General features: G+C 50.9%; 91 protein-coding genes. 38 read left to right on the top strand and 53 right to left on the bottom strand.

All coding sequences use genetic code 11. The features are described from left to right. The 5 genes from KQY15_RS18015 to KQY15_RS17995 form a co-directional block, all read right to left on the bottom strand. Positions 1-187 (bottom strand): hypothetical protein (locus KQY15_RS18015; protein ID WP_217671308.1); only part of this gene is annotated, 187 nt, incomplete at its 3' end. A gap of 170 nt (positions 188-357) precedes the next feature. Next, positions 358-1,155, bottom strand: coding sequence for a hypothetical protein (locus KQY15_RS18010; protein ID WP_217671307.1), 798 nt, complete (start codon positions 1,153-1,155; stop codon positions 358-360). 83 nt (positions 1,156-1,238) lie between these two features. Beyond that, a complete protein-coding gene (locus tag KQY15_RS18005; RefSeq protein ID WP_217671306.1) occupies positions 1,239-3,317 on the bottom strand; it encodes a GNAT family N-acetyltransferase in 2,079 nt (692 codons plus the stop codon). Further along, the gene (gene uvrD / locus KQY15_RS18000) at positions 3,318-5,489 is read right to left on the bottom strand and encodes a DNA helicase II (protein ID WP_217671305.1); all 2,172 of its coding nucleotides are present in this window, start codon (positions 5,487-5,489) and stop codon (positions 3,318-3,320) included. A 106-nt stretch (positions 5,490-5,595) separates the two neighbouring features. Further along, positions 5,596-6,825, bottom strand: coding sequence for a multidrug effflux MFS transporter (locus KQY15_RS17995; protein ID WP_217671304.1), 1,230 nt, complete (start codon positions 6,823-6,825; stop codon positions 5,596-5,598). Positions 6,826-7,207: 382 nt separating this feature from the next. Between KQY15_RS17995 and KQY15_RS17990 the strand changes: the two genes are divergently transcribed. Continuing rightward, positions 7,208-7,582: a hypothetical protein gene (locus KQY15_RS17990; protein ID WP_217671303.1), complete on the top strand. Its 375-nt coding sequence runs from the start codon at positions 7,208-7,210 to the stop codon at positions 7,580-7,582. Here the strand turns inward: KQY15_RS17990 and KQY15_RS17985 are convergent. Genes KQY15_RS17985 through lptM form a run of 7 tightly spaced genes read right to left on the bottom strand, consistent with a single transcriptional unit; the run spans position 7,579 to position 14,207 of the window. Continuing rightward, on the bottom strand, positions 7,579-8,283 hold the full coding sequence (locus tag KQY15_RS17985; RefSeq protein ID WP_217671302.1) for an HAD-IA family hydrolase: 705 nt from the start codon (positions 8,281-8,283) through the stop codon (positions 7,579-7,581). The genes KQY15_RS17990 and KQY15_RS17985 overlap by 4 nt on opposite strands. Beyond that, complete coding sequence (locus KQY15_RS17980; RefSeq protein WP_217671301.1) at positions 8,270-10,300, bottom strand: M14 family zinc carboxypeptidase; 2,031 nt, start codon at positions 10,298-10,300, stop codon at positions 8,270-8,272. Before KQY15_RS17980 ends, KQY15_RS17985 begins: the two co-directional genes overlap by 14 nt. Then, complete coding sequence (locus tag KQY15_RS17975) at positions 10,300-11,247, bottom strand: tyrosine recombinase XerC (RefSeq protein WP_217671300.1); 948 nt, start codon at positions 11,245-11,247, stop codon at positions 10,300-10,302. Before KQY15_RS17975 ends, KQY15_RS17980 begins: the two co-directional genes overlap by 1 nt. Then, positions 11,234-11,890 carry a DUF484 family protein gene (locus KQY15_RS17970; RefSeq protein ID WP_217671299.1) on the bottom strand — a complete coding sequence of 219 codons (657 nt, stop codon included), beginning with the start codon at positions 11,888-11,890 and terminating at the stop codon, positions 11,234-11,236. Before KQY15_RS17970 ends, KQY15_RS17975 begins: the two co-directional genes overlap by 14 nt. After that, entirely contained in the window at positions 11,887-12,717 is an 831-nt protein-coding gene (gene dapF, locus KQY15_RS17965; RefSeq protein ID WP_217671298.1) for a diaminopimelate epimerase, read from the bottom strand. The genes KQY15_RS17970 and dapF overlap by 4 nt, the downstream gene beginning before the upstream one ends. Positions 12,718-12,730: 13 nt before the next feature. Continuing rightward, positions 12,731-13,987: a diaminopimelate decarboxylase gene (gene lysA, locus KQY15_RS17960; RefSeq protein WP_217671297.1), complete on the bottom strand. Its 1,257-nt coding sequence runs from the start codon at positions 13,985-13,987 to the stop codon at positions 12,731-12,733. Next, entirely contained in the window at positions 13,974-14,207 is a 234-nt protein-coding gene (gene lptM, locus KQY15_RS17955) for an LPS translocon maturation chaperone LptM (protein WP_217671296.1), read from the bottom strand. The genes lysA and lptM overlap by 14 nt, the downstream gene beginning before the upstream one ends. 72 nt (positions 14,208-14,279) lie before the next feature. Here lptM and cyaY point away from each other — a divergent pair, with 72 nt between their 5' ends. The 11 genes from cyaY to KQY15_RS17905 all read left to right on the top strand — a co-directional run bounded on the left by cyaY (position 14,280) and on the right by KQY15_RS17905 (position 23,748). Beyond that, a complete protein-coding gene (cyaY, locus tag KQY15_RS17950) occupies positions 14,280-14,615 on the top strand; it encodes an iron donor protein CyaY (protein ID WP_217671295.1) in 336 nt (111 codons plus the stop codon). Then, positions 14,615-15,295, top strand: coding sequence for an alpha/beta hydrolase (locus KQY15_RS17945; protein WP_217671294.1), 681 nt, complete (start codon positions 14,615-14,617; stop codon positions 15,293-15,295). Before cyaY ends, KQY15_RS17945 begins: the two co-directional genes overlap by 1 nt. Position 15,296: 1 nt before the next feature. Next, positions 15,297-16,229 (top strand): hydroxymethylbilane synthase, encoded by a 933-nt coding sequence (gene hemC / locus KQY15_RS17940; RefSeq protein ID WP_217671293.1) that lies wholly within the window; start codon positions 15,297-15,299, stop codon positions 16,227-16,229. Next, on the top strand, positions 16,226-16,978 hold the full coding sequence (locus KQY15_RS17935) for a uroporphyrinogen-III synthase (RefSeq protein ID WP_217671292.1): 753 nt from the start codon (positions 16,226-16,228) through the stop codon (positions 16,976-16,978). Before hemC ends, KQY15_RS17935 begins: the two co-directional genes overlap by 4 nt. After that, the gene (locus tag KQY15_RS17930; protein ID WP_217671291.1) at positions 16,975-18,105 is read left to right on the top strand and encodes a uroporphyrinogen-III C-methyltransferase; all 1,131 of its coding nucleotides are present in this window, start codon (positions 16,975-16,977) and stop codon (positions 18,103-18,105) included. The genes KQY15_RS17935 and KQY15_RS17930 overlap by 4 nt, the downstream gene beginning before the upstream one ends. Then, positions 18,102-19,181 (top strand): heme biosynthesis HemY N-terminal domain-containing protein, encoded by a 1,080-nt coding sequence (locus tag KQY15_RS17925; protein WP_217671290.1) that lies wholly within the window; start codon positions 18,102-18,104, stop codon positions 19,179-19,181. The genes KQY15_RS17930 and KQY15_RS17925 overlap by 4 nt, the downstream gene beginning before the upstream one ends. Further along, on the top strand, positions 19,181-19,687 hold the full coding sequence (locus KQY15_RS17920; protein WP_217671289.1) for a DNA-deoxyinosine glycosylase: 507 nt from the start codon (positions 19,181-19,183) through the stop codon (positions 19,685-19,687). The genes KQY15_RS17925 and KQY15_RS17920 overlap by 1 nt, the downstream gene beginning before the upstream one ends. 169 nt (positions 19,688-19,856) lie before the next feature. Next, complete coding sequence (locus KQY15_RS19210; RefSeq protein WP_302850374.1) at positions 19,857-19,979, top strand: hypothetical protein; 123 nt, start codon at positions 19,857-19,859, stop codon at positions 19,977-19,979. A gap of 109 nt (positions 19,980-20,088) precedes the next feature. Next, positions 20,089-21,480, top strand: a complete 1,392-nt coding sequence (locus tag KQY15_RS17915) for a Type 1 glutamine amidotransferase-like domain-containing protein (RefSeq protein ID WP_217671288.1) — start codon at positions 20,089-20,091, stop codon at positions 21,478-21,480. A 144-nt stretch (positions 21,481-21,624) separates the two neighbouring features. Further along, the gene (locus KQY15_RS17910) at positions 21,625-22,941 is read left to right on the top strand and encodes a TonB family protein (RefSeq protein ID WP_217671287.1); all 1,317 of its coding nucleotides are present in this window, start codon (positions 21,625-21,627) and stop codon (positions 22,939-22,941) included. An 81-nt stretch (positions 22,942-23,022) separates the two neighbouring features. Then, positions 23,023-23,748, top strand: a complete 726-nt coding sequence (locus tag KQY15_RS17905) for a hypothetical protein (protein WP_217671286.1) — start codon at positions 23,023-23,025, stop codon at positions 23,746-23,748. On the opposite strand, the gene KQY15_RS17900 is transcribed toward KQY15_RS17905, so the two are convergent. Beyond that, a complete protein-coding gene (locus tag KQY15_RS17900) occupies positions 23,749-24,159 on the bottom strand; it encodes an acyl-CoA thioesterase (RefSeq protein ID WP_217671285.1) in 411 nt (136 codons plus the stop codon). It abuts the gene before it with no gap. 151 nt (positions 24,160-24,310) lie between these two features. Here KQY15_RS17900 and KQY15_RS17895 point away from each other — a divergent pair, with 151 nt between their 5' ends. Continuing rightward, positions 24,311-25,489, top strand: coding sequence for a TonB family protein (locus KQY15_RS17895; RefSeq protein ID WP_217671284.1), 1,179 nt, complete (start codon positions 24,311-24,313; stop codon positions 25,487-25,489). A gap of 25 nt (positions 25,490-25,514) precedes the next feature. Here the strand turns inward: KQY15_RS17895 and fre are convergent, their stop codons facing one another. The 3 genes from fre to ubiD are packed head-to-tail and all read right to left on the bottom strand — an operon-like array spanning position 25,515 to position 28,059. Continuing rightward, positions 25,515-26,240 (bottom strand): NAD(P)H-flavin reductase, encoded by a 726-nt coding sequence (fre, locus tag KQY15_RS17890; protein ID WP_217671283.1) that lies wholly within the window; start codon positions 26,238-26,240, stop codon positions 25,515-25,517. Between the two features lie 53 nt (positions 26,241-26,293). Further along, positions 26,294-26,572 carry a 2Fe-2S iron-sulfur cluster-binding protein gene (locus tag KQY15_RS17885; RefSeq protein ID WP_217671282.1) on the bottom strand — a complete coding sequence of 93 codons (279 nt, stop codon included), beginning with the start codon at positions 26,570-26,572 and terminating at the stop codon, positions 26,294-26,296. After that, positions 26,569-28,059 carry a 4-hydroxy-3-polyprenylbenzoate decarboxylase gene (ubiD, locus tag KQY15_RS17880; protein WP_217671281.1) on the bottom strand — a complete coding sequence of 497 codons (1,491 nt, stop codon included), beginning with the start codon at positions 28,057-28,059 and terminating at the stop codon, positions 26,569-26,571. Before ubiD ends, KQY15_RS17885 begins: the two co-directional genes overlap by 4 nt. A 140-nt stretch (positions 28,060-28,199) precedes the next feature. Here ubiD and KQY15_RS17875 point away from each other — a divergent pair, with 140 nt between their 5' ends. Together KQY15_RS17875 and KQY15_RS17870 are read left to right on the top strand one after the other, a co-directional pair. Then, the gene (locus tag KQY15_RS17875; RefSeq protein ID WP_217671280.1) at positions 28,200-28,841 is read left to right on the top strand and encodes a class II aldolase/adducin family protein; all 642 of its coding nucleotides are present in this window, start codon (positions 28,200-28,202) and stop codon (positions 28,839-28,841) included. Between the two features lie 86 nt (positions 28,842-28,927). Beyond that, positions 28,928-29,698: an EAL domain-containing protein gene (locus KQY15_RS17870; RefSeq protein ID WP_217671279.1), complete on the top strand. Its 771-nt coding sequence runs from the start codon at positions 28,928-28,930 to the stop codon at positions 29,696-29,698. 41 nt (positions 29,699-29,739) lie between these two features. Here the strand turns inward: KQY15_RS17870 and KQY15_RS17865 are convergent, their stop codons facing one another. Continuing rightward, positions 29,740-32,241 carry a TonB-dependent receptor plug domain-containing protein gene (locus KQY15_RS17865; protein WP_217671278.1) on the bottom strand — a complete coding sequence of 834 codons (2,502 nt, stop codon included), beginning with the start codon at positions 32,239-32,241 and terminating at the stop codon, positions 29,740-29,742. Between the two features lie 216 nt (positions 32,242-32,457). Here KQY15_RS17865 and KQY15_RS17860 point away from each other — a divergent pair, with 216 nt between their 5' ends. Then, the gene (locus KQY15_RS17860) at positions 32,458-33,636 is read left to right on the top strand and encodes a cystathionine beta-lyase (protein WP_217671277.1); all 1,179 of its coding nucleotides are present in this window, start codon (positions 32,458-32,460) and stop codon (positions 33,634-33,636) included. Positions 33,637-33,660: 24 nt separating this feature from the next. On the opposite strand, the gene KQY15_RS17855 is transcribed toward KQY15_RS17860, so the two are convergent. Together KQY15_RS17855 and KQY15_RS17850 are read right to left on the bottom strand one after the other, a co-directional pair. Then, positions 33,661-34,101 carry a hypothetical protein gene (locus tag KQY15_RS17855; protein WP_217671276.1) on the bottom strand — a complete coding sequence of 147 codons (441 nt, stop codon included), beginning with the start codon at positions 34,099-34,101 and terminating at the stop codon, positions 33,661-33,663. A gap of 1 nt (position 34,102) precedes the next feature. After that, entirely contained in the window at positions 34,103-35,002 is a 900-nt protein-coding gene (locus KQY15_RS17850; RefSeq protein ID WP_217671275.1) for a lipid kinase, read from the bottom strand. A 285-nt stretch (positions 35,003-35,287) separates the two neighbouring features. On the opposite strand from KQY15_RS17850, the gene KQY15_RS17845 reads away from it, so the two are divergent. Then, positions 35,288-36,124 (top strand): ion transporter, encoded by an 837-nt coding sequence (locus tag KQY15_RS17845; protein ID WP_217671274.1) that lies wholly within the window; start codon positions 35,288-35,290, stop codon positions 36,122-36,124. Here the strand turns inward: KQY15_RS17845 and KQY15_RS17840 are convergent. Next, on the bottom strand, positions 36,111-36,827 hold the full coding sequence (locus KQY15_RS17840; protein ID WP_217671273.1) for a VC0807 family protein: 717 nt from the start codon (positions 36,825-36,827) through the stop codon (positions 36,111-36,113). The two genes, KQY15_RS17845 and KQY15_RS17840, sit on opposite strands and share 14 nt — an antisense overlap. Before the next feature lie 244 nt (positions 36,828-37,071). Here KQY15_RS17840 and ppc point away from each other — a divergent pair, with 244 nt between their 5' ends. Further along, the gene (ppc, locus tag KQY15_RS17835; protein ID WP_217671272.1) at positions 37,072-39,702 is read left to right on the top strand and encodes a phosphoenolpyruvate carboxylase; all 2,631 of its coding nucleotides are present in this window, start codon (positions 37,072-37,074) and stop codon (positions 39,700-39,702) included. A 53-nt stretch (positions 39,703-39,755) separates the two neighbouring features. Beyond that, a complete protein-coding gene (locus KQY15_RS17830; RefSeq protein ID WP_217671271.1) occupies positions 39,756-41,099 on the top strand; it encodes a mechanosensitive ion channel family protein in 1,344 nt (447 codons plus the stop codon). Here KQY15_RS17830 and msrA read toward each other — a convergent pair. The 3 genes from msrA to KQY15_RS17815 all read right to left on the bottom strand — a co-directional run bounded on the left by msrA (position 41,096) and on the right by KQY15_RS17815 (position 45,950). Then, positions 41,096-42,385, bottom strand: a complete 1,290-nt coding sequence (gene msrA, locus KQY15_RS17825; RefSeq protein ID WP_217671270.1) for a peptide-methionine (S)-S-oxide reductase MsrA — start codon at positions 42,383-42,385, stop codon at positions 41,096-41,098. The genes KQY15_RS17830 and msrA overlap by 4 nt on opposite strands. 79 nt (positions 42,386-42,464) lie before the next feature. Continuing rightward, positions 42,465-43,556: a low-specificity L-threonine aldolase gene (ltaE, locus tag KQY15_RS17820; protein WP_217671269.1), complete on the bottom strand. Its 1,092-nt coding sequence runs from the start codon at positions 43,554-43,556 to the stop codon at positions 42,465-42,467. 162 nt (positions 43,557-43,718) lie between these two features. Next, complete coding sequence (locus KQY15_RS17815) at positions 43,719-45,950, bottom strand: TonB-dependent receptor (RefSeq protein ID WP_217671268.1); 2,232 nt, start codon at positions 45,948-45,950, stop codon at positions 43,719-43,721. A gap of 209 nt (positions 45,951-46,159) precedes the next feature. On the opposite strand from KQY15_RS17815, the gene KQY15_RS17810 reads away from it, so the two are divergent. Beyond that, entirely contained in the window at positions 46,160-48,265 is a 2,106-nt protein-coding gene (locus tag KQY15_RS17810; RefSeq protein WP_217671267.1) for a protein-disulfide reductase DsbD family protein, read from the top strand. 48 nt (positions 48,266-48,313) lie between these two features. Further along, positions 48,314-48,913, top strand: a complete 600-nt coding sequence (locus KQY15_RS17805; RefSeq protein WP_217671266.1) for a redoxin domain-containing protein — start codon at positions 48,314-48,316, stop codon at positions 48,911-48,913. 79 nt (positions 48,914-48,992) lie between these two features. On the opposite strand, the gene KQY15_RS17800 is transcribed toward KQY15_RS17805, so the two are convergent. The 7 genes from KQY15_RS17800 to mtnK form a co-directional block, all read right to left on the bottom strand. Next, on the bottom strand, positions 48,993-49,910 hold the full coding sequence (locus KQY15_RS17800) for an exo-alpha-sialidase (RefSeq protein ID WP_217671265.1): 918 nt from the start codon (positions 49,908-49,910) through the stop codon (positions 48,993-48,995). Positions 49,911-50,013: 103 nt separating this feature from the next. Beyond that, complete coding sequence (locus KQY15_RS17795; protein ID WP_217671264.1) at positions 50,014-51,249, bottom strand: ABC transporter permease; 1,236 nt, start codon at positions 51,247-51,249, stop codon at positions 50,014-50,016. Between the two features lie 4 nt (positions 51,250-51,253). Beyond that, on the bottom strand, positions 51,254-52,456 hold the full coding sequence (locus KQY15_RS17790; protein ID WP_217671263.1) for an efflux RND transporter periplasmic adaptor subunit: 1,203 nt from the start codon (positions 52,454-52,456) through the stop codon (positions 51,254-51,256). Further along, positions 52,446-53,471 carry an HlyD family secretion protein gene (locus tag KQY15_RS17785; protein WP_217671262.1) on the bottom strand — a complete coding sequence of 342 codons (1,026 nt, stop codon included), beginning with the start codon at positions 53,469-53,471 and terminating at the stop codon, positions 52,446-52,448. Before KQY15_RS17785 ends, KQY15_RS17790 begins: the two co-directional genes overlap by 11 nt. Then, on the bottom strand, positions 53,468-54,469 hold the full coding sequence (locus KQY15_RS17780; RefSeq protein ID WP_217671261.1) for an HlyD family secretion protein: 1,002 nt from the start codon (positions 54,467-54,469) through the stop codon (positions 53,468-53,470). Before KQY15_RS17780 ends, KQY15_RS17785 begins: the two co-directional genes overlap by 4 nt. Beyond that, positions 54,445-55,137 (bottom strand): ABC transporter ATP-binding protein, encoded by a 693-nt coding sequence (locus KQY15_RS17775; RefSeq protein ID WP_254795821.1) that lies wholly within the window; start codon positions 55,135-55,137, stop codon positions 54,445-54,447. The genes KQY15_RS17780 and KQY15_RS17775 overlap by 25 nt, the downstream gene beginning before the upstream one ends. 138 nt (positions 55,138-55,275) lie before the next feature. Next, complete coding sequence (gene mtnK, locus KQY15_RS17770) at positions 55,276-56,487, bottom strand: S-methyl-5-thioribose kinase (protein ID WP_217671260.1); 1,212 nt, start codon at positions 56,485-56,487, stop codon at positions 55,276-55,278. Between the two features lie 115 nt (positions 56,488-56,602). On the opposite strand from mtnK, the gene mtnA reads away from it, so the two are divergent. Continuing rightward, complete coding sequence (mtnA, locus tag KQY15_RS17765; RefSeq protein WP_217671259.1) at positions 56,603-57,628, top strand: S-methyl-5-thioribose-1-phosphate isomerase; 1,026 nt, start codon at positions 56,603-56,605, stop codon at positions 57,626-57,628. Positions 57,629-57,937: 309 nt separating this feature from the next. Here mtnA and KQY15_RS17760 read toward each other — a convergent pair whose 3' ends face one another. The 5 genes from KQY15_RS17760 to KQY15_RS17740 form a co-directional block, all read right to left on the bottom strand. Next, the gene (locus KQY15_RS17760; RefSeq protein ID WP_217671258.1) at positions 57,938-58,462 is read right to left on the bottom strand and encodes a tetratricopeptide repeat protein; all 525 of its coding nucleotides are present in this window, start codon (positions 58,460-58,462) and stop codon (positions 57,938-57,940) included. A 210-nt stretch (positions 58,463-58,672) separates the two neighbouring features. Next, entirely contained in the window at positions 58,673-59,560 is an 888-nt protein-coding gene (locus KQY15_RS17755) for a LysR substrate-binding domain-containing protein (RefSeq protein ID WP_217671257.1), read from the bottom strand. Between the two features lie 202 nt (positions 59,561-59,762). After that, positions 59,763-60,305 (bottom strand): 1,2-dihydroxy-3-keto-5-methylthiopentene dioxygenase, encoded by a 543-nt coding sequence (locus tag KQY15_RS17750; RefSeq protein ID WP_217671256.1) that lies wholly within the window; start codon positions 60,303-60,305, stop codon positions 59,763-59,765. Next, on the bottom strand, positions 60,302-60,985 hold the full coding sequence (mtnC, locus tag KQY15_RS17745; protein WP_217671255.1) for an acireductone synthase: 684 nt from the start codon (positions 60,983-60,985) through the stop codon (positions 60,302-60,304). Before mtnC ends, KQY15_RS17750 begins: the two co-directional genes overlap by 4 nt. Then, positions 60,982-61,620 (bottom strand): methylthioribulose 1-phosphate dehydratase, encoded by a 639-nt coding sequence (locus tag KQY15_RS17740; RefSeq protein WP_217671254.1) that lies wholly within the window; start codon positions 61,618-61,620, stop codon positions 60,982-60,984. The genes mtnC and KQY15_RS17740 overlap by 4 nt, the downstream gene beginning before the upstream one ends. A gap of 129 nt (positions 61,621-61,749) precedes the next feature. Between KQY15_RS17740 and KQY15_RS17735 the strand changes: the two genes are divergently transcribed. The 5 genes from KQY15_RS17735 to KQY15_RS17715 all read left to right on the top strand — a co-directional run bounded on the left by KQY15_RS17735 (position 61,750) and on the right by KQY15_RS17715 (position 66,478). Beyond that, positions 61,750-62,937 carry a methionine aminotransferase gene (locus KQY15_RS17735; RefSeq protein WP_302850370.1) on the top strand — a complete coding sequence of 396 codons (1,188 nt, stop codon included), beginning with the start codon at positions 61,750-61,752 and terminating at the stop codon, positions 62,935-62,937. After that, a complete protein-coding gene (locus KQY15_RS17730; RefSeq protein WP_217671253.1) occupies positions 62,925-63,704 on the top strand; it encodes an amidohydrolase in 780 nt (259 codons plus the stop codon). The genes KQY15_RS17735 and KQY15_RS17730 overlap by 13 nt, the downstream gene beginning before the upstream one ends. Positions 63,705-63,784: 80 nt before the next feature. Next, the gene (locus tag KQY15_RS17725) at positions 63,785-64,216 is read left to right on the top strand and encodes a cytidine deaminase (RefSeq protein ID WP_217671252.1); all 432 of its coding nucleotides are present in this window, start codon (positions 63,785-63,787) and stop codon (positions 64,214-64,216) included. Positions 64,217-64,220: 4 nt separating this feature from the next. Continuing rightward, complete coding sequence (gene deoA / locus KQY15_RS17720; RefSeq protein ID WP_217671251.1) at positions 64,221-65,537, top strand: thymidine phosphorylase; 1,317 nt, start codon at positions 64,221-64,223, stop codon at positions 65,535-65,537. Between the two features lie 56 nt (positions 65,538-65,593). Further along, positions 65,594-66,478 carry a hypothetical protein gene (locus KQY15_RS17715; RefSeq protein ID WP_217671250.1) on the top strand — a complete coding sequence of 295 codons (885 nt, stop codon included), beginning with the start codon at positions 65,594-65,596 and terminating at the stop codon, positions 66,476-66,478. Here KQY15_RS17715 and KQY15_RS17710 read toward each other — a convergent pair. From KQY15_RS17710 to trxA, 3 genes are all read right to left on the bottom strand, one after another. After that, positions 66,425-67,720, bottom strand: a complete 1,296-nt coding sequence (locus tag KQY15_RS17710) for an NAD(P)/FAD-dependent oxidoreductase (protein ID WP_217671249.1) — start codon at positions 67,718-67,720, stop codon at positions 66,425-66,427. The genes KQY15_RS17715 and KQY15_RS17710 overlap by 54 nt on opposite strands. A gap of 82 nt (positions 67,721-67,802) precedes the next feature. Then, the gene (rho, locus tag KQY15_RS17705) at positions 67,803-69,068 is read right to left on the bottom strand and encodes a transcription termination factor Rho (protein WP_217671248.1); all 1,266 of its coding nucleotides are present in this window, start codon (positions 69,066-69,068) and stop codon (positions 67,803-67,805) included. A 191-nt stretch (positions 69,069-69,259) separates the two neighbouring features. Then, positions 69,260-69,586 carry a thioredoxin TrxA gene (trxA, locus tag KQY15_RS17700; protein WP_217671247.1) on the bottom strand — a complete coding sequence of 109 codons (327 nt, stop codon included), beginning with the start codon at positions 69,584-69,586 and terminating at the stop codon, positions 69,260-69,262. 101 nt (positions 69,587-69,687) lie between these two features. Between trxA and rhlB the strand changes: the two genes are divergently transcribed. Next, positions 69,688-70,974: an ATP-dependent RNA helicase RhlB gene (gene rhlB, locus KQY15_RS17695; RefSeq protein ID WP_217671246.1), complete on the top strand. Its 1,287-nt coding sequence runs from the start codon at positions 69,688-69,690 to the stop codon at positions 70,972-70,974. Next, a complete protein-coding gene (gene gppA / locus KQY15_RS17690) occupies positions 70,940-72,490 on the top strand; it encodes a guanosine-5'-triphosphate,3'-diphosphate diphosphatase (protein WP_217671245.1) in 1,551 nt (516 codons plus the stop codon). Before rhlB ends, gppA begins: the two co-directional genes overlap by 35 nt. A gap of 72 nt (positions 72,491-72,562) precedes the next feature. Here the strand turns inward: gppA and KQY15_RS17685 are convergent, their stop codons facing one another. Next, complete coding sequence (locus tag KQY15_RS17685; protein ID WP_217671244.1) at positions 72,563-73,183, bottom strand: superoxide dismutase family protein; 621 nt, start codon at positions 73,181-73,183, stop codon at positions 72,563-72,565. A 161-nt stretch (positions 73,184-73,344) separates the two neighbouring features. Here KQY15_RS17685 and KQY15_RS17680 point away from each other — a divergent pair, with 161 nt between their 5' ends. The 6 genes from KQY15_RS17680 (at position 73,345) to KQY15_RS17655 (ending at position 81,008) form a co-directional block, all read left to right on the top strand. Beyond that, complete coding sequence (locus KQY15_RS17680; protein ID WP_217671243.1) at positions 73,345-73,572, top strand: ChaB family protein; 228 nt, start codon at positions 73,345-73,347, stop codon at positions 73,570-73,572. A gap of 22 nt (positions 73,573-73,594) precedes the next feature. Further along, the gene (locus KQY15_RS17675; RefSeq protein ID WP_217671242.1) at positions 73,595-74,185 is read left to right on the top strand and encodes an alpha/beta fold hydrolase; all 591 of its coding nucleotides are present in this window, start codon (positions 73,595-73,597) and stop codon (positions 74,183-74,185) included. A gap of 5 nt (positions 74,186-74,190) precedes the next feature. Then, the gene (locus tag KQY15_RS17670) at positions 74,191-74,964 is read left to right on the top strand and encodes a TVP38/TMEM64 family protein (RefSeq protein WP_217671241.1); all 774 of its coding nucleotides are present in this window, start codon (positions 74,191-74,193) and stop codon (positions 74,962-74,964) included. After that, complete coding sequence (locus tag KQY15_RS17665; RefSeq protein ID WP_217671240.1) at positions 74,961-77,219, top strand: hypothetical protein; 2,259 nt, start codon at positions 74,961-74,963, stop codon at positions 77,217-77,219. The genes KQY15_RS17670 and KQY15_RS17665 overlap by 4 nt, the downstream gene beginning before the upstream one ends. Further along, positions 77,216-78,511, top strand: a complete 1,296-nt coding sequence (locus tag KQY15_RS17660; RefSeq protein WP_217671239.1) for a glycosyltransferase — start codon at positions 77,216-77,218, stop codon at positions 78,509-78,511. Before KQY15_RS17665 ends, KQY15_RS17660 begins: the two co-directional genes overlap by 4 nt. A gap of 70 nt (positions 78,512-78,581) precedes the next feature. Further along, positions 78,582-81,008 carry an endonuclease/exonuclease/phosphatase family protein gene (locus KQY15_RS17655; RefSeq protein ID WP_217671238.1) on the top strand — a complete coding sequence of 809 codons (2,427 nt, stop codon included), beginning with the start codon at positions 78,582-78,584 and terminating at the stop codon, positions 81,006-81,008. A 2-nt stretch (positions 81,009-81,010) separates the two neighbouring features. Here the strand turns inward: KQY15_RS17655 and hemB are convergent, their stop codons facing one another. The 11 genes from hemB to KQY15_RS17600 all read right to left on the bottom strand — a co-directional run bounded on the left by hemB (position 81,011) and on the right by KQY15_RS17600 (position 89,614). Then, complete coding sequence (gene hemB / locus KQY15_RS17650) at positions 81,011-82,015, bottom strand: porphobilinogen synthase (protein WP_217671237.1); 1,005 nt, start codon at positions 82,013-82,015, stop codon at positions 81,011-81,013. Next, the gene (locus KQY15_RS17645; protein ID WP_217671236.1) at positions 82,005-82,739 is read right to left on the bottom strand and encodes a GGDEF domain-containing protein; all 735 of its coding nucleotides are present in this window, start codon (positions 82,737-82,739) and stop codon (positions 82,005-82,007) included. Before KQY15_RS17645 ends, hemB begins: the two co-directional genes overlap by 11 nt. Further along, on the bottom strand, positions 82,736-83,536 hold the full coding sequence (locus KQY15_RS17640) for a TatD family hydrolase (protein WP_217671235.1): 801 nt from the start codon (positions 83,534-83,536) through the stop codon (positions 82,736-82,738). The genes KQY15_RS17645 and KQY15_RS17640 overlap by 4 nt, the downstream gene beginning before the upstream one ends. A gap of 1 nt (position 83,537) precedes the next feature. Next, positions 83,538-84,086 (bottom strand): hypothetical protein, encoded by a 549-nt coding sequence (locus KQY15_RS17635; RefSeq protein WP_217671234.1) that lies wholly within the window; start codon positions 84,084-84,086, stop codon positions 83,538-83,540. Further along, positions 84,083-84,841 carry a twin-arginine translocase subunit TatC gene (gene tatC / locus KQY15_RS17630; RefSeq protein WP_217671233.1) on the bottom strand — a complete coding sequence of 253 codons (759 nt, stop codon included), beginning with the start codon at positions 84,839-84,841 and terminating at the stop codon, positions 84,083-84,085. Before tatC ends, KQY15_RS17635 begins: the two co-directional genes overlap by 4 nt. Then, the gene (gene tatB, locus KQY15_RS17625) at positions 84,816-85,199 is read right to left on the bottom strand and encodes a Sec-independent protein translocase protein TatB (protein ID WP_217671232.1); all 384 of its coding nucleotides are present in this window, start codon (positions 85,197-85,199) and stop codon (positions 84,816-84,818) included. Before tatB ends, tatC begins: the two co-directional genes overlap by 26 nt. Next, positions 85,200-85,445, bottom strand: a complete 246-nt coding sequence (gene tatA / locus KQY15_RS17620; RefSeq protein WP_217671317.1) for a Sec-independent protein translocase subunit TatA — start codon at positions 85,443-85,445, stop codon at positions 85,200-85,202. A 53-nt stretch (positions 85,446-85,498) separates the two neighbouring features. Then, positions 85,499-87,127: a ubiquinone biosynthesis regulatory protein kinase UbiB gene (gene ubiB / locus KQY15_RS17615; RefSeq protein ID WP_217671231.1), complete on the bottom strand. Its 1,629-nt coding sequence runs from the start codon at positions 87,125-87,127 to the stop codon at positions 85,499-85,501. A 3-nt stretch (positions 87,128-87,130) separates the two neighbouring features. Continuing rightward, a complete protein-coding gene (locus KQY15_RS17610) occupies positions 87,131-87,739 on the bottom strand; it encodes a ubiquinone biosynthesis accessory factor UbiJ (RefSeq protein ID WP_217671230.1) in 609 nt (202 codons plus the stop codon). After that, positions 87,739-88,494: a bifunctional demethylmenaquinone methyltransferase/2-methoxy-6-polyprenyl-1,4-benzoquinol methylase UbiE gene (gene ubiE, locus KQY15_RS17605; protein ID WP_217671229.1), complete on the bottom strand. Its 756-nt coding sequence runs from the start codon at positions 88,492-88,494 to the stop codon at positions 87,739-87,741. The genes KQY15_RS17610 and ubiE overlap by 1 nt, the downstream gene beginning before the upstream one ends. Before the next feature lie 97 nt (positions 88,495-88,591). Further along, complete coding sequence (locus KQY15_RS17600; protein ID WP_217671228.1) at positions 88,592-89,614, bottom strand: GGDEF domain-containing protein; 1,023 nt, start codon at positions 89,612-89,614, stop codon at positions 88,592-88,594. Between the two features lie 234 nt (positions 89,615-89,848). Here KQY15_RS17600 and KQY15_RS17595 point away from each other — a divergent pair, with 234 nt between their 5' ends. Further along, complete coding sequence (locus tag KQY15_RS17595) at positions 89,849-91,582, top strand: DUF885 domain-containing protein (RefSeq protein WP_217671227.1); 1,734 nt, start codon at positions 89,849-89,851, stop codon at positions 91,580-91,582. Positions 91,583-91,715: 133 nt separating this feature from the next. Here KQY15_RS17595 and KQY15_RS17590 read toward each other — a convergent pair whose 3' ends face one another. After that, positions 91,716-91,946: a hypothetical protein gene (locus KQY15_RS17590; RefSeq protein WP_217671226.1), complete on the bottom strand. Its 231-nt coding sequence runs from the start codon at positions 91,944-91,946 to the stop codon at positions 91,716-91,718. Positions 91,947-91,995: 49 nt separating this feature from the next. Beyond that, positions 91,996-92,454, bottom strand: coding sequence for an EVE domain-containing protein (locus KQY15_RS17585; RefSeq protein WP_217671225.1), 459 nt, complete (start codon positions 92,452-92,454; stop codon positions 91,996-91,998). A 64-nt stretch (positions 92,455-92,518) separates the two neighbouring features. On the opposite strand from KQY15_RS17585, the gene tesB reads away from it, so the two are divergent. Beyond that, positions 92,519-93,388 (top strand): acyl-CoA thioesterase II, encoded by an 870-nt coding sequence (gene tesB, locus KQY15_RS17580; RefSeq protein ID WP_217671224.1) that lies wholly within the window; start codon positions 92,519-92,521, stop codon positions 93,386-93,388. On the opposite strand, the gene plsB is transcribed toward tesB, so the two are convergent. Beyond that, entirely contained in the window at positions 93,385-95,844 is a 2,460-nt protein-coding gene (gene plsB / locus KQY15_RS17575; protein WP_217671223.1) for a glycerol-3-phosphate 1-O-acyltransferase PlsB, read from the bottom strand. The two genes, tesB and plsB, sit on opposite strands and share 4 nt — an antisense overlap. 140 nt (positions 95,845-95,984) lie before the next feature. Here plsB and lexA point away from each other — a divergent pair. Continuing rightward, a partial coding sequence (lexA, locus tag KQY15_RS19125) for a transcriptional repressor LexA (RefSeq protein WP_254795819.1) occupies positions 95,985-96,359 on the top strand: 375 nt, incomplete at its 3' end.

Below are 96,359 nucleotides of genomic sequence, written 5' to 3'. Positions count from 1 at the left end.
TACACCGCCAGGCTCCCAATTCAAGCAAAAGGCCTACCCTAACCGGTAGGCCTTTTTGCGTTGAAGTGCCTCGGGGCAGGCCATCCTGCCGGCGCACACTCCCGCATGCCAGCCACAGCGCTTCGCTGGTGGCATTGCGAAACACTTCCCTGTGTTTCGCCCTTCGGGCCTGCCTGCGGCAGTCCAAAACTGCTCCAGGCAGTTTTGTCGCCATGCGAGAGTAAGGGGACCTCATGCGACAAAAACGTCAGTAATGTTTTCAGCTTCAGCCATATTACTGAGTTTATATCGTCATGCTATATAGGAGTGCGTTTTGGAATCCCCCTTTGTAAAAGGGGGATGAGGGGGCTTAGAGGTTTACTTGCGCTGCAAATTGCCCTGCAGATCAAAATGCCATTCGGGTTTACCCAGCAGGTTAAGATAAACTTTTGCGTCGCTTTCGCTGAATACTTTTATAAACTGATTATGCTGATCCAGCAATAACAACCAGCTTTTCGGACTTGCAGCAAATTGTTGTTCTGTCAGATAGCTTTGCATTCCCATATATCTGGCAGGAATGTTGCGCCAGCCCTGGTCTATCCGATAGATATAGCGGCCTTTATATTCAGGGTGTAAAAAATTACTTTGCTCCAGCGTACTGAGGCTGTTGCGGTCTATAATACTAACCATTGCTACGGCCTTGCTGCGCTGCAGTAGCACAGTGGCGTTTTTGATGTGTTGTTGATGCTGCTGTTTACGCTGGCTTTCAGTAGTCTGGCTATTAACTTTAACCGGGGTGGCAATTTCCAACGCAAACAACTCAAGTTCATACCTGTCTAAAATTTTCTGGTAAGTTGCGTGATCAGTGCAGTCTGTTAACACAATATCGTCCGGTGCCCGCTGCATAAGTTTAGGATTTGTGGCAATGCCGCTGACGAACTGATCCGCTTCCAGCTGCAGCTGTTGCAGCAGCAAACTGTTTAAGCGACTAGGGTCAGGCTTTTTAACCATATACTGCTCTGGGTCGAGCGTTATACAATGCTGGTAAAACTTTTCAAGAGCCTGGTTATACACATGGCTGTTAACAGCATACTGAAGAGTGCGTAATTCGCTCTGGCTATATCCTGCTGTACTGCTTATAGCCAGGCTTAAAATGAAAGGCGCTATCATTGTCATAGAGTAGATGATCAGTAAGATTCTAATAAAAACGCCGCACAGTAGCACTTTTCCCGTGTTTAAAACAGTACTTAGTGGCTTGACTAAAGGTTATTGGTATCAATTTGCTGTTGAATTAGCGAAATGCAGGCAGCTTTTCCTGGCAGTTGAAAGCGCTGACTGATGGTCTGCCAACTTTGTTTTTGCCATAACCTGGCTGCAATTACGCTGGCGGGTAGAGGCTCCAGCTGCTGATAGTTCAAATTGAACCAGTTTAGTAGCAAGCCAGCTATCAGTTCATAAGGCCGCTTGCCAACAGCAAATAGTTGCAGTTGTTCAATATCGGCTGTGGTTAAAGGTGATGTTGGTGGCAAAATCAGCTTACATATCACAGTAAAACTTAAGTTAGCCGGGTACTCAGACAGGCACTGGTACAACTCACTGCCCGCTCGCTGCTGTAATTGCTTCACTAACAATTCGTGATTGCTATCCAGTGGTTTAAGCATCATTACTGATGGTTCGCTACTGGCATTATCGGCGAAGTGGCTCAGCCGTACCGGGATAAATCCGGCTTTCTGCCAAAATGAGAGCAGTGTCGGGCTGACGCCAAAACTGGTTCCCAATAACCCAGTAGTATTTTGTTGTGAAATTGACTCCGAAATACCATGCAGTAACCGGCTGCCCAAACCAAGGCGCTGCAAATGCGGCGTCACTGCTATTCGCATTATCCTTACCACCCGCTGGCTGGCTAGCTGTGGCTGGGCCAGGTGAAATGCCAGACTTTGTGCCAGTAAGTGCCCCTGCACCCGACGTTTGCCCTGGTATACCTGCTTAGTTAGTTCCGGCTCCAGCTTTCCCTCATCACTTAGTAACGCGCAGGCTAATAACTGATCGTGTTGATAAAGGGCGGCAACACTCAGGCTGGGGTTATCAAGCAATGCTGCCAGATCTTTAACCTGGGTCTGATAATGCGCCAGGCTCAGTAAGTGAAATACAGCCGTCAGTTTTGCAGACGCAGTATGCCAGTCAGGTTGCCGGAAAAAACGAAGCTGTAGTTGCTGGTCAGGCTGATACTGCATTTCTGTTAGCGGCTGGCGCAGCAGGAAGCTGTTAAAAATAAGTTGTTCCAGCGGATCATTCAGCTGATATCGGACAGGCTGTTTTAGCTCGAGCCGTTTCCAACCTTTCTGCGTTTGGTCCAGATATCGTTGAAACCGCAGCTGAAAACCACGACCAGTGCCTTCGTAGCCATGCTCAGTTGTCGCAAACACAATACGGCTGTAATTATCAGCCAACTGCTTTAACACGGCTGTTGGTAACGCAGCGGCCTCGTCAATCAGCAACAAATCCAGTTCAGGTTTTTGTTCCAGCAAGGTATCAACCGGCATAAAGCGCAGGCCAGTGGTATCTGCTAGCTGGCTTTGATAATGGTTAATGGCAGTCGCTGCAGCATTGGGGCTGGCAGCAGTAATAGCCAGTCTTGTTTTACCTTGCTTTGCCAGCAATGCAGCTGCCAGGCCAAGTGCTGCAGACTTACCGCGACCACGATCAGCAACGAGTACCAGTGGCCGTTTCCGGTGGCCTGACACCACCTTTAAAATGGCTGTTACAGCCTGTTGCTGCTCAGTGCTGGCATAAGGCATTGCAACTTCAACAGGCGCTATATACTCCGGCAACGATAAAGGCTGAGCGACGCTAAGCTGATTATTAAGCAGGGTTAGTTTTAGGATCTGACATTCAGCCAGTCGGGCTAACCAGAAGCGAATAAACTGACCCTGATGCTGCTTTGGATCAATTGGATAGGGCAAAAGTGAAGCATGCGCCGGATTCGGCTGACTGCACCATTTTTCATCTTCTGGCGCCAGCAGCAGCCATAAGCCGCCGGCACGTAAACAGCCTGCACTGGCTGCGACTAAATCAGCATTAAAACCGTTAAAGGCATTAATAACCAGCATATCGCATTCGCTGCCCAGCAACCGATAGTTAGCGCCGGCGGTAAGCGGGGTGGCATTAGCTGGCGCTTCATCACCCAGCCAGTAGAGTTTTTGCGGCGTCAGGCTGCTAATAAGTTCCTCACATGCTTGCAGCAGCGGTTGTTCGCCACCCTGCAACAGCACCGGCAAGCGGACCCGGCGTGCAGCAGCTTGCGCCAGCAGCGGCTGCAAATAAGCGGTAAGCGGCATTTAACCAGCGGCCTGCAGCCTGGCATAGGCTGTCATCAGCCATTTGCTACCAAGCTGATCAAAATTAACCTGAATACGTGACTGTGGCCCAACGCCTTCATAGTTGAGCACTGTACCCTCACCAAACTTATCATGCAGCACCCGCTGGCCAAGCTTAAAGCCGGTGTTTTCAAAGGCGACATGGCTGGCAGCACTGCCAAAACGGCCAGCCTGAGCCGGCCGGCTTACCTGAGTGGTTAAGCGGATTTCTTCCAGGTATTCAGCCGGGATCTCGCGGATAAAGCGTGACGCTTTATGGTACTGCTCCTGACCATATAACCGGCGACTTTCCGCATGGCACAAATACAGCTTTTGCATTGCCCGGGTCATGCCGACATAACAAAGCCGGCGCTCTTCTTCCAGGCGGGTTGGGTCATCACCACTTTGCTGGCTGGGAAACATACCTTCTTCCAGGCCACAAATAAATACCAGCGGAAACTCCAGCCCTTTGGCGCTGTGCAGAGTCATTAATTGCACAGCGTCTGAATGCTCTTCAGCCTGATAATCACCGGCTTCCAACGCGGCCTGCGATAAAAATGCGGCCAGTGGCGTCATATCTTCCACAGTGTTGCTGTTAAAGTTCTGACAGGCCGTTACCAGCTCATTTAAGTTTTCGATCCGGGTCTGGGCTTTCTCGCCTTTTTCAGCCTGATACATCGCATATAAACCTGATTGTTTAATAATATGCTCGGCCTGTTCAAATAACGGTAAGTCGGTCAGCTCCTGCTCCAGCCTATCGATAAGCTGCATAAACTGCTCAATGGCATTGGCGGCGCGGCCACTGAGTTGCTTTTGCTGTAACATCTGCTGCAGGGCCTGCCACAGGGTTTGCTGCGCACCGCGGGCGTGCAGCCGTACTTTATTCATGGTGGTGTCGCCAATGCCGCGGGCCGGGGTATTAATAATCCGCTCCATCGCTGCGTCATCCTGACGGTTGCTGATCAGGCGTAAATAAGCCAGCGCATCTTTAATTTCCTGCCGCTCATAAAAGCGTAAACCACCATAAATACGATAGTGCAGGCCTTCCTGAATCAGGGCTTCTTCCAGTACCCGTGACTGGGCATTATTCCGATACAAAATAGCACTTTCGGTCAGACTGCCGCCCTGGTTATGCCAGCTGCGAATACGGCTGACAATAAAGCGCGCTTCATCCAGTTCGTTAAAGGCGGTATACAGTGAAATGGTTTCGCCGTCGCTGTCTTCCGTCCATAAATCCTTGCCCAGCCGGCCGCTGTTATTAGCAATAACGGCGTTAGCGGCTTTTAGGATAGTGGCGGTAGAGCGGTAGTTTTGTTCAAGCCGGATAGTTTCTGCGCCGTTAAAATCGCGCAAAAACTGCTGAATATTTTCAACCCTGGCGCCACGCCAGCCATAAATGGATTGATCGTCATCACCAACAATCATTACCTTGGCGGCAGTGCCTGCCAGTAACCTTAGCCAGTTATACTGAATGGCATTGGTGTCCTGAAATTCGTCTACCAGAATATGGCGGAAGCGCTGTTGGTAATGGCCGCGCACATCGGCATGGTTTTTTAACAGCTCAAAACTGCGCAGCAGTATTTCGGCAAAATCGACTAAACCAGCGCGGTCACACATTTCCTGATAGGCTGCATAAATTTTTATCATCTGCTGCAGGCTGAAATCGCCACCGGCATCTATCATGCCAGGGCGCTGGCCATCGTCTTTGCGGCCATTAATAAACCATTGAATTTGCTTGGGAGGCCAGTGCTTTTCATCCAGATTAAGCGCTTTTAATACCCGCTTTACCAGCCGGTACTGATCGTCAGAATCGATGATCTGAAAACCCTGCGGCAACCCGGCCTGCTGGTAATGCGCCCGCAGCATCCGGTGTGACAAACCATGAAAGGTGCCCATCCAAAGGTTGTTTAAACTTACGCCTATAGTGCTTTCAATCCGGCCGCGCATTTCCTGGGCCGCTTTATTGGTAAAGGTTACCGCCAGCAAACTATAGGGAGCGACGGTTTCCACCTGCATTAACCAGGCTAAACGATGCACCAGAACGCGGGTTTTACCACTGCCAGCGCCAGCTAAAATCAGCATATGCTGCGCCGGTGCCGCCACCGCGTCACGTTGTTTATCGTTTAAGCCATCCAGCAGGTTGGATACATCCATCAGCACATCTCAGTAAACCATTTGCGGCCATTATAACAGCCCGGTCGTGAAGGCCAAGCTTAGTTAGTGGATATATAACCAGTTAGTTGTGTCTGACTGCTGCTTGCTATTGTTGCTCTTGCTGCTTTAGTTTGTATGTATTAGCGAACGCGAGAATTGCCATACTGATGCAGGCAAAAATAAAGAAACCTGCAGTTACCGGAATAAGGGTACCGTTATACATCTGGCCTATTATGGTGCCGATAAACATCGACATAATGGACGACGTTGAACCGATAATCGCTGCTGCTATACCTGCGACATGGCCCATCGGTTCCATAGCCATTGCGTTGATATTGCCAAACACCAGGCCAAAACAGAAAAACAGAACAGCAGCGTAGAGTAAGAACATCCACAGCTGTATTTCCACGCTTAAATGCAACAATAGAAACAGCCCTGAGCTGGCTATAATGCCCCAGACAGCACTGCCGGATAAACGCTGCATGCCCCATTTTTGCACTAAACGTGAGTTCACCAATGAGGCTGCGCCAAACACTATAGCCAGCAAGCCGAAGTACAAGGTAAACAGCTCTCCGGTTTTGAATAAATCCTGGAAAATTTGTTGCGACGAATTCAGGTAGCCTATAAAACTGCCAAAAAACAAGCCCATGCAAATCATGTAGCATACTGTCGGTACATTGCTGATGACTTCTTTAAAACCCTCGGCAAAGCCTTTTTTACTCATTGGGATCCGATGCGTTTCGGGCAAGGTTTCCTCTAACCGGCAAAAGATCCATATAACAATTAACAGGGCGTAGAACACATATAGCAAGAAAATATCACGCCATGAGCCAACCCATAACACAGCTTGCCCCAGGCTGGGCGCTAAGGCCGGTACCATGACGAAAATCATCATCACCAACGACATAATGCGTGCCATATCATTACCGGAGTATTTATCCCGCACTATTGAAATAGCCGACACATAAGGGCCAGAAACGCCTAAACCCTGGATAAAACGACCTAATAGCAAAGTATTAATATCATTAGCGAAATAGCAAACCACTGTGCCCACTAAAAACAGTGCTATGCCGCCATTAAGCACTTTTTTTCGGCCTGTAGCGTCTGACAAAGGGCCGCAAATCAGCTGGCCCAGCGCCATACCCAAAAACAACGCACTGACCACCAATTGCGCCTGATTCGGATTGCTCAGCACTATATCAGCGCGTATAGCATCCAGTGCCGGCAATAATGCATCAATAGAAATCGCCACAATAGACATCATCAGCGCTACCAGTAAGGTAAATTCACCGGTAGAGATGCGCGATTGGGGCGCATGGGTAGAATAATCAGACATTGAAGCTTTCCTTGTTTAAACTTTTCCTTAGCAGGCAGGGTCTGGCGTTGTTTCAGGCCAAAGCTGGTAAGTACTATAACCAGTTTTTATGTTAGTCGATTGGCTTTGCGATAAATCGACAGTTACAGTGGGTGCTGCGCAGTGAAATATATCAGGCTTGTTGAGTTATAACAGTTCGGATATTTGCGGCCATTATAACAGCCCTGCGGTAAGCACCAAGTAAAGCAACAGAATTTAGTGGATAAATAAACAGTGATATAAGCTTTTATTGGCTGTAGCGATGTTTGAAAGACAACGCTTACAGAGCTACTAACCCAATTATTTGTTGCTCAGTCGCTATCTTTCTGTTAAAAATCATTTGTGGCAGAAAAAGGGAAATGATATGCGGTTAAATGGTTGGCAGCGGCTTTATTGTATTCTCGTTGCTGGGTGGGTTGGCTATCTTGCATTTGCAACCCATTCGGACGTCAGTTTTGCGGATGAACGTATTGGGGAGCTGACAGCAGCTGTCCAGCGAATGGAAGCACAGCCGGAACCGGACGGCACCGTGGCAGGCTCAATTACACACCAACTTAACGCGCACAGCCCAGCGCAATTAGCTGAGCGATATCAGCAGCAGTTAAATCAGGTGCAGCAATCTAAAACCACCACTATAACCACAGCGCTATTTTTAGCGGTAGTGCCGCCGATCCTTATTTACTTAATTATTGTCTGGGTAGTTGCCGGCTTCAGGTCATCAGCCAGGGCAGCCAGTTAAGCTGTAATTAAAGCTTTTAACTGCCGTATATCTGTCAGTCGGATATGCGGCAAGGTACTTACCGGTTGACGGTGGTGATCAAGCCAGGCGGCCTGGCAGCCAGCGGCTAAGGCGCCCATCACATCGGCGCGGTGGCTATCGCCTATATGCAGAATTTGCGCAGGTTTAAGCTTGAGACGCTCTGCTGCAACCTGAAACATATCCGGATAGGGTTTCATTTTACCGGCCGGCCCGGCCTGCAGGCTGAACTCAAATAACTTACCAACGCCCATCTTATTAATACAGGCATTACCATTGGTTATGGCAACTAACCGGTACTGGCTGGCCAGTTTGGTTAGCAATTCGGTGATGTCAGGAGTCAGGGTAATCCGGGTACGGGCGTCGAGAAAAGCATCATACCCCTGCTGCGCTACTTTTTTAGCTTCTGTGCGCGGTAATCCCAGTTCAAGTAAGCCTGCCTCTATACCCAACAGACGCCAGCGGCCAATATCATGCCGGATTTCCGGCTCTAGTTTGGCCAGCTTTAAGCGGTGCTGCCACCAGAAGTCGCTGTCGGTCTGGTTACTTTGTGGTGCAAGCTCGAGCAGCGCTGTCAGCATAGCCTGTTCGGCCGCCGCGATAACCGGCGAGTTGTCGTACAGGGTGTCATCTAAATCAAAAGATAATGCCTGGACAGGCGTCAGGGCTTTAAATATTTGCATTGGTTTTCTCAAAAAAGCGGCGGACAAATAACAGCAACAACAAGCCGCTATATAAAGTGTTGCTGCCACCACTGCCTTCAACCACGGCCGGTGGTGGTGGCGGTGGAGGCGGGGTGCTGACGGTAACAGTTTTACTGCTGCTGGCAGTTAACTGATCACTGTCGGTAATGGTTAGTGTTACCTGATAACTGCCCGGGCCGGCAAAATTGTGGTTTACCGTGGCACCGCTGAAGCTGCTGCCATCAGACAGCTGCCACTGGTAAGCCGTGATCGTCGAGTCAGCGCTACTGGCTGCCGCATTAAAGGTGCAGCTAAGAGCAGTGCACTGGCTGGTAAAATCAGCGACAGGGCTGCGCAGCTCACCTACTGTTACAAAGACTGCGCTGACAGCACCGACATTACCGTCACTATCTTCAGCCTGCACATATAACAACTGCTTGCCTGCTGGCCAGTTATTGCTTAGCAGATTTGCCTGAAAACTGGCAACACTGCCATTGTCATTACTATGCAACAGCTGCGCTGTGGCCAATTCAACACTGCTGCTATGCCAGGGCGGCGCATGCCGGTATATCCGGGCCGCCACTACCGTTTGTGCCTGCTCGCGGCCATTACGCTGACTGAATCGCTGATCATCGGCCGTCACAGAGAGTGTCACTGCGTCACCCGCCTGAATATAAGCATGGCTGATTCCGTTGACGTTCAACGCAGTTATATCGGGTCCGGTTGGCAGCTGGTAGGGCGCCTTGCTGACTTTAGCCGCGTAATTCAGTAGCGGTAAGTTGGCCGGTAGCAGTGAGTTGCTAAAAAACTGACAGCCCTGAAAAAAGCCGGTGCCCAGTTCCAGGGTAATAGCAGCTACACCCAGCTCGCCATAACTTACGCTGTCGCTGGTACCGTCGGTCGGGTATAAGCCGATACTCTGACTGGGGTAATAGTTATTAAACCAGGCCAGCTTGCGGCCAAGGGTTTGCAGCTCACTGGCGTTTGGCGCCGGATCATTGGTATGGCCCCAGGGCCAGAGCACCAGCTCGCCGGCGCTATGTAAATCAAGATGCAAACCCGCGGTGTCTGCTGGTGCCGGATCCTGAAAACCGACGCCACGCCGGTCGCTGTATAGCTGGCGAATATAATTCTCTACAGCCTGGGTTTCCGGCTCCGATCCCGCCTGCGGGCCGCGGTAAACTGTTGAGCATGCCTCGCCACTGGAGCCATTACTGCTGATATTCCAGCTGTAGCTGAAATTGCGGTTTAAATCGACACCTGGCTCGTCCTGCGGGCAATGGGTAAGGTTGGCATTTTTGCGCCACAGCTGGCCCTGTTCGGCGAATTTGCGGCCGTCCGGGTTCATATGAAACAACAAATGTATTTCAGTGAAATTCAGCAGCCAGTTGGCATCGGCCTGCTGCTGGTAATTTTCTAATAGCTGCCGGGCAAACTGCAGGTTAAGCTCCGCAGTAACATATTCGCGGGCATGCATAGCGCTTTGCACAAATAATACCGGCCGCTCATCAGCCGGATCAGCCACCGGTTCGCGTCGGCCAAGCCGGAGCACCATTAACGGGTAGCCGCCTTCGCCCTGGGTATGTTGCCAGGAGCTGCCAATACTAACCCACTGCGCTACCTCCGGGTAGTCTGCGGCCAGTTGGGCGGCTTGCTGATAGGTGCCCTCTACTGTGTGGTAACAAGGGTAGCCGGCTATGGTGTCAGCGCTGGCGCTAACATTACTATCTGAGCCGCGCTGGCTATCAATTGCCTGCCCGGGGTAAGCGCTAGCGGGCAATAGCTGCCAGCTGATACCAAAATTTGCTAATGCAGCCAGTTCTGTAACTGGCAATCGCGCATCAATAGTTAATGCGGTGCTGTCGGTTGCCAGGATATACGGATGCAGGCTGATACTGGCTTTGGCATGTTGCTCTGGACCGCTCAGCTGCAACCTTACCTGCTGATAAGGATCCGCGGCTGCCGCTGTCACGCTTGCTGTGAATACGGCACTAAACAAGACTGAAATGACTGTCATTACGGCTTTTTCCGGGCCCTCGGGTGGGCGTTATCATACACCGCGGCGAGATGCTGAAAATCGAGGTGGGTGTATACCTGAGTTGTACTAAGGTTAGCATGGCCCAGTAAGTCCTGCACGGCACGCAGATCTGAGCTTGATTGCAGCACATGGCTGGCAAAGGAGTGGCGTAGCATATGCGGGTGCAGCTGCTGGCCCAGGCCCTGCACTTTGGCCCAATGGTTGACCCGCTGCCTTACCTGACGCGCAGATATGCGTTGCTGCTGCTTACTTAAAAATAAGGCCTGCTGATCGGCCTCTGGCGTCGCCTCGCTCAGTAATAAATGGCGCTGAGTTAGCCAATGCTGCAGCGCTTTTAATGCTACCGAGCCAACCGGAATTTGTCGCTCTTTACTACCTTTGCCGCGCACCCGGATTAACTTTTCGTGCCAGTCAATATCATTAATATTGCTGCCAACTAATTCTGCCAGGCGCAGGCCGGATGAATAAAACAACTCCAACATGGCTTTATCACGGCATGCCAGTACGTCACTGCTGCTGTCAAAGCTGAGCAAATGTTGCAGAGTATCGATATCGAGGTTTTTCGGTAATCTGGCTTTGGGTTTGGGAACGGTCAGGTACTGAGCCGGGTTCTCGCTAACCTGCTGCTGTTGCTGCAGATAGCGGTATAAGCCGCGCAGTGCAGCCACCGCCAGCGCCAGGCTGCGGCCACTCAAGCCGCGGCGCCGGCCGTTGGCCAGGTAAGTTTGTAAGCTGCTTTCGGTCTGATTATGCCAGCTGAACTCAGTTGGCTCCGCGTCTGAGATCTGAGCGCCCTGACTGGCGGCAAACAGGCTAAGTTGTTGACGATAAGTTTGTAAGGTACGGCTGGCATAACCGCGCTCAAAGCGCAGGTAGCTCAGATACTGTTCCAGATCACGTTGCCAGCGCGGCTCAACTGTTGGCATGGCCGGGCAGTACCAGCAACAGCAGTTCGGCCAGATGGCGGATAAACAAGCGATCCATACCCGGCTGAAAATGATCATCCTGCTCGCTGCCAAAAGCCAGCAGGGCCAGGCCAGGGCCACTGCCAATCTGCAGCAGGGCAACGGAGTGAATAGATTCGCCGAATAACGGCTGTTGTTCCTCTTTGTTTAGCCGGCCAAGATAAACGTTGTCGCTGCTTAAGCGGCGGGACACTAACAGCTGATACTGGCTGATTGCGCTGCTGTCTGGCTGCAGGCATATAAGCCGGCAGGCATGTACGTGCGGCATACTGCTGGCAAATTGTTGTAGCGCCTGTTCCGCATCTTGCAGAGTGGGATTTTGCAGTAAACTTAAATGCAGGGTATTCAGCGCATGAAAAATATGTTCGTTCTGGCGCGCGACAGTCATCAGCCGGGTAATGTCGTCTTCCAGTGCGGCAATTTTAGCCCGCTGTAACTCCAGTTGGCGTTCTACCAGCGATACGCTACCCCGTTGCTGATGGGGCAGGCGCATTTGTTGCAGCAGTTGCGGATATTGCTGGAAAAATTCCGGATGGTCCTGCAGATAATCCAGTACCACTGTGGCGGCAATAGCGTCTTTGTTCTGAGCCAGGTTGTCATTCATAACGAGAGTTGTCCATCAAATACGTGCTCGGCCGGACCGGTCATTTTTACAACCTGGCCCGGACCATTCCAGCGAATGTGTAAGGTACCACCAGGCAGGTCTACCTGCACCTGGGGCCCCAGTTTTTTCTGCAGCTGACCAATCACCACTGCTGCACAGGCGCCGGTACCGCATGCCAGGGTTTCGCCGGCGCCGCGCTCCCACACTCTTAGTTTAATATGTTGCGCCGACAGCACCTGCATAAAACCAATATTGGCCTTTTGCGGAAAGCGATCGTGACCTTCCAGCAACGGCCCTAACTCTGCAACATTGGCACTGGCAATATCGTCTACTTCCAGTACGGCATGCGGGTTGCCCATTGAGGCCACGCCGCAAAGCACCGTATGATCGCCGGCCCGCATAATATAGGTTGCTTCCTGCTTTTGAGCTTTAAATGGCACCAGCGCCGGGTCCAGCTGCGGAATGCCCATATTAACGGTAACCTGGCCATCCTGTTCAACATAAAGGGTAATTTTACCCGACTTGGTACTCACCTGAATTTTACTTTTGTTGGTCAGGCCACGGTGGCGAACAAACTTGGCGAAGCAACGGGCACCATTACCGCATTGCTCCACTTCAGTGCCATCGGCATTAAAAATACGGTAATGGAAGTCCAGTTCCGGATCATAGGGTGGCTCTACCATCAGTAGTTGGTCAAAACCAATGCCAAAGTTGCGATCTGCCAGCTGGCGAATTTGCTCTTTGGTAAGAAACAAGTTCTGGCTAACGCTGTCAACCATAACAAAGTCGTTGCCCAGGCCATGCATTTTAGAAAAATTAATGATCATCAATGCCTTATCGCTATTCACTAAGCAGCTGTTCGCCGCGCCATAAATCCTGCCATTGCTCGCGGGCCCGGATTAAATGGCTACGGTCGCCCGTCACCATCACTTCGGCTACCCGCGGCCGGCTGTTGTAATTTGAGCTCATGGTAAAACCGTAGGCACCGGCCGAACGCACGGCCAGTAAGTCGCCCTGGGCAATAGCCAGCACCCGGTCTTTACCCAGAAAGTCACCGGTCTCACATACCGGGCCTACCACATCGTAAAGTTTAGAGGGCTCAGTACTGTGCTGTTTTACCGGCACAATATTCTGCCAGGCACTGTACAACGCCGGACGGATTAAATCGTTCATAGCCGCATCAACAATGGCGAAGTTTTTTTCCTGACCGGGTTTTAGAAACTCAACTTTAGTCAGCAAAATACCGGCATTGGCCATAATAGCCCGGCCGGGTTCCATTATCAGCTCCAGCTGAGGGTAGCTTTGCAGCCGCTCAACCACTTTGCTGATATAAGCATAGGGCTCGGGCGGGGTTTCTTTGTCATAGGTGACCCCCAGGCCACCGCCAATATCAATATGGCTAAGCTCAATGCCGTCCTGTTTTAATGCATCAATTAAACTCAGCAGTTTTTCCAGTGCGTCTAAAAACGGCTGGGTTTCAGTCAGCTGTGAGCCGATATGGCAATCTACTCCCACCAGCTGCAAGTGGCTCATTTCGCTTGCTGCGCGGTAAATTTGCGGTGCTTTTAAAATATCGACCCCAAACTTATTGGCTTTTAAACCAGTGGAAATATAAGGATGGGTTTTAGCATCAATATCCGGGTTTACCCGCAGTGACACCGGTGCCTTAACATTTAAACTGCTGGCCACCTGCTGCAGCAGCTCCAGTTCAGCTTCTGACTCAACGTTAAAGCACTTAATGCCCAGTTGCAGGGCAAAACGCATATCATCGGCAGTTTTTGCCACGCCGGAAAACACCACTTTCGCCGGATCGCCACCTGCTGCAATAACCCGCCGCAACTCGCCACCCGAGACAATATCGAAACCACTACCCAGTCTGCTCAGCACATTTAACACTGCCAGGTTACTGTTGGCTTTTACCGCATAACATACCAGACTGTGCGGATGCGCCGCTGCGGCAGTGGCAAAGGCCTGGTAGTGACGCTCAATGGTTGCTTTAGAGTACACATAGCAAGGCGTGCCGAACTCTGCCGCCAGGGCGTTTAAGTCTACCTGTTCGGCGTGCAAGCTAGCGTTTTGGTAATTAAAGTGGTCCACGGTTTTGCTCCTCAGTGGTGTCCGGCTGTTGCTGGCTGGTACCTGGCTGCTGTTCACCATCGGCTGGTTCAGCGGGCTTTTCTGCTGTCGGCTCTGCCACTTCCGGGGCAGCTTGTGGTAAGGTAAGGGGCCCTTTTTGACCACAGGCGGTTAGCATAATGCTGCCCAGCAATAAGCAGGCAGGCAAAAGAAACTGAGATGAAATGCGCTTCGTTTGCATGGTTTCTATTTCTTTAACGGCTTGACGCTCTATAATCGCATCCTTAGCGATAAAAGCAAACAGGTGACGCAGATGAATGACTTAGAATATGAACAACTGACCGACAACACCCTGTTAGCGGTAGAAGAAGCTATTGAGCAACTGGAGCTTGATTTAGACTACGAATCGAACGGTGGTTTATTGTCGATAACCTTTCCTGATCAAAGCAAAATTATTATTAACAAACAACCGCCACTGCAGCAGCTCTGGCTGGCGACCAAGTTCAATGGCCATCACTTTGAATGGCGTGACAAGCAGTGGATTGATAACCGCACTGGCAGCGAATTCTGGCAATTATTGTCAGATGCGGCGTCAAAACAGGCTGGCAGTCCGGTGGTGTTGGCGCCACCGCAATCTGGAACAGAATAATGGCGTTACTCCCTTTTGTTGATGTAAAACCAAACGGCCAGGTAAAGGCCGCCGTTGTCTGGCTGCATGGCCTGGGTGATTCCGGTCACGGCTTTGCGCCAATAGTACCGGAATTACGGTTGCCAGCTGATGCCGGTATCCGCTTTTTATTTCCGCATGCCCCTGAGCGACCCGTTACGGTGAACGGTGGTATGCGTATGCGTGCCTGGTACGACATTAAAACCATGGATTTAAGCAACCGGGCCGACGAGGCAGGCGTGCGCGAGTCTGCCACCGCGGTGCAGCAGTTGCTTGATAAATTAATTGCCGATGGCCTGAGTAGCGAGCAAATTGTGCTGGCGGGCTTTAGCCAGGGCGGAGTAATAGCACTGCATTTACTGGCCCGCCTGCCATATAAGCTGGCCGGGGTAATGGCGCTATCAACTTATATGTGTGCGCCGGAAAAACTGGCCGCGGAAGCCACCTCTGTTAACAAAACGACCCCGGTGTTTATTGGTCATGGCAGCCAGGATCCTGTGGTGCCAATGGCAGCAGGCCAGCAGGCCTTTCATGCCCTGAAAAATCTTGGTTTTAATGTCAGCTGGCAGGATTACCGGATGCAGCATAGTGTCTGTGCTCAGGAAGTGGCAGATATCAGCAGCTTTTTGCAGCGTCGCTTAATGATTGTAAAGGAAGCCTGAGATGAGCCAGATTGTTCGAATTGCTACCCGCAAAAGTGCGCTGGCGTTGTGGCAGGCTGAGTTTGTACAAGCAGAATTGATCCGCCATCATCCGGATATTCAGGTAACATTGGTGCCGATGTCGACCCAGGGCGATAAAATTCTCGATACACCGCTGGCGAAAATTGGCGGTAAAGGTTTGTTTGTTAAAGAGCTGGAAACTGCCATGCTCGATGGCCGGGCCGATATTGCCGTACACAGCATGAAAGACGTGCCGGTGGCATTTCCGGACGGGCTGGTGCTGCAAACCATTTGCCAGCGCGAAGATCCGCGCGATGCCTTTGTTTCTAACCAGTTTCAGAGTTTGGCGCAGCTGCCACGAGGTGCTGTTGTTGGCACCTCGAGTTTACGCCGCCAGTGCCAGCTAAAAGCATTGCGGCCCGATTTAACTGTGCGTGACTTGCGCGGAAACGTTAATACCAGGCTGACGAAGCTGGATAACGGCGAGTTTGCCGCCATTATTCTGGCCTCGGCCGGGTTAATTCGTTTGGGTTTTGCTTCGCGGATTGCCAGTTACCTTGCGCCTGAGCAAAGTTTGCCGGCCAATGGCCAGGGAGCAGTGGGTATTGAATGCCGCAGCGATGATACCGTGATCCAACAACTGCTGGCACCGCTGGAGCATAAGGCTACCCGGCAATGTGTGTTGGCCGAGCGGGCGATGAACCGCCGGCTGCAGGGTGGCTGTCAGGTGCCTATTGGCGCTTTTGCTACCCTTAATGGCGAGCAGCTGCAGTTACGGGGGCTGGTAGGCTCGCTGGATGGCAGCAAGATCCTGCATGCCAGCCACAGCGGTAACGCCGATGACGCCGAGCAGATCGGCCTGCAGGTAGCTGAGCAATTGCTTGCTCAGGGAGCAGGCGCCATTTTGCAACAGTTATATCAGGCGAACGCATGACACCAGCCACGCCTTTTTTGATCACCCGGCCGGCCGGTAAAGCCGATAACTTACTGGCCAGCCTGGACGAACTTGGCGTAGCCTACAGTTATCAGCCGCTTATTACCACGCAGCAGGTGACGTTAAAAACAAAAGACATTAACTTGCTGACACAGGCTGATTTGCTTATTTTTGTCAGTGTTAGTGCAGTACACGCGCTGGAGCAGCAAATAAACCCGGAGCAGCTGCCTGGCCACTTGTTTGCCGTTGGCAGCACTACCGCCGGCTTGTTGCAGCACTGGACCGGCCGGGAAGTGATAGTGCCACAGGATCAGCGAAGCGAAGGCCTGCTGGCTCTGCCGCAGTTGCAACAGGTTACCGATAAACAAGTCGTGGTGGTGCGTGGTAATAGTGGCCGTGAGCTGATAAAACAGCAATTATTGGCCCGTGGTGCTACCGTTAAATATGTGCAGAGTTATAAGCGGCTGCCGCTGCCGTTGGATGGCAGCCAGCTATGGCAGATGTGGCAGCAACAGCAGGTACGTTGTATCGTAGCAACCAGCAACGAAATTTTGCAGCAGCTGTTCGCCCTGATACCCGAAGCCGGTCAGGCCTGGCTAAAGCAACGGCAGTGGCTGTTGGTAAGCCCGCGGATGCAGGAGCAGGCTCTGGCGCTTGGTATTAGCCCGCAGCACATCACTCTGGCTGAAAATGCCAATGATGGAGCTTTGCTGCAGCAAATTATTCAGCTTAAAAAGGAAATGGTATGAGCGAACAGGCAGAGTTAACCCCGGCTGAAGAATCAGCAGCGCCACTGGAGCAATTGAAACAGCAAATTGCTGATCAGGAGCAACGCCCTGCCGGTGCTGGCCGTGGGTTGGCATGGCTGGCGTTACTGCTTTCACTGTTGCTGTTAGCCGCTGTCGCTGCTGCCGGCTATTGGTTGTGGCCGCAATGGCAGCAAATTCAGAGCCAACAACAGCAATTGCAGCAGGCGCAGCAGGATATTAACCGCCAGAACACTGAGTTGCTAAGCAGCAGTCAGAGCCAGTTGCAACAAAGCCTCAGCAGCCAGCAGCAAAGCCTGAATTCGTTCGAACAACAGTTAAAAGCGGAACTGCAGCGGCAGCAACAACAGCTGCAGCAGCAGATGCAGGCCGTCCGTGAGCTGATACAGCAAAGTGACGGTGCGCCACCACGGCACTGGGCCCTGGCAGAAATTCAGTTTCTGCTGAAAAGGGCCGATTACAGCCTGTGGCTTAACCGTGATATTAACAGCGCCCGGCTGTTGTTACAGCGGGCCCAGCAACAACTGGCTGAGCTGGATGATGCGTCACTAATTAATGTCCGGCAGGCCATTGTCAGTGATTTAGCGGCACTGGCTGAACTTCAGACGCCTGATCTGAGTAGTGTCCATCTTCAGCTGGCGCAAATGCGTAAAACCAGCATGGCCTTGCCGCTGAAGCACCAGCAGGCAGAACTCAGCGTGACGGTGGCAGCACCAGAGGGCGAGCTGAAAAACTGGCGTAGCACATTAAAATATTACTGGGACAGCAGCCTGCAACAATTATTCTCTGCCAGAGTAGCGGTGCCAGAAGACTATTTCAGCTTGAGCGAAGAGCAGCAACTAATGGTCAGGGTTGCGCTTAATCAGCAATTGCTGCTGGCACAATTGGCAGCGTTAGAAGCAGAGCCTGCCGTGTATCGCAGTGCCCTGCAGCAAGCCAGCGATCAGCTGCAGCGTCATTTTCAGGCGACTGAACCGGCAGTACAGCAACTCAGTGAAAAACTGCTGGCACTGGCGGCTATTGATATCACTGAACAACAGCTGCCAGCATTACAAAGTGGCCCGCAGTTGCAGGACTACCTGCAAAGCATGGCGGAGACTGAGTTATGATTAAGGCGCTTATTCTGGTTGCGGTATTGGCGCTGGCTATGTTTATCGGGCCGGTGGTTACTAATAATCCGGGCTATATCAAACTGGTATTGGCGGGCTACGTTATAGAGATGACCGCACTCGGCTTTGCAATCGTACTTATTGCCGGTTTGCTGGTGCTGGGCCTGATCGTTAAAATACTGAAGCGATTACTGCGTTTGCAGCATGTTTCCTTTAACTTTTTCCGCTCCCGGCGGGAACGCAAAGCCAGACAGGCTTTTGCCAATGGATTACATGCTTATGCCAGACGCCAATGGCCAGAGGCAGCCAGCCAGATGCAACTGGCGTTACAAGCCGGCGATTTTAACCATGAAAAACGTTTTCTGGCTGCTTATGCGGCGTTTTACGCGGGCGATGCAGATAATGCCAGCCGTTTAATTGCGGAATTGCCTGAAGATGACTCTTGCCGCCTGTATCTTGAAGCCGATATCTTGTTACACCAGGGCAATACCAACCAGGCCGCGCGGCTGCTGGACACTTTGTTGCAGCAACAGCCAGTGGATCCGGCATTGGCACAGTTGTATCTGCGTTCCCTTCAGCAAGCCGGGCAGTGGCAGCAGCTTCTGGCCGCAGCGGGCCGGGCAGCAAACGGCAACTGGTTTGATAAAGCCAGCTGGCAGCTGCAACGTTTCGCTATTTATCCGCAGGCCATTCGTCAGTTAGCAACTGATACAGGTTTTGATCAGCAACAGGATTACTGGCAGGCGTTACCCGCCAAAGAGCGTAAATCTGCGGCTGCTGCGTTAGGGTTAGCCTGGGCAGAAGCGGGCGCCGGTCAGGCAGATGCCGCCGAAAAGCGTCTGGTAGCCGCATTGTCGCTGACTGATATTGCGCCGGCCTGGCCGCATTTACGGCAGATCCCGCTGGGCCGCTCGGTGCTGCGGTTGCGCAAGCAAATACAGCACTGGCTGCGCGATCATCCAACTAATGGTTACTTGTATGCGGTGCTGGCTTATCTGGCCGAGCAGGAAGGTGAGCCGCAACAGGCGCAGCAAGCCTGGCAAAAAGCCCGCCAGTATCAACCAGGCCTGGGTTAATGGCTGATATGCTGCAAGGGCTGGCAGCCATTGCCCGGCCAGATGCCCGGCTGCTAATCCTTGGCAGCATGCCGGGTGAAAAATCTCTGCAACAGCAGCAGTACTATGCACACCCGCGTAATGCCTTCTGGCCGGTAATGGCGTCTATTCTGGGGTTTGAGCCTACTTTGGGTTATCCCGACCGGCTAGAGGCTATGCAAAGCCGTTATGTCGCGCTGTGGGATGTTATTGGCTATTGTCAACGCCAGGGCAGCCTTGACAGTGCCATTAAGGCAGAGCAGGCAAATGACTTCAGCTGCTTTATGCGTCAGCATTCTGAGATTCACGCTATTGCTTTTAACGGCGGCAAAGCCTGGCAGAGCTTCCGGCGTCAGGTGATGAATAAGCAATCATTACCAGCCGGTTTGCAGCTGCTGCAATTACCTTCTACCAGTCCGGCGCACGCCAGTCTGAGTTTTACTGATAAGCTGCAGCACTGGCAGAAAATAAGCCAGTTGCTGGAATAAAAACACATCGCTGTAATTTCTGGCGTGTTTGATTTATCGATTTTCCTCCCTTAGGTACCTGTCGGTTTTTTTTACAAATGCATGAGTTTTCTGCTTGACAGCATGCTTATTCAGGTCAATATTGAATAGTAATTGAACAGTCATCCAACAATGTTACTAAGCCAGTACTATGAAACAACTGTTATGCAAAGCCAGTAAATTACTGTGGCCGGTTGCCAAGCCGGCCAAGCTGCATAACTATTTGCATGAATGCGCCACCGACTATCATTTGTCTGAGTGGTTCGACGAATAGCCACCTCCCTCTGAGTTAGTTCCAAGATCTTTTGCATAGCATATTGCTGTGCAAAGAAACCTGGCCTGTTGGCCATTTCCAATAACAATACAAAATGCAGGAAGTAAAAATGAAAGCACTAAGTCTGTTAGGCGTCGTTGCGCTATTGCTTTGTGGCAATGCGCAGGCCTGTTTATTACAAGAAAGCGAAAACAACAACAATGAAAGTGGCGCCGATGGCCCGTTATGCAGTGGCGTACCAGTACAAGCCAGTATTGGCAGCCGGACCGATCAGGATTGGTTTTATTTCGATACCAATGCAACCGGTGATATTACCGTTAGTCTTAGCCACGATAACAACGATGATTTTGACTGGTTTTTATACCGGGCAAGTGGCAGTTACATTGCGTCAGGCCAAAGCAGTGCCAACCCGGAAACCGGTAGCTATGTTGCCTCGCCGGCCGGGCCACATTACATAAAGGTAACCCGTTACAGTGGTACCGGCAATTATCAGTTAACAGTGAACTTTAGCGGCGCAACTGGCGGCGGTGGCACCGACCCTGATCCGGAACCGGAAAACTGCAATTATGGTAGCCGCCCTTCGAAACCAGGCGGGCTGAGTGCTACGCTGCTGGGTAGCAGTAACGATGTTTGCGTCAGCCTGACGAATCCGGCAGTACTGTTAATGGGTGGCGGTGCGGATGTTGATGCGGCGTTTGCTAACCGGATTAACCCTCATATTAAAGGGGGCAATGTGGTGGTGCTGCGCACATCAGGCACTGCAGCATACAACGATTACTTGCAAGGGCTAACTAACGCCGCCTCGGTAGAAACCCTGATTGTAAATACCCGTACCAAAGCCAACAGTGACTACGTTGACTGGGCGATCCGCAGTGCCGAATTTGTATTTATCGCTGGTGGCGATCAGTCTGACTATCTGAATCAGTGGCTGGGCACCAAAGTGCAGGATGCCTTAATGCATGTATATAACAAAGGTGGTGCTGTCGGTGGCACGTCGGCAGGTAACCATGTACTGGGCGAATTTATCTATGACCCCGACGGTGTGCTGGGTGCCATCAGTTCAGAAGCCGTAACAGATTTCTGTCATGAAACGGTGAATATCAGTACCAACTTCCTTAACATACCACTGCTTGATGGCATTATTACCGACACCCATTTTAAACAGCGCGACCGGATGGGACGCTCAGCGGTGTTTCAGGCGAAGCTGGGTAGCAGCGGCCGGGTAGTGGCAGTATCTGAAGCAACGTCGCTGTTTGTTACTGCAGACGGTAATGGCGTGGTGGACGGCAGCCACGAGGTTTATCTGCTCAGAGCCGACAGCCAGACCCAGTACCAGCAAACCAGCTGTGGGCAGCCGGTGATTATTAACAATTTACTCCGCTATAAACTGTTGCCGGGCCAAAGCTACAACCTGCTGAATAACAGCACAGCGGTCAGCCCCAGCCGGTTAAGTATTAACGGTAACAACAGTAATTTCTACAATCCATCTAATCCTTACTAACGCTCTGGCTCAGGCGGGCATTGCGCCTGCCTGAGCTGTTTCCGGCTAAAATTCAGTGTACTCAAACAAACATTTAACTAACAAGTGTTGCATTACCATTTTAATTAGTTAAGGTATCGGCAGTTTAATTAAAAGGGACTAACAATGAAAAAATGGTTTTTTCTGGTGTTGTTTGGCTGTGGCTTAGCGCAGGCCGATATGCTGGATGCATTAAAAGCATATGACGATGAAGACTATGCAACAGCAAAACAACAGTTTGCAGAACTATTGCCGCTGGGTAATGACGTTGCTGCTTTTAACCTTGGAGCAATGGCTTATCAGGGAGAAGGGCAGGAAAAAGATCTAAGTGAGGCACTTGCCTACTTTATGTTAGCAGCTGAACTTGAACATCCGCAGGCAAAAGCACTTTTACCAGACGTTGTTAAAAATACAACCGAGCAGCAGCTTGAGCAGGCTAATCAGCGTTATGAGCAGTTAAAGCGCAGTGTGGTGATTGTGGCGACAGATTTGGATAAACCACGAGATGATAGCTTGCCACAGCCGATTAAACGAGTAAATCCTAATTATCCGGTAAATGCTGCTAAGAACGGTCAGTTTGGTTATGTAAAGTTACGTTTTCTGGTTGATGAAAAAGGACAGGTGACTACTGTAGATACTTTAGATTCTTACCCTGAAAATGTATTTGAGCGAGCATCGATCCGTGCAGTTAAACGCTGGCGTTACCAGCCCAGCGGTCAAAAACACTTGTTTAACGTCCGCCTGGACTATTCTCTGGGAGATGGCGTTAAGGTATCTGCAGTCGAGGATACTGTCGCTAAATATAATCTATGGGACTATGCGGTCGCTGGCTCGCCGCAGCATCAGCTGGCGCTGGGTATGTTGCTATCGCTGATTGAAATTCAAAGTCACAATAGCTTCTGGTATAACCCGGAGTTGCCGCTGGCAACAGCAGCAGATTTCTCTATTTACAAAAAGCGCGCTGAGCTGCGGCCTGATTTTGATGGCTTCTGGGGCTATGCCGTGGTGCGGGTTGCTGCGGATGGCACTATTACCGAGCAGATCAAAACCGAGTTTGAACCGCGCAGTGAAATCACTGATTTAGTGGGTCTGAAACTGAAAGGCAATGTGGAGGCAGACGTATACCGGTTGCATCGCAGAAGCGATGTTAGTGCTAAAGGCGTGACGGCCAGACCTTCAATCGAAGCTTCCAGAACCATGTCTGGTTTTTATTGGTGGGAGCAGGCTGCCAAAAATGGTAACAAAGATGCGCAGCGGATCATGGCAGCTTATGACAAACAGTGGGAAGAGTATTTACTGAGTCAGCAAGATGCCGAGGTGATGGCCTGGACCGGTACCCGGTTAATTCTGGAAGGGCAACGTGACCAGGGCATTAAGTTGCTGGAGCAGGCAATAGCAAAAAATTATAAACCTGCAGCTGAAATGAAAAAGCAGTTTATGTAGTAAGTCGTTACTTCGTTGGAATTAATTGCTGGCCCAGGGGTCTGAAGTTGAACAAAAAGCATCAGGCCTGGGCAGCAAATTTTGTTAGCTGTAACACACCCTCTTAAGCGTTTTATCAGTGAATATGGCAATGCTGTGCTGCTGGCCGTGTTGGTACACATCGTCATTCTGGCGTTGCTGCTGACAACAAAATTCAGCCAGCCTGTGTCACCACCGGAAATTGAACCGATAATATCCTTCCTGTATCAACCGCCGCCTGCTACAAAACCACCCGCTAAAGCCACTCTGCCAGATAGTCGATTGGCAGACGAACAACGCATTGCCGATGAAGTGGTCGGGCAGGCTAATGTCAGTGATGGCAGCACAGGAAATTTACCCCCAGAATTAAAACCACCCCCAACAACGCCAGATGTGACTGATAAAAATACCCGTTCAGCAGACAACACAACGTTAGGTCATGGCAATAGCCTGGCCCAACGGGCGTTAAACCGGGCAGCTACCATTGACCCGGTTGCAGTTGAACAGGACGCTGCCAACAGCTATCAGCAGTTTTTACTGGGGCAGCAACCGCGGTTGACGGTAGACAAAAAGTACTGGCCGGTAAGTGAAAACCCGGCGCAGCAGGTTATTGCCCAGCTGGATGATGGCAAGCATATAGTGCGCATCAGGAAAGGAGTTTGTGTTATTGGCGACCCTAGTCTGGATGGCTTTGAGGGGTTGATGGCCGCAAAGCGCGTACCCTGCGGCGATGAAGTCAGCAGCCGAGAGCTGTTAAAGCAGGCGCTGGATAAGCATAGTAAGCGCTGATTACTGCTCTGCGATATGCTGTTCCAGGCGCGCTTTTAGCTCCCCCTCTATCACGACCGGCTTTCCGGTTTTCTGATCCAGGCAAACAATAGTCACTTCAGCATCAGCCGCTATGGCTTCTTTGCCGGCAATCCGCACTTCCTGCTTTACCACGGCACTTTTACCGCCAATCTTGCTAAAGCGGGTAAATATTTCCAGGGTATCGCCCATGGTGGCTGCTACCCGGTAGTTAATATTAATATTAACGATAATCCAGGCCAGCTTGTGCTTGGCAAACCATTCAATATCGCCGCTGTCTTCCAGATAACCCCAGCGGGCTTCCTCCAGAAACTCCAGGTAACGGGCATTATTGACGTGCTGATAAATATCCAGATGATAACCACGAACTTTAATCAGGGTTTTATGTTGCATAAAGAGGTTCCTGCTCTACCGAAAGGCACCAAGTGTGGCATAGTTTAACTGGCCAAACCAGATTGCCGGCACCGGTTGTTGCATAAAAAAGCAGCTAGCGTTGCCAAAAGGTTCTGATATGCTGTCAGCTAAAGGCTAAAAGGATTAACGAATGCGTGGTTTATTGGTTGGGCTGGCTATGCTGACAGCCATGGCGCAGGCTGATATGTTGGATGCACTAAAAGCGTATGAGAATAGTCAATATGACGAAGCCAGGCAGCAATTCTCTGAATTATTACCGCTTGGCAACGCGCAGGCAGCCTTCAACATGGCGGCAATGTTTTATCATGGACAGGGACAAGCGCCAGATTTAACTGCAGCTGCAGGCTACTTTCACTTTGCCAGCTACTTAAACCATCCTGACGCTGAGGCGGTCTACCAGCAATTGGTAGCAAAATTAGATGAGCAGCAACAACAGCAAGCTGAGCATGTGAGCTTGCAGTTACGACAGTCGTTGAAAATTCAACCGTTAAAAGCAGCAAGCAAAGCTACCCACTTTGTGATGGCAATCGATTCTGAAAGCGGGACTGATAGAACACTGACCGCTGCAATCAAAACCGTACAACCTACTTTCCCACGAAATGCGGCTATGTATGGTGTGACTGGCTATGTCAGGATGAGGTATTTAGTCGATGGTAATGGCAACGTCAGAGTAGTCGATGTAGTAGATGCTTTTCCTCAAGAGGTTTTTGAACGATCCGCGAGACGGGCGTTGCTTAAGTTTGAGTACCCGGCAACGGGTCAGTTCGCAACAAGAGAAATCAGTATGACTTTCTCTCTGAAGGGTGGCAGTGTTATCACGCCTGAGGCGCTACTGGCCGTGGTCGAACAACGAAATCTCTGGGTTTATGCTATAGCGGGCTCACCGCAATATCAGGAAGCTTTGGGTACGATGCTCAGTTTGCTGGGAAAGTACAACGCCAATAATTTGATTGTTGAGCCATCACTGCCGCTAGATCCGGCAAACCCGGACTGGTCTGTTTTCACCAGGCCAGCGCTGGGGAAAGAAGACCATTATATCCAAATACCAGAAATGTTAAGTGCAGACTTCTGGTGGCAAACTGCAGCAGCAAATGGTAACTCGCAAGCTCAGCGTCTGCTAAGTATATATGATGACAGGTGGGCTAATTATCTTTTTGAACGCGGTGACGGCCAGGTTTTAGCCTGGCGTGGAGTGTCACATATTATTGATGGCAATATCGAGCAGGGCAACCTGATGCTGGATAGAGCTATTGCCAGTGGTTATCCTGCTGCAATGGATCTAAAGAGTGCGCTGACTAAAGGGAAGTAGCGCTAATACTGTTGTTTTTCAGGTTTCAGATATAAGCAAACGCATCGGCAAACATATGCTCGCGGTGGGCACCTTGTTCGGCGAAAGCTTCGCGGGCTACCCCTGCCATGGCAAAGGGGCCGGCGATATAGATATCGTAGGCTTCCAGCGAAACAAAATCGGCTAACACTGCTTCGTGTACCAGACCGGTGCGGCCTTGCCAGGCTGTTCCGGGTTGCTGCACTACCGGGATAAAGCGGAATTGCTTATTTTGGCTGGCCCATTGCTGTAATTCAGTCTGATAATACAACGCCTCTTCGTGGCGCACGCCCCAATATAAGAATACCGGTTGGCTGGCGTTAGCTGCGCTGAGCGCTTGTGCTATGGCATAGACGTAAGAAAAGCCAGTACCACCGGCCAGTAAAATCACCGGCCTTTTACTGTCCTGGCGCAGCTGCGCCTGGCCCAGGCCAATTTCTGCCATCACCGGTAAGCCAGCGCGGAATTGCTGTTCAATATGGGTTAGCGCCGCACTGGACCAGGTATCGCCTGCCGGTGTGCCAATATGCAGCTCCAGCAGCTTGCTACTGGCAATGCTGGCAATGGAGAAGGGGCGTTTATCGTCCGCGCTTAACACCAGTTGCAGATACTGACCGGCCTGGTATCCCGCCGCTTGCTCCGGGCTTAGTACCACTCTGCTGATCCCTGGTGTCAGCGCTTCTACCGAATTTACGTTGCAGGCAATAGCAGTGGTGTTGGCAGTGTTGGTCATAACTATGTTGTTCTCCGCTGGCTCATTCGCTGGTGGCTGGTCTCGGCTCGTTATCAGCCACTGATAAAAGGGTGGTGCAATACCAAATCGCTGACCGGATATGCCAGGCAACAATAAGTAAACTGCTGTTGTTTGTCCACTTCGCTTAGTGGCTGCGGTTCGGCATAACGTACTTCACCGCTTTTCAGTTTGCAGACACAGCTGGTGCAAACGCCTTGCCGGCAACGGTTGGGAAAATCAATACCACTGCGCAGGGCGGCAGTAAGAATGGTTTCCCCGTCCTGCACCGTAAAACTGAGTTGGGCCGGGGCGATGGTAACGTTAAAGCTCAAAGCCTGGGCTCCTTCACCGGCAGTACGATACCCAGACTGTCCCAGATGGCATCTACCCGCTGCTTTGTTGCCTGATCCATGACGATCGGCTCCCCCCACTCGCGGCTGGTTTCACCCGGCCATTTGTTAGTGGCGTCCATGCCCATTTTCGAGCCTAAACCCGATACCGGCGAGGCAAAGTCGAGATAATCTATCGGCGTGTTTTCCACCAGCGTAGTATCGCGTGCCGGGTCCATCCGGGTGGTAATGGCCCAAATCACATCCTGCCAGTCACGGGCATTAATATCGTCATCACAGACAATGACAAATTTGGTATACATAAACTGGCGCAGAAATGACCAGACCCCCATCATGACCCGCTTGGCATGGCCCGGGTATTGCTTTTTCATGGTCACCACAGCCAACCGGTACGAACAACCCTCAGGTGGCAGATAAAAGTCAGTAATTTCCGGAAATTGTTTTTGCAGTATGGGTACAAACACTTCGTTCAGTGCCACGCCCAAAATGGCCGGCTCGTCTGGTGGCCGGCCGGTGTAGGTGCTGTGGTAAATCGGATCTTTTCGCATAGTAATATGAGTAACGGTAAATACCGGGAAGTTGTCTACTTCATTATAGTAACCGGTATGATCACCATAAGGGCCTTCCGGTGCCATTTCACCGGGCGCAATATAGCCTTCCAGCACAATCTCGGCACTGGCCGGTACCTGTAAATCATTACTGATGCACTTAACCACTTCAGTGTTGTCGCCGCGCAGCAAGCCGGCAAAGCCATACTCAGACAAGGTGTCGGGTACCGGGGTTACTGCGCCCAGAATAGTTGCCGGGTCAGCACCTAAGGCGACAGAGACCGGGTAGTTCTGGCCCGGATTGGCTTTTTGAAACTCATAAAAATCCAGCGCACCGCCACGATGCGATAACCAGCGCATAATCAGTTTATTTTTTGCCAGCACCTGCTGGCGGTAGATGCCCAGATTTTGCCGTTCTTTATGCGGCCCCTTTGTTACCGTTAAACCCCAGGTAATTAACGGTGCTGCATCGCCCGGCCAGCATGTCATTACCGGCAATTGAGTCAGGTCAACCTGATCATCCTTCAGCACAATCTGTTGACAAGCGGCTTTTTTAACCTGTTTTGGTGACATGTTCAGTACTTGTTTGAATAACGGCAGTTTGCTGAACGCATCCTTCAAGCCTTTCGGAGGCTCTGGCTCTTTTAGAAAAGCCAGTAGCTTACCCACTTCCCGCAGTGCTGATACGTTCTCCTGGCCCATACCAAGCGCCACCCGCTGCGGCGTGCCAAACAAGTTGGCCAGTACCGGCATGTTATAGCCTTTCGGGTTTTCAAAAAGTATGGCCGGGCCACCGGCCCGCAGGGTACGGTCGGCAATTTCGGTCATTTCCAGTACCGGGTCTACTTCAGCGGTTACCCGCACCAGTTCACCCCGTTGTTCCAGCTGACTGATAAAATCGCGTAAGTCTTTATATTTCATACTTGGCATCGGCCCTGTAAGTGATTGCCGGCTATTATACAGCTCTGGCCAGTGCTTGCCAGTTTTGGCCTGCTATGCGGCTGGTTTGGCAATGCACTGGCTTTATAATAGCGGCAGTTAATTCAACGCAGAGTGATACGATGGCCGAGCAGGAAGGGGTTATAAAATATCAGTTAAATTATCAGCCAGCTGACGTGTTGAGCGCGGCTGATATTGTCCAGCTGAACTGCTGGCGCCATATTATGCTGCAGTTAGGTATGCTGGGCCAGGACCCGGCACGTTACGACAACTATGGTTTTGGTAATATCAGTCAGCGCTATAACAATACCCATCAGTTTATCATCAGTGGCAGCCAAACCGGCGGGATCAGCAATATGACAGCGGCTGACTATGCACTGGTCAGCGAATGTGTTCCTGAGCAAAACCGGATCAGTGCCCTGGGCCAGATTAAGCCCTCCTCCGAAGCAATGACACATGGCCAGTTATATCTGTTAAGTAACGACATTAACTTTGTTATTCATGCCCATTGTCCGCAAATCTGGCACCAGGCTACTGCACTTAATTTGCCACAAACCAGGGCGGAAGTGCCTTATGGTACGGTGGCTATGGCGGATGAGGTGGCGGGGTTGTTTACTAAAACTGATTTGCTGCAAACCGGGGTATTTACTATGGCGGGTCATGAAGATGGCGTGGTGGCATTTGGCAGCACTGCAGCTGAAGCTGGCCAACGGCTGATTAGCTGTTATGCGGCAGCGCTTGGTCGTAATGCAGCGGCTTACTAACGGGAATTATCGATTTAAAGTTGGTAAAGCAAGATGATAGTCGCTAAAGTTTAGGAAAGTATTTTCAATAGAAAACAAGGTTATTGATGGATTTTCCGGCACAGATTAAACAGCAGACATGTCGTGATTGTTTAAGTGGACAATCGTTGGGTTTTCAAATCCGGATGGCGTTTCAGCCGATAATCGACTGGAAATATCAGGTTATCTGCGGTTATGAAGCTCTGGTGCGAGGCCCTGAAGGGCAGGGTGCTGGCTGGGTTTTTCAGCATATTAACGATAGTAATAAATACTACTTTGATCAGGCCTGTCGGGTTAAAGCTATTGAAACAGCAGCAAAACTGGGCTGCAATACTTATCTGAATATCAATTTTTTACCCAACGCGGTTTACAACCCCGAAACCTGTATAAAAGCGACTATTGAAGCCGCCGATTTATATGGTTTTGACTTAACCAAGCTGGTTTTTGAGGTAACCGAAGGTGAACAAATTCCGGATAAAGACCATTTAAACCGGATTTTTCGCAGTTACGCAAAACGGGGTTTTAAAACGGCTATTGATGACTATGGCGCAGGTTACGCCACGCTGGACTGGTTAATTGAGTTACGTCCACATATTTTAAAGCTGGATATGGAGCTTATCCGCAATATTGAAGCCAATCCTGATAATCAGTTTATTGTTGAGCAAACCATGGCGCAGTGCGAATTACAGGGTACCCTGGTACTGGCTGAGGGGGTGGAAACCAAGGCGGAACTTGACTGCCTGCTGGGGCTGGGCATTCGCTATTATCAGGGCTATTATTTTGCCCGGCCTGAACTGGAAAAGTTAATCAGTACTGCAGAGCTGAACGGGATGAAATAAAAAAGGCGCTGAAGCGCCTTTCTACAGATAAGCCTTACGCTTTAAAAATCGTAACTGACTCTGCCATACACCAGCCGGCCGGAACGACCATAGGGTGAGTAGTTGGAAAAAGGCGTATTGCCGGTGCCATTTAAACTAACCGGGAAAGCGTCCGGATATTCGTCCAACAGGTTATCTGCGCCAAACGCCAGCTTCATATTATCTGTCAGCTGATAGCGCGCTTCCACATCCAGCAGAGTTTTCGCGCTGAGGGTGAAATCATTGGCAGGGTTAGCATTGGGGGTCAGCACTTCGCCATAACGGGTTGCGCGGAAGGTAGCACCAAAGCGCTCCAGGCTCCAGTTAACATGCGCACCGAACTTACTTTTTGGGTTGCCTTTCTCAAAGGTCAGTACATTAACCCGGCCAAACAGCTCCGGAGCAGGGTCCAGTGCAGATAACTCAGCTGTTTCAGGGGTGCGGGTGACATCAGTGCTGTTAAAGTTGGCAACCAGCGTCAGGTCGAAACGACCACTGTTGCCGGTAAACACCGGGTAATTAGCCACAATGTCCACACCCTGAGTTTCAGTATCAACCCCGTTAATAAAGAAGCGACCACCACCAATACCAATTAAACCCAGCGATTCCAGGTAGGCACGGACATTGGCCTGGGTCAGGTTTTCTGACAAAACTATTCTGTCATCTATATCTATCCGGTAGCCATCTATGGTGAGGGTTAAATCTCCCAGCCGGAATACCGCTCCAAGTGACAGGTTAACGGATTCTTCGGCGTCGAGCGGGGTGGCACCCAGGGCAATAGCCGCCGGATTGTTAACGGGGAAGGTAGTAATGTCAAACGGCACACCGTCGATAAAATTAGTCGAGGTACTGGTAAAATACTGCTGTTGCAGTGACGGCGCCCGAAAGCCATTTTGCAGGCTACCCCTTAGGCCGACGCTGTCACTGACATCATAACGTAGCGCCAGTTTACCGGTAATATTATTACCAAAGTCGGAATAATCCTCCGCCCGCAAAGCTACTGAACCCAGAAGGTTATCGGTTAGGTTCGCTTCAAGATCGACATAAACACCAATAGCGCGCCGGCTTTCGTCTACGGCATTGGCCGGCCTGAAACCAGGAAATACCTGAGAGCCAGACTGGGTCGGGTTGCCATTGGGCAGTAACACACCACCGTTGCGGTACGAGTCTGGTTCGCCGGCAAAAATCGAGTAGCCTTCACGCCGAATTTCAATGCCGGTGGCCATATTTACCGGCGAGGCAAAGCTGGCAATGTCGAAGGAGGTCACCCCTGAAAAGTTAAACACCCATTGGTCATAGTCAAACCCGCCGGCATCGAATTCTGTTTTGCTGGTTGGGCCAATAGAGCGGTTTACCGTGTTTTCAATGGTAAAAGCCATCTCATTCATACCATAAACCACCGAGGCATCCATACTCCAGTCAGCAATATCCCACTCGTAACCTACCGCAAAGCTGGTATCAGTCACTTCAGGGGCAATTATCGGCAGAAAACCGTCCGGATGCACTTCAATAACGTTTCTGTCATCCAGCGCCCGCCGGTAAAAACCACCAGAGCGGGCTGATCTGTCCTGAAAGCTGGCCCAGCCATACAGTTTGCCGCTGTCCAACATCAGGCCGGCATTGGCAAACAGGGTAAATTGCTGCAGCTCAGGTTCACCGTACCAGGCATTAAAGCGTTCAATGGTTTGTTCGCGGGGGTCATATTCGCCGCCAATCAGCGGATATTGCTGACGATAGTCGTAACCGCCACGCTCGGTGCGCTCTGCGTCTTTCAGCTCTGCGGCAATGGTCAGATAACCATTACCAGGCAGGGCAAACCCTTTCCAGCCGGCTAAGTTAAGGGTTTCACCATCATTAACACTGCGTTTAATTTCAGCGGGTGCATTCCAGGTGGCGCCAGCCGGGGGAGGTGTGGTCGGGACCGTATAGGCTGAGTCACGATAACCATAAGACAGGGTTACATTGCCACCCTCGCTGGCTTCACGCAGCCTCACATTAATTACCCCGGCAATAGCGTCTGAACCATATTGAGCTGATGCGCCGTCACGTAACACTTCCACACTGCGAATGGCGGCTGTCGGAATGGTATTTAAATCGACTGCTGAACTACCACGGCCAACGGTACCATTAACGTTCACCAGTGAGGCAGCATGGCGCCGTTTCGAGTTAACCAGCACCAGGGATTGATCAGGTCCCAGGCCGCGCAACGTAGCCGGGCGAATGGTATCCGTGCCGTCCGCAAGGCCGGGGCGTGGAAAGTTAAACGACGGCAGGGCAACGGATAGCACCTGATTCAGTTCAGTAGAGCCGGAGCGTTCAAGCGCTTCAACACCAACAATATCAATGGGTACGGCAGTATCATCTACTGATCGCCCGGCAACCCGGGTACCGGTGACGACGATTTGTTCTATTTTTTGTTCAGCGGCTTGCTGGTTTTCATTACTTTGCGCCTGCACAGCAAAAGCGGGGCTTAGCAAAGCGGTACTGATCGCCAGTACCAGAGGGTGTAGTGCTGCACTGCGCATAGTTAGCTCCTTGTTGTTATCATTAAAACGTAGGCTGCCGCTTCAGGCTTGTCAAACTTCCGCAAACTTTGTATCAATAGTGCAATACTGCTGTTAATAGCGACTGGATCAAGCGGTCGCAGCGTTGTATCGTGATCTTTGCTGGAAAACAGGTTAGCATGTTACAGACATCCAGATGGCTTATATATCCGACTAAGGTCGCAGCGGGGCGCATTTATGCATAAAAACACTAAACTAATTAATGTCGGCCGGGCAAAAAAGTATACCGGTTACGCTGTTAACCCACCGCTGGTAAGGGCTTCTACCATAGTGTTTGATACATTCAGTGAATTAAAACAGGCTACGTTGCAACGAGGTAACCGGGTACCGTTTTATGGCCGGCGAGGCACCGATACCCATTTTGCGCTGCAGGAAGCAATCTGTGAACTTGAAGGTGGGGCCGGTTGTGCCTTATACCCTTGTGGGGCGGCTGCAGTAAGCGGTGCCTTACTGGCTTTTTTACAAAGTGGCGACCATTTATTAATGGTCGACAGTGTATACGAACCTACCCGGGCACTGTGTGATAAGTTACTTAAAGGCTACGGTGTTGAAACCACTTATTATGATCCGCAAATTGGCAGTGCAATTGCCAGTTTAATTAAAGCCAATACCAAAGTGATATTTCTGGAGTCTCCGGGCTCACTCAGTTTTGATATGCAGGATATACCCGCCATTTGCGCGGTGGCGCAGCAGCACAATATTGTGACTATTTTAGACAACACCTGGGCGTCACCCATTTTATGTCAGCCGTTTCAGTTGGGGGTAGATATCTCCATTCAGGCAGCCACTAAGTATATAGTGGGTCATTCCGATGTAATGCTGGGTACCGCCAGTGCTAATGAAAAACACTGGCCGAAGCTTCGCGAACACAGTTATTTAATGGGTTACTGCGCTTCAGCTGATGACGCCTACACCGCGCTGCGAGGTTTGCGTACCTTAGCGGTGCGGATGCAACAGCATGAGCAAAGTGCGCTCACTGTCGCCAACTGGCTGCAGCAGCGGCCTGAAGTTGAAACCGTGTTGCACCCGGCATTACCGTCGCATCCGGGCCATGCCATCTTTAAGCGTGATTTCTGCGGCAGCAATGGCTTGTTTTCCTTCGTGTTAAAACAGGGTAGTCAACGCCAGGTCGAGGCGTTTATTGAAGGCATGCATCATTTTAAAATGGGCTTTTCCTGGGGCGGCTATGAAAGCCTGGTAACCGCCACCATGCAACTGCAGAAACTGCGCACGGCCAGCAAATGGCCATACAGTGGGCCGCTTATCAGGCTACATATTGGCCTGGAGCATGTTGATGATTTGCTGGCCGACTTAACTGCTGCGTTCAAAAGGTTTAAGCAGGCAGGCAGTGAATAAGCTGCCTGATACTGCCATCACTGCTTAAACTTTTAGCGCCTGAATTATTTTTTTACTTTTATTAAGGTTGTCAGCCAACTGATCCAGTAGTTGCTGAATATCGGCCGACAGCTCGCCGAGCTTAGTATGTCTGACAAGGTCAGCAAGTTCGTGGTCATGTTCCAGACACTTGTCCAAAATGGTATTTCTGGCATCAGTAGAGAACAGTTGGCTGAGCTTACCGCCAAGCTGCTGCATCAACTCTTTATCAGGATCGGGCCTGGCAGGTAATTCGCCCAACTGTTTAACCACTTTTTCAAAGGGGCTAGTAAAGGTTTCCCGCTCACGGCCAAGATTAGTTAAGGGCTTATCAAGATTATCTTCTGCCAGCAGCTCAGCCATTTGCCGATAGTAGTCTGCTGTTTCTCTCACTAATTTCAGAATTTCCAGGCTATCAGCCTGGTTATCAGTGCGTAGGATTGACATATTAAACCTTATCAGTTGTTGGCTGAGGAACAGAACCTGCGATCACTTCTATAGCCTCAGGGATCACTTTAAACTCTGCTGGCGTTTTGGTTTTAAACTCACCATCAGCTTCAAGTTCTATCGGTCGCTTGGTGTTAATAATGATTTCTTTGGCGCGTCTGCAGATTACCCGCTCGGCTGGACGCAAATTACCATTTCGTAAACTGGGCCCCAGCAGTAGCAGCTGCCACCAGTGTTGCGGCCTAATGCAGAATAAGCTCAGTTTGCCATCTTGTATTGTTGCCGCGTCATCAACAATATTACCACCCCCATAATAGCGGCCATTGCCTACTGCCAGATGAATAGCTTTAACTGAGCATTGCCAGTCATCTGCTTTTATTTTTAGTTTGAAGCTGCGGTTGCGCTTTATGGCACTGAAAAATGCCCCCAGGTAAGCAAATACACCAAAGTGTTTTTTAGATTCAGGTGTCAACTCATGGGTTACGTCTACACCCAGGCCAAGATGGGCAACATTGACAAAGTAGTTATCGTTAACTGTTGCCAGGTTTATCCGTTGCCGCCTGCCGGCAATAATTGTATTGGTTGCTGCTGCAATATCCAGAGAAATACCCAGAGAGCGGGCAAAGTCGTTGCCGGTACCCAGCGGCAGAATTGCCAGGGTGTGTTGGTGCTTTTTAATTGTTGCCAGCGCCGAGCTGATAGTGCCATCGCCACCGGCAATAATGACGATGCCGTCTTGTTGCGGGTAACCGGCAATTTTCGCCAGCATATCAGCTTCGCTCTCTGTTAAATGCACATTAATCTCAAAGCCCGATGCCTCAAGCAGCGCTATTGCTTCGTCCAGCTCAGCCGCCTGACCATTGCGGCTATTAGGGTTTACCAGCAAAAGGGCATGTGACAATTAGGTGTTCCTCCAATGCTAAATCCGTTTTTAATCCCACTGTTAAACACAGTAGTTGTTCTGGTGGTTTATATAGAGATTAGTTCAGTATAGATGGCAGCCAACGCGACGCTATATCGTTAAAGTAACCAATAGCACCACGCACTGCCGGTTCTCTAATTGTGCTTCAACAAACTTTTAACGCAACTTGCTAAGTGGCAATTATTGTCTTCCAAGCCAGCATTCAGCGATTGACGGCATTTACTGCTGTCATACAATAGCGCCAGTTTAATTCAGAGGTGCGATATGAGTAGTAACAGTTTGCCTGGGGTAAGCGCTTTGCGACATAAAGCAGGCCATTTTCTGCAGCGCACCAGTGTGCAACGCACCTTGTTAACGCTGATTTTAATTAATGCCGTCATTCTTGGGCTGGAAACCTCTGCAGCGATAATGCAGGCCGTTGGCCCGGCGCTGTTGCTGTTTGATAAAATAATTCTGGCCGTGTTTGTAGTGGAAATTGGCCTGCGAATTTATGTGCACCGGCTGGCATTTTTTAAAGATGGCTGGAGTATTTTCGATTTTATTGTGGTGGGCATTGCCTTAGTGCCTGCCAGTGGGCCTTTTGCTGTATTGCGGGCGCTGCGGGTATTGCGGGTGCTAAGAGTACTGACCTTTGTGCCGTCGATGCGCAAAATTGTCGGCGCATTAATTAAGTCGCTAAACGGCATGCTGTCTATTGCCATGGTGCTGGCATTAATTTATTACGTGGCGGCAGTAATGGTGACCAAGTTGTTTGGCGAAGCCTTTCCCGACTGGTTTGGCAGCCTCGGGGCATCGCTGTACACCCTGTTCCAGATCATGACGCTGGAAAGCTGGTCAATGGGCATCGCCAGGCCGGTTATTGCCGAGTTCCCGTATGCCTGGGCGTTTTTCGTGCCTTTTATTCTTATTGCTACTTTTACCATGTTAAACCTGTTTATTGCGGTAATAGTAAATGCCGTACAAAGCATGCATGACGAAGAGCATAAAGAGGAACATGATGCTGATCAGGCGACTCAGCAACAGCTATTACTGCAGATGCAGCAGTTACAACAAGAGCTGCAAAGCCTGCGCAGTGAACTGAAAAAGCCTACTGCAGAATAAAGTCTTCCAGTGACTGCCGGGTAAGCTTGCCTATCTGGCTAAACATATAAATTATGGCGCCCATTAACAGCACCATTACCGGCAGCACAATAACCGGATAGCTTAGCCAGGTCATCCGGCCCAGCTCTTCGGCATAAGCCGTGGTGCCTGGCTGACTGACGACAATTGCCTTAGCCAGCACATAATTCAGTACGGCAGAGACAAAAAATGCTAACGCGACAACATAGCCGGCACGGGCCACCCGTTGCTCAAATAGTTCGCGGTTTTGTTGTGCTGCCAGTGCCTGATACAGTTTGTCGGTATCCAGTAAGTCGGGATTAATCAGCAGTTTTTTTACCAGCGGGTAGGGTGTGTATTGGCTTATCAGGACAATAATACCAATGATTGCCGGGATCATCGCCTCTTTAATCGCAATGTAAGCCGGGTCCAGCTGCAGCAAGCTGATACCGCCGGTCAGCAATACACTGATAATACCGAGAATTGAGTAAAAATTAACCTTGCCCGATTGCAACAGCTCCCATAAGCCAAACAGCAGCGGAAAGGCCAGCGCCACTACTACGCCCCATACCGGGCCCAGGGCGTCTTCGCCACTGAACCGGCTGAGTATCACTGCCGGGATCACAATATTAAAAATCATATTGCTTAGAAAACCCGATTTTTTTTGTTTAACCGGGCGGGCCGGGGTGCTGGCTGGTGTGGACATCAGGCGTTTTACCGTTTAAAAAATAATAATGGACTATAGCATGGCTGCAGCGACTTATTTAAGTCAATACCAGAATCGCCGGATAGATTGAAGCTGACGAATATCTGACAACAACTAAGGGTTTTGGTAATTTGGTCTTACCAATTTCGTTGCTGCTTTTGTAATCTATCAGTGTTGAGTACCAATTGATAACAGGCTAGGGTGAGTCTATTACTGCTACTTAATCAAAAACAGAGGCGCTGAAATGGACCATTACGCTGCACTTAAAACCAATGTTGGCCTGCTGGGCACCCAGCTGGGTGAAACCATTCGCCAGCAACTGGGCGACGCTGTCCTTGAACGGGTAGAACAAATCAGGATGCTGTCTAAGGCCGCACGCCAGGGTGAAGAACTGCAGGCCGACAAGTTAAAGCAGGTGCTACGCAGCCTGAGCGACGACGAGTTATTGCCGGTCGCCCGGGCCTTCGCCCAGTTTTTAAACCTGGCTAACTTAGCCGAGCAACATCACACCATCAGCCGGATTGGCCATGCCAGTATCGAAAAGCCTGAACCGCTGCAGGAGTTGTTCAGCCTGCTGGACGATAAAAAGCTTGATGACGCCAAAGTCACCGAAGCAGTGGCCAATTTATCCATTGAGCTGGTGCTGACCGCCCACCCTACTGAAGTGTCACGTCGCACCCTTATTCATAAACTGACTGAAATTGCTGCCTGTTTAACTGAGCTGGAGCACGATTTAACCGCTGCCGAGCAGCAAAAAGTTGAATTAAGATTAAGTGAGCTGATCGCCCAGGCCTGGCACACCAATGAAATTCGGGAACAGCGGCCTACCCCGGTTGATGAAGCAAAATCAGGTTTTGCGGTCATTGAAAGCTCATTGTGGCAGGCTATTCCCGATTTTCTGCGGGAACTGGATCATAAACTACTACGCGCAACCGGTACTGGTCTGGCACCAGACGCAGCGCCCGTGAAGTTTTCTTCCTGGATGGGTGGTGATCGCGATGGCAACCCTTTTGTTACGGCGAAAGTTACCCGCCAGGTGCTGTTGTTAAGCCGCTGGAAAGCCGCCGATTTATTTGCCGCTGATTTAGATAGTCTCAGCAGTGAATTGTCGATGTATCAGGCTAATGATGCACTGCGTGCGGTAGCAGGTGACGCCAGTGAGCCTTACCGGGTGGTGCTGAACCAGTTGCGTGCAGGATTATTGCGCAGCCGTGATTGGTTAACCGAGGCGTTAAAGCACGACCGGCTGCAACGGCCAGATAATTTAATCTGGCACAATCAGCAATTACTGGAACCTCTGCAGCTGTGCTATCAGTCATTACTGGACTGCGGTATGGCCGTCATCGCCAACGGCCGGTTGCTGGACACCATCCGTCGTGCCTATGCCTTTGGCTTAACCTTGTTAAAGCTGGATATCCGTCAGGATGCCGGCCGCCATGCTCAGGTATTCGCTGAATTAACCCAGCATCTGGGGCTGGGCGACTACAGTGCCTGGGACGAAAGCGCCCGCCAGGCTTTCTTGCTGGCAGAGCTGGCCAACCGCCGGCCATTATTTCCGAAAAACTGGCAGCCGTCTGATGATGTGCAGGAAGTACTGGATACCTGCGATATTGTGGCCCGGCATGGTAGTGAGGCGCTTAGTACTTACGTTATTTCGATGGCAGGTAAACCGTCTGATGTCCTGGCAGTACAATTGCTGTTAAAAGAAGCCGGCATCAGTTTTCCGATGCCGGTGGCGCCATTGTTTGAAACCCTCAGCGATTTACAGAATGCGCCGGATTGCATGAAGCGCCTGCTCAGTATCGACTGGTACCGCGGTTATATTAACGGTAAGCAGGAAGTGATGATTGGTTACTCTGACTCGGCCAAAGACGCCGGCGTGCTTGCTGCAGCCTGGGCGCAGTACAGTGCTCAGGAAGCGTTAGTGGCCATTTGCCAGCAGGCTAAAGTGCAACTGACATTATTCCATGGCCGCGGCGGTACTATTGGCCGTGGCGGCGGCCCGGCCCATGCCGCTATTTTATCGCAGCCACCGGGCTCGCTGGCCGGCGGCCTGCGGGTTACTGAGCAGGGCGAGATGATCCGTTTTAAATTTGGCCTGCCTAAACTTGCCGAACGCAGTCTGGCGTTGTATGCCAGTGCGGTACTGGAAGGCTTATTGTTGCCCCCGCCGGTACCGAAAAAAAGCTGGCGTGAACTGATGCAGCAGCTGGCCGACGATTCATGTGAGGCGTATCGTGCCGTGGTACGCCACAATAAAGACTTTGTTGGTTATTTCCGCGCCGCCACCCCCGAGCAGGAGCTGGGCCAGTTGCCGCTGGGCAGCCGGCCGGCTAAGCGTAACCCAACCGGTGGTGTGGAAAGCCTGCGGGCAATTCCCTGGCAATTTGCCTGGTCGCAAAACCGCTTAATGTTGCCGGCCTGGCTGGGCGCCGGCGCTGCCCTGGCAAAAGTGGCAGAGCAGAACAACACCGCACTGCTGGATGAAATGCAGCAGCAATGGCCATTTTTCGCTACCCGGATGTCGATGCTGGAGATGGTGTTTTTAAAAGCCGACGTCGATATCGCCGCCTATTATGACAAAGTGCTGGTGCCGGACGAGCTGAAACATTTAGGACAAGAGCTCAGAGCCCAGCTAACGGCTGACCGTGACTTGCTGCTAAAGCTTATTCACAGCGATACATTAATGGCCAAAGAGAGCTGGATCCGCGAATCAATAATGCTGCGTAACACCTACGTAGACCCACTGCATATTTTGCAGGCCGAACTGTTACACCGGGTCCGCCATCAGCCAGAGCGGGTCAACCCGATGATCAGCAGGGCTTTGATGGTCAGTATCGCTGGTATTGCCGCTGGCATGCGCAACTCGGGCTAATTCAGCTGCTATAGTTAAGTCTTTAGTATCGTTGATATTTAGCCGGAGGGATAATGCGCCAGGGGTTTTTATTGCTGGCTCTGCTAGCGATGATCGGTTGCAATAATGTGCTGGCACAGCAGGTGGAAAATGAGCAGCCAGATACAGAAATAAAGGTGGTAGATGCGCCTGAGGATCAGGCCATTGCCGCGCGTCTTGGTGCTATTACCGATGCGATCAGCGGGCTTGAAGACGTTGAAATCAGTGTAACGGCCGGCGTAATCACTGTTAAGGGCCAGGTAGCCAATGCCCAGCTGAAAGATGAGCTCACCACTATTGCCAGCCGGCTGGAAGGGGTGGTGCATGTCCAGAACCAGTTGCAGGAGCAGCTGGCCGTAAGCTCCCGCCTGGCGCCGGCTACTGAAAAATTCCGGGAAATACTCGGTACCACGGTGCAAATGCTGCCGTTATTGCTGCTGGCAGTATTGGCGGTACTGCTTTTTTCGCTGCTAGGCAGCTGGTTATCAAGGCGCAATTCGTTACTACGTAAGTTAGGCTTGTCAGAACTGGCCACTAACCTGGGGATGCGCTTTGTCAGGTTAATTGTCACCAGTATTGGCATTTTAATTGCGCTGGAATTACTGGATGCCACCGCACTGGTCAGCGCAATGCTGGGGGTTGCCGGGGTTATTGGTATTGCACTGGGTTTTGCGTTTCGCAATATTGTTGAAAACTACCTGGCCGGTGTGCTGCTAAGTACCCGTAATCCGTTTGCAATTGGCGATTTTATTCAGGTAGATGATATGACCGGCAAAGTGGTGCGTCTGACATCGCGCGACACCGTACTGATGACGCTGGACGGCAATCACTTACGGATCCCCAACAGCCAGATCATTACCTCACCAATGACTAACTTTACCCGTAACCCTTTGCGGCGTTTCGAATTTAACGTAGGCGTGTCGGTAACCCTTGATTTAGTGCGGGTACGTGAACTGGCCATTAGTACCCTGCAAAACATGCCTGGCATTTTAACTGAGCCCAGGCCAAGGGTGTTAATACTGGAGCTGGGTGACAGCGCGGTAAGTGTCAGGGTGCTGGCCTGGATTGATCAGCGTAAGACCGATTTTTTAAAGGCTCGCAGTGAAGCGATCCGGTTGGTGAAAACCGCCTTTGACCAGGCCGGTATTGAAATGCCAGAGCCAATTTACCGGTTACATATGGTTGATATGGCAAGCTCTGACGCTGACAACAGCCAGCCTGTCAGCACTGTGCCGATGCAGCCAGCAGTGGTAAACGCTGACGTGGAGTCGATTGATGTCAGCGCCGATACCACCATTGAGCAACAACTAAAAGACGAACTTAAACAATCAGCTGAGGAGAATCTGTTGCCGGCTGCTACCGGCAACAAAACAGATTAACTTTCAGCCCGGGGTTTGAAATCCAGTACCGTTGCATTAATGCAGTAGCGTGGCTTGCCGTTGGGGCCATCATCAAACACATGGCCTAAATGAATGCCCGATACCCTGGCCCGGATTTCTGTGCGGCGCATGCCGTAACGATTATCGGGTTTCTCAATGACCGAGCCGGCTACGGGTTTGGTAAAGGATAACCAGCCGGTACCGGAGTCAAAACGGTCACGGGTATCAAACAGCGGCGCACCACTTAACTTATCAACGAAGATGCCGTCGGGCGTGTTTTTAAATATCTCGTACTCTTTGCAAAACCGCTGGTCGGTTGCTTTGTCAAATGCGACGTCGAATGCTTCGCTGTCGCCCAGCTTAAATTTACCTAACAGCAGATAAAACTCTTCAGGGGCCAGAAACCCTTTAAAGGCAAAGACTTCGCGGCCTTCCTGTAACAATATAATGGTAGGTGTTGCTGTCGCCTCTGTTTTAATATTCAGCCCCTGTAACTGACGGCTGTAGCGAAAATGCATTGGAATATCACCCTGATAACTGCTGGCAACCTCGGCTTTAAACTTTTCGCAATACGGACAATAACTTTCTGAATCAATGACCAGAATATGTTTACCGCTTAGCATTGGCCGGTTATCCACCTCTGCTGTCAATGCATCCTGTGCACGGTTAAAGCGAACCCCGGTGGAATGATCAGGACAGTAACCGTTTGGGTTTTTGGCAATATAGTCCTGATGATACTCTTCGGCCGGAAAGAATTCGGTCAGTGGTTTTAGCTGGGTAACAATCTGACCATAACCGGCAGCGGTTAGCAGTGGCTGGTACTGCTGCATCACTGCCTCCGCCCGGGCCTGCTGCTCTGGGCTGTTAGTCAGAATGATTGAACGGTACTGGGTACCAATATCATTACCCTGGCGGTTAAGCTGGGTAGGATCATGGCTTTCAAAGTAATGCTGCAACAGCGCTTCCAGGCTAATTTGTTGCGGGTCAAACGTTACCTGCACCACTTCAGCATGGTTGTCGGGGTTATGTTTGTTGCTGCGTTTGGTTATGGCGCGGTAAGTTGGTTTAACCCCTTTGCCATCGGCATAACCTGACACGGCATCTATTACCCCGGGTAGTTTCTCATAGCGCATCTCAGCGCCCCAGAAGCAGCCAGAGCCTAACACTATACTGTCATGCGGCGCCTTGGCGGGCGATACTGTCGTGGTTTGCTGCGCCGGGGCATATAGTGCCAATAGCAGCAACGACGATAGCATTAATGCGACAATAATATTCAGGTGTTTCATAACATCTTCCTGCGGTTGCACGGGTTAACTATACAGACCGGCTGACTGGCCACAGGCTTTCACTGACCCAGCGGATTAACTATTTCACCAGTGACACTTCCTGCGCAAACTGGCGAATTAACGTTAAGGTTTCAGTGATCTGCTGGCGGCTGATATCCAGATGACAGACCCAGCGCAGGCGCATTAATGCTCCCTGAGTTGCCTGATAACGGCTGGCAGTCACTTTTATGCCGTGCTCTGCCAGATAAGGCAATAAGCGGTCGGCCAGGGCCGGTGCAATGTCGGTAAATACGATATTAGTCTGGGGGGCGATCACTGTCAGCGATTGCAGTGTCTGCAATTCACGGGCAAGCTCAGTCAAGCCGTCGGCCAGATACCGGGCATTGGCATGGTCATCTGCCAGTCTTTCAATATTGTGGTGAAGGGCATACAGGCCGGCAGCGGTCAGCACACCGGTCTGGCGCATACCACCGCCAAGCATTTTTCTGACGCGCTTTGCCTGCTGGATAAACTCCTTTGAACCCAGCAGTAACGAACCGACCGGACAGCCAAGGCCTTTAGATAAACACAGTGATACCGAATCGTAGCCCTGGCACAGCTCACGGGCCATTTCTTGCGGGCTCAGCTGGTGCTCGCTGGCCAGCGCAACAGCGGCATTCATCAGCCGGGCGCCATCAATATGACATTTTAAACCTTTTTCTCTGGCGAGGGTTGCTACATCACGCATGTAGCTGAGTGGCAGTACTTTACCGCCAACGGTGTTTTCAATCACAATTAACCGGGTGCGGGCAAAGTGCGGGTCGTCTGGTTTAATCGCGCCGGCAATATCGCTAAGCGCCAGCGTACCATCCGCCTGCAATTCCAGGGGCTGCGGCTGAACAGAGCCCAGCACCGCCATGCCTCCGCCTTCCCATTTATAGGTATGCCATTGCTGGCCAACAATGGCCTCATCGCCGCGCTGGCAATGGCTCATCATGGCAATTAAGTTGGTCTGGGTGCCGCTTGGGGCAAATAATGCAGCCTCAAAACCCAGTAGCTCAGCGGCATAGCGCTGCAACTCCAGCGTAGTAGGGTCATCGTTAAATACGTCGTCGCCAAGCTCGGCATCATGCATCGCCCGACGCATAGCGGCACAGGGTTGGGTGACGGTATCACTGCGAAAATCGGCCATGGGTTATACTCTGCTACATCAGTTGAGGCTGGCTGCCAGATAAATGCAGGCTAAAACGACAGCAGGGTAAAAAGCAACAACGATACGCCAGAATGCCGGCAGAACAGGAAATAATAAAACCGCCCGGTTTACCGCGGGCGGTTTTATTAAAACAACAAACTGTTAGTAGAAGTTAATCCTGAAATCGACGCCTAATACCCTTGGTTCATTAACAAAACCGGTCAGGTTATTAAAGTCGATAGCACCTTTCAGGTTATCTTCGTCAGTAATATTGCGGCCGAAGAAACCCACTTCATAGTTATGCTCATAATTGATATAGGCTACCCGTAAGCCAGCTTCAAAATTATTATTTGAGCTGAACTCGGCTGATTCATACAGGAACAGGTTGGTTTTACCCTGCAACTGATAATCACCATAAACATAAATTTCACCGCTTTCGATCGGGAAATCGTAGCGGCCATTTAAGGTTAAAATGGTTTCCGGTGCCTGCGGGAACGGGTTGCCACGAATAAAGGCCTGGCCGTCGCTGTTTACCGGATCCAGCACAGTACACATACCTGAACCGCATGGGGCCACGGTCAGGTTGTCGTCCTGCAGTTCGGTGTTGTTATAGCTGAAACCACCACCGAGGGTGAAATATGGCGTAGCGCGCCAGTCAAAGTCGATTTCAAAACCATAACCCACGCCTTTGTCAGCATTGATTAACTGATTACCCTGAGTTTGACCGCCAATAGCCGACAGCTGAATGTCGTCTATGGTGTAGTAAAACAGGGCACCGTTTAAACGCAGGGTATTATCGAGTAAATCTGACTTGGCACCTACTTCAAACGACGTAATGGTTTCGGCATCAGCTACCGATGGCGGCGCTTCAAAGGCCACATCACGACCCTGAATAGACTGAGCACGGAAACCTTCTGCTACCCGGGCGAATAAGCTGGTAGTGCCGGTCAGGCGATAGTTGGCACTCAGCTCCCAGCTGATGTTGTCGTCAGAAACCCGGATTGGTGCATAATACTGCTCTTGTGCCGCACCAATAACCAGGGCAAAGCCATCAACGTTTTGCTCGCCTACATAGAATGTTTTTTCATCGTCGGTGTAACGGATACCGGCAGTAATATCCAGTTTATCATCCACTTTATACGAGCTCTGGCCAAACAACGCCCAGCTGGTATTACCATGAAACACTTCAGTGGCACCAAAAAAGCCATCGATACTGTTTACAGAAAAGGTTGAGTCGAAGTAAAAGGCACCGGTTTGCCAGCTCAGTGCGTTGTCAGTATCACTGGCCAGGCGGATTTCCTGGGTAACCTGCTTAAGGCCACGTAGTTGATCTTCTGTTACTGCCTGAAATGGTACAACGCCAGGGCCAGTTGGGTTACCGCCGTCGATATCACCAATACCGCCACCATCGGCTTTTTCTATGGCAGAAATGCTGGTTAAGGTCATATCGGTTAGTTGGAAATCAAGCTTTAACGAGCCACCCCAGGCATCGTAGCTTTGCGGGTTGTTACGCCCTTCATTATAAGCCACAGTGTCACGGTCGTAGTTTTCGTTCAGCTCATTGCTGCCCGGGCTTAAAATATTAGCCCGGAACAAGCTTGAGGTGCCGTCGTAGTTGCGGGTATGCAGGTTCAGCAAGGCGTCAAAGTCGTCGCCTTCATATAAAAACTGCAGCCGGCCGGCGATTTCGTCATAGCCGCCCATCACATCTTTATTACCGTAAAAGCTATTGCTTACCCAGTCATCCCGGTGGTTTGACATTAATGATACCCGGGCTGATAACTCATCAGTTAGACCACCGCCAATAGCACCTTCGACATTCATCATACCAAGAGTGCCGGCAGTGGTTTTAAAGTAGCCATCAAAATCTTGGCGGGGTTTAACCGAATCAAACTTAATGATGCCGGCAGTGGTGTTGCGGCCAAACAGGGTACCCTGTGGGCCACGGATAACTTCTACTGCCTGTACATCGAATAACGGAAAGCTTTTTAGAATCACGTTTTCCATCACCACTTCGTCCATGATGATAGACACAGGCTGAGAAGCGGCTAAGTCGAAGTCGGTATTGCCTAAACCACGGATATAAAAACGCGGTGCTGCGCGACCGTTTGAGGTTTCAGCATATAAACCCGGCACTTTTACCGCCAGCGCGGTAATATCATCACCAGTAGAAAAAATTGCATTAAAGCGTTCCTGGCTGATAGTGGCGACCGAAATAGGCACTTCCTGAATACTCTGGCTGCGCTTCTGAGCGGTAATGGTAATGGTTTCAAGCTTGTTATCTTTTTGCTCGCTGTCAGTTTCCTGAGTTTGTGCTGTCGCAGCAAAGCTGGCCACACCAAACAAACCGGCGCAAATGGCCAGATTCAGAGCAGACTTTTTCATACCTTTCATTAAGTTCAACCTTTATATCATCACTGGGGTGGGATTCAGGCCAGCTGGAGTGATCACAACTAACCACAGAATAATGCCCGGCTAATATAGCATTTAGTCGTGGATTTTGCTGCATTTGGCGTAATAAATCCGCATTTGTCGCAGTTATTTTGAACATTTCGCTGAACTGAAGTAGCTTAGAAGCGGAGTGCTGGTAGAGAGGTATTATAATGTTGCAACTAAGCCGTTGGCTGATAATCTCAGTGTTATTGCTGTTAAGTACATTGGTACTGAGTTTTGCTGTAAATGCCAGTAGCAGTGGCTGGCAGCAGGCAAAGCATATCAGGGCTGAATTGCTCTCAGAGTACGGTACGGTTACCCCGGGTCAGCAATTTGCGATTTTGCTGCATTTTCAGCCCGATCCCGGCTGGCATACCTATTGGCAGAACCCCGGTGACTCGGGCCTGCCAACCAGCATCAACTGGCAGTTGCCACAAGGTGTGCAGGCTGGTGCTATTCAATGGCCCACCCCCCAAGCTTTCGTAATACCTCCACTGGTTAATTATGGATTTGCCGGCCAGACTTTATTGCTGACAGACGTAACGATACCGACCGACTATCCGGCAGACAGCCTGACTATTAAAGCCGATGTTGACTGGCTGGTGTGCGAGGAAATTTGTATTCCGGCAGACGCCAGTTTTGAATTAACGCTGGCGGTTGCCAGCAACAGTGAACTTGGAGTAAGCCAGCAGCCGTTATTTAACCAAGCCCGCTCCTCGTTGCCAGTTAAAACCGGAATAACAGGCGACTACGCGATCAGTGGCGGTGCATTTTCGGCAGAGCTGATGGAGCCGCTGCCACAGCCTCCGGTCGCATTTTTTGTCGCGGGCACCGAGCTGGTGGATCATGCTGCTGCTCAGCAGCTGGTGCCCCAAGCCAGCGGTCTGTTATTACAACAGGCTATCAATACCTATTTTAGCAACGCGCCACAGCAGGTTGAGGTGGTATTAGTGGATGCTGAAGGCAAGGGCTATAGTGTCAGTCTGCAGCATCGCAGTCAGCCAGCTGAACCTGACAGTAGCACCGAAATTCTGGTTACCGGAGGCACGCTCAAGCAGAGCAGTCTGTGGCTGATTTTAGTGATGGCGGCCGGTGGTGGTTTGATCCTGAATTTAATGCCCTGCGTATTTCCGGTGTTGTCATTAAAAGCACTTAGCATAGCCGGCAACAGCCAGCAACGACGACAACAGCGGCGTGATGCCATTTTTTACAGCGCTGGCGTAGTGCTGAGTTTTCTGGCGTTAGCCGGTTTGCTGATCGCGCTGCGAGCGGCTGGCAATGCTATTGGCTGGGGCTTTCAGTTGCAAAGCCCACTGCTGGTGGGCCTGCTGGCGTATTTGCTGCTGGCGTTGGGCCTTAGTTTATCCGGGTTGGTGCAATTTGGTCTGGGATTAATGAACGCCGGTGGCGAGCTGACGGCCAAAAGTGGCGGCAAAGGCTCCTTTTTTACCGGCGTGCTGGCAGTGGTGGTGGCCAGCCCCTGCACAGCGCCGTTTATGGGCACAGCTCTGGGTTATGCGGTTACCCAGAGCCCGCAGGTCGCCTTACTGGTATTCGCTGCGCTGGGTTTGGGGATGGCGCTGCCCTTTTTACTGCTGGCGTATATTCCGGCACTGGCCCGACTGCTGCCTAAGCCCGGTGCCTGGATGGAAACGTTAAAACAGCTGCTGGCCTGGCCTTTATATTTAAGTGCCGTCTGGCTGGTATGGGTTTTTGGCCGCCAGACCGGCATCGATGCCGTGGCGCTGTTGCTCGTTGGTATGGTCGCTCTGGCAGCAGCGCTTTGGTTGTGGGGCAGAGTTCAGCTTGGCGCGGGCTGGTTCAACCGGCTGGCCATGTTGGTATTAATGCTGCTGGCACTTGTTACCTTGTGGCAAGTGGCCAGCCAGCCGGTAAGTGACGGTAACATCGACCAGCAAAGCGAGCGGCAGCACTGGCAAAGCTGGTCACCGGAAAAACTGGCTGAGCTGCAACAGCAAGGTAAGCCGGTGCTGGTCAATATGACCGCTGACTGGTGTATTACCTGCCTGGTAAACGAGCGGGTAGCCCTTAATACTGAGCGCAGCAAAGCCGCGCTGAAAGATTATAACGTCAGTTACTTAAAAGGTGACTGGACCCGGCGCGATGGTGATATTACTGCTTATTTGCAGCAGTATCAGCGCGATGGCGTGCCGTTATACGTGTTGTACTGGCCGGGACAGCCACCACAGGTGCTACCGCAAATTTTAACGCCTGATACGCTCAGGCAAACCTTTGAGTCGTTAAGTCAGCAGTAAGCAGTCAACAATCAAATTGTAATTACATAAGCAACAGGAGCGATAAAAATGAAATTAGCAAAACTCGTTGTTTCCGTTGGTGCCATGCTATTTGCAGCAACACTTGCAGCCGCGCCACAAGTCGGCCAGCCGGCGCCGGGTTTTACCGTGAAAGATGCTAATGGCCAGAGTCATAGCCTGCAGGATTTTGCCGGCAAAAATGTGGTGCTGGAGTGGACTAACCATGACTGCCCGTTCGTGGTTAAGCATTACAGCGGCAATATGCAGGCTTTACAAAGTGAGATGACTGATCAAGACGTGGTATGGCTTAGTGTTATCTCTTCAGCGCCCGGCAAGCAGGGCCATATCGACAGCGCTAAAGCAGCCGAGCTGACCAGCAGTCGTAATGCCGCACCTACAGCTATCTTATTTGATGAAAGCGGTGCGATGGGCAAAGCCTATGATGCCAAAACCACGCCGCATATGTACGTGATTGATAAAAATGGTGTGCTGCAATATATGGGTGGTATCGACAGCATTCCGTCTGCCAAAGTAGACGATATTGCCAAAGCCACGCCGTATTTTGCCAATGCAGCAAAAGCGGTATTAGCAGGTAATACACCCGATCCAGCCGTTACCAAACCATATGGTTGTAGCGTCAAGTACTAACAGTAAGTACTAACAGAAAGTACTGACAGAAAGTACTAAACGACAGCAGTTCAGCCAGTTAATACTGGCTGAGCTGAATTTATTTGCCGGCTAATGTTATTTCAGTGAAATAAATACTGGTTTTACTTTCATGCGACGAGTAGTAGCTGACATACAGCGTTTTATTGCGCAGTACCATACCGGCATAGCTGCAATCACCGCCTGATGGCAGGGTTTGCCACTCGGTTAGTTTGCCAGTTTGGCGGTCAATCCAGCAGAGGCTGGTGCGGATTTCTTCATCATATAAACGCACACACGCCAGCAACCTGCCATCCGGTAGCTGCAACCACTGCGGCCCGCCAATCCGATAGCCGACATCCTGCCAGTGCCAGTCGCTGTATGGCGGCTTACTAGCGCCAAATAGGCCATGTTCCGGGTCGCGCCGTAATAAACACAACGCTGTGCCATCTGCTTCGAACAGCAGGCCGCTTTCATTGGCATAACTACCACTGTGCAAATCAGCTAATGGCGCTAACTGCAACGGGCTGTCGCCCTGATACAACCGAACCAGCTTTTCAGGCCCAATCCGGTAACCGACAGCAAAACACCGGGCTAACTGCTGAGGTTGCTGCTGCCACGTCATGCGCCATATCCAGATATTCGGCTCACCAATTGGCGTAGCGGCCGACCAGCTGTAACCATCGCTGGATTGCCAGATATAAGATTGATGTGATTGCTGGTCACGGTTATGCAAAGCACCAGCGCCCAGTAACAGCAGGTTGCCAGCAGGACCAATGCTGAGTTTCGCGTCGCGTAAATCAGCATCAGAGGCGTTAATCAGTGCGGCGCTTTGCCAGCTCTGGCCCAAATCAGCTGAGCGTAGCAGCCGAAAAGCGCCATCCGGCGAAACATGCTCACTGCCTTCGCGAAACACACACCACAACGCCTGCTTAAACCAGATAAGATCAGTAAAGGCATTATGCTCAGCTTGTTGCCAGATACAGCGCGCGGTTAACATGGTTACTCCAAAGCGGGGCAGCGGGTCGTCTGCCGGTAATGACCTGAAAACCTAAATTATAGCGTCGCTGACTGATTATTCACGGTACATTGTTCTTGTTGAGTTACTCACTCTGTAATGCAGTAATAGGGTCAAGCTCTGATGCCTTGATTGCCGGGTACACGCCAAAGGCTACGCCGATTAAGGCGCAGATACTGAATGATAAACCAATGGCCAGCAACGACCAGCTGACTGCCCAGTCGGAGTAAAAAGCGATAAGCTCTGACAATAAAATACCAAATACAATACCCAGTAAGCCGCCAAGTATGGCGATGGCAAAGCTTTCGGCGACAAACTGAATTTTAATGTCGCGCCGGGTGGCACCTATTGCCCTGAGCAGGCCAATTTCCTTGGTTCGCTCCAGTACCGTGGCCAGCATAATATTCATAATGCCAATACCGCCAACCAGCAAAGAAATGCCGGCAACGCATGACATTACAATATTAAAGATTTGCTGGGTCTGCTTTTGCTGGGCCAGCAATGCAGCCGGCACAATAATGTTGTAGTCATCAATATCGTTATGGCGTTGCTTTAACAGAAAATCCAGGGCGCGGGCACTTAATGCATTATTGGCGTCTTCGCTTAGTTGCAGCCGGAATGAGGTAAGTTCAGCGCTTAACGGTTCGGCTTTAAAACGGGTTTGGGCAGTGTTCAGTGGCATAAACAGCTGGTTTTGCTCACCACCGAGTTTAATTCCCTGAAATTCATCACTGCCAGCATAGGGTTCAGCCAGCACACCCACCACCTGCAACCAGACATGATTCACTTTAACCGGTTTGCCCAGCGCATCGCCATCCGGAAACAAGCTCTGCGCAACCCTGGCACCTAAAATGGCCACCTGGGCAGCGTAGCGGTTTTCCTGCTCGGTAAAATTGCGGCCTGCAACAAACTGTAACTTACTCAGTGCCATATAGCTTGGTGATACGCCAATAGCGGCGCCGTCACTTTTGCCGGTATGGCTATAAATGCCGTGAGTGTCGAGCATTCGCTCGGCACTGTATGAGGTTACACCGGGAATAGTGGCAACTGCAGCATCAATATCGCTCTGGTTTAATCCCAGCGAGTGCTTGCGCTGCTCCTGCAGAGTCTTTTCATCGAACTTCCGTCCCTCCACTATCAGGTTACGCAGGCCCATGGTTTCAATGGTTTTCAACGCTTCGCGCTCGGCACCTTCACCAATATTCAGCATAGCGATAACGGCGCCTACCCCAAAAATCATGCCCAGCAGGGTTAAAAACGTCCGCAGCTTGTGCTGCGCCAGTTCGGCCAGGGTGTCTTTAATCAGAGGTGTATGTTTCATGGCATCAGCTTTCCGGGTTAATCAGGGCTATTTCATCACCGGCAGCAAGGCCAGTGCTGATTTGGGCATGGCTCAGACTTTTGCTGCCGATGCTGATGGGCTGTTTAACAAAGCCACTGCCATTACGTTTGTAGACATAAAGTTGCTGCTGTTCGCTGAAAATGGCCTGTAGAGGTACTTTTAATATTTCAGGCTTTTCAGTGACCCACAGGGTGGCAATAACTTTAATGCCCGGCATAAAATTCGGGTTTTGCTGCTCTGGGGCAACAATAACCTCAATATATTTACGTGGGTCGCGCCGTTCACGCGACTGCGCTACCGCCGCCACTGAGACAATACTGCCGTTAAGTATCTGATCAGGCCAGGCTGCCAGGTAAAAAGTAACACGCTGCCCGGCGGCCAGGCCAATTGCCTCCTGCTCTATTACCTGCAGCTTCAGGTGCTGCAGGCTTAAATCGGGGATGCTGCCAATTTTAGATCCGGGAAATACCATGCCGCCCACTTCGGGCTTTTCACCACGCCAGTTGGTGTCGAACAACAAAATACCGGCATGCGGGGCTTTCACTTCCAGCGCTGCTAAACCACTTTCTGCCTGCTGTAGCAGGCTTTGCTGCTGGCCGCGTTGCAGTTGCAGCAACTCCAGCTCGCCACTGCTACGCTGAGCGAAACTTTGTTCCTGCCAACCCAGATATTCCTGCTTTTCGCCCAGATATTCTTTATTTTGCATTGAATCAAGAATTTCCAGCCTTGAGCGAATTTGTACATCGTCGATACTAAAGCGGTCAGCAAAATTAAATTCCTGGGCTATCAGGGTTTGATCCAGCCCCAGCGCTTTTTGCTCTTTTTGCTGCTCGGCCAGCTTCTGTTGCTCATCAGCCTGCACGCTGCTGAGGCTGGAACTGGCTTTGCGTTGTGAACGTTCCAGCTGAGTGGCATCGAAGGTAACCACCACATCTCCGGGTTCTACCCGGCTGTATTCTTTAGCCAGGCTGGCAATAAAGCGCGGCCCTTGCACATTGCGTGGCGCGCTGATGGTAACCGAGTTCACCGCAAACAATTCACCTTCAGTATGGACTTTATGCACCAGCGTATCGGGCTCAACCTGATAAACCGGTACCTGCAACTCTGGTTCGCTGCAACCGGCAACGGCCACCAACCCCAGGGTTACAGCTGCAGCGCGCATTGAGCGCAATAACTTAATTGGCATTGGCCGCTCCCTGGCTGGTGTTCAGGCTGATATTCAGCCGGGCAGTCATACCCGGCCGCATTAATTCGGTATCCAGATCAGTCAGGCTGACACTGGCATCCACCACCCGGCGCAGGTTATCGTTGGACTTATCGCGCACCGCATTGCCAAGGCTCTGTAACACACCATTAAACCGCCGCTCCGGATAGGCATCCAGTGTTATCTCTACCGGCAGGCCTGGTTGCAGTTGCTTTAAATCTATTTCGTCAATTTCGGCTTTAACGTACAGGCTGTTCAGCTGACTGACTTCCGCCACCGGCTGGCCAAACTGGGCACTGTCGCCGACTGAGAACTTTTCACCGTCAAAGCCCATGCTGTATACCATTACGCCCTCAAACGGCGCTTTAACCTGCATGCTGGCAATATTGCGTTGCAACTGACTAACTTCGGATTGCAGGCGACTGACTTTGGCCACCAGCATTTGCTCTTCGGCCAGCCGTTGTTGCTGATGACTGGCCAGCCTGGCTTGCGCCAGCTGATACTGGTTATCGGCAATGGTAAAGTCGATTTGTGCTTTACGCCGGTCATTAGCAGAGCGTGACTGGTCCACTATTTCCGCTTTGCGTTTTTCCCGGTCATATTCCATTTTCCGCTCGGCCAGGGTCAGCTTTAATTCTTCAAAAGTTTGTTCATCGCTGCGCAGGCGGTTGGCCAGTTCCTGCTCAGCACTTTTCAGCTCAATGCTTTTATTGTTCAGCTCATCAACCAGCCGCTGGCCATCAAAGGCTACCACCACGGCGCCCTCGGTTAACATGCTGCTTTCCGGTGCCAGCTGTTTAATATTGTATTGCCACATATTGCTGACACTGGGCGGCGAGGCTTTAAATGAATTGGCCGCGGTTAGCTCGCCGGTTGCCCGGACATGGCTGGTTACAGTGCTGGCGGGGCCGCTACTTGTTTCCTGCTGACAGGCGCTTAGCAGCAGCGCGCTTAAGCCTAAACTTACACTGTAGAAAATCGGTTTTATTCTGATCATTCGGCGGCAACCTCAATAAGCATGCCCATACCCAACATAGGGCTGGCAACCGGTAAACTAGCCGCAGTAAACGATGCTTTATAATACAGGGCGGTGCCCCAGCGCTGGCGTTTTTCACCTTGTTGCGCCAGCTCACTGAGTTTTACGGGAAAGGGCTGATCCGGGGCAATATCAAAGCGGGCTTGCAGCGCACTGGCTTGCTGCAACCGTGGTAAATCGGTTTCATGTACCCAGGCTTCAATATACAAATTTTCTTTGCGGTTCAGCTCAGCGATTATCCAGCCTGGCTGGGCGGTAACACCGGCGTAGATTTTGGTGCCATACCAGGGATGATTGCCATAGCTGATATTGCCATCCTGGGTAGCATACACACTCATCCGGCTTAACAGGTTTTCAGCATCGTTCAGTTCAGCCTGGGTTTGTTCAATCTGCAGCTGCTGTTTACTTAAGGCCGCATCTGCGGTGATCCGCGCTACTGCCAGCTGTTCGGCGGCTTTACTGGCTTCGGTGCGGGCGCGTTTTTGTTCCAGCTGGTATTGCTCGTAGTCATACTGGCTTAAATTGGCTAACGGCACGCCGGCATCAATACCGGCCTTCTCCAGCAGCAACTGACGCCGGTTCAGCTCAAACTCGGCTTCCATTACGGTCTGTTTATGTTCACTTTTAAGTTGGTTCAACCGCTCCTGATGATTGATCAGGCTGCTTTTCAGTTGCTCGATCTGGGCCTGAGTGTTACCGGCGTCAAATACGGCAATTAAATCGCCGGTTTTTACCGGTTCACTTTCGCTTTGCAGCCATTGCACCTGAACCCGCCAGTTATCAGTCATCGGGGCAACAATACTTTGCCGATCGCTTGACTGCAGAGTACCGGTTAACAGTAGCGGTAGCTCACTGCTGGCTACTGGCGCTGGAGCGTTATCTGAGCTATCTGTACGGGCAACGCTGTGCCCTGACAAGCAGGCTGCCAGCAGGATCAGGCAGATTGTGTTTTTAAACATGCACTGTCCTCCATAATCTGACCATCGCGCATCCGGATCACCCGGCCGGCGTAAGCGGCTATCTCATCTTCATGGGTAACCATCACGATGGTATTGCCCTGCTGATGTAAATCACATAGCAGCTGCATAATTTCTTTTGAAGTTTTGCTATCGAGATTACCGGTGGGTTCGTCAGCGAAAATAACTTTCGGCCGGTTAATAAGGGCCCGGGCAATCGCCACCCGCTGGCGCTGACCACCGGACATTTCATGTGGCTTATGATCTTTGCGATGGCCAAGGCCAACCTGATCCAGCAACGCGTTAGCGCGCTCAATCGCCTGCTGTGGCTCAGTGTCAGTATAACGCAGTGGCAGCGCCACATTCTGAGCGGCAGTCAGACGCGGCAACAGATGAAAAGACTGGAAAATAAAGCCGATATGCTGGTTGCGCATGGCTGACAGGCTGACATCGTCCAGCTGACCAATAACCTGACCGGCCAGCTGATACTGGCCCTTACTTGGGGTATCGAGGCAACCGAGAATATTCATCAGGGTCGACTTACCTGAACCGGAACTGCCCATAATGGCAACAAATTCGTTTTCGGCAATACTCAGACTTACATCGCGCAGTGCCTGTACCTGGCTGTCGCCACTGCCAAAATTCTTATAAAGGCCGTTAGCTGTAATCATCCGCTTTTTCTGTTTGTGGTTAGAATCGATACAGTTTGCCACAAGCATCTGCACCCTGACAGCCACTTATGGCCATCCGGGGCGGTAAGCAGGTTGATTAATTGTAAGCAGATGTAATAAATGTCAGGCAGGCTTTACTCAGTTCGCAGTGCCGGCTTGCTGATATCGCACCAGGTTAAGTAACTGACTGATATTACCAAGATCATTTCGCTGCATTATCAGTTCGCGCCCAAGTTTTAAGCCATTACGCTGACACTCGGCTCGTTTGCCGGCATCATCGATGCTATCCATATCCGCCACATGCGCCAGACCAACAATCCGCCTGATCAGTTCACAACCGGCATAGCCTGCGGTATCACGGAATACCTGCTGCAAAAAGCGCTGCTGATATAAGCTGTTTTCCAGCGCTGGATCCTGAGTTTCCCGGGCCATCAGCTCCGTAAACACTTCACTGAATTCTTGCCACAGTTGCTCGGCCTGCTCCAGTAAATAAGCCTGCTGCTCGCTACTATCTTGATTGTCGTGTAAACCAGGGCACGCTAAATAGTTCAGCAGCAAATTGCCTAGCAGTGAGCCTACATCGAAACCCACCGGCCCGAAAAAGCCAAATTCGGCATCGATAACTTTGCAGGTTTCCTCATCAATAAAAATACTGCCGCTATGTAAATCGCCATGCAGTAATGCCTGCGGTTTACTGAGAAAATCTGCCTTCAGTGCCGCCACTTCGGCTTTTAATGCCTCGTCATGCCACAGGGGTTTGGCGTTTGCCAGAATCGACGGTTCAATATTGTTGCGCTCGTGGTTGCAGTAAGGGTCGGTAAAAAATAAATCTTCAGTGATCAGGCATAGTTCCGGGTTTAAAAAACGCGCCACTTCGGCTTTTTTATTTTCACTGCTCAGCACAAAATCGCTGGTATAAAACAGGGTGTTGGCCATGTATTTGGCCATTTGCGGCGCTAAATGGTTAAACTTTTTCCCGGCGTTGAGCTCAGTGCGTAAAATGCGGAAGGCTTTTAAATCTTCCATTAAAATGGCGCAGGCTACCGGGTCAAAATGGCGTACTTCAACGGTATGCTCCGGGCAAAAACGGCGGTGCATTTTTAACACTTCAGCTTCAATCCGCGCCCGGTCGGTGGTCAGCGGCCAGCTTTCGCCGACGCAGCGGGCGTAGGGCAGCGCCTGTTTGACAATAAGCGAGGTGCCTTTATCGTTTTCTACCCGGAATACCAGGTTAAGGTTGCCGTCACCAAACTCTTTGGCGCTAAGCTCACTGTGTTCGCCAAACAACTCGCTATGCTCATCAGCAAAGGCTATGGCATCGTCGGCATTAAAGGTTTTGTATTCACTCATCTTTATACTCACACATCAGGGGCCCTGTAACTTGTAAAGCGAAAAGCAGAGCTGCATAATCGCAAACCCGATAGCCGTCTGCAACATCTGGCAAACAGCAAAGCAGGAATAACTTATGCAAAATTTAACGGCGCTCAGCCTGAAAACCGAACAAGGTCAGTTATTTGTGCTGGACCAAACCTTATTACCCCACCGCCAGCAGTGGCTTAGTTGCAGCACGGTAGCGCAAATGGTCAGCATGATTAAAAACCTGCAGCTACGCGGCGCGCCGGCCATTGGCATTGGCGCCTGTCTGCTGCTGGCCGTGCGGGCAGAGCAGGGCGCAAGCTGCGAGCAACTGCGCCAGGACGCCGAAATACTGCGCGCCGCCAGGCCAACCGCGGTAAACCTGATGAACAATATCGACAGCATGCTTAAGGCACTAAACGGGCCAGATTATGCCAAAGCCGCGGTAGCCTGTGCCGAGGCGTTGTTTTTGGAGGATGTGGCGCTTTGCCAGCAAATAGCCGCCCATGGTGCCGCACTGGTGCAACCCGACGAGCAGCTGCTAACCCATTGTAATACCGGCGGCCTGGCTACCGTCGGGGTAGGTACCGCCCTGGGGGTAATTAACCTGGCGCATCAGCAGGGTAAAAATATCCGGCTGTGGGTAGATGAAACCCGGCCCTTACTGCAAGGCGGCCGCTTAACCGCCTGGGAGTGCGAGCAACTGGCTATTCCGTATCAGCTTATTTGCGACAATATGGCCGCCATGTTAATGGCCCGCGGCCAGGTCGACCGGATTTTTGTCGGTTCTGATCGCATCGCCGCCAATGGCGACTTTGCCAATAAAGTAGGCACTTACTCACTGGCCGTGCTGGCGCAATATCATCAGGTACCCTTTTACGTCGTCGCGCCGCACACCACCGTCGATTTAAACTGCGCCGATGGCAGCGTGATTCCGATAGAACAGCGCGACGCCAATGAGGTACGCGGGGTCAGCGGCGCCTTCGGCCAAACGCTTTGGGCCCCCGAAAATGCCCCGGTATTTAACCCGGCATTCGACGTCACCCCCGCCAGTTTAGTCACCGGCTGGGTACTCGATACCGGTGTGTATAGTCAAGCAGATATTGCCGGTGGGGTATTAAAGCAGTTTGCCTGACTGTGTATACACTCCTAAGCAGCAGTAAGCGACTGGAACCTCGAATTGGGCGGCACAGAGTGTCTGAGTGTTTGCGTCAGAACAGCGACAAATTCGTCGGGAACGAATTTGAACAGCTTTAGCTGGCTCGCGTAGGACAGGATGTCCGGAGTAGTTGCTGTGCCGAGCCAAGGCGAGCGTTGCAGTTGTTAGACATACACCTGTTAATTAAGCCAGACAAAAAAAGCCCGGTTAAATTAACCGGGCAAAGGACGAGGGTAAAACGGGGTAAAACTTGTTACAGTTAAAACAGGTTTCGCTTAAAACAGCTTATTCAGCGCTGTTATACGCGAATTGATTGGTTTCGACGCCGTTGATATCGGCCGTTAAGCGCGCCAGGTTGTGCTGGTTAATATCGTTATCTTTTAACGATACTGCGCGTTTAAAATCTTCCAGTGCGGCAACTCTGTCGTTTGCCAGCACATGCATAACACCGCGGTTGCTGTAAGCCAGGGCGCGCATTTCGCGCTTGGCGTCAGTGGTTACTGCCGGGGTGCTTTGTGCCAGGCTAACTGCCTTTGAGCAAGCGCTTTGCGCCTGGTCAAGCTGGCTTAAGCGGCTGTAGGCAACGCACAGGCTCATTTGTAATGAAAAGTTGTCTACATCTGCACCGCGATAGTTGGTTACTTCGCTGATGCCTTGCTGTAACTGACCTGCCTGAATGGTAGTGACGCCCGGGGTGTCTTCAATTAACACCATTTTGTAACCATTGCTCGCAGCTGAAGCGAGAAATGGACTTGATGCCAGCACACTCAGTGCCACGGCGGTAGCAAATTTTTTGGCTGTGAATTTCATGTCGTATTCTCCCTTGGTTTAAATTTGGGTCACCGGCCTTTCATAATGAAAGTTTTTGCGGCGACAGGGATACTTTAGTCAGTAGCAACTGGTCTGACAAACGAGATAAATCACACTGATAAGTTAAAAAAATTCACTTATATGCTGGATAGAGCAATGCAGTATCTGTCATAAAACACTGCTATGAAGGACCGTTACCAGTTAGAAATTTCAGCCACTAGTTGGCTGAAAACTCTTTAATACCCAATCAATTAACAGCTGAATTTCCGGCCGGTTAGCGTCATCGTCATGCCGTACTAAATAATAGCGATCGCGGCTTAGCAACTCTTGCTCAAACAACCGTACCAGCGTGCCGCTACTAAACCAGCTTTGGCTGATGGGTAGCGGAATAAGTGCCACCCCCAGCCCTTGCTGGGCGGCGCGGGCCACGCTGAACATGCTGTCGAGCTGAATAATCTGCTTCGGTTTAAAGTTATGGTAGCCAACATGCTCGGCCCATTGATGCCAGGCATGGGGCCGCGCCTGATGTAGAATAAGCGGGGTTTTTTCCAGTGCCCGGTAACTTTTTCCATGAATTTGCTCATATAACTTGGGGTTGCAGGCCGGCACATAGCTGATTGGGAACAGATCATAAGCCTGCGTTTCTTCCGGCTTTTTACCGGATAAAATAATCGATAAATCGGTGTATTTCGGGCTGTCGCGCCGGGATTTTACCGTTTCCAGTTTTAAGTTAATGTTCGGATATTGCGCCGACCAGCCAATGAGTTTTGGTACAAACAGCTCGCTGGCAAAAAACTCCGGCATTGAAATGCTGACTTCCTGCATTCGTTCAACCTGGCTGAACTGGGCAATGGTATCGGCCAGTTGGGCCAGCAGTGGCTGCACTTCCTGATAAAAACGCTTGCCGGTTTCAGTTAAGGCAATGGCGCGGGTTTTACGCTCAAACAGCGCTAAGTTCAGGTTATCTTCCAGCTGTTTAATCTGGTGGCTTACTGCCGACGGTGTTAAATACAGCTGCTTGGCCGTTTCTTTAAAACTTAAACACTCGGCCGCTACACAAAAACAGCGCAAGCCACGAAGTGGCGTATGAATAGTCATAATCGGTAATACCTGGTGTTCGATACAGGCTAGTATACAAGCCATTAATGACAAACTGGCTGCAAAAGTTAAACCAGTTTTACCTGCACGCTAAAGTTAAGCTAAAACAGTAGCATAGCTTTAAACTGGCGCTGGTGATCTGCTGCTTTGCACCAGCCTGGATCAGCTGGGCCTGCAAAACAGATAACGCGACAGTGCAACGCTATGCCAGTAATGGAAACTTAGTAGCGATATCGCTACCGCTAAAATGGGCAACCCAGCCGTCGGGATTATTAAATAAACGAATAGCGGTAAAGTCGGGCTCGCTGCCCATATCAAACCAGTGCGGGGTATTGGCGGGCACACTGATTAAATCATTTTGCTGACACAATACCTGATACACCTTAGCGCCGATATGCAGGCAAAACAGGCCCTGACCACGGACGAAAAACCGCACTTCATTCTCACTGTGGGTGTGTTCAGCCAGAAATTTCTGCCGCAATTGCTGTTTATCCGGATGGTTCGGACTTAGTGAAATAACATCAACCGTGATATAGCCCTCAGCTGCTTTTAAGCGTGCAATTTCATCAGCGTAGGCAGCAATGATTTGCTCTGCAGTGCTATCTGCTGTTACCGGTGCGTTGGCTTGCCACTGGGCAAAGGTAACCCCGGCAGCCTGCAGCTGCTGCTGAATAACATCAACATTGCTACTTTGTAGCAGAACTTGTTCAGGGTTGGTGTCGTTAAATACCGTTAAGTAGCTCATTGCATCAGCTCCTGCACCTGATAAAAGTCTTTTGCGGTTTTATGCTTGCCAGCACTCTGATCTTCGCGGGTAAGCTGCACGGTAGCAATGCCCAACTGACACGCAGCGTCGAGCTCGGCAGTGACATCTGATAAAAACAACACCTGACGCGGCGGCAGTTGCAACTGCTGCAAAATGGCGGCATAGGCCGAGACATCGCGCTTGGCACCGATGCGGGTATCAAAATAACCACTAAAAAGAGGCGTTAAATCACCAAAGTCGCTGTGCTGAAACAACAACTGCTGCGCCGCGACCGAGCCAGAACTGTACACGTATAATTGAATGCCATCGCGATGCCAGTCGGCCAGTTTAGCGGCGACATCGGCATAAATATGACCGGTAAAAGCGCCGCTCTGATAACCGTTGGCCCATACCATGCCTTGCAGGGTTTTTAATGGTGTCACTTTTTTATCTTCGGCTATCCACTGCAGTAACTGGCTAATACAACTGTCGGTGTCGGCATCCGCCTGCTGCATAAGCTTACGCACTTCGTTAAGCTCGCTGGCGACGGCAGGCTCTGCCTGGTGCTGGCGGATAAAATCCGGTAAATGTTTGGCAGCATAAGGAAACAGCACGTCAGTAACAAAACTGATCCGGCTGGTGGTGCCTTCAATATCGGTAATAATGGCGCGGTAATTCACGGTAAACCTGCAATTTTAAAACGTTCAAGCTCGCAGTTTATAAGAAATTCCCAGCCTTCTAAATGCCTTTTCGCCTGCTCCAGGCTGTTGCCCCAGACATAAAGGCCATGACCGCGGACCAGTAAACCATATTGCAGCGGTTGCTGGTGCCAGCGTAGGTTAAGCTCTGCCGCCAGTGCCGGGATGTCCTGGGTGTTGTCAAAAATAGCCAGGGGCAGTAGCTGCTCGTGGCTGCTGATGCCGGTAATGGCTTTTTGCATTTCATAGCCGGCAAAAAGGTAGTTATTCTGCGCAATTAACCTGGAAAATACCGTGGCCTGCACCGAATGGGTATGTAGTACGGCTTTGGTGGCCGGGTTTAACTGATATAGCATGGCGTGCAGCGCGGTTTCGGCCGAGGGCGTGCCAGTACAGCTAAGCTGCTGGCCCTGCCAGCTTACCGGCAGTAAGTCCTGCGGGCTTAGCTCACCTTTGTCTTTACCCGAGGCGGTAACCAGTGCGCTGTTGTCGCCGGTGCGAATGGAAAAGTTACCGCCGGTTGCCGGTACCCATTGGCGGTTGGCTACCCAGCGGCCCAGTGCGCAAAGCGCGATGGCGTTGGGGTTAAGTTGATGCAGCTGCGCTGTGCTATTCATAAAAGCCCGTCATAATAGTCCGTGATAAAAGCCAGTCATAGCAGCTGTTAGAGACATCTGCTATGACTGGATATAATATCGACAGCTAAACGTTTAAACATTTAGATGTCTATACACAAAACAGGCTGAATGATAGCATTCGCTCTGGTTTTGGCAACTTTTTCTGAGCATATGGCCTTCGAATCGAAACTTCCTACCCTGGGTAACAGCATTTTCAGCCAGATGAGTCAGCTTGCCGCAGAGCAGCAAGCCATTAATTTATCTCAGGGTTTTCCTGATTTTTCGCCAGACAACTACTTATTGCAGCGCCTGGCCTATCATAGCCAGCATGGGGCAAACCAATATGCGCCGATGCCCGGCATTTTGCCGCTGCGGCAGCAAATCAGTAAGCTGGTAACGCGCTGCTATCGGCGCAGCGTTGACCCTGACCATCAGATAACGGTTACCTCGGGGGCCACTGAAGCGCTGTTTGTCGCCATTCAGGCTATAGTTAGGCCGGGGGATGAAGTGATAGTGTTTGACCCGGCCTATGACAGCTATGCCCCGGCGGTTAAGCTGGCCGGCGGCAGCACGTTGCATCTGAGCCTGTTGGCACCTGATTTTAAAGTGAACTGGCAGCAGGTGGCGGCAGCAATTAACCCGAAGACTAAACTGATTATTGTTAACAGCCCGCATAACCCGAGCGCCACCGTATTTAATGATGATGACTGGCAGGCCCTGCAGGCACTGGTATGCCAGCATGGCTTATATTGTCTGAGCGATGAAGTTTACGAGCATATGGTATTTGATGGTGCGCCCAGGCTGAGTGCCCATTGTTACCCGGCATTGGCTGAGCGCAGTTTTATCGTCTCATCTTTTGGCAAAACCTTTCATGTTACCGGCTGGAAGTTGGGCTATTGCGTGGCTCCGCCAGTACTTAGCGCTGAGTTTCGGAAGATTCATCAGTACGTCACGTTTTCCAGCTTTACCCCGGCGCAGCATGCGATAGCCGATACGCTGGCAATGCAGCCTGAGCAGGTCAGCGGCCTGGCGACGTTTTATCAGCAAAAACGCGATCAGTTTGTGACAGGATTAACTCACAGTCGGCTGCAGTTGCTGCCCAGTGCGGCTACGTATTTTCAGCTGGCAGACTACGGTGCAATCAGCAACCTGCCAGACGTCGAATTCTGTCGCTGGTTAACTATTGAACATAAAGTGGCGGCTATCCCACTTAGTGTGTTTTATCAAAAGCCCACCGGGGCCCGGCTTATCCGGTTTTGTTTTGCTAAAACACCAGTCACCTTAAATCAGGCCGCGGAGGTGTTATGTCAGCTGTAAAAGTCAGTCTGCTGCAAACCACACTGTACTGGCAGGACAGCGAGGCCAATCTGGCCCATTTCAGTGCGCTGCTCGCTAAGCTGGAACCTGCCGATTTGGTGGTACTGCCGGAGATGTTTACCAGCGGTTTTAGTATGCAAAGCGCCGAAATAGCAGAACAGGAACCCGGCCCCGGCTTAGCCTGGTTAATTGAGCAGGCCAAAGCATTAAACGCCGCAATTACCGGCTCGCTGGCCGTTAAAACAACGACCGGTGGCTATGTTAACCGGCTGTATTTTGTCACGCCGGATGGCGCAGTGAGCTATTACGATAAAAAGCACTTATTCCGGATGGCCGGCGAGCAGCATGCTTATCAGGCGGGCCGGGAGCGGGTAATAGTGCGCTGGCGAGGCCTGCGATTTTGTCTGCAGGTATGCTACGACCTGCGCTTTCCGGTATTCAGCCGTAACCAGAATGATTATGACGTGCTGATTTATGTAGCGAACTGGCCGGCAGCGCGGCGCCATGCCTGGAGCAGCTTACTGGTGGCCCGGGCCATTGAAAACCAGGCGTTTGTATTAGGTGTTAACAGGGTTGGCCAGGACGGCAACGATATTCACTACAGTGGCGATAGTGTGGCGATCGATTATCAGGGTGCGCTGCTGGCCAGTTTGCCAAAAAGCGAAGCTGGGGTACTGACTGCCACCCTCGATGGTACGGCGCTGGCACAATATCGCCAGGCGTTTCCGGCCCATTTAGATGCAGATGCGTTTACATTAAAAAACTAACATCAGATTAACCAACAAGCTTGACCTGCAGCGGTTTCGCGGCAACACTGTACGGCCGTATTTAAGCAGGTTTAATCAGTGTGACAGCAATTAACTGGGCAGCGCTTAATGCTGCCGCCAAAGCGGCCTCAGAACAGGCCTACGCTCCTTACAGTCAATTTCCGGTTGGCGTAGCCGTGCAAGCCGAAAATGGTGAAATTTATGCCGGTTGTAACGTTGAGAACGCCTCTTACGGCGGCACTGTTTGTGCCGAACGTAACGCGATAGCAGCGGCAGTAGTAGCCGGCGAGCGTAAGTTTGTTGCTTTGCTGGTTTACACACCACAAAGTAAACTGACCCCGCCCTGTGGCATTTGTCGTCAGGTCATTGCCGAATTTTTTATGCCAGATGCGCCCATTGCCAGCAGCAATCATTTAGGCCAGCAGCAAAGCTGGAGCCTGCAGCAATTATTGCCAGATGCCTTTACGCCCACCTATCTGGCTGCCAGTGCTAAAATCAGTAAGGATAGTTAACCCTATGGCCATTCCTCAGGAAATTATTAAAACCAAACGTAACGGTAAACCATTAAACCATGCTGAAATTCGCCAGTTTGTGCAAGGTTTAACCGATGACAGCTTCAGTGACAGCCAGGCGGCAGCGCTGGCCATGGCGATTTACTTAAACGGCATGGCGGTTAGCGAAATTGTTGAGCTGACTCTGGCCATGCGTGACTCTGGCACAGTATTGAACTGGCAGGGCCGGCTGAACGGTCCGGTCGTGGATAAACACAGCACCGGGGGGGTAGGCGATAAAGTCACCCTGATGCTGGCACCAATGGTGGCGGCGTGTGGCGCTTTTATGCCAAGCATAGCCGGCCGCGGCCTCGGCCATACCGGCGGCACTGTTGATAAGCTGGAAAGTATTCCGGGGTACAGCTGTACCCAAAGTCTTAGCCGGATCGAGCAGCTGTTACCACAGCTGGGCTGTGTGATTGTTGGTCAGAGCAGCGAGCTGGCACCGGCTGATCGTCGTTTATATGGTATTCGCGATGTTACCGCCACGGTAGAATCGATCCCGCTTATCACCGCTTCCATTTTATCGAAGAAATTGTCTGAAGGGCTGGATGCGCTGGTAATGGATGTCAAAGTGGGTAATGGTGCCATTATGGCGACGGCGCAGGATGCCAGTGCCCTGGCAACCAGCATCGTTAATACCGCGACCGGCGCTGGGGTAGCGACCCGGGCACTGATCACCGATATGAACCAGATTTTAGGCAGCACGGCCGGTAATGCGCTGGAAGTGGTGGAAACCCTCGATTACCTGAGCGGAAAATACCGCGAACCACGCTTGCACCAGCTGACGCTGGAACTCGGTGCCAATATGCTGCTGCTTGGCGGTTTGTATAACGACAAAGCGGCGGCAATTAGCGCGCTGGAGCAGAGTCTCAGTTCAGGTAAAGCCGCAGAGATATTCAGCAAAATGGTGGCAGAACTGGGCGGCCCGGCCGATTTACTGGAAAAACCACAGCACTATTTAGCCAGTGCGCCGGTGGTGCAGGATATTAAGGCGCCGCAAAGCGGTTATCTCAGTTATCACAATACCGTCGGCCTGGGCATGGCGGTAGTGCGCTTAGGTGGTGGTCGCTCGCACCCCAGTCAACAGATCAACCCGGCGGTCGGTTTTAGTCACATTCTGGCAGCAGGAAGCAAAGTGCAGCAGGGTGATATCATTGCCCGGGTGCATGCGGCCAGCAATGATGCAGCTGAGATTGCCCGGCAGGAATACCAGGCCGCACTAACCGTTGCAGCAGAAAATCCAGCCGGGTTGCCACTGGTACATCATACTATTGGCTGACTGGCAAACGGTTCCGTTATTGGCTAAAGTAAATTCAGTTAATATCGGGGCTACTTATGTTACTCAGAAGTTTATGTTTACTGCTGGGGTTTGGCCTTCAGGCCAAACCCCAGCTGAACTGGTTGCAAACTGACTGGCCGCCTCATCAGATAATAAATGGCCCTTATCAGGGACAGGGCACTTTCGACCTGTTGCATCAACAAATTACAACGTTAATGCCTGAATTTAACCATCAGTTACGGCTGGTCAGTCTGGCCAAACTGGAGCAGGTATTTACTGACGCTGAAACCGCAAATTGTACCGTTGGCACCTTATTTTCTGAGCAGCGCGCAGCCAACCGTCTGTTCTCCAGGCCTATGGCAGTGGGGCCTGCGCTGGCAGTTGGTTATATCGCGGGTCGTCTTAGCGAGCATCAGGCCAATCTGCCTGAAGGTGTGGCGATTGATAAGTTATCACAGGACCCAATGCTAACTGGGGTGTATCAACCAAACCGTTTTTATCCTGCAGCGGTGTTACAGGTACTACAACAGGCAGACAGTAACCTCAGTAGTTATTCGTTAAGTGGTAATGTCAATGCAGCGGCGTTGCTGGCCAGTGGCAGGGTAGACTATGTCGTCGAGTATCCGGAGCGCATGGAGTATTTCAACCAGCTGTTACCGGTAGCGGCGACGCTGGAACACCGCGCTATTGTTAATGCCAATATTGCCAGCGTGTCCCATGTCACCTGCACTAACGATGCGGTTGGCCAGGCTGCAATTGCGGTGATAGATCGGCTATTACCAGAGTTATGGCAACAACAGGCCTATATTGACGCGATGCAGCGCTGGCTGGATGACAGTGCCCGGCGCAGGCTGAGCACTGACATTAGCCAGTTGCAGCAGCAAGCGTTAATGCAGTTTAAGTCGCGGCCGGACAATCCGGTTGATCCGGGCAACCAGTGAAATCACCAGCATTTTCAGCCAGCCATGCAGTGCAACCTGATGCATCCGGTACAATGAGATATAAGCCAGCCGGGCGATCCGGCCTTCAATCATCATAGCGCCACCGACCAGATTACCCATTAAACTGCCCACCGTACCAAAGCGGCTGAGCGAGATCAGTGAACCATGGTCTTTATACTGGAAATCGCGCAGCGGCTTATTATTTAAGATTGCTATCAGGTTTTGCGCTACAAGACTGGCCATCTGATGAGCAGACTGTGCTCTGGGCGGAACCCACTTGCCGTCAGGTAGCGGACAGGCAGCACAATCGCCAATCACAAAAATACGGTCATCCCGGCTGCTTTGCAGTTTTGAGTTAACCACCAGCTGATTAAGCCGGTTTGTCTCCAGCCCTGCTATGTCACGCATAAAGTCCGGCGCTTTGATGCCAGCAGCCCAGACCATCAGCTCAGCATCAAGCCGTTCTTCGCCCAACTTTAAACCCTGGCTGTCGGCGGCGGTTACTTTGGTACCAACCCGCACGTTAACCCCCAGCTTTTGCAGCTCTTTTAACGCTGCATTGGCCATCCGCTCCGGCAACGCCGGTAAAATCCGCGGGCCGGCTTCCACCAGTGAAATATTCAGCCGGTCAGAGCGTAAGTCAGCAAAGCCATACAGGTTAAGCTCTGCTGCCGCATGATAAAGCTCGGCGGCCAGCTCGACACCGGTGGCGCCTGCGCCGACGATGGCAATGTTGAGAGAATCTTTCGGGTGCTGCGGTGAGTTCAGCTTTAAATAGGCCTCCAGCAGCCTGCGCTGAAAACGATGGGCCTGGCCCGGGCTGTCCAGAAATATACAATGTTCAGCGACACCGGCAGTGTTGAAATGATTAGAAATACTGCCGATCGCAAGTATCAGATGGTCGTAGCGTAGTTCGCGTTCGGCCAGCAATTGCTCGCCATCGGATGAACCAATGGCGGCCAGAGTAATGGTTCTTTGTTCGCGGTTTAAGCGAGTGAAATTACCTAACTGGAACTCAAAATGATGACTGGCGGCATGCGCCCGGTAGCTTAGCTGATCAATTTCAACATCCAGGGTGCCGGTTGCTACTTCGTGCAACAGCGGTTTCCAGATATGAGTATGATTGCGATCGACCAGGGTGATATCAGCGCGTTTACTCCGGCCCAGTTTATTACCAAGCCGGGTGGCCAGTTCCAGGCCACCAGCGCCACCGCCGACAATTACGATGCGAGGGGGTGTCATGTTACGCTTTCCTTCCGTTTCTTTTAAATCAGTGTCGTGCTGCAGCCAAAAAAAAACCGGCGCGGGCGCCGGTTTCGGGGAGTTAGGATTTTTGCCGCTTCATGGCATCGAAAAATTCATCGTTGGTTTTGGTCATCGATAACTTATCGATTAAAAACTCCATACAGTCGCTTTCGTCCATCGGGTGCAGAATTTTGCGCAGGATCCACATCTTCTGCAGCTCTTCCGGCGAAGCCAGTAATTCTTCACGGCGGGTGCCTGAGCGGTTAAAGTCAATGGCAGGGAAGATACGACGTTCAGCAATTTTCCGAGATAAGTGTAGCTCCATATTACCGGTGCCTTTAAATTCTTCGTAAATAACCTCGTCCATTTTCGAACCGGTATCAACCAGCGCTGTGGCAATAATGGTTAAGCTGCCACCTTCTTCAACGTTACGGGCTGCACCAAAGAAACGTTTAGGCTTATGCAGGGCGTTGGCATCAACACCACCGGTTAATACTTTGCCTGAACTTGGAATAACGGTGTTATAGGCACGGGCTAAGCGGGTAATAGAGTCGAGCAGAATAATGACGTCTTTTTTATGTTCAACCAGTCGCTTGGCCTTTTCGATGACCATTTCCGCTACCTGCACGTGGCGACTGGCGGGTTCGTCGAAGGTAGATGCCACAACTTCGCCTTTAACCAGTCGTTGCATCTCGGTTACTTCTTCCGGCCGCTCGTCAATTAACAGCACCATTAACACGCATTCCGGGTGATTAGCGGCAATAGACTGGGCAATGTTTTGCAGCAAAATGGTTTTACCGGCTTTCGGTGGTGCCACGATCAAGCCGCGCTGACCGCGGCCAATGGGTGAAGCTAAATCCAGTACCCGGGCAGTAATATCTTCCCGGCTGCCATTACCGCGCTCCATCCGCAAGCGCGAGTTAGCATGCAGTGCGGTTAAGTTTTCAAATAAAATTTTGTTGCGGGCCTGCTCTGGCCGGCCAAAGTTAACTTCATTAACTTTTAACAGCGCAAAATAACGCTCACCTTCTTTCGGCGGCCGGATTAAACCAGAAATACTGTCACCGGTGCGCAGGTTAAAGCGACGGATCTGGCTGGGTGATACGTAAATATCATCGGGGCCGGCTAAATAAGAGCTGTCTGACGAACGTAAGAAACCAAAACCATCCTGCAGAATTTCCAATACACCGGCACCGAAGATTTCTTCACCATTTTTAGCGTGGGCTTTTAAGATTGCGAAGATAATGTCTTGTTTGCGCAGGCGGGCCATGTTTTCCTGGCCCATGGACTCGGCCAAATCAACCAGTTCGCTAATTGGTTTCAGTTTCAGTTCTGTTAAATGCATAGTTTGATGGGTTCTTGTTGGTAAAAACAGAAAATGCTTATCAGCTCGATAATAAAGGTTTGGAAGTTGGTTTATTCGACAGACAAGCGTGGTTTAAGATATTTGCTTAGCCACACAATAGCAGCAGATGTTTGGCACGTCCAGCGGCGAACAGCAAAAAGGCGTACAAAAATACGCCTTTTTGGTCATTTTCAGATATTGCTATCTAAAAACTCTTTTAATTGGGTTTTGGAAAGTGCGCCAACCTTGGTTGCGGCAACCTGACCATTCTTAAATAACAGTAAGGTTGGAATGCCACGAATACCAAATTTTGGCGGGGTGTTTGGGTTCTGATCAATATTTACCTTGGCGATGCTGACTTTACCAGTGTATTCAGCTGCCACGTCTTCCAGAATTGGCGCGATCATTTTACAAGGGCCACACCATTCTGCCCAGAAGTCGACCAGTACCGGTACTTCGGCTTTTAAAACATCAGCTTCAAAACTGTCGTCCGAAACTTGTAAAATTTGTTCGCTCATCTATTTCTCCGTTCAGGCTGTGCAGTTACACTGCAAAAATGTGTTATCAATTTAAACGTGGCTGTTTCTTATTGCAAGCGTAACAGTTATGCTAGGCAGGTATGAATAAAACTCACTTAACCTCACATAAATTCGCCGATTTCGCATTGGCGCCACAAGTTCTTGACGCTTTATCGGCGCAAGGTTACAGCTATTGTACGCCAATTCAGGCCCAGTGTTTACCCCTGGCGCTGGCTGGCAAAGATATAGCGGGTCAGGCGCAAACCGGTACCGGTAAAACCCTGGCTTTTTTAACCGCAACTTTTCATTATTTACTTAACCATGAACCAAAAGGTTCTGGTCAGCCACGGGCCATTATTATGGCACCTACGCGGGAACTGGCTGTGCAGATCCATAACGATGCAGTGATGTTGGCACAAAAAACCAACATGCGGCTTGGCTTAATATATGGTGGCGAGGGTTACGATTCTCAACGGCAATTACTGGAACAAGGTGTAGATATTTTAATTGGCACCACAGGCCGTCTGATTGACTATTTAAAACAAGGGCTTTACAGCCTGGAGCAAATTCAGGTTGTGGTGCTGGATGAAGCCGACCGGATGTTCGATTTAGGTTTTATTAAAGATATCCGTTTTATGTTTAACCGGATGCCACCGGCTACCGAACGCTTAAGTTTATTGTTTTCCGCTACCTTGTCATACAAGGTACAGGAACTGGCGTTCGAGAAAATGAATGAGCCGGTGCATATTCATGTTGCCCCCGATGAAATGACCGGTAGCAGGATTAGTGAAGAGCTGTTTTACCCGGCGCATGAGCACAAAATGAAGTTGTTACTGACGCTGATAGAGGAAGACTGGCCAGATAAAGCAATAGTGTTCGCCAACACTAAACATGCCTGTGAAGATGTGTATGCCTGGCTGGAAGCTGATGGCCATCGGGTAGGTATGCTGACCGGCGACGTGATTCAGAAAAAACGTCTGAAAATTCTGGACGACTTCACCACCGGTAAACTGGATATTTTAGTGGCAACCGACGTTGCTGCCCGTGGTTTACACATTCCGAAAGTAAGTCATGTTTTCAATTATGATTTACCGGACGACTGTGAAGATTACGTACACCGCATTGGCCGTACCGGCCGTGCCGGTGAGAGCGGTAAAGCCATCAGTTTTGCCTGTGAGCGTTACGCTCTGAATTTAACCGCTATTGAAGACTATATAAAGCATCCAATAGCGTTAACTCAGTATGATGCCAATGCCTTACTGGATGACTTAACTGTACCTAAACCCCGGATCCGACGTCGTCCCGGGCAGGCACGCAGTGGATCGGGCCGGGGCAATAGTGGACGCAGCGGTAATGGCCCAAGAAACCCCCGCAGCCGGCCCCGCTAGCACTCCGCCGGCAGATCTTTCGCGCGATACCTCGCCGCATAGTGATATCTATGCGGTTATTGACCTTGGCTCGAACAGCTTTCATATGCTGATGGTCAAAGTAGTGGGTGGTTCAGTGCAGGTTATTGGCCGGGTTAAGCGCAAAGTACGGTTAGCGGCAGGCCTGAATGATAATTTAGTGTTAAGCCGTAAAGCCATGAAACGGGGTTGGGAGTGTCTGGCTTTGTTTGCCGAACGGCTGCAGGATATTCCGGCTGAAAATATCCGGATTGTCGGCACTGCGACACTGCGGTTGGCCCAAAACGTAAAAACCTTTCTTAAAGAAGCTGAAATTATCCTGGGCCAGAAAGTTCAGGTGATCAGTGGCGCTGATGAAGCCCGGATTATCTATCTTGGCGTTGCTCATACTTCAAATTGTGATTCTAACCGGTTAGTCATTGATATTGGTGGTGCCAGTACCGAAGTGGTGGTGGGGCGCGGCTTTACCCCGGAGCTGCTGGCGAGCCTGAACATGGGCTGCGTCACATTTCTTGAACGTTACTTCAGCGATGGCGAGCTTAGTGAAGATAATTTCAGCCAGGCGATTGATGCTGCCGGGCAGCAGATAGATGCTATCTGTGCAGAATTTCTGGCTACCGGCTGGCAAATTGCAGTAGGGGCGTCGGGCACCGTACAGGCAGTGCAGGAAATTCTGGTAGCGCAGGGTAAGGACGAAGTAATTACCCTGAGTAAACTGGAGGATATCATGCAGCAGGCAATGGCTTGTGGCCCGGTTTCCCAGTTAAATATTACTGGCCTGGCACAGGAGCGGAAACAGGTTTTTGCCTCGGGCCTGGCTATTCTGGTAGCGCTGTTTCGTAAATTACACATTAATGGTATGACCCTGTCTGGTGGCGCCCTGCGTGAAGGAGTGCTGTACAGCATGCTGCCCCAGTTGCAGCACAGCGACGTGCGTAACCGCACTGTCGCCAGCCTGATGGTTCGTTATTTTATCGATCAGCGCCATGCTGAACGGGTAGCTGATATGGCGGTTGAGTTGGCCGGACAGTTACAGCACCGCTGGGATCTGGATAAATTTGAAGGTCATAGCATGTTGCGCTCCGGCGCGTTATTACATGAACTTGGCTTGCTGATTGAATATAAAAACCATCACCATCATGGCGCTTATATTATTAACCATTCTGATTTGCCTGGTTTTACCCGGGCGCAGCAGCAGTTGGTAATGGCACTGGTCTACAACCACCGTGCCGATATCAGCCGCGAAGTAATAGCCCGGCAAACGATGACGTCAGTGCTGTTAACCGTGCGGTTAACCCGGATCCTGCGCCTGGCAGTGATTCTGTCGATGCGCCGGCGGCATGAAGTCCTGCCTGAAGTTAAAATTACCACTAAAGCCGAAACGCTTAGTCTGCAAATGCCAGCCAACTGGCTGGAGCAGCATCCGTTAATGCGGGCGGAACTCGAACAGGAAGTACAGTATCAGCAACAGGCCGGTTGGCAGTTGCAGATTAAATAGCAACTGCCATAACTGATTACCGGTAACCCTACTATCAGTAATTATTACCGGGGTATCTGTAATTATTGCGGATTAATTAATTACACCACAGGCAATCCGGGCGCCACTATCACCTGCTGGATCGCTTGAATAATCATCACGACGTTCATGCACGACCAGTGAGCGGTTTTGCAAATCGCTCAGGGTAAGGCCATTAATGGTAACTTCCAGCTGGGCCCCTGTACTGTCCACTTCAATCATCGGTAAGTCACCTTTATGGCCATCGCCGTCAGGCCCGGCGTGATGGCCTGCATTAGTAGGATCATAATGGCCCCCTGCAGCAGCAGCAGCCACCCGCTTGCCGTCTTTCATTTCCGGCTCGCAACTGGGGTTCTGATGGATATGAAAACCATGCATACCGGTATTTAACCCCATCAGGTTAGGTTTGAAGACCAGGCCGTCGCTGGTTTGTCTTACTGTAATGGTGCCAGCCCCGGCGCCAACTTCGTCTGGCGTAACCCGGTTCATATAGACGATCAGCGTATTGCTGTCTGTGTCTGCATCAGCTGGGGAGCGTGGCTGGTCGGCTACTGGTGTAGCATCACTGGCTGGCATGCTATCAGGCAGTGGATCGGTGTCAGGACGCTGGTCTGGATTACAGGCCATTAACATGCCGCTGGCGATGACTGACAGTGAAAAAATCCGTAATTTCATAATGATCTCCTTCTGTTTATGGGCTGGCAATAATTGCTTCTTTACCGTTATTCACTCGTTTCACTGCAATTTTAAGGCCAACCGGCTGGGACCAGTTTTTAGGGCAAGCTGGCACGTGCTTTGCTTTTGCAAGGTAGCGTGTCAACCACAGGAGAATACTTATGCCTTACGATAAGCGCCGTGAATTACCCGACTCCGTGCGAGATAATTTACCTAAACACGCTCAGGAAATATACCAGGCCGCATTTAACAGTGCCTGGGATGAGTACAAAGACCCTGACGACCGCCAGGGCGATGATAGCCGCGAAGAGGTAGCGCATAAGATAGCCTGGGCAGCAGTAAAGCAGCAGTACTATAAGAATGATGCCGGCAAATGGGTAGCCAGTTAACGGGCGGCCATGGAGCGCACAGATGCCATATCTTAACGTTGGCGACGGCCATCAGCTTTTTGCCGGGCTGCGCCGGCCAGTGATTTTTATTGACCAACGAGGATGCGGGCTTAGCCGGTTCAACGAGCGGTTACACGCCAACACAACGGCTGAGCTGATTGCAGATATAGAGCAGTTGCGTCGCTCCCTGGCTATTAAGAGATTGATGCTGGCTGGCGGTAGTTGGGGCAGCACCCTCAGTTTGCTTTACGCGATTCACTATCCGGATCACGTACTACGGCTGATTTTATGGGGTGTGTTTTTGTGCCGGCGGCAAGAACTGGATTGGTTTTACCTGCACGGCGCAAACCAGATGTATCCCGACGAGTATCAGCAGTTTATTAATACTATCGGCCGGCATGACCAGCCGTTACAGGCATACTATGAGCTGCTGAACAGCGGTAAAAGTCACGAACAGGACTCGATTTGTCCCTGTGTTTCTGCCTGGCAACTTGATTGTGCCTTGCCGCAGTCACGGCTGCAAATTACGCCGCACTCTGCCCATGATGCCAGTGAGCCTGAGAATTTTGCAGCCCTGCGAGCCATTCTGCAGACATTAGAGCCAGAGGAGTAATTATTTTGAACCCGGTAACCACTGACAGTAATACGGCAACCCGACCGCAGCAGAGCAGCAGTACCAAAAAGGCGCTGCTGGGCATGGCCGGCAGCGTGCTGTTTGTTGGCGTAGTGCTTGGCCTGCTGGTGTTTTTTGGTATACATACTGAGGTATTAAAATTGCTGGAGTGGTTTAAGCAGCAGGGAGCCTGGGCACCATTGCTGTTTATGCTGATTATGGCGGCAGTGGTGGTACTGCTGTTACCCGGTGCATTATTTACCATCGGAGCCGGCTTTGTGTTTGGCGTGGTGCAAGGCTCAGTGTATGTGGTTCTTGGCACCACGCTCGGCGCAACAGTAGCTTTCCTGCTGGCGCGCTACACCTTTGGTAACCGGGCCAGGCAATTTATTACGGCCCGCGCCAAACTACAGCTGGTTAATGAAGAGCTCACCAGAAATGACTGGAAAATAGTGCTGTTAACCCGTCTTATTCCATTTTTCCCAAGCAAGATTGCAAACTATTTTTTTGGTTTAACCCAATTTACATTGCACGGATACATTGCCGGTTCGTTAGTTGGCTTTATTCCCTTTACTGTACATAACGTGTATCTGGGCTCACTGGTGGCAGATATCACAACCTTCGAATTTGGCGAACAACAGCGCTCTGGCTGGGAGTGGGCGCTGTACCTTGGCGGTTTTGTGGCCGCAGTGGCGGCTGTTATTTATTTAAACCGGTTGGCAAACCGGGCGCTGGCCAAATATACCCGGCAAAACACTGATAAGGAGCCTTCGGTATGACCTGGTTCAAATGGTTGCCCTGGCGGTACGTAGTTCGCTACGTCGCCCACAAGCATGGTTTCATTGACCCCATCGCTTTACTGGCAAAGCTGCATAATTTTGCCCAGCCCTCTGAAGTGGGGGAGCCGATCGAACTGCTGCGGGCAGGCGTGGTTTTTCATGCCCGTGGCCTGATTAACAGCCGGGTTATTCAGCATAACCTGGACTGGGTCTGGCCATACTGGATTGAACGCCAGTTTGACCCGAATGATCAATCCTTTATACCACGGGCATTCTCGATTACTCATATTAATCTTACCCATCGCAACTGGACCGCTATCGGTTACCCGGATTGCCCTGAACTGCCAATTGTTGACCCGCGCGGGCTGCTGACCCCCTTTTTAGACAGCTGGTCACTGGATGGCTGGATTATGCCTGAGCAGGGAGAGTGTCTGCTGCCGTCGCGTTCAGATAACAGCCAGCAGGATATGATTGTCGCCGGTGATGTCAGTATTACCACCACCACCCATCAGCAGGGTATGACGTTACAGAATAAAGCCTGGGTAACGCTGGAAGAGGGTATACCAGTGGTAAAAATGCAGCTGAGGGCAAAAACTGATAAAGCAGGCTATCTGGTACTGGCCTTACGCCCGCAGAACCCGGAAGGGGTCAGCTTTATTCATAAAGTGGCGCTTAATGAGCAACATAACCAATGGCTGGTTGACAATGTTAAACAGATCAAATTCAGCCGCCCTGCAGACAGGTACCATGTGTCGTCGTATAAACAGGGTGATGTGTATATTCACCTTGCTGATGCGCAGCAGCAGACAGAAGGTTTGTGTGATGTTGGCATGGTGACGGCTGCTGCATTATTTAAAATGCCACAGAATGACTGGTATGAAATAGAAATAACCGTGCCGCTAAGCTCTGCTGCCCAACCACAATTGCAATCAGGTGCCTGGCCGGCAGAGCAGCAAAAATGCTGCAAGTTGCAATGTCCGGATCCGCATTATCAGTTTTTGTATGATGCAGCGATAAACTCATTGATCCTGCATTCACCGGAAGATGTCTATCCCGGCCCCTACACTTACAAACGCTTCTGGTTCAGAGATGCGGCCTTTATTATTCATGCATTACTCTGTGCTGGTCTGACTGAGCGTGCAGCCCGTGCCCTGCAGCAGTTCCCTGCCAGGCAAACCCTGCTGGGTTATTTTCGTTCACAGGAGGGTGAGTGGGATGCAAATGGCGAAGTGCTTTGGATCCTGCAACGCTATGCTGAACTGACCGGCCGCGAGCTTTCATCTGACTGGCATAGCCCGCTGAAAAAGGGCGCGCGCTGGATTATTAACAAACGGTTGTCAGATAAGCTCGACGCCCCGCACGCCGGTTTATTGCCCGCTGGTTTCAGCGCCGAGCATCTGGGCCCCAACGATTATTACTACTGGGATGACTTCTGGGGCGTGGCAGGATTAAAGGCTGCCGCCACGCTGTTTAAAGACGTTGACCCCAAGCTGCAACAAGAGTTTACCGAGGCTGCGGCGGATTTCAGTGCGGCAATAGATAACAGCCTGCAGCACTGTGCCAAGCGGCTGAAGCGGCCCGGTATGCCTGCGTCACCTTACCGGCGGCTGGATGCCGGGGCCATTGGCTCGCTGGCTATCGGTTACCCGGTACAGTTATGTCGCCCGGATGACCCCCGGCTGCTGGATACCGTCGAATTTTTGCTAAAACGCTGTTTTGTTCAGGATGCGTTCTATCAGGATATGATTCACTCGGGGTTGAATGCTTACTTAACCCTGCATGTCGCCCAGATTCTGTTAAGGAATAACGACCCCCGTTATCTGGTGTTAATGGACGCAGTTGCAGGGTTAGCATCGCCCACCGGCCAATGGCCGGAAGCGATTCATCCGGGCACGGGCGGCGGCTGTATGGGTGATGGCCATCATATCTGGGCCGCTGCCGAATGGCTGTTGATGGTCCGGAATTGTTTTGTGCGCGAAGAGAACGAGCATCTGGTGTTGGCCGCTGGCGTACCAGAGCGCTGGCTGCACAGTGAAAGTGCTATCTGTTTTGGACCAGCGCCTACCCGTTTTGGCAGTATTAGTCTGACAATCCGCCAGCAGCAGGATGAGGGTGTTGTGCTGGAGTGGCAGGCAGACTGGCATAACGCAGAAGGACCGGAGCTGGAGATCTGTTTACCAGGTTATCAGGCCCTGTCAGTGACAGCTGCAAAAACAGGAAATGTTCATTTAAAAAAACGGAGCAGCAGCAAATGAATATTGTCATCTTTACCAATACTTATACCCCGCATGTGGGAGGCGTGGCGCGTTCGGTGGAGGCATTTGTTACCGAATACCGCAAGTTGGGACACCAGGTGTTGGTGGTGGCACCAGAATTCGCCGGCACGCCTGAAGATGAGACTGATGTAGTACGAATTGCCGCCATTCAGAACTTTAATGCCACCGACTTCTCGGTCGCTTTACCATTTCACGCCAGGTTAAGTGAGATCCTTGATGATTTTAAGCCGGATATTATTCACTCCCAGCACCCATTCCTTTTGGGAATGAGTGCCCTTCGAACTGCCCGTTACCGTAAGATACCTTTGGTATTTACCCACCATACCCTGTATGAGCAATATACCCATTATGTGCCCGGCGATTCACAAACCATGCAGCAATTTGCCATTGCACTGGCTACCCGCTATGCCAACTTGTGTGATCAGGTTATCGCGCCAAGCCAGAGCATTGCCGATTTGTTAACTGAGCGGGGGGTCAGCAGCCCGATAGCAGTTATACCTACCGGCGTCTACCTGGAAAGGTTTGCCAATGGTGATGGCGAGCTGGTGCGCCGGCAGCTTAATATACCGTCTGATGCGGTGGTTATAGGTCATCTTGGCCGTTTAGCGCCTGAAAAAAACCTTGAAATACTGAGTCAGGCAGTGGCAGAAGCCATCTCTACACGTTCAAAGGCGCACTTTCTGGTAGTGGGGGCCGGGCCTTCTGAACAGGCAATCCGCAATATCTTTGCAAAAGCCGGACTCACCGACCGGTTGCATATGGCAGGTGTATTGCAGCAGCAACCTCTTGCCGATGCCTTGCACGCCATGGATATATTCGCTTTTGCTTCGACCAGTGAAACTCAGGGTATGGTGGTAACAGAGGCGATGGCGGCAGGGCTGCCCGTTGTTGCTTTTGACGCGACCGGCGTAAGAGAGGTTGTAGTAAATGACAAAAATGGTGTGTTACTAAACGAAAAAACAGCACAGGCACTGGCTGAGGCGTTACAGCAATTGATAGATAACCCTACAAAGGTGGCAGCTCTGAGTAAGGCGGCATTACACACCGCAGGAAATCTTGCAATGTCATGTACTGCTGCAAAAGCGTTGCTGTGTTTTCGTTCGGTGCTGGATACAGTGCCTGCTAATACAAAAACGGAAAGAGACTGGGAAGATGTGCTGGCCTGGATAAAAGCCGAGTGGGATATTTTAAGCAGTGTCGCTGTTGCTGGTACTACCGCGGTTAGTAGTGGTTTATTTGCAGATGGTAAATTAGCCACCAGCAAGAGGTAAACCCGGTCTAAAGAATCTGTTTGTTTATTTTTCAGTGTCCTTAATTTGTTAGTACTGTCCGGAGAGCCTTATGATCAGTCGGGTCGAAGTATGGTTTCGTTGGCTGAGGCGCAGCCTTAGCCGCAGTCACTGGTTTACAAAACTGCTGCGATTACCCGTGCAAGAAGGTTCGGGAGTCCGCCCGGGCCTGATTATGATCCAGATTGATGGCTTGGCACAGCCACAGTTACAGCAGGCATTAAAGCGCGGCAAGATGCCCTTTTTACAACGTTTGCTTGAGCGCGAGCAATATAAGCTGCAGGCCCACTACAGCGGTTTGCCCGCAACCACACCCGCTGTGCAGGCAGAACTGTTTTATGGCGTGAAAACAGCAGTGCCGGCCTTCTCGTTCCGTGACCGGAAAACCGGTGAAATTGTCCGGATGCTCCAACCAGATACTGCCGCAAAAGTTGAGCAGGATTTACGGCAGCAAAGTGACGCGGCGCTGCTGCGTGATGGCAGCGCTTATTCCAATATTTACACCGGCGGTGCGGCTGAATCCCATTTTTGTGCGGCAACCATGGGCTGGGGTGCAGCATTGCGTGCCGCCAACCCATTGGTATTGCTGGGGCTGTTTCTGAGTAATCTGTACAGCGCGATACGGGTTGTGGCGCTGTTTTTTCTGGAGCTGGGGCTGGCAATAGTCGATTTTTTTCGTGGCATTATTAAAGGCCAGGATTTTCTAAGCGAACTGAAATTTATCCCGGCGCGGGTTGCGGTATCAATTGTGTTGCGGGAGCTTTGTGTCATCGGTGGCAAGATGGATATTGCCCGCGGTCTGCCGGTAGTACATATTAATTTTCTTGGATATGACGAACAATCCCACCGCCGTGGACCCTCTTCGCTGTTTGCCCACTGGACCTTAAAGGGTATTGATGACAGCATCGCCCGGCTCTGGCGTGCTGCACACCGATCGCAATGGCGCAGTTATCAGGTATGGCTTTATTCTGATCATGGTCAGGCCAAAGTCACGCCGTATCACGTGCTGCAGGGGTATCCGCTGCAGCAGGCGGTAGATGCCAGTTTTGAAAAGCTGACTTCACTGCCGGCCCGGCTGCAGCGTAAAGTAACAGGCAGTGTGCAAACTCAGCGGGCACGCTTATTAGGCGGAAATAAAGTTCAACGACTGTTTTCAGTAAATAATGGCGACGACAAGTCGGTAGCCGGCAACGAGATCAAGGTAGCAGCGCAGGGGCCGGTTGGTCATATTTATGCCAGTGCGCCGTTAACCGAAGCCGATAGCCGTTTGCTGGCAACAGAGCTGGCAGGCACGCATAAAGTTCCGCTGGTGTTGGCGGTGGAGGGCCCGGATCGGCTGCGGGCGACAACGGCAGACGGGGTGTATTATCTGCCACAGGATAAAGCCAAAATTTTTGGTGCGGATCACCCGTTTCTGGAGGGAGTCAGCGAGGATATTTTGCGGTTGTGTCAGCATCCCGAGGCCGGCGATCTGGTGATTATGGGTTGGCGCAAAGGCATCAAGGCACAGTCATTCGCTGATGAAAATGGGGCCCACGCTGGTGCAACCCCGGCAGAAACGCATGGCTTTGCGCTGCTACCAGAAGATGTAGCGCTGCCTGCTACGCCTTATGGTTATATCAGGCCATCTGACATATATCAGGCTGCGCTGCAACAGCTGGGCAGGCAATCGGCAAAACCGGCGGGACGTGCCGTCAGAAACCCGGAGCGCTGTGACAGCCTGCGGGTAATGACTTACAACGTTCACAGCTGTATTGGTCTGGATGGCAAAATTGATATCGAGCGGATCGCCAGAGTCATTGCCTTTGCTAATCCCGATGTAGTGGTTTTACAGGAACTGGATGTGGGGCGCGACCGCACTCAGGGCCTGGATCAGGCGCAACTCATTGCCAGAGCGCTGGAAATGGAGTTTCATTTTCATCCGGCCATGCATCTGGAAGAAGAAAAGTACGGTGACGCCATTCTAACCCACTTGCCGTTAAAACTGGTTAAAGCAGGCCCGTTACCCGGCTTGGCCGATAAACCAAAACTGGAACCGCGCGGTGCTATCTGGGCAACCGTTGAGCTGCATGGCCAGCAGATAAATATCATCAACACCCACCTGGGCTTGCAGCCGCGCGAGCGGCTGGCGCAAATTGATGCTTTGCTGGGTGAGGAATGGCTGGGCCATCCTGATTGCAACGGGCCGGTTATTTTTTGTGGGGATTTAAATGCCCAGCCGGGATCAGAAGTCTGTCGCCGACTGGGTCAAAAATTTACTGATGCCCAAACTTTGCTGGAGGGCCACCGGCCAAGGGGGACCTTTCCCAGTCGCTTTGCTGCGATCCGGATAGACCATATTTACGTTAGTGAGGCAGTAGAGGTAACCGCAGTGGAGATCCCCGGCTCGCAGCAGGCAAAAATCGCCTCCGATCATCTGCCGCTACTGATTGAGCTGGCCATCCCCAAGCCCACGGCGGCTGCAGGAAAGCACGCTTAAAATTAAGCCTGCTTTAACCAGATGGCCACTTTTTTCGCAAAGTACGTCAGGATGCCATCAGCTCCGGCCCGTTTAAATGCCAGTAATGATTCCATAATCACCGGCTGCTCGGCCAGCCAGCCGTTCTGAATAGCAGCCATATGCATCGCATATTCACCGCTGACCTGATAAGCAAAGGTCGGTACGCTAAACTCATCTTTGACCCGGCGTACTATATCTAAATAAGGCATACCGGGTTTTACCATAATCATATCGGCGCCTTCTTCCAGATCCATCGCTACTTCGTGCAGTGCTTCATTGCTGTTGGCCGGATCCATCTGGTAATTTTTTTTGTTGCCGCCTTTTAAGTTGCCGGCTGAACCTACAGCATCGCGAAACGGCCCGTAATAGTTGGAGGCATATTTAGCTGAGTAAGCCAGAATGCGGGTATTAACAAAACCTGCTTCTTCCAGGGCTTCGCGAATAGCGCCAATCCGACCGTCCATCATATCTGAAGGCGCCACAATATCTGCGCCGGCTTCGGCATGAGACAGCGCCTGTTTAACCAGAGCGGCAGTAGTAATGTCATTTTGCACATAACCCTGTTCATCGATAATGCCGTCCTGGCCATGGGTGGTAAACGGGTCAAGCGCCACATCGGTAATAATGCCCAGCTCTGGAGTATGTTGTTTCAACAGGCGCACGGCACGCTGAGCCAGACCATCCGGGTTCCAGGCTTCCTCTGCTTCGAGTGACTTGGATTCTGCCGGTGTTACCGGAAACAAGGCAATTGCCGGTATACCAAGCGCTACCAGTTCTTTCGCTTCGCTTACCAGCAAATCCAGAGTTAAGCGCTCTATGCCAGGCATAGAAGCAATGGTCTGGCGCTGATTTTTACCTTCGATGATAAACATTGGGTAAATAAGATCATTAACTGTAAGCTGGTGCTCAGCCATTAAGCGCCGGCTGAAATCATGCTCGCGCATCCGACGTGGCCGGCTGGCCGGGAAAAAACGGTTAGCTTTCATTGGCAGATTCCTGAATGATTGGGGTAACAATTGCGCTGGCACTTGCAGTACGGTTGCGGCCCTGGTGTTTAGCCTGATACAACGCACTGTCAGCGGCGGCAATATAATCGTTACTGCTGGTGTTGGCATCGGCAACCGCGGCATAGCAGCCGGCGCTAAGGGTTACCGGTAAGCTTAGCGTACCAATCTGAATGGGCGTATTGCTGATTGTTTGCCGTACGTGCTCTGCCAGTTCAATGCAGCCTGTCAGTTCAGTGCCTGGCAACAGCAACGCAAACTCTTCACCGCCGTAACGAAATGCAGCGTCACTGCTGCGTTTTAAACTCTTTGCCAGGATACCGGCTATCTGCTGAATAGCGGCATCGCCCGCCAGATGGCCATGAGTGTCGTTAATTTTTTTAAAATGGTCGATATCAATAAATACCAGACCCAGTGTGGTTTTTTCCCGCCGGCTGCGTTTCAGTTCATTGGTTAAGCGTTTATCGAAACAGGTGCGGTTATAAATGCCGCTTAGGGCATCAAGCATATTCTGCTGTTCCAGCAGGCGGTTTTTTTCAGCCAGCTCATCGAGGGCAATCTGCAGCTCCAGGTTATAGCTCTGCATGCTGGCTTCCATTTGCTCAGTATACCGGCGTTGCCAGCGGCGCCGATACCACGCCATCACCAGAACTGTAACACCACTGCCAACCAGAGCTGCTGCCAGCAGCAACAGTATATTGCTCATGCTGCTACTCCGTTTAACTTAAACAGGCGGCGCGCATTGCCAGTGCAGGCGGTAGCCAGTTGCTGGCTGTCAATCTGCTTTAACCGACAAATTTCGGCAGCAATGGCTGGTAACAAAGCCGGCTCATTATATTTCGGGCGCGGTTTAATGGTTCGCGGCAGTAAATAGGGGGCGTCGGTTTCCAGCAGGATCCGGTCCAGCGGCAGATACTGCAAAGCCTGCTGCAAACTCAGGCCGCGGCGCTCGTCACACAGCCAGCCGGTAATGCCAATATACAAACCCAGATCGAGGTAAGCTTTAAGCTGAATGATGTCGCCGGTAAAACAGTGGGCAACCCCGTGGTTAATCTGCTGCTCTTTTAACATCGCCAGCTGGCTGGCAAAAGCATCGCGCTCGTGCAGATATACCGGCATTTGCAGTTGTTTTGCCAGTTGCAATTGACTGGCAAAAACGTGCTGCTGCATTGGCCTTGGTGAGAAATCACGGTTAAAGTCGAGGCCGCACTCACCGACAGCAACAACGCCCGGCAGGCTGAGCACCTGGCGAAGGTCTGCCAGCCAGCTTTCGGCGACGTTACCAGCCTGATGCGGGTGAATACCTGCAGTAGTAACGCATCCGGAATGGCTGCTGCAAAACTGCTGGTTAAGCCGGCTTTCCGCAATATCAGAGCCAATAAGCAGCATATTGCTGATGCCGGCCTGCTGCGCCCGCTGCCAGATTTGCTGCTCTTTTCCGGCAAACTGATTACTGAACAGGTTTACCCCGCAGTCAAACCAGTCCGGCGTGGCGCTTTGCATACTACTCGACCCGGCGAACCTTAATGGTCCGGTTATTATCGTCGTTGCCCAGGGTAAATGAATTCAGCATGCCCCGTTTAATAAAATGCCGTTCGCCAACGTTTATTTCGTAAAACTTACTGTCGTTCTGGCGCCAGATCTGGCCGTTATCAAACTCGACGATCAGTTCTTTACGGGGGCTGTAGCTGACTTTACTGACCGTCATATACATTTCATCAGTGTTTTTATCTGCCGGCTTTTTGTGTTCTAAGCCAAAGTCGCTGCTAGTGGGTGCAGCCTGAGCTGTTGCCGGGTTGTTGCTGACAGGGGCAGGGCGAACCGGCGCCTGACCGTGGGTCTGCACTGAAGTGCTGCTAACGGCAGACGGTTTCTCTGATGCAGTGCTTGCTGACAGAGTAATCTCGTCATAACACACCAGGCGTTTTAATGCGTTTTGCTGTTGCCGGCATTCGTTAATAGCCTGTTCCAGCGAATTGGCTTTTACCGGCATACTAACCAGTATGCCAGTGATGAAAATAAAAGGTGTTACCAGGCAAAGCGGTTTTTTCATTGTTGTTTTTCCTCTGCAGTCTGTTCCGGGTCGGGCGTTGGCTGATAAAAGCGGCTTAACCATAAGCCGGCTTCAAATAACAACCACATGGGCACGGCCAGCAAGGTTTGCGATAGTACATCAGGCGGGGTGAGTAGCATGCCCAGCACAAAAGCGCCGACGACAATATAAGGGCGTTTGCTGGCGAGTGTGGCCGGTGTTACTGTCCCGGTCCAGACCAGCAACAAAATCGCCACGGGTATTTCAAATGATAAACCAAATGCAAAAAACAGTTTTAATACAAAATCAAGATAACTGCTGATATCGGTGGCAACTGTTACTCCTGCTGGTGCGACACTGGTGAAAAAGGCGAACACCAACGGAAATACTACAAAATACGCAAAGGCAATACCGCCGTAAAACAGCAAAGTACTGCTAATGACCAACGGGGCAACCAGCCGCTTTTCCTTGCCGTACAGCGCCGGCGCGATAAATTGCCAGACCTGTAACAGGATATAGGGAATGGCCAGGCAAATTGCGACAATAAAAGTGAGTTTAAAGGGCGCAAAAAAGGGCGCAGCAACATCAGTCGCTATCATACTGGTGCCCTCGGGCAGCACTGCGATCAGGGGCGCTGCCAGCAACTGATATATATCTGCAGCAAAGTAGGCCAGGCATGCGAAGACCACAATCACCGCAATAACGCATTTGAGCAGGCGGTTGCGCAGCTCCAGCAGATGGCCCAGCAGACTATCGGCTTCCGGTTGTGTTTTCATCTTTATTTTCAACAGCCTTAGTATCGGCGCCAGCATCAGGCGTCGTGCTTTGTTTTACAGCCGGTTCAGCGGCTGGCGCAGATGGCGGGTTTACTGACTTTGCTGCCGCCCGAAGTTCATCCAGGGCGGCTTGTTCGTCCGGGGTCAGGTTAAGCAGGTTTTTGTTCTCTGCATCTTTTAATTTCTGGTGTAACTCATGCACCCGCAGGTTTTCACTAAGCTCAGCCTGCATCTGGCTGCCAAATTGTTTGATACTACGCACGGTTTTTACGGTGCTGCGAATGGCGCCGGGCAATCGCTCAGGTCCCAGCACCAATAAGGCAATTACCCCGATAACCAGCAGCTCCCAGAAACCCATTTAGTGTTTTTCTTTATCAGTTTGCTTGGCGTTGTCAGCCGTTACATCAGCTTGGCTACGCTTTTGTTCAGCCAGTTGTTCCGGCTTATCTTCGTCTGCCGGTTCATCTTTAATGGAACTGCGAAAGCCCTTTATTGCAGAGCCAAGATCGCTGCCAATACCCCGTAACTTTTTAGTGCCAAACAATAATACAATAATGGCCAGAACAATAAGTAACTGCCATATACTAATGCCACCAAACCCCATAATCACACCCTCTGTATTCTATGCTGAAATTGCTGAGCCAGTTTGCAACAAGTTTATGACAATAGTGCTTTTGCACCGAAAAAGATAGCCCCGCCCAGCAGTGCACCGGCCAGCCATAGCGGGCCAATGCTAAAGGCTATAGTACCACTTATCAGGGTGCCCGCAGCAAGTGCCGCCGCAATAATTTGCCGGTTGGCTTTGTGCTGCTGCAACTGCAATAACTGCAACTGTTGCAGCATCATTGCCTGCTGCTTGGGCCCTTGCTCAAGATAACGATGCAGCAGGGTTGGCATTTGTGGCAACTTTTCAGCCCAGAAGGGTGCATTGTCTTTTACCTGACGCCATAATGCCGGTAAGCCTACTTGCTGTTTTACCCAGCTTTCCAGGAACGGTTTGGCTGTTTTCCACAAATCAAGCTGCGGATAGAGCTGGCGGCCAAGCCCTTCAACGTAAAGCAGGGTTTTTTGCAGCAGTACCAGTTGTGGCTGCACCTGCATATTAAAACGCCGGGCGGTGCTGAATAAATTCAGCAGCACATGGCCAAAGGATATTTCGGCCAAAGGCTTCTGAAAAATGGGCTCGCAAACAGTACGAATTGCACTTTCAAACTCTTCAACGTTTGTATCAACAGGTACCCAGCCGGAATCCAGATGTAACTGAGCCACCTTCCGGTAGTCGCGATTAAAAAACGCCACAAAGTTTTCCGCCAGGTAACGTTTATCTTCACTGTTCAGCGTGCCAACAATACCGCAGTCGATACCAATATATTTGGGGTTATCCGGATGCTCACGTGACACAAAAATATTACCCGGATGCATGTCGGCATGAAAAAAACTGTCCCGGAACACCTGAGTAAAAAAGACTTCAACGCCCCGCTTGGCCAGCAACTCCATATCAGTATGTTGCGCGTTTAGCGCGGCAATGTCAGAAACCGGTATGCCGTATATCCGCTCCATCACCATCACATTTGGCCGGCTGAAATCACTGTATACATAGGGAATATACAGCGAGTCAGAGCCTGCAAAATTTCGTCGCAACTGAATGGCGTTGGCGGCTTCGCGTTGCAGGTCAAGTTCATCGAGGATGGTTTTGCGGTACTCCGACACCACTTCCCGTGGCCGAAGCCGTTTGCCATCAGGTAAGTAGCGGGCGGCAATAGCGGCCAGGCCATCCATTAAATCAAGATCAGCCAAAATCTGTTTGCGAATGTCCGGCCGGATCACTTTTATAACCACATCGGCATCGTTGCCATCAAGCTGGCGCAATACTGCAGCATGGACCTGGGCAATAGAGGCAGAGGCCAGCGGGGTGACACTGAAACTGCTGAACAACTCACTGATATCGGTCAGTTCCAGTGCTTGCTCAATAAGCTGCTGGGCCTGATCGCCCGGGAAAGGGTCGACTTTATCCTGCAGTCTGGCCAGCTCATCCGCTATTTCCGGCGGTAGCAGGTCGCGCCGGGTCGATAACATCTGGCCAAACTTGATCCATACCGGCCCCAGGCTTTGTAGCGCCAGTCTTAATCGTTTTCCTACCGGCTCTGTAGCATAACGGTTGCGCAGCCAAAACGCACTCTTGCGCATAGCCCGGGCATACCAGGGCTGCCAGCTGGCGGGTATAAGCTCATCAAGACCGTATTGCAGCAAGGTTTTCTGAATGTGATAAAAACGGCTTAATCGCACCTGTTACTCCTTGGGGCCGGGCAGGCTGGCTGTCAGCCGGGCTACCCGGGCACTGAGGTCGCTGACATCTTCGCTGAATTGTTGCATTTCCAGGCTACCGGGGGTGAGTAGTAATTCATCCTGCGCCAGCATCGTCACACTTTGCTCTATTAAGCGGGTTTTTTCCTGTAAATAGCGTTGAAGTTGTTTGATGCTTAGCGCTATTTTATGAGCCATGCCATCGCCAACATATCCAGATAACGCCTCTTGCCAGTCCGGATCCAGACTTTGCAGAAAATAGCTGTATTGCTGCGCGACCTGAATATCACCTTCTATCTGCAGTGCATCGGCTTTAATTAGCCGGGTAAGCTGGCTGGCATCCCGCAATTGCCGCAAACTAGCCAAATCGGTGCTGATCGCGCAATCAACCGCTTCATTATGCTGATTAAAAAGTAAACGATCAGAGCCGGCAGTCAGCACCATACGGAGTTTAAATTCCCGCAGAGTAAAAGCCAGTTGCTTGCCCTGCAATTTTTTAAGGCGTTCAGTTGCACCATTATCCATACTTATCAGGCTTTGGCACAGGCGCTCGGCACTGGCGCAAAGTAGTTGTGGTAACAGTGCTGTGAACATCAGAATTTATAACCGCGATGCAAGGCGACAATACCACCAGTCAGATTGTGATAACTGACTTCAGCAAAGCCGGCATCGGCCATCATTGCTTTTAATGTTTCCTGATCCGGATGCATCCTGATAGATTCTGCCAGATACTGGTAACTTTCTTTATCGTTGGCAATTAACTGTCCCATCACAGGCAGCAGCTTAAATGAATACATATCATAAACTTTACTGAGCCACTGCTGCTCAGGTTTGGAAAACTCCAGCACCAGCAAGCGGCCACCGGGTTTTAATACCCGGAACATTGATTTTAATGCGGCGGCTTTGTCGGTAACGTTTCTCAGGCCAAAGCCGATACTGATAATGTCAAAACTGTTATCAGCGAAAGGCAACGCTTCGGCGTTAGCCTGCACAAATTCAATATTGTTAATCAGCCCCAGATCACGCAATTTATCGCGGCCAACGTTGAGCATTGATTCGTTAATATCGGCTAACACCACTTTGCCGGTCGGACCAACCCGACGTGAGAATAAGGCCGCAATGTCGCCGGTGCCACCTGCCAGGTCCAGCACATGCTGACCAGGCCTGACACCACTACAATCAATAGTGAAACGCTTCCATAAGCGGTGAATACCCAATGACATCACGTCATTCATAGTGTCGTATTTGGCAGCAACTGAATGAAACACATTAGCCACCAGCGAAACTTTGTCAGCTGCGGCCACTGTTTTGTATCCGAAATGAGTGGTGTCGTGTTTAGGTTCAGTCATGAGGTTGCCTGTTTCAGCACTAAAAAGAGAAGCTAGTGTAAAAGAATTGGTCTCAGTAGCCAACTGCTGGTTATATACGGGGGAAACTTCAGCAGGTTCAGCCGGGTTGCAACATTAGTTCGTCAGCCACCTGGTTGCGGCCGCGTTCTTTTGCCAGTTTTAACACTTGTGAGCTGCGGGTCAGAAACTGATACCAGTTTTCTTTGGCCTGATACAGGCTTACGCCGAGCGAAATGGTGACTTTGGGCAGGCTTTTTTTATCACGGGATGATACAAATCGCAGCTTTTCCACCCCTTTGCGTACCTGCTCAGCAATTTCATTAGCGGTTCGAAGATCAATGTCAGGCAGCAGTAATAAAAATTCTTCGCCACCCGAGCGCACTGGCATACCGCTGGCCTGAACATAGCTGCCTACTTTACGTGCCACTTTACTTAAGATGACATCGCCAATGGTCTGGCCATAATCCTGATTAAAACGGCTGAAATGGTCGATGTCGACAACGATGGCGGCAATCCGGCGTTCCGGTTGTTCGGTTAACCAGAGATCAACCTGATTTTGCATGGCAATCCGGTTGTATAAGCCGGTAAGCGGATCCTGCATCCGCTGCAATTTCAGCTGCTCAAGCTCATGGCGGAGCTGGTGGCTTTGTTTATTGGCCATGTCGAGCTGGTTATGTAACTGTTGCTGCTGAAGCTGATAAGACTGCGCCTGCGACTTAATCACGCCGGCAATGTCGGCTGCCCTGACAGGCGCTGCGGCTAAATTGTCTAAATGCTGTTCAAGTTGCTGAATAAACTGACCGGTTGCTTCAGCTGCTAAATCGGTATAGCCGGATAAGCGGCCAACAATACCGGCGACTTCCTGCAACAACTGTTCCTGTTCGGCATTTTCGTCGGCCAGCCACCGTTGATACAACTCCGCCATGATAAAATCGTCCAGCGGCGTTTTGTTGGCAAGTTTCTGTTCGATCGCCTGACATAAACCTGCGTTGTTACCACTTATATAGTCGTATACCACCGCATAGTTGATCGGGTGGATCGCAAGTTGGTTATGCTGCAGGAAAGCTTTTACTAAGCCCGCTTTTTCCAGCGCTTGTTGCAGCGAATCCTTGTACTTCATAAGACGATGTTTAGCTCCGGAGCCAATCACTTTATTATTATTTTCAGGTCCCATAGTAACCGAATCCGGCTTGCTGGCAACCTGATATGTAAACAAAATCGTTCAGTCGCTGAAAATAGCGGCAAACAGACTGAAAAAAGTCGGCTCAGCTGCCGGTTTTGTCAGTTTAAGCGGCTTTCTTCCCCGGTAAATCGGGGTACAATCGTTGGCATGACCAGCGGAAGGAACAACCTTATGCGAAATATGCTTACTCTGATTGTATTAGCGGCCATGTTGACTGGCTGTACCGTGATACCATCGCAACAAGATGCCGATCAGCGCTTCAGCCAACTGGCTGAGCAAGTCTGGCAGGCTGAAACAAGGCTAACTGCAAGCGAACCAGACCGGTTACCTGATATGTCGCCCGCTGCGCTAAGTGCCCGCCAGCAACAACGAACCGCCTGGCAACAGCAATTAATGCAGGTTGATGCATCGCAGCTGTCAGAACAGAACCAGATTAACCTTGCGATACTGCAATACCGGTTGGCGGATCAGATTGATGAGTACCGGTTTAATGCACACCTGACGCCGCTGACTTCAGAGTCGGGTTTTCATACCTCTGTCGCGATGATGTTACAGCGCAGCGGTTTGCGTCAGCTTGATGATTATGAAAATTACCTGAAAAAGCTGGCGACGGTGCCTTTGTATATGCAGCAGCAAACGGACTGGATGCGGCAAGGCCTGGTTAGCGGGATCACCCAGCCCAAAGCAGTACTGGCTGGCTTTGAGAAGAGTATCATCTCATACATCACCGAAGACATGAGTGCCAGTGTATTTTACCGGCCATTTGCGTTGAAACCGGACTCAATAACTGAGGATAAGTGGCAACAGCTGCAGGCCCGTGCCCAACAGATAATCGTTAACGATGTTAACCCTGCATATCAGGCGTTTTACGATTTTATGGTGCAGCATTATATTCCCGGTGCCCGCACCACTATTGCTGCCAGTGCGTTGCCAGACGGCGCCGCATTTTACCAGAACAGGCTGGAGCACTATACTACATTGCAGTTAAGCCCGCGCCAGGTACATGAAACCGGTTTAGCCGAGGTAAAACGGATTCGGGCCCAAATGCAGGCCATAATTGACCAACTGGAGTTTGCCGGCTCTTTTGCCGACTTTATTCAGTTTTTACGCACTGATCCGCAGTTTTACCCGCAGTCTGAACAGGAGTTACTGCGCTACGCTGCCTGGTTATCTAAAAAAGCTGATGCCGAGCTACCGCGTTTGTTTAAAACCTTACCGCGCACACCATATGGTGTGGTGCCAGTGCCAGCAGAAATTGCTCCCAAGTATACCACTGGCCGCTACGCCGGTGCGTCACGGGATGATCAGGCCGGTTTTTACTGGGTAAACACCTACGCGCTTAACCGCCGTCCCCTATATGAGATGCCAGCATTAACGTTGCACGAAGCGGTGCCGGGTCATCATTTGCAAATTTCTCTGGCCCGTGAGCAACAGAGCCTGCCTGACTACCGTCGCAGCTTTTATACCTCGGCTTTTGGTGAAGGCTGGGGTTTATACGCAGAGTATCTGGGGCTTGAGATGGGCTTTTATGACGACCCTTATGCCGACTTTGGCCGTCTGACCTATGAAATGTGGCGGGCAGCCCGGCTGGTGGTCGACACCGGTATGCACAGTATGGGCTGGAGCAGGCAGCAGGCTATTGATTTTCTGGCCGAAAACACCGCGTTATCGATGCACAATGTTACCACAGAAATAGACCGCTATATCAGCTGGCCAGCGCAGGCGTTGTCATACAAATTAGGGGAGCTGACCATCAGACGGCTGCGGACTGAGGCAGAGCAGCAACTAGGCAGCAAATTTAATATTCGCCAGTTTCACGATGTGGTGCTAAGCAACGGCAGTGTGCCACTGGCTGTGCTGGAAAAACAGGTTGCCGCCTACATTACAGCAGAGTTGGCAAAATAGTTGGGATTGGCATTGCAAAAAAAAGCCGGCTAATGCCGGCTATTTGCTAACTATCACTTTTATTAGTAACGGCCAGAGGCTGAATTGTTACTGTGTGATACCACTGTGATGGCAAGGTTGTATCAGGCTGGAATCAATGCCGGACAACAACTTTAGGCTCTGTATCAATCTGACCGTCATGGTCTATCGCTGCCATTTTATCACCAGCAAACAGCACTGCCACCTTGTGGCTGTCTTGTTGCCGGACAAACCGTAACTCATAGCCGAATCGCTGCAACTTAGCAACAGAAAATTTCTGCGCTAAATTGAGTTCGTCCCAGAAATAATGCATATCCTTATCCGTCTGGCGCCGCTCGTGAATCATACCTGGCTCCAACTACATGGATCTATGTTTCGGGGTTCAGTCAGGCCAGTCAGCAAAGCGCTAAAATGGTTTGCCATTGGGCGCAGGTAACAGGCATAACAGAAAGTCTGTTGCCTTTGCGTACCAACGGCAACTCTGTCAGATTAGCTAAACTTTTAAGTTTGTCCAGTCGGATGAGTTGAACCAGCTTGCTGGCATACACTAAATCTACCGCTACCCAGCGGGGATTGTCGGGTGAAGATTTGGGGTCAAAATAAATGCTGCAAGGGTTAAACTGGCTGGGATCAGGATAGGCAGCCCTGACCACCCGGGCAATACCGGCAATACCAATGTCTTTGCAACTGGAGTGATAAATAAATACCTCGTCGCCAACGGCAACATCATCACGCAGAAAGTTTCTGGCCTGATAATTGCGAACGCCTTCCCAGACTATTGGTGTATCGGGTGCATTAGCAAAGTCGTCGATACTGCATTCATCCGGTTCTGTTTTAAATAACCAGTAGTTCATCTTTGCCAGGTACCTTGCTTTGCGGCAGAATAGAAAGTGCCAAGTGTAGCAAAAGGACCGCCGGATGAGTCAGGTATTAGAGAATTTGTTGTCATTGTTAAAACTGGAAACCATTGAACTGGGGCTGTACCGAGGACAAAGTCAGGATTTAGGCTTTAAAGCCGTTTTCGGCGGCCAGGTAATGGGGCAAGCGCTGTCAGCAGCAAAAGAAACCCTGACTGAAGAGCGTAAAGTTCATTCTTTTCACTCTTACTTTCTAAGGCCGGGCGATGCGGCAAAACCAATAGTGTACGAGGTTGAAAATATCCGTGACGGTAAAAGCTTCAGCACCCGCCGGGTTAGTGCTATTCAGTATGGTAAACCGATTTTTTACATGACGGCGTCTTTCCAGACGCAAGAGCAGGGTTTTAGTCACTACGATCCAATGCCGGAAGTGCCAGGCCCGGATGAGCTGGTGTCTGATCTGGCGTTTTATCAGCAACATGCTTCTTTGATCCCGGAAAGTTTACGCAGCAAGTTTATTTGTGAAAAGCCTATTGAAATGCGGCCGGTCGATTTTCAGAATCCGTTTCAGCCGCAAGTCAGCGCGCCAAAACGTTATGTCTGGTTCAGAGCGAATGGCAACATGCCAGACGATATCCGGGTGCACAAATACTTATTAGCTTATGCTTCAGATTTTAACTTCCTGCCAACGGCGCTGCAGCCTCATGGCGCATCGTTTATGGCGGCAAATATGCAGGTGGCCACTATTGATCATGCCATGTGGTTTCATCAGGACTTCCGGTTCGATGACTGGTTACTGTATGCTGTAGACAGCCCTCGGGCCAGCGGCGGTCGTGGCCTGGTGCGAGGGCAGTTTTTTAATCGCAGTGGTGAGCTGGTTGCCTCAACCATTCAGGAAGGTGTTATTCGCCAGTATGCACAGGCCCGTTAACCATTAGCGTCGTGTCCGTTATCCTGCTGTGGCACAATACTTTGCAGACTCTGTAAAATGTCATTGCGAAGCAGGGTATTGACGACCTGGCTCAGCTGGCCGAGGCGATCAGTACTGCAAACCTGGCTTTCGCTGTTGGTATGGCTTAAACCCGATTCTTTTAAGGCGTTGATTAAGGTGGTAAATAACCCTTTGTCATAATATTCAGGTGCGATAATACCATGCAGGTTCAGTAAGCGCTGTGCCAGCAGATGGCTACGTTTTTCAAGGTCTGGGCGACTCAGCGGCCCCTGCGCCTGAATTAAATTAAGCACTATTGCATAACGCTGCAGCGTATCTCCGGCATTATGTGCCAGTAGGCTCAACTGATAATACTGCCGGCTTTGCTGGGGTGGTGCGCAGTAGGTGTCGCCGTTACATTCAATGATACCCTGCTCGGTCATAAACTGCAGCAGTGCCTGACAGTAAGTCTGTAATGAGCTGACATATAAAAATAATTCCGCCCGTAATAATGGATACAATTGCTCAATGTAACTCAGTAACTGTTGTCTGCTGATGCTGCGATGATGCAAGACTGCACAAGCTAGCAGTGACGGCAGCATAAATAAATGCAGGATATTATTGCGGTAATAGCTTGCTAACACACTGTGTTCGTCACTTAGGCTAATCAGTTCGCCAAAACCATCGGTGCTGCTTTGCACTTTCTGTAACGACAGAGCATGGCTGATCAGGCCATCTGCATCGTTTTCCGGCAGACTGACATGAGGGTGGTATGGCACCTGCCGTTGCAAACTAAGATACAAATCGAGCTGTTGGCTTAATTCATCCCGGGTCATGATGTGTTTATCTGTGGCCAGAATACTTAGTGCGATAAGATTGGTGGCATTCAGGGCCGCAGCCTGATTAATATGTTGCATTACCTGATTTGCCAGCTTGGCAACCAGCGGGTTTAACCAGTTAGGTTTTTGCACTTCCAGTGGATGAATATTGCTTTTCCAGTCAGTTACTTGTTGATTCAAATACTGGTTAAGCTGTATGGGCTCACCAAAATTAACATAACCGTAGCCGTAATCACGTAAATTCCGGATAGCTTTCAGGACGCCGCCAATTGACTCCTTTTTTTTGCCGGAACCCTGCAGCTCATTGACATAGGTGCTGACTTCCATGACATGCTCATAGCCCAGATAAACCGGAACCAGCGTTACCGGGCGTTCTATACCCCGCAACATCGATTGCACTGTCATTGCCAGCATGCCGGTTTTTGGCTGTAATAACCGGCCGGTGCGGCTGCGGCCACCCTCAGAGTAATACTTCACAGCATATCCTTTGCTAAATAGCTGGCTCAGGTATTCGCGAAACACAGCCGAATACAGTTTGTTGCCGCTAAAACTACGCCGGATAAAAAATGCGCCGCCCCGACGGAATATGGTACCTGCCGGGAAAAAATTTAAATTTATGCCTGCCGCGATATGTGGAGGCACCAATCCCTGATGATAAATAACGTAACTTAGCAGCAGGTAATCCATATGGCTGCGATGACAGGGTACGTAGACAATTTCGTGACCCTTCTGCGCCAGATCCCGCAGCATATCGGCATTATTAATTTTGATACCACTATACAGTTTTTTCCAGAGCCAGCTCAGTACTCTGTCGCCAACTCTTAACGTCGACTCGCGGTAATCAGCGGCAATTTCCTGCAGCAACTTATGGGCTTCATTCCGCGCCACTTTAATCGAGACTTTTTTACTGCGGGCTTCATCTTCTATTGCCTGCTTTAATGCCGGCGATGCCAGTAACGAATTAAACAGCTGACTGCGGTTGACCAGCTTCGGTCCGGTTGCCGCCAGTTTTTGCCGGTAAAAGTGAAAGCGGGACATTCTAAGCAGTTTGTGGGCCGTGTCTGTTTTATCGCCAAACTGCGCCGCCATCTGATTAAGTGATACGGCGCGGCTTAACCGAACCAGCGTGTGGCGGCCAGATACCAGCACAATTAACATTTTTGCCAGCCAGTGGGGGGCGTTTGCTTCGCCAAGCAACCATTTAATGCTGTTTTCTTTGCCGGGCGCCCGTCCCCATAAAATAGCAACCGGCACCAGCTGGGCATCCAGCTCAGGATTTGCTAAATGCAGCTGCAGTAATTGCTGACCCTGCGCCAGCGCGCGGGTTTTCCGTCTGCCGCCGATAACACTATGCGGTTTTACCAGAAACAAGGTACGTGCCAGTTGCTGCCCATCAAGGGCAACAGGGACCAGCGGATCTGGCAGCTCAAGTTTCTGACAAACCCGGCGCAGGGTCGCCAAATCACTGGCCGACTCGGTATGACAAATGTAAAAAACAGGCCGGTTAAGATCCAACGCCAACTCAGTGACGGTGTTATCGGGCACAATTTTAAATTTTACCAGAAGCCGCAATGGCCATTTTAGTAAGGCGGTAAACAACGATAACAAAGAAAACATAACAATACCGGCGCTGAATCACAGACCTACAAGAATATCATGGAAGCGAAAGCTGGCAAATTTGTCGTGCAGACAAAAAGTTGGCAATTGCCAAAAGCCTGTATATACTCACAGTATTCACTGTATAGGTAGCCAGCATTATGAGACCACTTACGCCTCGTCAGGCAGAAATTTTGCAACTTATTAAAGATTATCAGGCTGAAACCGGCATGCCTCCTACCCGCGCTGAAATAGCTAGTCAATTGGGCTTTAAGTCAGCTAATGCAGCAGAAGAGCATTTAAAAGCGCTGGCTAAAAAAGGGGTGCTGGCCATGATGCCTGGTACCTCTCGTGGCATTCGGTTACTCGAAGATGAAAATGAACCTGAACAACTGGGCTTGCCATTAATTGGTAAAGTTGCCGCCGGACAGCCTATTTTGGCTGCAGAGCATGTGCAGAGTCATTACCAGGTCGATGCCAACTTGTTCAAACCCCATGCCGACTTTTTACTTAAGGTGCAGGGCATGAGCATGCAG

This window comes from Arsukibacterium indicum, assembly GCF_019100565.1.
GTDB classification, from domain to species: Bacteria; Pseudomonadota; Gammaproteobacteria; order Enterobacterales; family Alteromonadaceae; genus Alishewanella; species Alishewanella indicum.
This window is presented reverse-complemented; position numbering and strand designations above follow the sequence as displayed.

Excerpts from the sequence above, each read along its gene's own strand:
- KQY15_RS17980 (WP_217671301.1), bottom strand. The coding sequence starts at position 10,300 with ATGACAGTCATTTCAGTCTTGTTTAGTGCCGTATTCACAGCAAGCGTG.
- KQY15_RS17945 (WP_217671294.1), top strand. The coding sequence starts at position 14,615 with ATGGCGTTACTCCCTTTTGTTGATGTAAAACCAAACGGCCAGGTAAAG.
- ubiD (WP_217671281.1), bottom strand. The coding sequence starts at position 28,059 with ATGAAATATAAAGACTTACGCGATTTTATCAGTCAGCTGGAACAACGG.
- KQY15_RS17590 (WP_217671226.1), bottom strand. The coding sequence starts at position 91,946 with ATGATTCACGAGCGGCGCCAGACGGATAAGGATATGCATTATTTCTGG.
- KQY15_RS17740 (WP_217671254.1), bottom strand. The coding sequence starts at position 61,620 with ATGAATAGCACAGCGCAGCTGCATCAACTTAACCCCAACGCCATCGCG.
- KQY15_RS17735 (WP_302850370.1), top strand. The coding sequence starts at position 61,750 with ATGATAGCATTCGCTCTGGTTTTGGCAACTTTTTCTGAGCATATGGCC.
- cyaY (WP_217671295.1), top strand. The coding sequence starts at position 14,280 with ATGAATGACTTAGAATATGAACAACTGACCGACAACACCCTGTTAGCG.
- KQY15_RS17760 (WP_217671258.1), bottom strand. The coding sequence starts at position 58,462 with ATGAAATTCACAGCCAAAAAATTTGCTACCGCCGTGGCACTGAGTGTG.
- plsB (WP_217671223.1), bottom strand. The coding sequence starts at position 95,844 with ATGTTTTCTTTGTTATCGTTGTTTACCGCCTTACTAAAATGGCCATTG.
- KQY15_RS17925 (WP_217671290.1), top strand. The coding sequence starts at position 18,102 with ATGATTAAGGCGCTTATTCTGGTTGCGGTATTGGCGCTGGCTATGTTT.
- tesB (WP_217671224.1), top strand. The coding sequence starts at position 92,519 with ATGAGTCAGGTATTAGAGAATTTGTTGTCATTGTTAAAACTGGAAACC.
- lptM (WP_217671296.1), bottom strand. The coding sequence starts at position 14,207 with ATGCAAACGAAGCGCATTTCATCTCAGTTTCTTTTGCCTGCCTGCTTA.
- rhlB (WP_217671246.1), top strand. The coding sequence starts at position 69,688 with ATGAATAAAACTCACTTAACCTCACATAAATTCGCCGATTTCGCATTG.
- KQY15_RS17780 (WP_217671261.1), bottom strand. The coding sequence starts at position 54,469 with ATGTTTAAAAACACAATCTGCCTGATCCTGCTGGCAGCCTGCTTGTCA.
- tatB (WP_217671232.1), bottom strand. The coding sequence starts at position 85,199 with ATGGGTTTCTGGGAGCTGCTGGTTATCGGGGTAATTGCCTTATTGGTG.
- KQY15_RS17665 (WP_217671240.1), top strand. The coding sequence starts at position 74,961 with ATGACCTGGTTCAAATGGTTGCCCTGGCGGTACGTAGTTCGCTACGTC.
- tatA (WP_217671317.1), bottom strand. The coding sequence starts at position 85,445 with ATGGGGTTTGGTGGCATTAGTATATGGCAGTTACTTATTGTTCTGGCC.
- KQY15_RS17635 (WP_217671234.1), bottom strand. The coding sequence starts at position 84,086 with ATGAAAAAACCGCTTTGCCTGGTAACACCTTTTATTTTCATCACTGGC.
- KQY15_RS17815 (WP_217671268.1), bottom strand. The coding sequence starts at position 45,950 with ATGAAAGGTATGAAAAAGTCTGCTCTGAATCTGGCCATTTGCGCCGGT.
- KQY15_RS17840 (WP_217671273.1), bottom strand. The coding sequence starts at position 36,827 with ATGTCCACACCAGCCAGCACCCCGGCCCGCCCGGTTAAACAAAAAAAA.
- KQY15_RS17685 (WP_217671244.1), bottom strand. The coding sequence starts at position 73,183 with ATGAAATTACGGATTTTTTCACTGTCAGTCATCGCCAGCGGCATGTTA.
- KQY15_RS17710 (WP_217671249.1), bottom strand. The coding sequence starts at position 67,720 with ATGACACCCCCTCGCATCGTAATTGTCGGCGGTGGCGCTGGTGGCCTG.
- trxA (WP_217671247.1), bottom strand. The coding sequence starts at position 69,586 with ATGAGCGAACAAATTTTACAAGTTTCGGACGACAGTTTTGAAGCTGAT.
- KQY15_RS17860 (WP_217671277.1), top strand. The coding sequence starts at position 32,458 with ATGCATAAAAACACTAAACTAATTAATGTCGGCCGGGCAAAAAAGTAT.
- KQY15_RS17730 (WP_217671253.1), top strand. The coding sequence starts at position 62,925 with ATGTCAGCTGTAAAAGTCAGTCTGCTGCAAACCACACTGTACTGGCAG.
- KQY15_RS19210 (WP_302850374.1), top strand. The coding sequence starts at position 19,857 with ATGAAACAACTGTTATGCAAAGCCAGTAAATTACTGTGGCCGGTTGCC.
- hemC (WP_217671293.1), top strand. The coding sequence starts at position 15,297 with ATGAGCCAGATTGTTCGAATTGCTACCCGCAAAAGTGCGCTGGCGTTG.
- KQY15_RS17750 (WP_217671256.1), bottom strand. The coding sequence starts at position 60,305 with ATGAGCTACTTAACGGTATTTAACGACACCAACCCTGAACAAGTTCTG.
- KQY15_RS17985 (WP_217671302.1), bottom strand. The coding sequence starts at position 8,283 with ATGCAAATATTTAAAGCCCTGACGCCTGTCCAGGCATTATCTTTTGAT.
- KQY15_RS17895 (WP_217671284.1), top strand. The coding sequence starts at position 24,311 with ATGCGTGGTTTATTGGTTGGGCTGGCTATGCTGACAGCCATGGCGCAG.
- KQY15_RS17915 (WP_217671288.1), top strand. The coding sequence starts at position 20,089 with ATGAAAGCACTAAGTCTGTTAGGCGTCGTTGCGCTATTGCTTTGTGGC.
- ubiE (WP_217671229.1), bottom strand. The coding sequence starts at position 88,494 with ATGACTGAACCTAAACACGACACCACTCATTTCGGATACAAAACAGTG.
- KQY15_RS17755 (WP_217671257.1), bottom strand. The coding sequence starts at position 59,560 with ATGACTATTCATACGCCACTTCGTGGCTTGCGCTGTTTTTGTGTAGCG.
- KQY15_RS17970 (WP_217671299.1), bottom strand. The coding sequence starts at position 11,890 with ATGAATGACAACCTGGCTCAGAACAAAGACGCTATTGCCGCCACAGTG.
- KQY15_RS17855 (WP_217671276.1), bottom strand. The coding sequence starts at position 34,101 with ATGTCAATCCTACGCACTGATAACCAGGCTGATAGCCTGGAAATTCTG.
- KQY15_RS17715 (WP_217671250.1), top strand. The coding sequence starts at position 65,594 with ATGTTACTCAGAAGTTTATGTTTACTGCTGGGGTTTGGCCTTCAGGCC.
- KQY15_RS17990 (WP_217671303.1), top strand. The coding sequence starts at position 7,208 with ATGCGGTTAAATGGTTGGCAGCGGCTTTATTGTATTCTCGTTGCTGGG.
- hemB (WP_217671237.1), bottom strand. The coding sequence starts at position 82,015 with ATGAAAGCTAACCGTTTTTTCCCGGCCAGCCGGCCACGTCGGATGCGC.
- KQY15_RS17920 (WP_217671289.1), top strand. The coding sequence starts at position 19,181 with ATGGCTGATATGCTGCAAGGGCTGGCAGCCATTGCCCGGCCAGATGCC.
- KQY15_RS17800 (WP_217671265.1), bottom strand. The coding sequence starts at position 49,910 with ATGTTAACCGCGCGCTGTATCTGGCAACAAGCTGAGCATAATGCCTTT.
- ltaE (WP_217671269.1), bottom strand. The coding sequence starts at position 43,556 with ATGGCCGATTTTCGCAGTGATACCGTCACCCAACCCTGTGCCGCTATG.
- deoA (WP_217671251.1), top strand. The coding sequence starts at position 64,221 with ATGGCCATTCCTCAGGAAATTATTAAAACCAAACGTAACGGTAAACCA.
- dapF (WP_217671298.1), bottom strand. The coding sequence starts at position 12,717 with ATGATCATTAATTTTTCTAAAATGCATGGCCTGGGCAACGACTTTGTT.
- KQY15_RS17585 (WP_217671225.1), bottom strand. The coding sequence starts at position 92,454 with ATGAACTACTGGTTATTTAAAACAGAACCGGATGAATGCAGTATCGAC.
- KQY15_RS17865 (WP_217671278.1), bottom strand. The coding sequence starts at position 32,241 with ATGCGCAGTGCAGCACTACACCCTCTGGTACTGGCGATCAGTACCGCT.
- KQY15_RS17810 (WP_217671267.1), top strand. The coding sequence starts at position 46,160 with ATGTTGCAACTAAGCCGTTGGCTGATAATCTCAGTGTTATTGCTGTTA.
- rho (WP_217671248.1), bottom strand. The coding sequence starts at position 69,068 with ATGCATTTAACAGAACTGAAACTGAAACCAATTAGCGAACTGGTTGAT.
- KQY15_RS17845 (WP_217671274.1), top strand. The coding sequence starts at position 35,288 with ATGAGTAGTAACAGTTTGCCTGGGGTAAGCGCTTTGCGACATAAAGCA.
- KQY15_RS18005 (WP_217671306.1), bottom strand. The coding sequence starts at position 3,317 with ATGCCGCTTACCGCTTATTTGCAGCCGCTGCTGGCGCAAGCTGCTGCA.
- mtnA (WP_217671259.1), top strand. The coding sequence starts at position 56,603 with ATGCAAAATTTAACGGCGCTCAGCCTGAAAACCGAACAAGGTCAGTTA.
- uvrD (WP_217671305.1), bottom strand. The coding sequence starts at position 5,489 with ATGGATGTATCCAACCTGCTGGATGGCTTAAACGATAAACAACGTGAC.
- KQY15_RS18010 (WP_217671307.1), bottom strand. The coding sequence starts at position 1,155 with ATGACAATGATAGCGCCTTTCATTTTAAGCCTGGCTATAAGCAGTACA.
- gppA (WP_217671245.1), top strand. The coding sequence starts at position 70,940 with ATGGCCCAAGAAACCCCCGCAGCCGGCCCCGCTAGCACTCCGCCGGCA.
- KQY15_RS17910 (WP_217671287.1), top strand. The coding sequence starts at position 21,625 with ATGAAAAAATGGTTTTTTCTGGTGTTGTTTGGCTGTGGCTTAGCGCAG.
- KQY15_RS17830 (WP_217671271.1), top strand. The coding sequence starts at position 39,756 with ATGCGCCAGGGGTTTTTATTGCTGGCTCTGCTAGCGATGATCGGTTGC.
- KQY15_RS17660 (WP_217671239.1), top strand. The coding sequence starts at position 77,216 with ATGAATATTGTCATCTTTACCAATACTTATACCCCGCATGTGGGAGGC.
- KQY15_RS17640 (WP_217671235.1), bottom strand. The coding sequence starts at position 83,536 with ATGCAAAGCGCCACGCCGGACTGGTTTGACTGCGGGGTAAACCTGTTC.
- KQY15_RS17675 (WP_217671242.1), top strand. The coding sequence starts at position 73,595 with ATGCCATATCTTAACGTTGGCGACGGCCATCAGCTTTTTGCCGGGCTG.
- mtnK (WP_217671260.1), bottom strand. The coding sequence starts at position 56,487 with ATGAGTGAATACAAAACCTTTAATGCCGACGATGCCATAGCCTTTGCT.
- KQY15_RS17645 (WP_217671236.1), bottom strand. The coding sequence starts at position 82,739 with ATGAGCAATATACTGTTGCTGCTGGCAGCAGCTCTGGTTGGCAGTGGT.
- msrA (WP_217671270.1), bottom strand. The coding sequence starts at position 42,385 with ATGAAACACCTGAATATTATTGTCGCATTAATGCTATCGTCGTTGCTG.
- KQY15_RS17805 (WP_217671266.1), top strand. The coding sequence starts at position 48,314 with ATGAAATTAGCAAAACTCGTTGTTTCCGTTGGTGCCATGCTATTTGCA.
- KQY15_RS17610 (WP_217671230.1), bottom strand. The coding sequence starts at position 87,739 with ATGTTCACAGCACTGTTACCACAACTACTTTGCGCCAGTGCCGAGCGC.
- KQY15_RS17975 (WP_217671300.1), bottom strand. The coding sequence starts at position 11,247 with ATGCCAACAGTTGAGCCGCGCTGGCAACGTGATCTGGAACAGTATCTG.
- KQY15_RS17655 (WP_217671238.1), top strand. The coding sequence starts at position 78,582 with ATGATCAGTCGGGTCGAAGTATGGTTTCGTTGGCTGAGGCGCAGCCTT.
- KQY15_RS17875 (WP_217671280.1), top strand. The coding sequence starts at position 28,200 with ATGGCCGAGCAGGAAGGGGTTATAAAATATCAGTTAAATTATCAGCCA.
- KQY15_RS17785 (WP_217671262.1), bottom strand. The coding sequence starts at position 53,471 with ATGATCAGAATAAAACCGATTTTCTACAGTGTAAGTTTAGGCTTAAGC.
- KQY15_RS17870 (WP_217671279.1), top strand. The coding sequence starts at position 28,928 with ATGGATTTTCCGGCACAGATTAAACAGCAGACATGTCGTGATTGTTTA.
- KQY15_RS17680 (WP_217671243.1), top strand. The coding sequence starts at position 73,345 with ATGCCTTACGATAAGCGCCGTGAATTACCCGACTCCGTGCGAGATAAT.
- KQY15_RS17600 (WP_217671228.1), bottom strand. The coding sequence starts at position 89,614 with ATGAAGTACAAGGATTCGCTGCAACAAGCGCTGGAAAAAGCGGGCTTA.
- KQY15_RS17930 (WP_217671291.1), top strand. The coding sequence starts at position 16,975 with ATGAGCGAACAGGCAGAGTTAACCCCGGCTGAAGAATCAGCAGCGCCA.
- KQY15_RS17995 (WP_217671304.1), bottom strand. The coding sequence starts at position 6,825 with ATGTCTGATTATTCTACCCATGCGCCCCAATCGCGCATCTCTACCGGT.
- tatC (WP_217671233.1), bottom strand. The coding sequence starts at position 84,841 with ATGAAAACACAACCGGAAGCCGATAGTCTGCTGGGCCATCTGCTGGAG.
- KQY15_RS17935 (WP_217671292.1), top strand. The coding sequence starts at position 16,226 with ATGACACCAGCCACGCCTTTTTTGATCACCCGGCCGGCCGGTAAAGCC.
- KQY15_RS17595 (WP_217671227.1), top strand. The coding sequence starts at position 89,849 with ATGCGAAATATGCTTACTCTGATTGTATTAGCGGCCATGTTGACTGGC.
- KQY15_RS17790 (WP_217671263.1), bottom strand. The coding sequence starts at position 52,456 with ATGCCAATTAAGTTATTGCGCTCAATGCGCGCTGCAGCTGTAACCCTG.
- ppc (WP_217671272.1), top strand. The coding sequence starts at position 37,072 with ATGGACCATTACGCTGCACTTAAAACCAATGTTGGCCTGCTGGGCACC.
- KQY15_RS17775 (WP_254795821.1), bottom strand. The coding sequence starts at position 55,137 with ATGATTACAGCTAACGGCCTTTATAAGAATTTTGGCAGTGGCGACAGC.
- KQY15_RS17795 (WP_217671264.1), bottom strand. The coding sequence starts at position 51,249 with ATGAAACATACACCTCTGATTAAAGACACCCTGGCCGAACTGGCGCAG.
- fre (WP_217671283.1), bottom strand. The coding sequence starts at position 26,240 with ATGACCAACACTGCCAACACCACTGCTATTGCCTGCAACGTAAATTCG.
- KQY15_RS17900 (WP_217671285.1), bottom strand. The coding sequence starts at position 24,159 with ATGCAACATAAAACCCTGATTAAAGTTCGTGGTTATCATCTGGATATT.